Here is a 113,941-nt window from a genome sequence, read left to right as displayed (position 1 = left end):
CCGCTGCATTGCCCTTCCTCTCAGGGATCAGCTCAATCAGATTTTTTACCTTGAGGCGGTAGAACACCTCTTTCATCTGGTTCTCAGAACGAATGCCGGTTATCTCACGTGCCTGCCGGTTTCTGATCTCTGGATGGGTCTCGAGAAACTCAAGAACAAGTTCTTCAGGTGTGGCAAGCGGCGTGTGCGGGATCGTCACGACTACGTAGTTGCCATCCTCCCGGAGAGTGGGGCTTTTCAGCTTCCACTCCTTCATCTTCTCGAAAGCGGTGTTGAGGCCTTCGCCAAGGTCCTTATTCGGTGCGTCTTTGTACTTAGCTAGGGTGCGTACGATCTTCGAGTTGCGGCTGTACCGAACATCAAGGAAGTTGTGAACTGTCACGAACCCCGGCAGGCGCCCAGGGCTTCTAACCTCAATGCGGTCCTGGAAGATGATGATCTGAATATCGTCGGAAACAGAGTAGTCACGGTGGATGAGGGGCATCTTGGTTGACGGGTCACAAATGAGGAGACGGCAGCTTCGTGCCGCAATAACCTGCAACGCTAACAGCACTTGGAGAAATTCGTGCCGCCCCGGCCGACAAGTTTGGCTGCCTAAATCTTGATATGTTGGTGGAGTAGCTATCCCCTCACTTGCGATTTCTGCACTTAGCTGGAGCTAAGATGCTGAAAATCGCATTGTAGCCTTCGCGCGGCGTCCCGCTCAGGCCTCCGTGCGCCGAAAATCGACTTCATCGATTTCTGGCCTTCGGCCACCCCTTCGGAACCCAGAAGGGGGTAGATGGAGGCTGCGTTTCCTCACCGCCCCGGACGCCCCGTCTTGCCCTTGGTCCGCCCCTTGCGCTTCTGTTCGCCGGAATCTTCGTAGGAGCCGACGCCGACCTTGCCGCGGATGACGGGGCGGGGGTCGTCAGCTTTCCCCTCCCCAACCCTCCCCACAAGGGGGAGGGAGTCCCGTTGGTGCTCGCCGCGCTCCGGCTGGCCTTCAAGCAGCGGCGAGAAGCGCCGGCCCGACCCCCTCACCAAGTTCGCCTCGCCAGTCGGCTGCGCCTCTTGGGCTCCATCGCCTTCGCCCGGCGTCGCGCTCAGGCCTGCGTGCGCTGAAATCGATTTCATCGATTTCTGGCCTTCCGCCACCGCTTCGGAGCCCACAAGGGGAGAGGATGGGCGCTGCGCGCCCGGCTTTGCCGGCAGCTTGCCGGGGAGGGGTTTTTCGGTGCGGCCGACGGTCATTTCGTCCAGCGTGTTCTTGCGGAAGAGCGGCCCGCGGGTCGGTGAAGAGGGTTCGGCGATGTCGCGGCCCATGTCGTCCAGGGTGGGCTTGGCGAAGTAGGAGGATTCCCCCCTCACCAAGTTCGCCGAACCGCTCGGCTGCGCCTCGCGGGGCGAACTATCCTCTCCCACAAGGGGAGAGGAGGAGCCGCGCTTGCCGCTCCGTTCCTGCGCCCGTGCCTCGTTCTTTCCAGTCCCCCTCGCGCCTTCGGCGCTCGACGCCTCTTGGCGCGCAATCGGATCGTCCATCGCCGACAGCTCCACCGCCTTGAGGCGCTTGATCTCGTCGCGCAGGCGGGCGGCCTTTTCGAAGTCGAGATCGGCGGCGGCGTTGCGCATGTCCTTTTCCAGCGCGTTGAGATGCGCCTGGAGGTTGTTGCCGACGAGGTGGCCGCCATCGGCGAAGCCCTTGCCGGAGACGCCGGAGATATCGGCGCGGACGTGGTCGCGCTCGTAGACCGAGTCGAGGATGTCGGAAATGTTGCGCTTCACCGATTCCGGCGTGATGCCGTGTTCCTCGTTGTAGGCCATCTGCTTTTCGCGGCGGCGCGCGGTCTCGTCCATCGCCCGCTGCATGGAGCCGGTGACGGTGTCGGCATAGAGGATGACCTTGCCGTCGACGTTTCGCGCCGCGCGGCCGATGGTCTGGATCAGCGAGGTTTCCGAGCGGAGGAAACCTTCCTTGTCGGCATCGAGGATGGCGACGAAGCCGCATTCGGGAATGTCGAGGCCCTCGCGCAGCAGGTTGATGCCGACCAGCACATCGAAGGCGCCGAGGCGGAGATCGCGGATGATCTCGATGCGCTCCAGCGTGTCGATGTCGGAATGCATGTAGCGGACGCGCACGCCCTGTTCATGCAGGTATTCGGTGAGGTCTTCGGCCATGCGCTTGGTGAGCACGGTGCAGAGGGTGCGGTAACCCTTCGCCGCGGTCTCGCGGATCTCGCCGAGCACGTCGTCCACCTGGGAGCGGGCGGGGCGCACTTCCACCGGCGGATCGATGAGGCCGGTCGGGCGGATGACCTGTTCGGCAAAGACGCCGCCGGCTTGTTCCATCTCCCAGTTGCCAGGCGTGGCGGAGACGGCGACGGTCTGCGGCCGCATCGCGTCCCATTCCTCGAAGCGCAGCGGCCGGTTGTCCATGCACGACGGCAGGCGGAAGCCGTATTCCGCGAGCGTCGCCTTGCGGCGGAAGTCGCCGCGATACATGCCGCCGATCTGCGGGATGGTGACATGGCTTTCGTCGATGAAGATCAGCGCGTTGTCGGGGATGTATTCGAAGAGGGTGGGCGGCGGTTCGCCGGGGCGGCGGCCGGTGAGATAGCGCGAATAGTTCTCGATGCCGGCGCAGGAGCCGGTCGCCTCCATCATCTCGATGTCGTAGCGGGTGCGCTGTTCCAGCCGCTGGGCTTCCAAGAGGCGTCCGGCGGCCTCGAGCTCGGCCAGCCGGTGCTTCAGCTCCTCCTTGATCGACTTGATCGCGGCATTCAGCGTCGGGCGCGGGGTGACATAGTGGGAGTTGGCGTAGATTTTCACCGACTTCAGGTCGCCGGTCTTCTGCCCGGTCAGCGGATCGAACTCGGTGATCGCGTCGATCTCGTCGCCGAACATGGAGATGCGCCAGGCTGCATCCTCCAGGTGGGCGGGGAAGATCTCGATCGTGTCGCCGCGGACGCGGAACGAGCCGCGGGAGAAATCGATCTCCTTGCGCTTGTATTGCTGGGCGACGAGGTCGGCGAGCAGCTGGCGCTGGTCGAGACGGTCGCCGACCGACATCTGGAAGGTCATGGCGGTATAGGTTTCCACCGAGCCGATACCGTAGATGCAGGACACGGAGGCGACGATGATGCAGTCGTCGCGCTCCAGGATGGCGCGGGTGGCGGCGTGGCGCATCCGGTCGATCTGCTCGTTGATCGAGGATTCCTTCTCGATATAGGTGTCGGAGCGTGGGACATAGGCTTCCGGCTGGTAGTAGTCGTAATAGGAGACGAAATACTCCACCGCATTGTCCGGGAAGAAGCTCTTGAATTCCGAATAGAGCTGGGCGGCGAGCGTCTTGTTGGGGGCGAGGATGACGGCCGGGCGCTGGGTCGCCTCGATCACCTTGGCCATGGTGAAGGTTTTTCCGGAGCCGGTGACGCCGAGCAGGACCTGGGAGCGCTCGCCGGTATTGATGCCCTCGACGAGGTCGGCGATCGCCGTCGGCTGGTCGCCGGCGGGCTGGTATTCCGACGCCATGCGGATGGAAATGCCGCCCTCCGACTTTTCCGGCCGGGCCGGGCGGTGCGGCGTCCACAGCTTGCCGTCCTTGAACAGCGGGTTGCCGGACTCGATGAGCTTGGCGAGCGCGTCGACCGTGGCGGTGACGGCGCCGGGGGCGAGTGACTTCGCTTCCTCGAGGCTCACGTCCAGCCCGGCGACCGGATTGAGGCCGGCGGCGGCGCGGGTGGCCGGGTCCGACGAGGCGCCGATGGAGACGCCGCGGGCGGTTTTGGAGGCGGTGGTGTTCTTCGCGGTGGTCGGCTTCGAGGCCGCCTTCTTGCCGCCCTTGCGGATCAGGAGGTCCGGGACGACGTCGTTTTCGGCGGCCTTCTCCGCCTCTCGGCGGCGCTCGCGGGCGATCTTCGCCCGGTGGCTGCCGGCCTTGGAGGCGATCTCGCGCTGGGTCTCGATGCCCGACGCTTCCGCCTCCGCCTCCATCTGCTTCACCCAGTCGGACACGCTGCCGGACAGCGGCGCGCCTTCGAAACCGGATTGCGGGGCTTCCTCGAAACCATTCGAGGCGGGGGACTTGCGGGGGGATCTGGCCATGGGCGGAATATGGCGAGAGTCCGGGGGAAAGTGAAGGGGGCGGCGGCGGAAAATGAGTACAAAAGGGAAACGCGAGAACGCTGTCGCCGGACGGTGACGTCAGTCCTCCGTGCGGCCGGTGTTCTCGCGGTCGCGGACGTAATGGTGCTTCAGGGGGAAGGGCGGCAGCCAGGCTTCGCGGCGGATACACCAGAGCTCGTAGGTGGGGGTGAACCGGTCGGGCGCATCCAGCGCGCCCAGCGCCACCTCGGCCTCGTCGCCGCTGACGGCGAAGACCGAGGAACCGCAGCGGGGACAGAAATGACGGCCGCGATACTCCGACGTCTCACCTGAGATCGTCACCGCTTCGGCGGGGAAGATCGCCGTGGCGTTGAACAGGGCGCCGTGATGCTTGCGGCAGTCGAGGCAGTGGCAGAGGCCGACCCGGTAAGGCTTGCCGCGGGCGGAAAGGCGGACCTGGCCGCAGAGGCAGCCGCCGGTGACGTCGTCCATGATGCGCTCCTTCCTGTCGTGACGGGAGGCTAGGGCGAAGGACCGGCGGCGGCAAGGTTTCTCAGGCCACGGCGCCGGCCGGTTCTGCATCCTTGCCCGGCAGCGGCGGGAAGGCGAGCGCGATGGCGACCGCCCCGAGGCCGACGAGGGCGGAGCCAATGAACAGCCACTGGTAGCTGGCGAAAGCGTCGAAGGCCCAGCCGCCGGCGAGCGGGCCGAAGGCCATGCCGACCGAGGAGAGCATGGTGGCGGCGCCGAAGACGGTGCCCACCACATGCGGCCCGAAATACTCCCGCGCCAGCACCGCATAGAGCGGCATGACGCCGCCATAGGTGCCGCCGAAGATCACCGCCAGCGTGTAGAAGCTCGTGAGATCGTCGGCGGCAAGATAGGCCGAGATCACCGCGGCCTGGATAAGGAGACCCGTGACCAGCACCGGCTTGACGCCGATCCGGTCGGCGAGCACGCCGAAGAGCACGCGGCCGCCGAGCCCCGCCAGGCCCTCGACGCTGTAGATGCTGACGGCCGCCATGGGCGCGATGCCGCACAGCATGGCATAGCTCACCATGTGGAAGATCGGCCCGGAATGGGCGGCACAGCAGGCGAAGAAGGTGAAGCCGAGCACGAGGAATTGCGGCGTCAGCAGCAGACGCGACAGCGGCTGGCGGCGGGCCTCGACGGCCTCCGCCTCGTCCCCCGCCGACAGCGCCGGCGGGCGGCGGATCAGGAGTGCCGTCGGCAAGAGGATCGCCCAGGCGCCGACCCCGATCATCAGCATGGCGGTTCGCCAGTCAGTGGCGGAGATGAGGGTGCGGGCGAGCGGCGAGACGGTCATCGGCGCCATGCCCATGCCGGTCGAAACGAGCGAGACGGCAAGCCCGCGCTGCTCGTCGAACCAGGTCATCACCGCCGCGATCATCGGCGCGAAGAAGGCGCTGGCGGCAAGCCCCACCAGTGTGCCATAGGCGAGCTGGAAGGCGAGAAGGCTTTCGGCGCGGCTGGCCAGCACCAGCGCCAGGCCGAGCAAGACCGAACCGATCAGGACCACGATCCGGGCGCCAAAACGGTCGGTGAGGGAGCCCCAGAGGAAGCCGCCGAGGCCCATGACCAGGAAGTTCAGCGTCATGGCGGTGGAAATGCCGGCGCGCGACCAGCCGGTCTCGCTCGCCACCGGCTCCAGGAAGATCGCCAGCGAAAACATGGTGCCCGCCGCCACGCAGCCCATCAGCCCGCCGGCGGCGACAATCACCCAACGATATGCACTTGCCATGACCCTCTCCCGAACAAGGCCGGCGGTGGCGCCGGCGAGGTTATATGCGGCAAGGACGGATGGGGAGAGGGGATTCCGACAGGGGTACCTATGATTCGATCTAGGAGGCGTCCGCGGGAAAATTCGCGACCTTGCCAAGAGAAATATAAATGGTAGCGTTGATCGGGGGAAATAATGGCTATCAGAAATCTCTCGCTTGGCTCGCTCGTAGTAAATCGCGCCAACGACCGTCACGGTGAACTTGAGAACGAAACGGCTGCCATTGCTTGGCTCTTCAAGGAGCGCGAACAGCATATGCGCAATCTCGCGAAGGACATTGTAGATCGAAAGGAAATCTACGAGCTTCCTTTGGTCTCCCCCGAAAATGGGAAATTTGTAGTCTTCGACGGAAACCGGCGCGTGACGTGCCTGAAACTCCTTGAGGATCCTCGTCGGGCGCCGACGGTTGAGCTTCAAGAGTTCTTCCGAGAGGAACGTTCTCGATGGACGGCTGGCTTTCCCAAGAGCATTCAGTGCCAGGTCGAAGCTGATCGAGATCGAATCGACGAAATCCTCTTTCGTCGGCATACAGGCTCTCAGAGCGGGGTCGGCCAAAGCACGTGGGACGACAGAATGAAGGCCACTTTTGTGGCACGTACTGGGAAGGGCAACGGACCCAGCATCGCAGACGAAATCGAACAACGATTGGCAGGCGCCAATCTATTGCCGTCTCGGAGGAAGGTGCCGCGATCGACGCTGAATCGCCTTCTGTCAGCTGAGCCCTTTAGAAACCGCGTTGGGATCAGCATGAAGGGAGGGCGGTTCGAATTCACTCATGATGAAACAGCGACCCTTGGGGCTCTGGCGCGTATCGCGAGTGACCTTGCCACCCGCGAAGTAGTCCTGGGTCATCTTTGGGACGTGGACGGCAAGGAAGCATATCTTAACCGGCTAGAAAGCGAAGGTGTCCTTCCCGGCCCCCACCATGCCATCGTCGCCGCCGTGAGGGATACGCCAAAGCAGGTCAAAGCCAAACCCACCGCTAGGGCCGTCCCCACCATACGGTCGACCCTCATCCCTCCTAAGGATTTCGGTCTGACTTGGCCAGGTCGCCTCCAACGACACCATCAGATTTGGGAGGAATTGCAGTTTCACCTCGACCTCAGGAAGCACCCAAACGCGGTTTCGGTTCTGCTCCGTGTGCTTATAGAGCTTGCCTTAGAGAATTATATCACGTCGGCCAAGGTGCCGGTCCAGGACAAGGATAAGCTCGCAGTTAGACTCGAAAAGGTAGGTCAACATCTGCTGGCGGAGGGCCAGATCAACAGCAAACAGATGGATGTGCTTAGGAAATTCAAACAGGGCGACAAGCTCGTTTCGGCAGACACTCTAAATCGATACGTGCATTCACCTAATTTCGCACCATCACCTGAGCATCTCTCATCGATGTGGGACAGTCTCGCAGACGTAATCGTGCTCTGTCTGAAGACCTAGCGCCGCGGCTTCTGGTTCATGGATTCCTGCTTTAGAAATTTCGGCAAGGAAAGCTTCTGGCTTGCTTGTTCCATAAGGAACTCGGCCATTCCTTCGCCATTTAACCAGTAGATGAAATCTACAGAATTTCTGTCCGGGTCGTCGTCGGTGAACGCCTTGAAACCCTCCAACAGCAAATCTAAGGCATCGTCGTCGCCGGTAAAATCGAACCATTCTCCCGCGTACCAGTAGCTTGCGAAACCAGTATGCAGGCACCGTTCGTGGTGCGACATTCCCCAAAACGGTTTTTGACCGACTAAAGTCATGTCGGGCAGCCAGGTCTTTGCCGCCCTGAGCCGATTCTTATGCCGCTTGGACTTCCCGATCTTGTATTTGCCGTGGTTCTCTACAATGTAGATGTATCCCGGATCCACCCGGCGGATCTGCCAAACTGGCATGATTGTGCCTACATCTTTGAAGATCATTAAGCCTCTCCATCGCAGGCGAACTGTTCAGCTCGGAATTTAGGCGACAATCGACGCTCGAATTCCGGGTGAAGGCGGTCGTAAAGCCAATTGAGCTGCCTCGCCGACGAGTTCAACTGCTACTGCTTGAAGACGTTCTCCCGATGCCAACTGAGGTAACGAGGATGCGGTCGATATCGCGGTTCGGTGGGTACACGAGCGACTAGATCCTTTGTTAATAGATGCGACACGTCCTCGTTGAGCTGGCGTGAGCAGAGGATTTTGTAGTCATCCCCCATTGAAAGCAGGCCTCGATCGAACATCCAGTGAACTGTCCCGGACAAAGCGATACCATTCTGCACCGAGTCATTTCCGCCGCGTTCCACCGGGATGATATGTGCGGCTTCCACCTCAGGGCGACCGCCGCCGTTGATGAGACGCAAACCGGTAAACGCACAGGTACGATCGTAGACTGTACGGATATGTTGTCGGAACTTGGCGTCGCGGAAGGGCCGGCTGATTGTCTGCAGCAGTATGGGTCGCTCGAAATCACCTACATCATAGTAGGACTGCGGCGCCTCTTCCAAGTGGAGGATTGTCTTGCTATCCAAACGAGCGGGCCATTCGTCTTCCTGTCCAAGGCCTGCCGCGACGATCGAAGCGAACTCCTCCTCTTCGATGACACGAACGGCTTGTACACTGCGCCCGGGATTAATGGATAGATCTGGTCCGACGAGCTTCCTTTCGAATCCACCGCCGGCCACGTAATCTACAGGCGCATCGAAGTCCAAATACTCTTCAAGATGAGCGTAAAAGTGGTCCGCGGTACGTGGATCCGGCTTAACTGATGAGACCCGCGCTAGGCCTGAATAGTATCTGCTGCGCATCCGAGGGAGTGGACCATAGTAGATTATCCAGTCCCCAACCGTCTGCCGAACACGAGACAAATAAGTTTTAGGGAAGTGGTAGCGGATGCCCGTGACGTCGTCATAAGTGCTGTCGACTTTGTGGTAGAAGATTCCCTTCGCCATTCCCTCACCCTACTACTTGTCCCGATCTTAGGAGTATCCCTCGATTTGTATCTGGAAAAGAGGCTAAGGCGAATCGGGCGACATGTGATGGGCACCCGCAAACACTTGCGGGAGGATTGAAGATATTCCACCTCAGCTGTTTCATGCGTGCCGCATTGAAAGCTGGAGGAGTTCAGGCCTCCGGCCTATATCCGGACCGAGGAAAAGCATCAGCCAAGGAGCCAACCACCCATGAGCGTTGCCTTCGTCAAGGAAGAGAGTGCGGAAACGGCGGCGGAGACGTTGTTGCCGGACCGTCCGGTCTCGCCGCATCCGAACCTGGTGACGCAGGCGGGGTTGGAGGCCTTGAAGCGGCAGCTGGAGGAGGCGCGCGAGGCTTATGGGGCGGCAAGCGCCATCGAGGACGTGAACGAGCGGCGGCGGCAGGCGGCGGGGCCTTTGCGGGACCTTCGCTATTTCACCGAGCGGGTGCGCACGGCGCAGGTGATGCCCGAGCCGGTGGCGTCGGAGGTCGTGGCCTTCGGCAGCACGGTGACCTTTTCGCGCGAGGACGGGCGGGTCCAGCGCTACCGGATCGTCGGCGAGGACGAGGCCGATCCCAAGGCGGGCACGATTTCCTATGTGTCTCCCGTCGCCCGGCAACTGATGGGCAAGCGGGTGGGGGACGTCGTTTCGGTCGCGGGGCAGGAACTGGAGCTCGTTGCGATTTCCTGCGACGGGTGAGCCGCGCGATGAGCCCGGCGGTGCGAGGCCCGGGATCTCCCGATCCTGAACGGATCGTGCCGCAGGGTCCGAAGCGGCAGACGCGCCAAGCTGCCGATCCGCCATCCTTGACTGCATTCGAGGGCGCCGGCCCTTGATAGTCCGTCTTGCGCCTGTCACGAAGGGCTCTGGAGATTGGCGGGGCCATGGCTGCGATGCGAAAGACCAGATTGACGAACCTGCCGGCGCCCTATCTGAAGCGCCTTTCGGTACGCGAGGATGCAAGCCTCGGCGGTGACTATCCGTTCAACCTTCCCTGGCTCGACGGGGATTTTTCCCTCGATTTCTTAACGCCCGTGACGATCATCGTGGGGGAGAACGGGACGGGGAAATCGACGCTGATCGAGGCGGTGGCGGCACTTTGCGGCTATGACGAGGCAGGGGGCGGCAAGGGCTACAGGCCGCTGGACCATTCCCGCGCGGTGGACCGGAGCGGCGCGCTGCTCGCTTCTGCGCTACGGGCAAGCTGGCTGCCCAAGGTGACGGCCGGCTGGTTCTTTCGCGCCGAATCCTTCTTTTCGGTCGCCCGCTTCCTCGACGAAGCCGCGCGCGATGCCAATGCGGCACCGCCGGACTTTCTGTCCTGGAGCCATGGCGAGGGCTTCGTGCGCTTCTTCGAGGAGCGCATGAGCCGGCAGGGCATCTATTTTCTCGACGAGCCGGAAAGCGCGCTTTCGCCGAAACGACAGCTGGAACTGCTGCGGCTCCTGCACGAGATCCAGACGGCGGCGAGCGCCCAGATCATCATGGCGACCCATTCGCCGATCCTGATGGCGGTGCCGGGGGCGCGGCTTCTGGAGATCACGCGCGGGGGCCTGGCGGAGACGGAGCTGCGCCAGACACGGCACTTCCGGCTCTACCAGGATTTCACCAGCGACCCGGAGGATTTCATCACCCGTGCCTTGCGGGACGAGGTCTGAGGGACGGACGAGGGTTCGCCGTCAGATCCCCGAACCGTCCAGCTCCGCCTCGTCCTCCCATGCGCTCGGCCGGCACGGCATCGAAGGCGCGCCAGGCGTTTCCGTCGTACCGGCGCCCCTGGCCCAGGAGGCGAGGTTCCGGCCTCCGGGCCCTGTCCGGAGGGGCGGATGGTGACGGGGATGCGGCTGCCGTCCTTCGGGTGCCGTTCGCATCCGGCGCCAGCGGGCCGGTTGTTCCATGTCTGCCTCCCGTCGGGATGACGGTGGAGCATCGCCCTGGCGGCCTTTTGGCCGACGCTTCTGCAGGGCGAGAGCCGGCATGGGCTCGCATCGATGAGCTACCGGGGGGTGCCTATATTTCGGGCGCAGGTCCGGGAGCCACGCCCAAGAGCGGACTCACGGAACCGGCACACAACTCTTCCCACCGCCATTAGACGAAGGTTGATCTCACGCCCTTCTGCCAAGGGTGGTAGAACTATATCCGTCGGCATGTGCCGATTTTTGGAGGATCACCAGGCGCACCCCGCCGCTACGCTCGCGGCACCTGTGAGGCGAAACATGCGCCTCCCTTGCGTTGGATCTCAATTCTTACACTCGCAGACGAGCTTTGGGTTTTCAGTTGAACGCTGAAGGCATCGATGCGTGCAGCCGGCATTCATGGAGGAGGAATAATGGCAGTTGCAGACATGAACATCAGGGACCGCTCGCGTCCCATGACAGGGGAGGAGCGGAAGGTCATCATGGCCTCGTCCGCCGGCACCATCTTCGAATGGTACGACTTCTACCTCTACGGCTCACTGGCGGCGATCATCGGCGCGCAGTTCTTCACCGCCTTCCCGGAGGCGACGCGCAACGTGTTTGCGCTTCTCGCGTTCGCGGCGGGCTTCATCGTGCGCCCCTTCGGCGCGCTCGTCTTCGGTGCGCTCGGCGACATCGTCGGCCGCAAATACACCTTCCTCATGACCATCCTGATCATGGGTCTGTCGACCTTCCTGGTCGGCATGCTGCCGTCCTACAGCAGCTGGGGGGCTGCGGCGCCGGTCATCCTGATCATCCTGCGCATGCTGCAGGGCCTGGCGCTCGGCGGCGAATACGGGGGGGCGGCCGTCTACGTGGCCGAACATGCCCCTGCCAACAGGCGCGGCTACTTCACTTCCTTCATCCAGACCACGGCAACGCTCGGCCTGCTCCTGTCGCTGATCGTGATCCTGGCCGTGCAGGGCTATGTGAACGCCAACTGGGCGCCGACGGCGGTTCTCGATGCGGCCGGTGCGGCGGTGCTCAACCCGGACGGCAGCCCGAAGATGATCAAGGCCTTCGACCTGTGGGGCTGGCGCATCCCGTTCCTGGCGTCGATCCTGCTCCTGGCCATCTCGCTCTACATCCGCCTGCAAATGAACGAATCCCCGGCCTTCAAGAAGATGAAGGAAGAGGGCGCGGCTTCCAAGGCACCGCTGCGGGAAGCCTTCGGCACCTGGAAGAACGGCAAGATCGCGCTGATCGCGCTGTTCGGCCTCGTCGCGGGCCAGGCCGTCGTCTGGTATTCGGGCCAGTTCTACGCGCTGTTCTTCATCCAGAACGTCGTCAAGGTCGACAGCTTCACGGCCAACGTGCTTGTGGCCTGGTCGCTGATCCTCGGCACCGGCGGCTTCGTGTTCTTCGGCTCGCTGTCCGACAGGATCGGCCGCAAGCCGATCATCCTGGCGGGCTGCGCGATCGCGGCGCTGACCTACAGCTTCGTCTTCCCGCTGCTGACCCGGACGGCGAACCCGGCGCTTCACGCAGCACAGCAGACGCCGGTTACCGTCACCGCCTCGCCGGAGGACTGCTCGTTCCAGTTCAACCCGACGGGAACGGCGAAGTTCACCTCGTCCTGCGACATCGCGAAGGCAACGCTTGCCCGCAACTCGGTGAACTACCAGAGCGTCGAGGACGCGGCGGCAACGGTTGCGCAGATCAAGATCGGCGACACCGTCATCCCGGCCTATGATGGCGCGGCACTGACGGGCGACGACCTGAAGAACGCCACGGCGGCCTTCAACAAGGGCGTCAACGACGCGCTGACGGCGGCGGGCTATCCGCTCTCGGCCGATGCGAACACGTCGGTGGTGAAGGCCGCCCACTTCTTCGACATCTTCACGGGCCAGAAGATCACGGTCGTGCTGATCCTGACCTATCTGATCGTGCTGGTGACGATGGTCTACGGCCCGATCGCGGCTATGCTGGTGGAACTGTTCCCCACCCGCATCCGCTATTCCGGCCTGTCGCTGCCGTACCATATCGGCAACGGCTGGTTCGGCGGCCTCATGCCGGCGACGGCCTTCGCCATCTCCGCGCAGACGGGCAATGTCTATGGCGGGCTCTGGTACCCGATCGTGATCGCCGCCGCGACGGTGGTAATCGGCGCCCTGTTCGTGCCGGGCGGTACCCACAAGAAGGACATCTTCGCCGACGACGCGAGATAGTCCGAAACGCGCAGGCCGGTTCCGGAACCGGCCTGCCGATGCTGCCCGGCACCAGCCGATAGTGCAGGTCGTGCATGGAGAATGGAAACTGTGGAATTGCTGGCGTCTCAACTGATCGATCCGTTCCGCATCGGGATGATCTTCTTTCTTCTCGTGACGGCGCTGAGGACCCGTGCTGCAACGGGAATGGTCGTTCCCCTGGGGCTTGGGGTGGTCTTCATCGCCATCCTGCTGCCGCTGACGACGGCACGGGACGCATCCGGAACGGGTGATATGGCGATGGCCGTGGCCGCCGGCATTGCCGCAAATGCGCTCATCCTGTCCGTCTGCCTGGCAGCCTGGACGGCCTGGAAAAAGACGCGCTGAGCCAATAGGGCAGCCGTGCTCCACACGCCTTACCCGAAGCGCCACGCGGATAGTCCGCAGCCAATTCCGCCTTGCGGCCGGCGCAGATCATGGGTCGGCCATCCAATGTTCACCGGAAGCGAAGGACTTGCCGAAAGCTACGGGATGACGAACCGCATCATCCCTGATCGGCGGGCATGGACGGCGCCAGGTGATCTGGCGCCTGGGCGCGAGGCCCCGGCGTTCGGAATTGCGCCGCGGATCTTCCGCGTCCTCGAACGGGTCCCGTTACGGCGATCGAAGGAGCTTAGTCTGGCCGGATCAGTATTTGTACAGCCGAGGTCGTAGCGCCTAGGCCGATCTACCGTCATCGGCGCCGTTTGGGCAAAGAAGCTCGAAGCCTGTGCTGCTCGTCGTGGATGCGCGACCCAGGCAGGATGGCCCGACGCAGCAGGCCGGCCGCAGGGGCGAGGCATGGGCAGGGTCGCTCCGGACGTCGGGTCGAGGTTTGCCGCCCGCCCTGAGATGCCGACGGCCAAGGGCTAGGAGGGGCTAGCAAAAGCTAGCAAGGGATAGAGGGGGCTCGGAAGTCCCCGGCGCCGGCGGGATGGGAGGCGATACCTCTGCAGGCGCCCGCAATCCAAATCCTAAATTCCCGACCCGTCCAGTTCCTCTTCGTCCTCGCCCTCCCAGGCGGTGGGCAGGGCCAGTTGCTCGTCATTGGCGGCGGGCAGGGGCATCCAGCATTTCAGTTCCGGCTCCGCATATTCGATGATGGCGCCAGGTGCGGAATCGGAGGAGCGCCAGGCTTCTCCGCCGTACTGGTCGCCCTTCGACCAGTAGACGAGATCGACGGCGCCCGCGCCCTGTTCGGAGGGTCGGATGGTGACGAGGATGCGGCTGCCATCCCTCGGTGCGGTTCGCATCTGACGCCAGCGGCCGGGTTCTTCCATGCATGCCTCCCTTTTTAGACGATGGTGGAGTGTCGCCTTGCGCGGCTTCGCGGTCAACGCGTCTCTTCGGCAAGAGTTCGGGCGGGAAGTCGGGAGCGGCTTCAGGTGACGAAGGGCATGATGTCGATGCCGTCGCCGGGAAAGACGGTGATGTGGGGGTGGTCCAGGAAGAGGTCCGCGGCGGCCTCGGCGGTTTCCGCCTCGACCATCAGATAGCCGCAGAAGGGGTTGCGGGCTTCGGCGACGCCGTTCTTCGTCACCCGCGTCGTCCTGCCGACCATGCCGCCGCGGTCGAGGATCGCCCCGCATTGCGGTCCTCCCAGGCCGCCCATTGCTTCACGCCGGCCGCATCAACGGCATCCTGCTCGGGTTTGGGCAGGCTGCGGAAAGCCGCAAGGTCCTCGGGCTTCATCGTGTAGACTGCAAGAAATCGGGGCATGGGCTTCTCCTCCAGAGATGCCGCTTGTTGTCATGCCGGGAAGGCGAAAGGTCAAGCCGGGCGGAGGAAAGCGCAGGGCCGCTGTACAGCCCCGGCCGGTATCGGGCAGCGCGTCAGGCGCCCTCGAATTTCACCGTCACGCCGCGCTGGCGAAAATAGGCCTGCATCAGCTTGCGGCCGGAGCGGTTGTTCTGGGCAAGTCTTGCCGGGTCGAAGATGGCTTCCTTCCTGCCTTCGCGCGCAAGGGCGGCCTTGAGGGTGGCGATATGGGTGTCGAGGTCGGCATTGTCTGCCGCAAGCGATTGGTAGATGCGGTCGGTTGCCTCGGCCACGGTCAGTTCTGTCACCGTCAAACTCCTGTCGTTGTGGTCTGGCTGGCGCTTAGCATGTTTTTCAGCCTGGCCATACGGGTATCGGGCGGCGGGCGATCAGCGAAGGAGGCCGTCGAGGCCGAACTCGTCCCAGCCGGCAAGGGGCGGGGTGTCGTCCTCCCCGTCGGCGGAGGCGTCCCGGGTCCCCTTGCCCTTCTTCAGCGAGCGGGTGAGCTTGGCCTTGAAGGCGGCGCGCCGCCGGTTCTCCGCTGCCGCTGCCTTGTCGTGCTCACGCCATTCGTCCACGGTGCCCTGGTCGAGCAGGTCCTTGAGGAGTTGCGGGTCGAAGACGTGGAAGGTGATCTGGCGCGCCCGGCCGCGAAGCTTGACGGTGCGCGTGCCGGCGCTCTGCAGCCGCCCGTCTTCCAGCCACCGATGGCGTTCGGTGGTGGAAATCGACAGGACGTCCTCGATCTCGCGCGGGATCACCGGCAGGTCCTCGATGGCTTGGAGCGCCTGCGAGACGATGGCGCAGGCGCAGCGGAACTCAGCCTCGTCGCCTTCGGACATGGACAGCGTCAGGTTCGCGACGGTGTAGTCGAGCGCCTTGCGGGCTGCCATCGGCAAGCGGGCGCGGATCTCGAGCAGAATGCCCTTGGCGCGAACGGTGGATCCGAAGGTTGCTGCCGCCGGCAGGCTCCAGGTCTTAACCAGCGCCGGGGGTTCGGTGTCTTTCTTGCTCTTCGACATGCGGGCAGCATGTGGCGATCGGGAGGTCCGGCGTCAATGGATACACCCCGCCGCCCCATCCCGGGCCGCCTTCGCCCGGGATAGGGATTCGTCTCTTGGGGTCAGATCCCCAGGCCACCGGCCACGGTGAGTTGCTGTCCGTTGATGTAGCCCGCATGGGGGCCGGCCAGGAAGGCGATGGTTTCGGAGACTTCCTCCAGCGTCGCGATGCGGCGGATCGGGTGCATGTCGAGGATGGCGTCGCGGTTAGGAAGTTCGCCGGCGACATCGGCGGCCATGTCCGTCGGCATGATGCCGGGCTGGATCACATTCGCGGTGATGTTCCGCGGCCCGAGATCGCGGGCGATGCCCTTGGCATAGCCGGCGAGCGCCCATTTGGTGGCGGCGTAATCTGCGACGCCGGGGAAGACGACGTGGGAGCCGAGGCCGGAGCCGACGAAGATGATGCGTCCGCCATCGGACAGCCGGGGGGCTGCGGCGCGGGTGTTGGCGATGGTACCGAGCACGTTCACCTGCCACTGGCGGTTATAGCTGTCCCAATCGAGCGACGGGTCGTCCACCGTCTGGCCCTGAACCGCGATGCCGGCATTGTTGACGAGGATGTCGAGCCGGCCGAATTCGGCCAGGACGGCATCGATCAGGGGGCGTGCGGAGGAAAGGTCTGCCTGGTCGCTCTTTACGGCAAGGGCCCGGACGCCCTTGGCCTTCAGCCTTTCCACGACGGCATTGGCCTTTTCGGCAGAGGCGGCGTAGCTGATGGCGACGTCTGCGCCGTGGGCGGCAAGCGTTTCGGCGGTCGCGGCGCCGAGGCCGCGCGAGCCGCCGGTGACGAGGGCGACCTTGCCTTGAAGCGTCTTTTGTGTGTCGGACATGGGGAATGCCTTTCTGCAAAGGTTGAGCGCCGGTCGGGAGAGGTAGCGCGTTTACGTAACGACTATTACGATAACGATCGGTATGCAATTTGACCAGCGGCGTCAAGAGGTTTAATAATGGTCGTTATGAAACAGGATGGATCGAGCTGATGGGACGCCATCGCGAATTCGACATCGACAAGGCGCTGGACGCCGTACTCTGCGTCTTCTGGCGCAAGGGCTATGAGGGCGCGTCCTATGCGGACCTGACGGCAGCGGCGGGCGTGGAGCGGCCGGCGCTCTATTCCGCCTTCGGCAACAAGGAAGAGCTCTTCCGCAAGGCGCTGCAGCGCTATTACGATCGGTTCCTGCAGTATATTCCCGAGGCGCTGGCATTGCCGACGGCGCGCGAGGTGGCGGCGCATATTCTCTACGGTGCGATCGACCTCAACACCCGCTTCGACGACCACAGAGGCTGCCTCTTCATCAACGGCGTGCTGGCGGGCTCAGACGATGCCGAGCCGGTGCGGCAGGTGCTGATCGAGGGGCGAGCGATCGCCGAAGGCGAGATTCGCGAACGCTTCGAGCGGGCGAAGGCCGAGGGCGATCTGCCGGAGACGGCCAAGCCCGAGGCACTCGCTGCCTTCCTGATGGCGGTGACGCACGGCATGGCGGTGCAGGCCAAGGCAGGTTTCAGCCGCCAAGTGCTGGAGGGCGTGGCGGAGCAGGCGCTGGCGAGCTGGCCGGCGGGGCGGTCAAAGACGGCGGCCTGAACTAGCGGGCGAAGCGCTTTGCGCCGGCCACGCAGAGGATCACGGCAAGCGTCACCGCGACCATGGCCGGGCTGACCGCTTCACCCAGTAGCGTGGCGGCGAGCGCCAGGCCAAAAAAGGGCTGCAGAAGCTGCAACTGGCCGACGCCGGCGATTCCGCCCAGCGCCAGGCCGCGATACCAGAAGACGAAGCCGATCAGCATGCTGAACAGGGAGACATAGGCGAGGCCGAGCCAGGCCGGGCGGCCGACGGCTTGAAGCGTGGGCGGCAGGGTGGTCACCGCGAGCGCCACCATCACCGGCAGCGACAGGACCAGTGCCCAGGAGATTACCTGCCAGCCGCCGAGGCGGCGGGAAAGGCGCGCGCCTTCGGCATAGCCGAGGCCGCACAAGAGGATCGCCGCCAGCATGAGCATGTCGCCGGGCGGTGACGCGGTGCCGCCGCCCGAAAGGGCGAACCCTGCAACCAGCGCGCTGCCGAGGCCGGAAAACAGCCAGAAGGCCGGCTTAGGGCGCTCGCTGCCGCGCAGCACGCCGAAGAGCGCGGTGGCGAGCGGCAGGAGGCCGACGAAGACGATGGAGCGGGCGGCGGTGACGTGCTCCAGCGCCAGCGCGGTCAGCAGCGGGAAGCCGACGACGACGCCGAGCGCCACGACGGCAAGCGGCAGCAGGTCCGTGCGCGCTGGTCGCTTCTCGCGGAAGGCGGCAAGCAACAGGATCGCCAGCCAGCCCGCAATCGCGGCGCGCGCACCCGTCAGGAACAGGGGGTGAAAATCCGCGACCGCCGCTCGGGTCGCCGGCAGCGAGCCGCTGAAGATCAGCACGCCGAGGAATCCGTTGATCCAGCCGCTTGTGGTCCTGTCCATGGCTGCTCGGTCTCCTCGGCGGGTTCTCGGGGTGTCGGATGCGTGCCGGCATCGCCTTGGGGCGGTCGGGACGTCAGGATCCGACCCTAGAGCCTGCGGGATGGATTCCCCAGCAACAGTCCATTACACTTCCGGCAAACTGTTATGGTAACGGGAGCAGTACGGATGGACGTCTCGACGAGTCGGGCCGGCACGCAGGTGGAGCGGGTGGCGGCGGCGATCCGCCAGAGGATCGCCGGGCGGTCGCTTCTTCCCGGCGCCAAGCTGCCGTCCATTCGAAGCTTCGCCGGCACCATGGGGGTCTCCGCTTCGACGGTGGTGGAGGCCTATGACCGGCTGGTCGCGGAGGGCGTTATCGAGGCGCGGCGGGGATCGGGCTTCTACGTGCTGCGCCGCCAGCAGCCGCTATCGCTGGCACAGATCGGGCCGCAACTGGACCGGGCGGTCGACCCGTTCTGGGTATCGCGGCAGTCGCTGGAGGCGGGCCACGATGTGCCAAAGCCGGGCTGCGGATGGCTTCCCTCCTCCTGGATGCCGGAGGAGGAGTTGCGGCGCGCGCTGCGCAGGCTTTCCCGCACAGGCGCCGAGGCATTGACGGATTACGGCACGCCGCTTGGACACCGGCCGCTGCGCCAGCTGCTTTCCCAGCGGCTCGGCGAGCACGGCGTAGCGGCGCCGCCCGAGCAGATCCTGCTGACGGAGAGCGGCACCCAGGCAATCGACATGCTCTGCCGGCTGCTCGTCGAGCCGGGCGAGACGGTGCTGGTCGACGATCCCTGCTACTTCAACTTCCTGGCGCTTCTGCGTGCCCACCGGGTGACGGTCGTCGGGGTGCCGTGGACGCCGACGGGGCCGGACCTGGCGGCGTTTGCGGCGGCAATCTCCCACCACCGGCCGCGGCTCTATATCACCAATTCCGGCCTGCAGAACCCGACGGGGGCATCGCTCACGCCGGCGATCGCCCACAGGCTGCTGGCGCTGTCGGAGGAAGCGGGACTGACGATCATCGAGGATGACATCTTCGGCGACTTCTGCCAGGAGCCGGTGCCAAGGCTGGCGGCGCTCGACGGGCTGGAGCGGGTGATCCAGATCGGCAGCTTTTCGAAGACGCTGACGGCGGCGGCGCGTTGCGGCTATGTCGCCGCGCGGCGCGACTGGATGGAGCGGCTGGCGGACCTCAAGATCGCCACCACCTTCGGCGGCAATCCGGTCTCTGCGGAACTGGTCTACGCGATCCTGCGCGACGGCAGCTACCGGCGCCACCTCAACGGATTGCGCGAGCGGCTGGCGCGGGCACGCGGCGACGTTGCCGTGCGGCTCAGCGGGCTCGGCATCCGGCCGTGGATCGAACCGCGCGGCGGCATCTTCCTGTGGTGCGAACTGCCCGAAGGGCTGGACGCGGCGGAGGTGGCGAAGCGGGCGCTGGCGGAGGACGTGGTGCTGGCACCGGGCAACGTGTTCAGCGTCTCGCAGTCGGCGAAGCGCTTCATGCGCTTCAACGTGGCGCAGTGCCGCGATCCGCGGATCTATGGAGTGCTGGAGCGGGCGATGGACGGTGCAGCCGGGTGATCTCGGCCGGCCGCGGCCGCATCGGGCAGGACTTGCCCGTGATCTCGATCTCCGGTCGGGAGGAGCGCTCTTGGCGCCTATTCTTCAGGCGGCACAGGGACCGGCCGGCCTTCCTCGTCGAGGGCGACCATGATGAAGGTTCCGGCGGTGACCTTCTCCAGCACGCGGTGGCGCGCACGGTGAGCCCAAGCCTCCACCTGAAGCGTGATGGACGTGCGGCCGACGCGGGTGAGTTCCGTATAGACGTTCAGGGTATCACCGATCTTCACCGGCAGTTCGAACGCCATCTCCTTGACGGCGGCCGTGACGACGCGGCCGCGGGCGCGTTCGGCCGCGCGGATGCCGCTTGCCAAGTCCATCTGCGACATCACCCAGCCGCCGAAGATATCGCCGGCGGCGTTGGCATCGGCCGGCATGGCCAGCGTGCGGAGCGTGAGTTCGCCCGTAGGGCGGGGACTGTCGGTCATGGAGGAATTCCTTTCGCCGACAAGAAATCCGATTCTGCGTCGGCGGGCCAGTTACGTTCTTCGAAAGGGTGGGCCGGCGAGCTCCATTAGTCTTTAGTCGTAGCTAATTCGCGCATGAGGCGAGAAAGAAGCCCTTCACCACCCAGTAACTTTCATGGGCTAGATATTGTTACAGAATGTCACAAAAGGGGAGGGGATCCCATGCAACGCCTGACCATTTCCGCGAGAATGTACTTTCTCATCGCGCTGTCCCTCATCATCCTCGGGGGCGCGCTGACGTTGAGCCTGTTCCAGAGCTATGCCTCCTCCGAGAAGGAGCGGAAGGCGGGGCTCGCCTACATGGACGACATTGCCATGAGCGTCCTGAAGCAGTATCACGCCCTGGAGGTCTCGGGTGCGCTCACCCGCGAACAGGCGCAGGCGGAGGCGATGAAGGCAATCGGCGCCATGCGCTATGCCGACGGGAGCGGCTATTTCTGGATCAACGACATGCGGCCCTACATGGTCATGCATCCGATCAACGCAAAGCTGAACGGGACGGACCTGTCGCAGAACAAGGATCCCAACGGCAAGCACCTGTTCGTGGAGTTCGTCGACACGGTCAAGGCGAGCGGCCAGGGCTTCGTCGACTACTATTGGCCGAAGCCGGGCCTTGAGGAGCCGGTCGAGAAGTACTCGCACGTCATCGGCTTCGAACCCTGGGGCTGGATCGTCGGTACTGGCGTCTATGTCGACGACCTGCATGCGATGTTCCGCGACAACCTCGTCACCTATGCCTCGATCTTCGGCTTGTGCGCCGTGGTCCTGATCGGAGGCGCCTTCTTCGTCATCCGCAGCGTCACGGCACCCCTTGGCCAGGTCAAGGGCGTGCTCCAGCACATCGCGGACGGTGAGGCGAACGTCACCGTTCCCCACACGCAGCAGAAGAACGAGATCGGCGACATGGCACGCGCGCTGGTCGTGCTGCGGGATGCGGTCGAGGAGCGTATCGCCCTGCAGGAGCGCGAAAGCGAGCAGCAACGTGCGCTTGCAGAGGAGCGCTCGTCGAACGAACGGGTGCTGTCGGCAGCCTCCGACCGCCAGGCCCGCGCAATGGCCGAGCTCGGCCGGGCGCTTTCCGAACTGGCGCAGGGCAATCTGTCCGTCAGTGCGGCAGACCTGGGTTCCGACTACGCCAAGATCCGCGAAGACTTCAACCATGCGGTAAGCTCGCTGCGCCAGACGGTGCAGGCGATCACCGAGACCAGCCACGTCGTCCGCGACAGCGCAGCGGATATCAGCGGCGCGACCAGCAACCTGTCGCGCCGGACGGAGCAGCAGGCCGCATCTCTGGAGGAGACCGCTGCCGCTCTCGACGAGATCACCGCGACCGTAAGGACCGCCTCGGAGCGGGCCAACGAAGCGCGCCTGATGGTTGCCGAGACAAAGCAGAGCGCTGGACGCTCCGGCGAGATCGTCCGCAACGCGGTCGACGCGATGGGCCGGATCGAGGACTCGTCGAGCCGCATCAACCAGATCATCTCGGTCATCGACGAGATCGCCTTCCAGACCAACCTGCTGGCGCTCAATGCCGGCGTCGAGGCCGCCCGTGCGGGCGAGGCCGGCCGTGGCTTCGCCGTCGTCGCACAGGAAGTGCGCGAACTGGCACAGCGTTCGGCCAACGCGGCCAAGGAGATCAAGACGCTGATCAGCAATTCGGCCCGCGAGGTGGAGAGCGGCGTTTCGCTCGTCCGCTCGACCGGCGATGCCCTGATCGAGATCGCCCAACTGGTCGAACGCGTTAACTCGCATGTGGAGACGATCGCGACCGCCTCACGCGAGCAGGCGACCGCGCTGCAGGAGATCAATTCCTCCGTCAACAACATGGACCAGATGACGCAGCAGAACGCGGCGATGGTGGAAGAGACCACCGCCGCCAGCCAGACGCTGGCGGAGCAGAGCCTGCATCTCCAGAGCCTGCTGTCGGCCTTCCGGCTGGAGAGCGGCCACGGCGCCTACGGCTTGGGCCACGCGACGCGCGCCGCCTGACGATCCGGGCAGGACATCCAGGACCCGCCGGGGGAAGCTCCGGCGGGTCTTCCATGCCGGGCAGCCTGAAGCGGCCGGTCGTCCCCTGGGGGCGAAGGATAGGGACGGAAGGCCGATACTGCGGGGCGATGGACGAATCCACCGGCCGTTCGCCTCGAAGATACCCTTATGCTGCCTTGTTTTCTCAAGCCTTCGTTTACCGCATCGACGTAGATTCTCGGGATGTGCCATTTCGGCACCGTGAGCGGCAACTGGTATGGCGTATGCTTCCCTTTCCCGGCGGGTTCTCGCCTCGCTGATGATCACGACGATGCTGGCGAGCTGTTCCGCCGAAGGCCTCGTGCCGCCGGCGAGCGTCGACGGCGAGACCCGCGTCAGCTCGATCGGGCCGATGTCCGAGCCTTCCGCGTCGCAGCAGCCCTACCAGGCGCCGGTGGCCCCCGTGTCGCAGGCCGGTGGCGGCTATGTCGATCCCTATGCCGCAGATCTGCCCGTCCAATCGGCTCCCCTGGAGAATGCTCCCGCAGCTGCGTCCACCGCACGGGCGGGCGAACTGCCGATGATCGACAGCGACGAGGCGATGCCGCTCTCTTCAGCCGGAAGCGCGGGGCAGGTCATCCCCGAGGAGGGCGTCAACATGGATGCCCAGTTCGGCTTCGTCGACGGCGGCGGGGCTCAGGTGACGGGGCTAGCGCAGGAGCAGGACCAGATGATCGCCGAGGGCGCGACGGCGCAGCCCGTGGTCGACGGCATCGGAACCGACAATCCGGTGGCGCTCGGCTCTAATGCCGGAATGCCTTCTCCACAGAACGACCAGATGATCAGCATTCCGCCGAAGCGGCAGGGCGCCGGGATGCAGGACGGGCAGGGCGGCGGCAACCTCGTATGGGGCGACCACTCGCCGGTCGTGGCGCGGACGCGGCTGCCGCCGCAGGAGCCGCAGCAGGTTTCGATGCTGGCGCCCGACAATCCGATGAGCGAGCGGCAGCCGATCCGGCCACGGACGGTCATGCCGCAGTCGGAGGTAAGCTGCCGGGCCGAGCTTCGCCGGCTCGGGGTTCAGTTCCGCGACATTCCGCCCATCCACGACGGTCCGAGTTGCGGCATCGAGCATCCCGTACTGCTCAGCGGGTTTTCCGGCAACATCGCCCTGAAGCCGGCGACTAAGCTCAACTGCCAGACGACGCTTGCGCTGGCGAAGTGGGTGAAGTTCGAACTCGCCCCATCCTCTCGCTACCGCTACCTTTCCGGCGTGAAGACCATCGAGTCCATGGGCGGCTATTCCTGCCGGCGGATGAACAACAGCCGGCAGAAGCGCAACCCCATGTCGGAGCATGCGCGCGGCAACGCCATCGACCTTGGCAAGTTCGTGCTGAAGAACGGCAAGCGGATCGACGTGCGCAAGAAGAACATCTTCGCCTTCCGGGAGCGCGGCCTGCTGAACACCGTCCGCGACGACAGCTGCAAGTATTTCCATACGGTCCTGGGTCCCGGCAGCAACAAGGAGCACTGGAACCACTTCCACTTCGATCTGCGCGCCCGCAGGTCCGGATCGAAATACTGCGACTAGCGGATGCCGCGGCGGTCGGTGTTGCGCAATAGGTGATCAGGCGTACCGCCTGCCGCCGAACCCGCTTGTCACCGGGGGCGCAAGGTGCCAAGGACAGTGCCGCAGTGAAACCCAGGCCGCGTCGCGGCAGCATTTCCGGTCACACCGATGCCTCCTTTTTCCGAACTTCTTCCCTTCGTCGTGGCTCTTGCCGCAGCGGGAGCGCTTGCAGGCCTTCTGGCCGGCATGTTCGGGATCGGAGGCGGCGCCGTCCTGGTGCCGATCTTCTTTCACGTCTTCGGTATTCTCGGCGTGCCGGAGGAGGTGCGCATGCAACTGTCGCTCGGCACCTCGCTCGCGATCATCGTGCCGACGTCGATCCGCTCCTTCATGGCGCATCGGAAGCGCGGGGCGGTCGATACGGCGCTGCTGAAGGGGTGGATCATCGCCGTGCCGCTTGGTACGCTCGCCGCAGCCTATGTCGCGGCGAGGGCGTCGAGCGCCGAACTGCGGGCGATCTTTGCGATCATCGCCCTGGCGCTGGCCTTCCGGATGATCTTCAACCGGGCAAGCTGGCGGCTGGGAACCGACCTTCCCGGCAGGCCGGCGCGGTTTGCCGTGGGAACGGGCATCGGAATCCTGTCCGGGCTGATGGGGATCGGCGGCGGCGTGCTCAACAATACATTCATGACCCTCTACGGACGCCCGATCCACCAGGCCGTGGCGACCTCGTCGGGGGTCGGCGTGCTGATCTCGCTGCCGGGGCTCGCCGGTTATGTCTGGGGCGGCTTGGGCGTTTACGGCCTGCCGCCGTTTTCGACCGGTTACATCAACTGGCTCGCAGTCGCCCTGCTGATCCCGATCACGCTGTCGCTGGCACCGCTCGGCGCGCAGCTCGCCCATGCCATGTCGAAGCGGCAGCTGGAGATCGGCTTCGGGATCTTCCTGATCCTCGTTTCGCTGCAGTTCTTCGCGACGATCATCGTGTAAGGCACGCCGGCGTTTCGTCGAGATTGGTCCGCCATCGTGAACGCAATGTTCTTCTATCGGGGATGGTTTCAGGGCGAGTGATGCCTATATTGGCGCCACTTCCCGCAAACACATTTCGCAAAAGAACTCCGCATGGCTCCCATCGTATCCATCCGTAACCTGGCCAAAACCTATGGCAACGGGTTTCAGGCGCTGAAGGGCGTGAACCTGGACATCGGGAAGGGCGAGATCCTTGCGCTTCTCGGGCCGAACGGTGCGGGCAAGACGACGCTGATCTCGATCGTCTGCGGTCTCGTCAATCCAAGCGACGGCCAGGTGCTGGTCGGCGGCCACGATGTGGTGCGCGACTTCCGCCGGACACGGGCGATGATCGGCCTGGTGCCGCAGGAACTCACGACGGACCAGTTCGAGACGGTCTGGAACACGGTGACCTTCTCTCGCGGGCTGCATGGCAAGAAGGCCGATCCGGCGAGGATCGAAGCCATCCTCAGGGATCTTTCGCTATGGGAGAAGCGCGAGAACATGCTGCGCGAACTCTCCGGCGGGATGAAGCGCCGCGTGCTGATCGCCAAGGCGCTGGCGCACGAGCCGGAAATCCTCTTCCTCGACGAGCCGACGGCCGGTGTCGATGTCAACCTGCGGCGGGAGATGTGGCAGGTGGTGGAGCGGCTGCGCAAGGACGGCGTCACCATCATCCTCACCACGCATTACATCGAAGAGGCCGAGGAGATCGCCGACCGGGTGGGGGTCATCAACGGCGGCGAGCTGCTGCTGGTGGAGGACAAGACGGCGCTGATGAGGAAGCTCGGGCGCAAGGAATTGCGGCTGGAGCTTGCCGAGCCACTTGGAGCACTGCCGCCGGGGCTCGATTCCTACAATGTAGCACTCGCCGAGGACGGCGGCGCGCTGATCTACGAGTACCAGGGCGAAGCGGAGCAGGGGCGCATTGCGACCCTTCTGGGATCGCTCGCGGCGCAGGGTATCGAATTCCGCGATCTGTCCACCCGGCAGAGCTCGCTGGAGGACATCTTCGTGGAACTGGTGGGGCAGAGAGCATGAATTACGAAGCGATCAAATCCATCTACCTGTTCGAGATGGCGCGGATGCGCCGCACGCTGCTGCAAAGCGTCGTCTCGCCGGTCATCACCACCTCGCTCTACTTCATCGTCTTCGGCACGGCCATCGGCTCGCGCATCCAGGAGGTGGACGGCGTTTCCTACGGCTCCTTCATCACCCCTGGCCTGATCATGCTGACATTGCTGACGCAGTGCATCGGCAACGGCTCGATCGGCATCTACTTCCCGAAGTTCACGGGGACCATCTACGAAATCCTGTCGGCGCCCATCGCGATGACCGAGATCCTGATCGGCTATGTGGGAGCCGCGGCCAGCAAGGGGCTGATCATCGGGCTGATCATCCTCGCCACGGCCTCGTTCTTCGTCGACATCTCGATCGCCCATCCGGTGATGATGGTGGTCTTCCTGGTGCTGACGGCCATCACCTTCAGCCTCGCCGGCTTCATCATCGGCATCTGGGCGAAGAACTTCGAACAGCTCAACATCGTGCCCATGCTGGTGGTGCCGCCGCTGACCTTCCTCGGCGGGAGCTTCTACTCGATCGACATGCTGCCGCCGTTCTGGCAGGCGGTGAGCCACTTCAATCCGGTGCTCTACCTCGTTAGCGGTTTCCGTTGGAGCTTCTACGAAATCGCCGACGTCAATCCGCTGATCAGCCTCGCCATGATCGGGCTGTTCCTGACGCTCTGCCTGACGCTGGTCGCGTGGATATTCAGGACGGGCTACCGCCTGCGGAACTGAGGGTTGTCCTTCGTGATCATGAGAGCGTGATCACGGAGGCGCGAGAATGCCCGTTTGCCGCAGCAGAGACGTCTTGCTCCGGAGCGCTGCGACGACCAACCGGGGCGCCTTCGTCGTGTCGGTGGTGATGCTCGGGTGGCTGGAGAAGATCATGGCCAGGACCTAGGCCGCGCCGGCAAACAGCCGAGCAAGATCTGACCTCCGCGACCCTCAGAGCATGCTGACGCGGACCAGGAACACGAAGACGACGAGCATCGACACCAGCGCCAGCATGGTGATCGCCTGGGCGACGCCTATGGTGACGGCTCCGAACACGACAAGAGCGGCGGCAACGAGGGTGAGGAGGAGAAGAAGGATCTTTGTAGACATGGCCGGCTTATAGCCCATCCGGCAAAGTTGACAAAACGACGTTCTGACGCAGGCGCCAGGACTGTATCACTCCTTCAGAGGAGAGGCGTCAGTCGCGCAGACGCAGTTCGTCGGTCTGCATCTGGACCGAATCCAGCGTGGAAAGGAAGGTCATGCCGAGAAGGCTCTGGTCCAGCCGGCCTTCCTCGGCAACCATGGCACGCAGGTCGCGACGCACGATCGGGCCGATCACAATCTCGGCCAGCCGCACCGGGGCAGCGGTGGCCCGGCCATTGGCTGTCGAAACGGTCACGGAATAGGCAAGGCTTCGCGGGTCGAGGCCGATCCGTTCGGCATCGTCGTAGGACAGGACCACGGCGCTGGCGCCGGTATCCACGAGCATCGGGACCGGATGGCCGTTCACGCTCACCGTCGTCTGGAAATGTCCGCGGGTGCCGCGATGGATGACGACTTCGGTGATGCCGTCCCGGCTGCTGACCTCCACCGCGCTTCCCGGAACAAGGCCGGCGGAAAGGCGGGCGCCGATCTGCTGCAGGTCGTAGCGATAGAGGTAGCCGGCGACGAGGCCGAGGATGATGACGAGCCAGACGGCGATGTAGCGCAGGATCTGGCCAAGGTTGCCCCGGCGTCCGGCGAGCAGGCCGGCCGAGAGCAAGCCGGCGATCGGCACGAGGTAGATCATCCGGCCGAAATCCTCGTTCGCCATGCCGAAGGTCTGGCCGCTGTCGTGGTTGACGAGGAGAAGGGCAAGGCCCGCACCCAGAACGAGAAGGACGAAGGTGAGACCGTTCACGGGAGCGCCCGCTCCCGCGCCAGCCGCTGGCGCTTCGTTTCGCGGCGGGGCTTCCGCTCGACCGTATCGATCCGTGCAGGCAGAATTTCCATCAGCGCCAGCCGCTCCCCCTCGCTGAACTTCATCCAGCCCGCGATTTCGTCGCGGGTGCGTCCACAGCCGAAGCAGTAGCCGGTCTTGTCGTCGATGGAGCAGACGAGGATGCAGGGCGAGATCATGGCTGACATATCGGCGGTTCAGGCGATGAGTGCAAGGGAGGCGAGAAACACGATCTCGCTGGCCTGCTGCGTGGCGCCGATCGTATCGCCGGTGTGGCCGCCGATCTTCCTTGTCGCAAGCCGGGTGACACCGAGAGCGGCAAGCGCTGCAAGGGCGCCGGCAAGGAGGACAGGGACGGGAGAGACCGCCGGCAGCAGGAGGAGCAGCGCGAGGAGGGCCGCGCTGGTGAGGGCGAAGGTGCGGGAAGCCGCGGCCGGCCTGCCGGCGGCGACTGCCACCCCGTTAGGGCGCGCCGACGGCAACGCCGCCCAATGCCAGACCATCAGGCCTCGGCTGATTGCCGCCGCAGCCATCAATCCCAGGGCCGGAAGTGCAGCCTTTCCTTCGGCGAGGGCGGCGAGGGCCGCCGTCCGCAGGGCGAGGGACAGGATGAGGGCGATGACGCCATAGCTTCCGGCACGGCTGTCCTTCATGATCGACAGCGCATGCTCCCGATCCCTGCCACCGCCGAAACCGTCGGCCGCATCGGCAAGGCCGTCCTCATGCAATGCGCCGGTGAGGATCGTCAGCACCGTGAGCGCGACGACCACCGGCAAGAGAGGATCCGCGTCCATTTGCAGCAACAGCGCGAGCACGAGCGCCGGCCCGGCGGCGATCAGAACGCCTGCGGCCGGAAAGGCCCGCACGGCACGGCTGACGGAGCCGTCATGCCCCTCGAAAAAACGGGCAGGCACCGGCAGACGGCTGAGAAAGCCGAGCGAGCGGGCAAGGTCGGTGAGGAATTCCTTCGCGTTTGGCAGTTGTCCCTCCGTGCCTGCCCGATTATGAGAGCACCAAAGCCTGATTTGCCGGCAAAGACAAGCAGCCGGCCGAGGACGAAAGAGAGCATCCCCATGAGCGTGAGCGGCCTGCCATTCGACGACTTCCGGACCCTGCTGCAGAACCTGCCGGGTCCGGACTCCCGCACACTGGTCGCTGCCCGCGAGCGGGACGCGCAGCTGACGAAGCCGCCGGGCTCGCTCGGACGGCTGGAGGAGATCGCCATGTGGCTGGCGGCGTGGACGGGGCGTCCCCCGGCGGTGACACGCCCGCTGGTGGCGATCTTTGCCGGCAATCACGGCGTGACGAAGCACGGCATCACGCCCTTCCCGCCGTCGGTCACGCAGCAGATGGTGGAGAATTTCGCCGCCGGCGGCGCGGCGATCAACCAGATCTGTGTCACCTACGACCTGGGGCTCAAGATCTTCGATCTCGCGCTCGACTATCCGACCGGCGACATCACCTGCGAGGCGGCGCTTTCGGAGCGCGATTGCGCCGCGACCATGGCCTTCGGCATGGAGGCGATCGCCGGCGGCACCGATCTTCTCTGCGTCGGCGAAATGGGTATCGGCAATACGACGATCGCGGCGGCCATCAACCTTGCCCTGTACGGCGGGGAGGCCGAGGACTGGGTGGGACCGGGGACCGGCTCGCACGGCGTCCAGATGGAGCGGAAGGTGCAGGCGGTGAAGACGGCGGTGGAGTTCCACAAGGACCACCTCAAGGACCCGCTCGAAGTGCTGCGGCGATTGGGCGGCCGCGAGATCGCGGCTATCGCCGGCGCGATCCTCGCCGCGCGGATGGAGAAGATTCCGGTGCTGCTCGACGGCTATGTGGTGACGGCCGCGGCATCGATCCTGAAGGCGGCCAATCCATCGGCGCTCGACCATTGCCTGATCGGCCATGTCTCGGCCGAGCCGGGTCACCTGAAGGCGGTCGAGAAGCTTGGCAAGACGCCACTCCTGGCGCTCGGCATGCGGCTCGGCGAAGGCACCGGCGCGGCGCTCGCAGCCGGCATCGTGAAGGCCGCCGCCGCCTGCCATTCCGGCATGGCCACCTTCGCCCAGGCGGGCGTGAACGCGGGGCACTGATCTTGGAGAAGGCACCACAGAAGAGCGGGATCAGGAAGGCGAGCGGGCCGCGGCGCGTGCTCGCCGCAACCCGCTATTCCCTGCAGGGCCTGGCACGGGTCTGGCAGGAAGAGGCATTCCGAACAGAGGTGGTCGCCTTCGTCCTCGGACTGCTGCTCTTCCTGTTGATCGGCGTGCAGCCCGTCCACTACCTGATCTTCATCATCCTGATGCTGCTTCTCTTCTGCGTCGAGGCTCTGAACACGGCGATCGAGGAACTGGTGGACCGCATCTCGCCGGAAATTTCGACTGTCGGCCGGCATGCCAAGGACCTGGGTTCCTTCGCAGTCTTCTGCCTGTTGTGTGCAAACGGCTTGTTCGTGCTGTGGTGCCTGTACGACCGACTTCTTGGCTAAGTCACCGACGCACGGAATGGGGCATCTTGACCCTTCGTTATCTTTGGTTGTATTCATTTGTCAATACAACCGGGAGGGGTCGATATGTTGGGTATGCTCAGGGGACGATGGCTGGCGGATCGGGAGACGCGGCAGAGGGATCAGCATGCGGTTCTGCTGGCGCTGATCGGCATGATCGGGGCTGTCGTCACCGGAGTGTGCCTCGTCTTGTCCCAGTTCAGGGGCGTGGCCGGCGCCGTGGGTCTTGGCGGACTTATTCTTTTTGCGGCGTCGGCCGCAGGCGCGTCGCTGGGGTTCCTGTTTTCGGTACCGAGAGTGCTCTCCACCGGCACGGCAGCAGCTAACGCCGGCGCAGGAGAGGGCGCGAAAGCGGCGGCGAACAGCCGGCTTCTGGGCTCGAACACCAATCTCGAGCGGATCTCCGAATGGCTGACAACCATGATCGTCGGCGTCGGCCTGAGCCAGGTTACCTCCATCGGCGCACATCTGCGATCCTTCACCGGCTTTCTTGAAGCGGAGAGTTCCAAGAGCCTGGCGGCGGCAGGACCGTTCATTCTGATTGTCGGGCTCGTGTCGGGCTTCGTCTTTCTCTACCTCTACACCAGACTGTATCTCTCCCCGCTCTTCCTGCACGTCGAGAAACTGATGAGCCGGGTCGGTGACGAGGAGCTTCCGGTCGATACCGCCGAGATCCGCTCCATCGCCAAGGAGCTCGCGGGGAAGAATGGAGGCTCCGTGATGAGCTATATCGCCAATGTCGACAGGATATCCCTCGACCAGACCATGCATGTGCTGAATGCTTTGTTGTACGAGGAGGATGGCTACCGCCGCGTGCTGGAGATTGGCGAGAACCTGGAGGACACGGTTGCCTCCCAGATGGCGCGTTACTGGTATCTGATGGCGGCGGCCAACGGCCAGCGGCACCATCAGCTGCTGTTGAACGAGGCACCGAAGGCACAGCTCGCAGAGGTGCGCCGGGCCGTTCTGAACGCAGCGCGCAGGGCCGTGGATCTCGATCCCGGATACCGGCGTCATCTGGCGGCGCTGACGAGGGAGAACGAGCGGGACGACGACCTGCAGGACTTCGCACAGGACAGGGATTTCCTGCGGATCGTCCGGTAGGACATTCAGGCAAACGACCTGCGGCGCCGCTCCACCGGGGCGGCGTCCTCGACGGCCGGAAGGCTTTGCAGGACGCGGGTGGCGGGGAGGATGGCGATCGCCTCCGTTCCCTCGCGCAGTTTAGAGCGCAGCACGAACTGGCCGTCGTGCTTGGCCAGGATCGCCTGGACGATTGGCAGGCCGAGCCCGGTGCCCTGTTCGGCGCTCTTGATGGCGATCGAGCCCTGGCCGAAGGCGGAGAGCACGATCGGGATCTCTTCCTCCGGTATACCGGGACCGTTGTCCTTCACCGCGACATATTGGCCGCCGCCGGCGGTCCAGCCAACCTTCACGGTGATCTCCCCGCCCTGGGTGGTGAACTTCACGGCGTTGGACAGCAGGTTGAGGATGACCTGGCGGATGGCCTTCTCGTCGGCCCATATCTGCGGCAGGGTGGGCTCGAACTGCTCGTGGATCGCGATGTTCTTGGCACTCGCCCGCAACTGGACCATGCCGATACAGTCCTCGGCGATGTCGAGAAGGGAGAGAGCCTCCTCATTGAGTTCATAGCGCCCGGCCTCGATGCGGGACAGGTCGAGGATCTCGTTGATCAGGTTCAGAAGGTGCTCGCCGGAGCGGTGGATGTCGGCTGCATACTCCCGGTAGGTCGGGTTGGGGAGAGGGCCCAGCAGTTCCGAATTCATGACCTCGGAGAAGCCCAGGATGGCGTTCAGAGGCGTGCGCAACTCATGCGACATGGAAGCCAGGAAACGCGATTTTGCGAGATTGGCGTCCTCGGCGCGGCGGCGGGCCTCGTCGGACATGGACTTCGCCACCTCCAGTTCGGCGATCAGGTCGTCCTTTTCCCACTGATAGGACATCAGCGTGAGGTTGGAACGGTATTGACGCTCGGAGATGTAGTGAAAGAACACGACTGCGACGGCGCACATGGCCGTCATGCCGATATCGAGCGGATGGCGGGAGACGAAGGCGGCCACGAGCAGGGTGCCCACCAGCGGCAGGAAGCCGAACAGCACGCCCTGGCGGAGCATCACGCCGTTCATGGCGCTGATGGAGATGGCCACGAGAAGCGCCATGCCCTGATAGAAATAATAGCCATCCCCGGTGCAGGCGGGGCAATCCTGAATGGCGAACACCGCCCAGGCGCCGCCGACCAGGAACTGGCCGATCAGAAGCCGGCGCCGCCACTTGCCAGTGTCGGCCGCCGTGATCTCCACCCGACTGGCGCGGCGTGCGATCAGCACGTTGATGGCATGAACGCTGAGGGCGAGCAGGGCCCAGCCGAAAAGGTTTGCGACGGGGTTGACGTAGAGGCCGACGGCCGTGACCACGGCCACGAACAGGGGCGTGACCAGGGCGCTCTGGAGAACCGCCTTGATGTGGATCGCCAGCACGTCGCGATCGAAGACCGGCGCGCTGCCGCCGCTGGCCTGCAGGCGTTCCCGGGTCGCGCGGACGGTCTTCGACACCGCCTTGTTGCGGTGACTGCGAGACAGGTCGACGATGTTCTTGTCCGCCGAGGCGCTGGCGCCGTTACTCATGACCACTGGATAGATTTCCCCGATGGTTGTGAGCCTAGGGCGCAAACCTTAAGAAGATCCTGCCGGGCAAGGTTTTGTTTGCCATTTCTCTGAAGGCTCTGTTGTTGATTAAGGCGGGATCGTGACGCGAATAATTCGGAAGGTGAGGGATGCCGGGCTTTTCCTCGCACTGATTTTTCTCGGCGCCCTCATCGCCGCCCGGCTCGAAGACAGCGCCGCCGTGTCTATCTCCGGGCCGTTCGTGGCAGTCGACGGGGACACGCTGGCGGCGGGTGCGGAGCGATTGCGGCTCGAAGGGCTTGATGCTCCGGAGGCGCGGCAGACCTGCGAAGACGGTAGCGGCCGGAACTGGCGGTGCGGGGAAGAGGCACGGGCGACGCTGGAGCGCCTTACTTCCGCCGCTTCCGTCGTGTGCTCCGGATCGGAACGGGACCGCTACGGACGGCTGCTCGTGCGGTGTCGTAACGGCGGGCTAGATATAAACGCGGAATTGGTGAAGGCCGGCATGGCGGTCGCCTCGGGCGACTATTCGTCGGAAGAGGCCGAAGCGCGCAGTGGCGGCGAGGGTCTTTGGACAGGTGAATTCGAGCGTCCGCGCGACTGGCGCGTGCGGCATGGAATGATGGACGATCCGAGCGCGGCGGAGGGTTTCCTGGCATGGCTGAAAGGATGGTTCGGGCGAAACTGATCGAAGGGCACGGCGACGGCCTGGAGGAACTGCGGGCGGCGATCGCCTCCTGCCGTCTCTGTCTCGACGCTCCTGCCCGCGGTCCGGTCGACCGGCTGCCGCACGAACCGCGGCCGGTGGCGGTGTTGTCGCGCAAGGCGCGCATCCTGATCGCGGGGCAGGCTCCCGGTCTCCGCGTCCACGAAAGCGGGCTGCCGTTCAACGACGCCTCCGGAGATCGCCTTCGTGCGTGGCTCGGGGTCGGCCGGGAGGAGTTCTACGACCCCGACCGTTTTGCAATCGTGCCGATGGGCTTCTGCTTTCCCGGCTATGACGAGAAAGGCAGCGACCTGCCGCCGCGCCGGGAATGCGCGCCGCTCTGGCGGCGGGCCGTCATCGACGCAATGCCGCAGATCGAACTGGTGCTGGCGATCGGCCAGTATGCGCAGGCCTGGCATCTGGGGACGAGGCGAAGCAAGGGAATGACGGAGACCGTCCGCAACTGGCGGGACTATTTTCTTGTGAACCAGGGGCCGCGAATCCTGCCGCTGCCGCACCCGAGCTGGCGCAATACCGGCTGGCTGAAGCGCAATCCCTGGTTCGAGGCGGATGTGCTGCCGGTCCTGAAACGGCATGTGGAAATCCTAACGCGTTAAAACAAAATTCGCCGGTATGTGCTGAAATGAGCTATAGCGGAGAATATCATTCCGAAAGGCTCTCTGATGGACCGTCTTGACCGTAAAATCCTGCGTATCCTCCAGGAAGATTCCACCCTGGCCGTCGCCGACCTCGCAAAGAAGGTGGGCCTGTCCACCACGCCCTGCTGGCGCCGCATCCAGAGGATGGAAGAGGAAGGCGTCATCCGCCGGCGCGTGGCGCTGCTCGACCCGGTCAAGGTGAACACAAAGGTCACCGTCTTCGTCTCCATCCGCACGGCGAGCCATTCCATCGAGTGGCTGAAGCGCTTCTCCGAAGTGGTGGTCGACTTCCCGGAGGTCGTGGAGTTCTACCGGATGAGCGGCGACGTGGACTACCTGCTGCGGGTCGTGGTGCCGGATATCGCCGCCTATGACGCCTTCTACAAGCGGCTGATCGCGCGCATCGAGATCCGCGACGTCTCCTCCGCCTTCGCGATGGAGCAGATCAAGTACACGACGGAACTGCCGCTGGACTACATGGTGCTCGACCAGAAGTCCGGCGAGGACTGAGCCTATTTCAGGCGGGCGAGACTTCTCGCTCATCAGTTCGCGCACGGCGTCCTTGCCGATCCAGCGTGCGGTCCTGTCATCACTCGCCGCGAGCTTCTTGGCCAGGACGAGCGCCGGAGCATGGCAGGCGCGGTTGCGCTTGCCGATATTGCGCAAGGCCCAGTTCACGGCCTTCCTGACGAAGTTGCGCGGGTCCGTCGCGTGCGCCTCGATCAACGGCAGATAGGCGAGCAGTCTTTCATCCGGCTCCTGCTTTTTACGTACGGTCGCGCCGGCGATCATCGCGAAGGCGGTGCGGCGTACATATTCGCGTTCGTCCGCGGCGAACTGCGCGATCAATTCCGGCCAGAAGGACGTCTGCGTGAAAAGGTCGGCGGCGGTGTCTACGATTTCCCAGGAATTGAAGCCTGCCGCCCAGGCACTGGCCTCCTCCCTCGTCAGCCGGTGCGGATCGGCAGTGAGGATCGCAGCCATGCGGGCATCGCGCAGCCCAGTCTGCCAGAGCTGGAGCGCGCGTTCATGGTTGCGCTTCACCTGACGGGCAACCGAGCGCATCTGCGGGGTCGTGATCCCGAGCGCGGTGGAGGTGTCGATGCCGAAGCGGGCCATGCCGGCGATGCTTGCCTCGTTGCGGAGCGACTTCAGATGCCGGACGATGTCATCCGCGCCGGAGCCGGGCCCGAGCGTCATTTTTCCAGCCGGGCGAGCAGCGAGGACGTGTCCCAGCGATTGCCGCCCATGGACTGCACGTCGCCGTAGAACTGGTCGACCAGGGCAGTGACGGGGAGCTTGGCGCCGTTGCGGCGCGCCTCGGCCAGCACGATGCCGAGATCCTTGCGCATCCAGTCGACGGCGAAACCGAAGTCGTACCTGCCCTGATCCATGGTCTTGTGACGGTTCTCCATCTGCCAGGAGCCGGCGGCCCCCTTGGAGATGACTTCGACAACCTTTTCAATGTCGAGACCGGCCTTCTTGCCAAAATGGATCCCTTCCGCAAGGCCCTGGACGAGGCCGGCGATGCAGATCTGGTTGATCATCTTGGTGAGTTGGCCGGCGCCGACCGGCCCCATCAGTCCCACCATGCGGGCATAGGCCTCGATGATGGGTTTGGCGCGGTCGAACACGTCCTGGTCGCCGCCGCACATGACCGTCAGGACGCCGTTTTCCGCGCCGGCCTGGCCGCCGGAGACGGGTGCGTCGATGAAGTCGATGCCCCTGTCCTTCGCGGCATCGTAGGGTTCGCGGGCAACCTCCGCGCTGGCGGTGGTATTGTCGATCAGCACGGCGCCTGCCTTCATGCCGGCAATCGCGCCGGTTTCCCCGAGCGTGACGGAGCGGAGGTCGTCATCATTGCCGACGCAGGTGAAGACGAAGTCGGCATCGCGGGCGGCGTCGGCCGGCGTGGTGGCGGATCGCCCGCCATGTTTATTCACCCATTCCTCGGCCTTGGCGGAGGTGCGGTTGTAGACTGCGACGTCGTGGCCGCCTTTCTCCTTCAGGTGGCCCGCCATCGGGAACCCCATCACACCCAATCCGATGAATGCCACCTTCGCCATGTCTTCCTCCTGCTTGTTCCTCACACAGACCTAACGGAATCGCGCTGCCGTCTCAATGCCGTCAGAAGGGTTTCACCACCGCCAGCAGAACGATCGCGACCACGGAGACGAGCACGACCGGCATGCCGACCCTGACGAAGGCGGGGGGATCGAGATGCGGATCCGCCTCCATGCGGCGCAGCCAGGCTGCCTGCATTCCGTGCAGCGCCGACAGCATGACGACGAGCAGGAACTTGAAGCCGAACCAGCCCGTCGCGTACCAGCCGTACCAGACGGCAAGGATGATGCCGAACAGCCAGGCTCCGCCTTCCGCAATGCTGGTCACCCTCCGGTCGAAGGGCCTGAGCGCGGAGATCACGCCGGTGCGGATCGTCGGCGGTACCATGGCGATGACAAAGGCGTTTACCAGCATGCCGCCGACCCAGACGATGTCGGAGACGATGTGCAGGGATTTGATGACGAAATAGAGCATGGTCAGTCCCAGATGAGTTCTTCGGTGAAGCCGAGTTCCAGAAAGTCCGCTCGTCGCAGGGCCCTTTCGGCCGGGTCGGCGGGAAAGAACTCGTCCAGTTGCGGCGGAGCGACGGACGTTCCCGAAAGCATGGCGTGAATTTGTCCGCGGTGATGGATCTGATGCTGGAAGAGATGCAGCAGGATGCGGTCCGTTCGTTCGACCTGGACATGGCTCTTACGCGGGATATGGACCTCCGCCAGCAACATCTCGCGGTCGAGGAGCCGACAGTGATCGATCAGGCGCCGATCCGCTGCACGCTGTTCGCGCTCCAGATCGACGATACGGGAGAAGGGGATTTCCGGCTCGAACGCGGCGCTGCCGATGCAATCGCCTTCCAGCGCGCTGATATAGAGCCAGTCGACCGTGAGGATATGGTTGAGGGTGTGAATGATGGAAGGAAAGAAGCTCACGCGGGGAGCCGCCAGTTCTTCCGGCGACAGCATCCGGCAGGCGTTCAGCAATCGATGATTGGCCCAGGCGTTGTTGTAGGCCTGAGCCAGAAGGTAGCGCTGCGGTGTCATCGGGTTCCTCCTGAAGGAGACCCTAGCCTTTGAGCTTCGCCATGACCAGATGGCCCGGGCTCGGCTGGCCGTCCTGCATGCGGACGTTGATCTCGGAGATCTCGACGATGTCGAAGCCGGTATCGGACAGGCGGGCACGGATATAGGCCTCGGAATGCAGGAAGCGCTGGTGTGGTCCGACGATATAGTTGCGTCCGTCGGACGCCGGCAGCGTTTCGGAGGAGAAGACGAGGATGCCGCCCGGCAGCATGTTCTCGGCGGCACCGAAGAACAGCGGCTCCAGCGCGCCGAGATAGGGCAGGACGTCGGTGGCGGTGACGAGATCGAAGGGATCGTCGTCGTTGTCCTCGAGGAAATCCTCGACCTCTGCCACGTAAAGCGTCTCGTAGAGATCCTTTTCGTGGGCGATCTCGACCATGTTTTCCGAAATGTCGATGCCTGTGATGTCGTCGACCATGTCGCGCAATGCGCCGCCGGTGAGGCCGGTCCCGCAGCCAAGGTCGAGCATGCGCTTGAACGGGCCGAGGTTCAGCGCCTGCAGGCGCTGGCGGACCATGACGGGAACCGCATAGCCGAGCTGGTCGACCAGTATGTCCTCGAAGCTCTCGGCATGCTGGTCGAACAGGGTCTCCACATAGGCGTCGGGCGCCCTGGGCGGTGCTTCGCCGCGGCCGAGGGCGGCGATGCGGACGGCCGCGCCGCCGTGATCTTCCGGATCGATATCCAGAACCTCCTGGTAGGCCTTCACGGCGGCATCGACGTCGCCTTCCTTCTCCAGGGCCAGCGCCCGGTTATAGGCCTCCGCCAGCGCTTCCTCGTCGATCTTCTTCATGGGCGTTCTCCGTCGTTGCCGCCGCTTTAGGCGCGTTCGCGGGGTTTGGCAATGAGCGGGGGGAACGCAGGCGGCTGCCGGATCGTTCATCCCGGTCCGCCCGGAAGGGCGCCAGCCGGAGAAAGGACGATGGCAGCCAATCAAGGCCAGACGGCGCTGGAGGAGAAGATCGAGCGGCGGGCACCCTCGCTGCCGATCACGTCCGCCGAAAAAGCCAACATGATCATCCACTACTATCGCGGCGAGATGGGGCGGATGACGAGCTGGCGCGACCGCATCGACCGCACTACGAACTGGGCCATCACGGTTGTGGCGGCGCTACTGTCCGTATCGCTTTCGACTCCGACGGCGCATCACAGCGTGGTCTTGTTCGCCATGCTGCTCGTTTCGCTGCTGCTGCTGATCGAAGCGCGGCGCTACCGCTTCTTCGATGTCTACCGGGCGCGGGTGAGGAAGCTGGAGCGGCATTACTTCGCCCAGGCGCTCTTCCCGCAGGCGGACCTGAAGCCCGACTGGGCGGAGGCGATCGCCAAGAGCCTGCGAACACCGTGCTTCCTGATCAGCTACCGGGATGCGTTGTTCCGACGCATCCGGCGGAACTATTCCTGGATGTACCTGATCCTGCTTCTGGCCTGGGGCCTGAAGATCTCGACGCCGAAGCTCCTGCCGGACGAGACGGAGGCCGAGCTGGTGTTTTCCTGGCGCGAGGCCGTGCACAATGCGGCTCTCGGCCCGCTGCCGGGATGGAGCGTACTCGTCGTCGTGGCCGCGTTCTACGGCTTCATCTTCTACGCCTCGCTTCACCAGGCTTCCGACGACGGCGAACTGGCGCACGGCGAGGTGCATGTGTGAGCCGCAGCCTTCAATGAAGGATGAATTCGTCCTGAAGCGCCCCTCAGCGTTTCAGGTGGCGTGTAAGCCGCGCTTCCAGCCAGGCCCAGATGTGCCGGAGCGTTTCGACAATGGCGAGATAGAAGATCGCCGCCCACAGATAGGTCTGGTAATCGAAGGTACGGGAGAAGGCATAGCGCGTCTCGCCCATCAGGTCGTAGACCGTGACGATGGCGACGACGGCCGAGCCCTTGATCAGCAGGATGATCTCGTTGCCATAGGGCCGAAGCGCGACGATCAGCGCCTGCGGCAGGATGATCTTGCGGAATGCCACGCTCTTCGGCAGGCCAAGTGCCGCCGCGCCTTCATGCTGCCCCCGCGGCACGCTCTCGATCGCGCCGCGCAGGATTTCGGCCTGATAGGCTGCGGTGTTGAGGGTGAGCGACAGGAGCCCGCAATACCAGGCCTCGCGGAAGAACCACCAGAGGCCGACGGCTTCCAGCTGCGGCCGAAAGCTGCCAAGGCCGTAATAGATGAGGAAGAGCTGGGCCAGCAGCGGCGTACCGCGAAAGACATAGACGTAGGAATAGGCGATGCCGCCGATGACGCGATTGGTCGACATCCGGGCAAAGGCGAGCGGCAGCGACAGGATTGCGCCAAGAATAACCGCCTGGCCGACCAGCGATACCGTCGTCCAGAGACCGGAAAGATAACGTGGGCCGTAGCGGAGAAACTTGGCTTCGTCCCAGCCCGTTACCACCATTGCCAACATGGCGAGGGCCAGGGCGACCCAAAGACCAAGGATCACGAGAGCGAGAACGCGCGCTGGCGTAAGGGGCTTGCGGGGTGCAGGCGGCGCCGGCCGGGCGGCGATGAGTTCCCGGACGTAGCTCATCGGCGCGCCTCGCCGCGCCTGGACCAGCGCTCGATGAAGCTGAGCCCGAAGGAGGAGAGGATCGCCAGCACGAGATAGAGCAGGCAGGCCAGGAAATAGAAGAAGAATGCCTCCTTGCTGACCCGGGCCGCAACACTTGTCTGGCGCACGATATCCGACAAGCCGATGATCGATACGTAAGCCGTATCCTTGAGCAGGATCATCCAGAGATTGCCGAGGCCGGGCAGGGCGATGCGGATGAGTTGCGGCAGGATGAGGAGGATCATGGTTCGCGACCGATGCAGGCCGAGCGCGTCACCCGCTTCGTACTGACCTCTCGGGATGGCCCGGAATGCCGAGAGCAGCACTTCGGACGCATAGGAGGAAAATACCACGGCCAGCGCGATCATGCCGGCGAGGAAGGCGTTGATCTCGATCCGCTGCTCGACGCCCATCCAGCCGAGGATGGACTGGAGCAGCAACTGCAGGCCGTAATAGACGATGAAGAGTGTCAGCAGTTCAGGAAGCCCGCGGAAGATCGTCGTGTATACGCCGACCGCAGCGCGCAGCAACTTGTCTTCGGATTGCGCAGCGAGCGCGATCAGGAAGCCGAGCAGGAGGCCGAAGGGAAGGGTGGCGACGGCGAGAGTGATCGTAACCTTGACGCCGAAGGCGATCTCGTCGCCCCACCCGCCGGCGCCGCAACTGACGAGGCCGTCACCGCCGAGGAGCGTGAAGATACCGACCTGCCCGCAGAGCGGATCGAGCGCCGTGGCGAGGGCGGAGAACCATCCGCTCATCAAAATGCTTTCCCCTTGCGGCTTCGCCGCTTGTTATCGTGCCTCTGTTAAAAAAGAAAATCGGCGGAAGGGCAAGCCGTCCACCGATCTTCTCGGGGTTATCTGCAGCTTATTCGCCGTAGACGTCGAAATCAAAGTACTTGTCGCTGATTTCCTTGTACTTGCCGCTCTCGCGGATGGCCGCGATCGCCGCGGTGAACTTGTCGGCCAGCGGATCGCCCTTGCGCACGGCAATCCCGGCGCCCTCGCCGTTGATCTCCACGTCGGGAGTGAGAGGGGTCAGGATCTTGCAGCAGGCGCCCTCGTCGGACTTCACCCATTCGGACAGGACGACGACGTCGTCGATCACGGCGTCGACCCGGCCGTTCTGGACGTCGAGCTTGTACTCGTCTGCCGTCGGATAGAGCTTGAGCTCGGAATCCGGCATGTGCTTTTCGGCATAGTTCGCATGGGTGGTTGAAGTCTGAGCGCCGAGGGTCTTGCCCTTGAGGCCTTCCAGGTCGGTGATCTCGGAATCCTTCGGCACGGCGATCGCCGGCCCGGTGTTGTAGTACTTCTTGGAGAAGTCGACCTGCTGGAGGCGTTCAGGCGTGATGGACATTGACGCGATGATGGCGTCGAACTTCTTGGCCTGCAGCGCCGGGATCATGCCGTCCCAGTCGTTGGCGACGATTTCGCAGTTCGCCTTCATCTGCTCGCAGAGCGCGTTGGCGATGTCGACATCGAAGCCCTTCAGGGAGCCGTCGGTATCGGTGTAGTTGAAGGGGGGATAGGCGCCTTCGGTGGCGATGACGACCTTTTCCTGCGCCGATGCGGAACCGGCGAAAAGGGCCAGAGCCGCAATCGAGGCGGCGGCGAGAAATTGGGGAGCGATACGCATTTTGATCCTCTCTGTTGGCGGCCGGCACGGCTGTTGATCTTGTCCTGTCCATGCCGGATGGGCCGGAGCCGGGGGCTCGGCCATGCTTTTTTAGATACCGGCTGACGGCGAAATGCAACGGCATTTTACGTGCAGGTCGCGGGGCCGGCGCCAGGGTCTTTGACCGGTCCTTCCGCCACGGAGCCGTTCACCGGAGGTTCAGGCCTGCAGTCCCACCCTCAGGGGGAACCAATCGGGCGGAGCGCCGTTGAGCGCCCGCGCTGTTGCGCTCGACGTCCGGCATAAGGACGCGTGAAGAAGGGACGACATCCCTAGTCGAGGAGAAATCGATGTCCATCAAATCCAGACTGTTCGCCAGTGTCGCGGCGCCGATCGTGTCGCTGCCGCTGATGATGCAGCCGGCCGCCGCCGTGCCGCTGACGGTGCCGCTCAAGACCGGAGTGCAGGGCGACGTCATCCAGGTCCAGGAGCAGCTGATCCTGCCGCCGGGAGCCGCCCCGCAGGAAGAGCAGGAGCAGCAGGAGGAAGCTCCGGCCGAGGAGGCTCCCGCGGAAGAGCCGCCGGCCGAAGAACCGCAGGCCGAAGAACCGGCGCCGGAGCCGGCCCCCGAAGCACAGCAGGAGGCACCTGCGGAGGTAGCGCCCGAGCCGGAACCTGAACCGGAGCCTGAGCCTGAGGCCGCACCCGAGCCGGAACCGGAAGCTGCGCCGGAGCCCGAAGTAGCGCCCGAGCCCGAACCCGAGGCGCCGGCCGAGACACAGGCGGAGGAAGCGCCTGAAGCCGAAGCCGCACCCGAAGCCGAAGAGCCCGCCGCGGAAACGGCACCGGCGCAGGAAGAGCAGCCGGCCGAAGAGGCCCCGGCCGAAGAGCCGGAGACGGAGCAGGCTCCTGCCGCAGAAGAGGCCCCCGCGACGGACGAGGCTCCTGCTACGGACGAGGCGCCGGCCGCCGAAGAGCAGACACCGTCTGCGGAAGAGCAGGCTCCGGCCGAAGGCGAACAACAGCCTGACGCCACCGAAGCGCCCGCCGCTCCGGAGGCTCCGGCTGCCGATGCGCCCGCGGCCCAGTCCGAAGAAGCGCCGGAGCAATCCGTGCCCGCCGAGGGCGAAGCCGCACCCGCGGACGGCGGCGCTGCGGATCAGCAGTCCGGTGCCGCTGGCCAGCCGACCGAGCCGGCGGTAGCGACGACGCCCGAGCAGGTGGAACGCGCCCAGCAGCTTGCCGAGGATCCGTCTTCCGCCGAGGAGGGCGAGACCGTGGTGCTGCCGGTCGAGAACGGCGCTGCCGTGCTGGACAGCCAGAAGGAATCCGCAACAACGACCACAACAACGACTACGACCACCACCACCACGACCGAAGCTCCGGCCGCCGGAGCTCCGGCGGAAGCGCCGGCTGCCGCAGCCGCTGCGCCGGCGCCCCCCACGTCCGACGCCGAGGCTCAGGCACCCCTGCAGGAACGGGGCACGTTGGAGCTTCGCGCCGCCACCTCCTTCGAGGGCGAGCGGATCGACGGCCGGCCGGAATTCCGCCGCATCGAAGGTTGGGAGTATCGGGACGGCGACCGCCGGCGTGACCGTGATCGTCGTGGCCGCGATGACGACGACACGCGGGTGATCATCTCCATCGACGACCGGACGATCGTGCGCCATGACGATTCCCGCCGCTTCTACCGCGACGGCGGCGAGGTCTATTACGAGCGCCTGCCGGGCGAGCGCTACCGCGAGGTGGTCGAACGGCCGGGCGGCGTGCAGGTGGTGACGATCCGCAACAGCTATGGTGTCGTCGTGCAGCGGTCGCGCATCATCGATGGCGAGGAATACGTGCTCTACTACGCTCCCGAACTCTACGAGGACGAGGAGTATGTCTGGCGCGATCCGGGCCGCGAGCTGCCGCCGATGCGCCTGACGGTGCCGCTCGACGAGTATATCATCGATACCTCCAGCGACCCTGACCGCGATTACTACGAGTTTCTCGATCAGCCGCCGGTGGAACGCGTCGAGCGGGTCTACTCGATCGATGAGGTGAAGTATTCGGCCCGTATCCGCGACAAGGCGCGGAGGATCGACCTCGATACGATCAAGTTCGCCACGGGCAGTGCCGAGATCCCGATGAACCAGGCGACCTCGTTGCGCAAGGTGGCGGAAGCCATGAACAAGATCCTCGAGGACAACCCGGCTGAGACCTTCCTGATCGAGGGCCATACCGACGCGGTGGGCTCGGATGAGAGCAACCTCATCCTCTCCGACGAGCGCGCCGAATCGGTGGCCGTGGTCCTGACGGAGGCCTTCGGCATCCCGCCGGAGAACCTGACAACCCAGGGCTATGGCGAGCGCTACCTGAAGATCAGGACGGAAGGTGCCGAGCAGGAAAACCGCCGCGTCACGATCCGCCGGATCACGCCGCTGGTGAAACCGGTCGCGTCCAACCAGTAAAACACTGCCGATCCTCGATGCCAAAGCCGCCGGAGCGATCCGGCGGCTTTGGCATCTTCGGTTGATGCTTAGGATCAACGGAATGCGTTTGACCTTAGGAACCGCATTCCTAGGCTGACGGCAGCGGAGGATAGTCATGGGGCAGGAAAACAGGGGCCGTTGTCTGTGCGGCACGGTGTCGTTCGTCACGCGCGGGCCGTTACGCGAAATCATCGCCTGCCACTGTTCGCACTGCCGGCGCCAGACCGGGCTCTACGATGCGGCGACCAATGTGAAAGTTGCCGACCTGGAGGTCGAGGGGCAGGACGATCTACGGTGGTACCGCGCGAGCGACCGTGCCCGCCGCGGCTTCTGTGCGACCTGCGGCTCCGCGTTGTTCTGGCAGGAGGATGGCGCCGACTATGTCTCCATCCTTGCCGGCGCGTTCGACCAGCCGAGCGGGCTTGCCGTGGGCTACCACATCTTCTGCGACGACAAGGCCGACTTCTACGAACTGCCGGAGGACGGGCGGCCGCGCTATCCCGGCAGCCGCGGGCCCTGAGACAGGGCGGCCACCGGTTCCTCGCCGGACGTCTCCGCCTCCCGCAAGGCCGGGAAGAAGCGGTCGCGGGCGAACTGATCTCCGAAGATCATGTCGTGCTGCAGAAGCCGGTACTCGCCGAGCAGCGCAGGCGTGGCCTCGCTGCCGTCGGCCCAGCCGGGCCTCGACGCGCCGTCGGCCCCGACCAGCATGTAGCGGTCGATGACCGTAAAGCGATCCGCTATCCTGCCCAGGAAGTCCGTGTAGAAGGGATCGTTGAAGCCCGCCGATGCCACGATGTGGTGGGAAAGAAGGGCGGGGCTGATGGTGCCGAGGTCCTTTCGCGGTCCGGTCCGGGAAGACCAGAGGATCAGCGGTGTCTCGTGCTCCTTAAGCATGGTTTCGAGCGGTGCACGGCGTGTCGCCACGGCATCCTGCATGTAGCCGCTTTCGACAAAGGCTTGGCCGAGCGGCGGCAGATGATCGCCGAAGAGCACGATAATGGTTTCGCGCGGGCGCTCCTTCGCCCAGTCCATCAGCCGCGCGAGGCTCGAATCGGCTTCACGGACGCCTTCGGCATAGGTTTCCACCTGCTGCGTCGCGCCTGCGGATAGGGTGCTTTCGGCCTTCACCTGCGGCCTGGGATATCGGCTCGCCTCATAGGGTCCATGTCCCTGCAGGGTGACCGCGAACAGGAAGAGCGGGCTTTCGCTATCTTCGCCCACCCGGATGATCTGGTCCACCAGCGCTGTGTCGGAGGCAAACATTCCCCGCTTCTCGAGTTCAGGCAACTGGTCCTGGGAGAGGAACGTGTCGAAGCCGAGATGCTGATAGACATTGTTGCGGTTCCAGAACCAGCCCTCGAACGGATGAAGAGCGACCGAGGTGTAGCCTTTCTCGCGGAAGAAGCGGGCAAGCGACGGGACCGGCCGGCGGAGATATTGCTGGTAGGGAATGCTTCCATAGGGAAGGAAGGCGTTGGAGAAGCCCGTCAACGCCTCGAACTCGACATTGGCGGTCATTCCGCCGAACTCGGGCGAGAAGACATTGCCCGCCTGGTTCTTGCGGATGGTCGGCATGGGATCGGACGCGAAATCGACGCCGGGCAGCCTGGTCGGATCCCATAGTGACTCACTCATGATGACGATGACATCGGGCGGCGGCTTGCGCGATACGGCAAATGCGGAGGGATCGATCGGCAGACCGGCGATGGCTTCGGCACCATAGCCGGCCGGCGGCGTGACGTGCGACATCGGCGCATTGAACGCAAAGGCGATGAGGAAGCCGTTGTGGCTGTAGTTCGCCGCCTGGTCCCACATCATGGGCGTGATCGACAGCCGATCCCGCAGCCAGGAATAGTCGGTGTACTTCATCATCGGCGTGAAGCCGAGGAGGAAGGGCAGGGAGAAGACGAGGCGGAAGAGGCGGGCGCGCGAGGAGAGCAGCGGAAAGCGGTTCCAGGCGAAGAAGGCACAATAGCAGAGCAGCACGAGGGCCAGCAACGTCACCAGGCATAGGCCCGCCGCGAGCACCGGTTGCGCACTGACCATGACCGGCAGCAACTCCTTGATCTGACGGGCGAAGAGAAGGTCCGAGGGATAGAGAGGATCGGAGAGATACTTCTGCTTTTCGCCGGATATGAAGGCGAGCAAAAGGGTCAAAGGCGCGATCAGAAGCAGGGAGCGGAACGCCCGTCCCATAGCCACGTCCAGGGCAAGGGCGACGACGAAAACGGCGACCGTCGTCGTCAAGCCGGGCAGCGACAGCAGGAATGCCGGAACCGCTTCCAAATCCCGGCCCGCCAAGGCTTCGACGGCAGCGACGAGAGCGACGGACAGGATGAAGAGCAGGCCGACAACCGCACCATGATGAAACGCCCACGAATTCCGTGCCGGAGCGCCGGTCGGAGTCTTTGCGAATGATACCGGTCTCTTGGCGGCTTCGGCCACGGTCGTACTCCACGCATTTCCCTTGTCATGAAACCGTCACATAACCGTCATGAACCGGAGGTGAACCCCTTCCGGCCAACAAAGTTGCATCATCCCCATGCACGATCTGCCCGACTGCGCCGTTGCCGAGTTTTCCGGCCTGCGCTAAGTCGTGGATATGACCCAGGAAGAGCCCGAAAGCCGCGCGTTGCGCATCGCCGTCGCCCAGATCAACCCGACCGTCGGCGACGTTGTCCAGAACCTCGCCAAGGCGCGGGAGGCGAGGGCCGAGGCCGCCCGCGAAGGGGCGGATCTGGTGCTCTTCACCGAACTGTTCATGTCGGGCTACCCGCCCGAAGACCTGGTCCTGAAACCTGCATTCCTCAAGGCGTGCCTGAGGGCTGTGGAGGCATTGGCGGCCGATACCGCGGACGGCGGTCCGGGCGTGATCATGGGCTTTCCGCGGCAGGCGGAGCGCGGCCGCCACAACTCCGTCGCCGTGCTCGACGGGGGCAAAATTGTCGCTGTTCGCGACAAGGTCGACCTGCCGAACTACGGCGAGTTCGACGAGAAGCGGGTCTTCGTCGCGGGCGAGATCCCGGGGCCGGTGAACTTCCGGGGCGTGCGTCTCGGCATCCCGATCTGCGAGGATATCTGGGGCGATCTCGGTGTCTGCGAGACGCTTGCGGAGAGCGGCGCGGAAATCCTGCTGTCGCCGAACGGTTCGCCATACTACCGGGGCAAGGTCGATGTCCGCCACCAGGTGGTGCTCAGGCAGGTGATCGAGACCGGCCTGCCGATGATCTATGCAAACCAGCTCGGCGGCCAGGACGAACTGGTCTTCGACGGGGCGAGCTTTGGCTTCAATGCCGACAGGGCGCTGGCCTTCCAGATGAGCCAGTTCGAGAAGGCGATCGCGGTGACCGACTGGCGAAAGGGCCAGGACGGCTGGCGCTGCACCAACGGGCCGATGGCGCGCCTTCCCGAAAAGGAGGAGGCCGACTACTGCGCCTGCGTGCTGGGGTTCCGGGACTACGTCAACAAGAACGGCTTCAAATCCGTGGTGCTGGGGCTTTCCGGCGGCATCGATTCGGCGGTCTGCGCGGCGATTGCCGTGGATGCGCTGGGCGAGGAACGGGTGCGCACGGTGATGCTGCCCTATCGCTACACCTCCGAGGAATCCCTCAAGGACGCTGCCGACTGCGCCAGGGCGCTCGGGACGCGCTACGACATCGTGCCGATCGCGGAACCGGTGGAGGGATTCCTATCCTCGCTCTCCGAACTCTTCGAAGGCACGGAGGAAGGCATCACCGAAGAAAACCTGCAGAGCCGCGCGCGCGGGACGATCCTGATGGCAATCTCGAACAAGTTCGGTGCCATGGTGGTGACGACCGGCAACAAGTCGGAGATGTCGGTCGGCTATGCAACGCTCTATGGCGACATGAACGGCGGTTTCAATCCGATCAAGGACCTCTACAAGATGCAGGTCTACGCGATCGCCGACTGGCGCAACAGGAACCTGCCGCCCAACGCCTTGGGGCCGAGCGGGGAGGTGATCCCGAAGAATATCATCGCCAAGGCGCCCTCGGCCGAATTGCGGCCGAACCAGTCGGACCAGGATTCGCTGCCTCCCTATCCGGTGCTCGACGACATCCTGGAATGCCTGGTGGAACAGGAGATGTCGGTGGAGGATATCGTCGCGCGGGGTCATGACGTTGCGACTGTGCACCGCGTCGAGCATCTTCTCTACCTCGCCGAATACAAGCGGAGGCAATCGGCGCCGGGCGTGAAGATCACCAGAAAGAATTTCGGACGCGACCGCCGCTACCCGATCACCAACCGCTTCCGGGACCGGTAGGCGATGCGCAGTTCCGTCGAGCTCTACGACCTCGCGACACGCCGGAGCAGGGTTGTATGGCAGACGGAGGCGCTGTTCGAGGCTCCTAACTGGTCGCCCTGCGGACGTCATCTGATGCTCAACAGCGACGGGCGCCTCTACCGGCTGCCGCTCGCCGGCGATGCGCGGCCGGAGCCGGTGGAGACGAGCTTTGCGCGCCAGTGCAACAACGACCACGGTATTTCGCCGGACGGCTCGCTGATCGCGATCTCGGACAAGGTGGAATTCGGCCAGTCTGCCATCTATGTGCTGCCGGCCGGCGGCGGCGAGCCCCGACTGGTGACGAAGAACCTGCCTTCCTACTGGCACGGCTGGTCTCCAGACGGACGGCGCTTCGCCTATTGCGGGATACGGAACGACCTTTTCGACATCTACACGATCGCCGTCGAGGGTGGCGACGAAAGGCGGCTGACGTTCGGCGAGGGTCGCAACGACGGACCCGACTATTCTGCCGACGGACGCTGGATCTATTTCAACTCCAGCCGGACCGGGCTGATGCAGATCTGGCGGGTCCCGGTTGCCGGGGGAACGGCCGAGCGGATGACCGAGAGCGCCTACGGCGACTGGTTTCCCCACCCGTCACCGCGAGGTGACAGGGTGGTGTTCCTGTCTTACGGTGCGGACGTCTTCGACCATCCGCGCGACCTGCCGGTGCGGATCCGGATGATGGACGCCGACGGAGGCAATGCGGAGACCCTGTTCGAGCTCTTCGGCGGGCAGGGCACGATGAATTCGCCGAACTGGGCGCCGGACGGCAGCGCATTTGCCTATGTCCGGTATTTTCCCGTCGTCTGACCTCTTGCCCTGCGGCGGCGACCTCGGTCATACAGTCTTCGTCAGGTGCCGGCCGCAAGGCCGGAGAATCGGGAATCCGGGGAAGAGCCGGAACGTGCCCAACGCTGTGAGGTGGACGCCCGCCGCAAATGCACGGCCACTGGATCGCATCCGGGAAGGCCGCGGCGGGCGAGGGAAGCCAAGTCAGAAGACCGGCCTGACAGGACAGACCTGGCTGCGCGGACGGTAGCTGCGGTTTCCGACGCGCCCGCGGGACGCCTGCGGGTGCGGCAGCATTGTTGGGGAGTTGACGATGCAGGATGCCTATTCCCATGCGCTGGTTGCGGCCGGCGGCTTTTCCGACGACGAACGCGCCGCCGTCTACCGTGCCATCGAGACCCGCCGCGACGTCCGCGACCAGTTTCTGCCCGATCCCGTGCCCGAGCAGGTGCTGCAGCGCCTGCTAGCGGCGGCGCATGCCGCGCCGTCGGTCGGGTTCATGCAGCCCTGGAACTTCATCATTGTTCGGGACGATGGCGTGCGGGAGGCGGCATGGCAGGCGTTCTCCCGCGCCAATGAGGAGGCGGCGGCGATGTTTCCGGAAGAGAAGCAGGAAGCTTACCGCAACCTGAAGCTCGAGGGCATCCGCAAGGCGCCCGTCTCGATCTGCGTCACCTGCGATCCTGACCGGGCAGGACCAGTGGTGCTCGGGCGCACCCACAATCTGCGCACGGACGCCTATTCCACCGTCTGCGCCATCCAAAACCTCTGGCTTGCGGCGCGGGCGGAGGGCGTCGGCCTCGGCTGGGTGAGCATCTTCCGCGAGGAGGACATCCGCCTGCTGCTCGGCATTCCGGAGCGGGTCGAGATCGTCGCCTGGCTGTGCCTGGGCTATGTAGAGCAGCTCTATCGCGAGCCGGAACTGGCGGTCAAGGGCTGGCGGCAACGGCTGCCGCTGGAGGAACTGGTATATCGCGACCGCTGGGGCGACCGCTGACATCACTGCCGGGGCTGCGGGCCTGCTCCGGCGGGGTTGGCGAGGTCGATCGAGCTCTCGTCGGGGAGAAAGACGGGTCCGACGGTGCGCACCTTCCTCGACGGGTCGTAGGGCCGTTCCTCGGGCGGCGGAGGAGGCGCTGCGGCGGGCGCGGTGCCTGCCTTTGGCGAGAGCACCGTGATGCCGGAATAGGGCCGCTCCTGCGGCTCTTCCCGAGGAGGAGGAGAAGGCTCGAGTGCCGCGGGAAGCGGTTCGGCGGCGGTATCCGTGCGGCAGCCGTTCGCATCCAAGGCCGCCAGGATGGCATTGCGCTCGCCGTTCGGACGCAGGATCTGCCGCGCGGCCGACTGCTGTGCCGCAATGCTGTCGCGCACCTGTTCCAGTTCGCGCAGCGCCTGCGCCATCTCACCACAGATGTCGTCGCGCTGCCCGAAGGTGACGATGCTGCCTGCGCCACAGCGGGCCCGACGCATCTGCGTGCGCAGGTGGCGGATCTCGCCGTCATGGTAGCGGAGCGCTTCGGCATGCCGGCGCACTTCGGCGGTGCTGCCGATCACCTGCGGCAGCATCGCCAGCCGCCGCTCAAGGCTCCGGCAGATGTCCGAGGTCTGTGCGCTAGCCGCGAAGGGAACAACCAGGACGGCAGCTACCACGGTAAGGCGAAGGAACATGACCTCTCCTGTCGGTGCAATCTCTGCCGGCGATCATCGGCGCCGCCGGTTGAGATTATCATAACAGGAGAAGGATCAGCCCTGCGACGCTTCGACCACCGCCAGCGCCGCCATGTTGACGACGCCGCGCGAGGTGACCGAGGTGGAGAGGATATGGGCGGGCATGGCTGCGCCGAGCAGGATGGGGCCGACATGCAGCGCGTCCATCATGGACCGCACGATGCCGAGCGAGATGTTGGCGGCATCCAGGTTCGGGAAGACCAGGAGATTGGCTTCGCCGGTGAGGGTGCTGTCGGGCATGGCGCGCTTGCGCAAGGGTTCCGAGAGGGCGGAGCCGCCCTGCATTTCGCCGTCCACCTCGAGATCCGGTGCCTGCTCGCGAAGGAGCGCCAGGGCCTCGCGCATCTTCGCCGCACTCTCGGAATTGCGCGAACCGAAGTTGGAATGGCTGATCAGCGCCGCCTTCGGCGTGATGCCGAAGCGGCGGATTTCCTGGGCAGCGAGGATCGTCATCTCGGCGATTTCCGCAGCCGACGGATTGTAGGTGACGAAAGTATCGGTGAAGAAGATCGCACCGCGCTGGGAGATCAGCAGGCTCATGCCGGAGAAGGCGTGGACGCCGGCACGCTTGCCGATGATCTGGTTGACGTCGCGCAGATGCTTGTCGTAGCGGCCTTCAACGCCGCAGATGAGCGCATCCGCCTCGCCGCGGCGCACGGCAAGGGCGCCGATCACCGTTGTGTTGGTGCGGACGACGGTGCGGGCCGCTTCCGGGTTGACGCCGGCGCGCCCGACCAGCGCGAAATAGTCGTCGACATACTCCCGGTATCGCGGGTCGTCCTCGGGGTTCACGACCTCGAAGTCGACGTTCGGACGGATGCGGATGCCGAAGCGCTTCAGGCGCGTTTCGATGACGCCGGGACGGCCGATCAGGATCGGCCGCGCCGTCTTGTCCTCCAAGAGGACCTGGGCGGCGCGCAGCACGCGCTCATCCTCACCCTCGGCGAAGATGACGCGGTTCTTCTCCGCGCTTTTCGCGGCGCTGAAGATCGGCTTCATGATGAATCCGGAGCGCCACACGAAGCGGTTCAACTGGTCGAGATAGGCGTCGAAATCCTGGATGGGCCGGGCTGCCACGCCGGTTTCCGCGGCAGCCTTCGCCACCGCCGGCGCGATGCGCAGGATGAGACGTGGGTCGAAGGGCGAGGGGATGAGGTAGTCGGGGCCGAAGACGGGCGTTTCGCCGGTATAGGCGCGGGCCGCGACGTCGGAGACTTCCTCACGCGCCAGGGCGGCGATGGCCCGCACCGCCGCCATCTTCATCTCTTCGTTGATGGTGCGTGCGCCGCAGTCGAGGGCACCCCTGAAAATATAGGGGAAGCAGATGACGTTGTTGACCTGGTTCGGGAAATCGGACCGGCCGGTGCAGATCATCGCGTCGGGCCGTGCCTCGCGCGCGAGCTGCGGCATGATCTCCGGCGTCGGATTGGCGAGCGCCATGATGAGCGGCTTGTCGGCCATCTTCGCCAACAATTCGGGCTTCAGCACGCCGGCGGCGGAGAGACCGAGGAACACGTCGGCGCCTTCGATGCTCTCGTGCAGGCTGCGCTTCTCGCTGTCCTGGCAGTAGATCGCCTTCCACTGGTCCATCAGCGCTTCACGGCCGAGATAGACGAGACCCTCGATATCGTGGACCCAGATGTTCTCCTTGCGGGCGCCGAGCGAGACGAGAAGGTTGAGGCAGGCCAGAGCCGCGGCACCTGCACCGGAGGCGACGATCTTGACGTCGGCGAGGTTCTTTCCGGCCAGTTCCAGGCCGTTCAGGATGGCGGCGGCGACGATGATCGCGGTGCCGTGCTGGTCGTCGTGGAAAACCGGAATGTTCATCTTCTCGCGGAGCTGCCGCTCCACCTCGAAGCATTCCGGCGCCTTGATGTCCTCGAGGTTGATGCCGCCGAAGGTCGGCTCCAGCGCGGAAATGGTCGACACCATGGAGTCGATCTCGTTGGCGTCGATCTCGATGTCGAAGACGTCGATGCCGGCGAACTTCTTGAAGAGGACAGCCTTGCCTTCCATGACCGGCTTGGAGGCCAGCGGGCCGATATTGCCCAGGCCGAGAACGGCCGTGCCGTTGGAGATCACGGCGACGAGGTTGGAACGCGCAGTGTAGTCCGCAGCTGAATTCGGGTCGTCGCGGATGGCGAGGCAGGGCGCGGCGACACCGGGAGAATAGGCGAGGGCGAGGTCGCGCTGGTTGCCGAGCGGCTTGGTCGGGTGGATCTCCAGCTTGCCGGGGCGCGGATAGCGGTGGAAGAAAAGGGCCTGCTCGTCCAGATCGCCGGATTTTACCGTACCGTTGGGGTTCGCGTTGTCCTGCATGCCTCTGGCGCCTCCGGAATTCGTCTTTCGTTCAATGCTTGGTCCGGCCTTCCTTACAACAATAGCCGACGGGGAACAGCAGTAATTTCGGGAGCCCGTGGAGGAGGCTTCAATGGCCGCGCCGGCGTGTCATGCTCCTGAAACACGAGTCTGGTCTGGAGGCGGGAGCCAAGGATCGCAATGACAAGGACAGTAACCGCGATGGCGAACGCAAGGCATTTCCGCACGATCTTCCTTTCCGACGTCCACCTCGGCTCCAAGGCCGCCCGCACCGACCTCCTGCTCGACTTCCTCCGTTGCCATGAGGCGGACACGATCGTCCTGGTCGCATCGTCGACGGGTGGCGGCTGAAGCGGAGCTGGCACTGGCCGCAGGGCTGCAACGACGTCGTGCAGAAACTGCTGCGCAAGGCGCGCAAAGGCACCCGCATCGTCTATATTCCGGGGAACCATGACGAGTTCCTGCGCGCATTTCCCGGCACCCATTTCGGCGGCATCGAAGTAGCGGAGCGGATGATCCACGAGGCGGGCGACGGGAAGCGCTACCTCGTGCTGCATGGCGACGAGTTCGACGTGGTCGTCCGCAATGCCCGGCTTCTCGCCTATCTCGGCGACTGGGCCTATGACGCGGCCATCGCCATCAACATCGGCCTTTCGGCAGTCCGCCGCCGGCTGGGAATGCCCTACTGGTCCTTTTCCGCCTGGGCGAAGCTGCAAGTCAAGCAGGCGGTGAACTTCATCGGCGAGTTCCAGGGCGTGGTGGCCGACGAGGCGCGGCGCAACGATGTCGACGGCGTGATCTGCGGCCACATCCATCACGCTGTGATGGAGGAGATCGACGGCATCCGCTACATCAACACCGGAGACTGGGTCGAAAGCTGCACCGCGGTCGCCGAGCATCATGACGGCACGATGGAGATGATCCACTGGCATGGCCTCGTGTCCGTGCCGGCCTCGCCCCCTGTTCCGGCCGTGATCGTCAGCGACATGAGGGCTGCCTGAGCGGCATATTCCCCGGCGGCATTGCCTTTCTGCCACAGGAGGGGCGCCCGACCCATGCTAGGGTCGTCTTCCCGAACCTGATTCCCTGTTGCTCCCGTGATCACTGGCACGTCGCCCGAGCCGCCGCCTCGGCACTTCCACCTGCGTTGCGCACTCGCGTTTGCGGCTCCGATCGGCGTGAACGGGATCATTCTTCCCTATTTTCCCGTGTGGCTGAACTCGCTTGCCTTCAGCGAGTTCGAGATCGGCATCATTCTGGCAGTTCCCATGATCGTGCGGATCGTGTCGGCGCCGGTCGTCGGTGCCATCGCCGACCGGCTCCATGAACGGTCGAGGGTGCTGGTCTGGTCCGGCATCCTTTCATTCCTCACCGCGATCGCCCTGTTCGCCGTGACGGGCTTCTGGCCCGTCCTGATCGTCTACAGCCTGCAGGCGGCATTCTTCGCAGCCTATGTTCCGGTGGTCGATTCGATTGCCGTCAGCGGGGTGCGGCGCTGGGGCTTCCAGTACGGCTTGCTGCGGGTCTGGGGCTCGATCGGCTTCGTGGCGATGAGCCTGCTGATGGGCCGGTTGATCGGGCTCTGGGGCGGCGGCGTGCTGCCGGCGGTTGCCAGCGTCGCCTTCGCTCTCACGGTCGCTGCAGCCTTCGCGGCGCCACGCATCGGCCGCCTGCGAAAGCCCTCGCCGAGCCTCGGCCGCTGGAAACCGGGTGTGCTGGGGCGGCTCGACCTGCACATGCTGATGATCGGCGCATCGGTTGCCCAGGCGAGCCATGCGATGTTCTATGCCTTCGGTGCGATCCACTGGCAGGACATGGGATTCGGCGGGACGGAGATCGGCATCCTCTGGAGCACCGCCGTCGTCGTGGAGATCGTCGTCTTCTTCGCGTCCGCGCTCATCGCCCGCCACTTTTCCCCTTGGACGCTGATGCGGCTCGGCTGCGCCGTAGCGGTGGTTCGATGGACGCTGTTTCCGATGCCCCTCGGGTTCGCAGGCTACCTGCTCCTGCAGTCGATGCACGCCTTCACCTTCACCTTCCTGCATATCGGCGTGCAGCACAAGCTTGTGGAGGCCGTGCAGGAGGAGCAGGAAACGTCGATGCAGGGCACCTACTTCTTCTACAACGGCGCGTTCCTGGCGCTGGCGACATTCCTTTCCGGCGCCCTCTACCGCGCCTACGGCGCGGCGAGCTATCCGGCAATGGCGTTGACCGCCCTTGTCGGGCTGCTACTGCTCGTGCTGGCGGCGCGACTTCAGCCCCAGAGCTCGGAAGGCGGCGGAAAGAGCGTCGAACCTTCGTAACGCAAGGCCGGCTCCCGGTCGCGGGCGAGCAGCAGCGGCCCGTCGAGATCGGCATATTCGACATCCTGCGCCAGGAGCGCGGCCGGCGCCATTGCCAGCGAAGTGCCGACCATGCAGCCGACCATGACCTGGAAGCCGAGGCGCTTCGCCTCCGCCTTCATGCGCAGTGCTTCCGTCAGTCCACCGGTCTTGTCGAGCTTGATGTTGACGGCGTCGTAGCGGTTGCGGAGTGCGCCGAGATCGTCCGTGGCGTGAACGCTCTCGTCGGCGCAGACCGGCACGAGCCGATCGATGCGGGTCAGCATCCCGTCACGCCCCGCCGGCAGCGGCTGTTCGATAAGCGCAATGCCGACCTCGCGGGCGATCCGCAGATGGTCCTCGATGTTCTCCTCGGTCCAACCCTCGTTGGCATCGACGATGATGCGCGATCGCGGGGCGGCCGAAGTGACCGCCCTCATGCGTGACTCGTCGTCCGCCGTGCCGAGCTTCACCTTGAGGAGCGGCCGATGGGCGTTCTTCTCGGCTTCGGCGGCCATCGCGCCGGGCTCGCCGAGGGACAGGGTGAATGCCGTCGTGATCGGTTCCGGGGTGATGCCGAGCGTCCGGAAGACGGGGGTCGCCTCAAGCTTTGCTTCGAGGTCCCAAAGGGCGCAGTCGACGGCGTTGCGGGCGGCGCCGGGCTTCATCAGCGTCTGAAGCTCCTCCCTCCCAGCACCTCGTCGCGCGATCTCCCCTGCGGCCGAGCGTATGTCCGCCACAACCCCCGCGACCGTTTCGCCATATCGTTTGTAAGGGACGCATTCGCCCCGACCGAAGACGCCGTTTTCCTCGATCACGCAGGTCACGACTTCCGCTTCCGTCTTCGATCCGCGCGAAATGGTGAAGAGGCCGGCGATCGGGAAGGTTTCTATTGTTGCTTCGAGGTTACGGCGCATGCTTTTGAACGTCCCGCACATAGTATTTCCGGTGGAGGAGGTTATATTGCCGGTTGTCCTGCGCGATCAACACGCCGCCCGCAGTTCCCGCGCCGAAACCACGAAAGATGCCAGTGCCGTTACAATCGACTGAAACCCGGGTTGCCGAATTGGCTGCCGAAGCGATGCCCGGGGGCAACGGCGAGCGATTTGTTGCGCGTGGCGATTGGCGCAACCACAGCATCGCTCATGTGCTGCCGGCGCTCGACAAGCTTGAAAGGGCGCCGGGCAGGGGGCGCGTGGATGTCGACGTCTCCGAGGTGGAGGCGATCGATACCGCCGGAGCCTGGCTGATTCGCCGGCTGATCAGCTCGAAGCAGGCGCAGGGACGGGAGGTGTCGCTGTCGGGCGCCCATGGTGCGATCGACGAACTGATCGCAGTCCTGCCAGAGAAGGCGCCCGCTCCGTCGGCTCCCTCCGGTCCGGCAGAATCGCTCTTCCAGCGCATGTTTACGCCCGTCGGCAAGGTCGTCAGCGAGCTCGCCGGAGACATGGTGGCCGCCATGCACATCCTCGGATCGGCGGTCCGCGGCGCGCAGATGAAGCTCGGCCGGGGCGGAGGCATCTCGCCGGCATCTGTGGTGAACCAGATCGACCACATGGGCGTGCGCGCGGTTCCCATCATCGCGCTGATGTCCTTCCTGATCGGCGCCATCATCGCCCAGCAAGGGGCGTTCCAGCTGCGCTATTTCGGCGCCGAGATCTTCGTCGTTGACCTCGTCGGCATCCTCCAGTTGCGCGAGGTCGGTGTGCTCCTGACGGCGATCATGATCGCCGGCCGGTCGGGCAGCGCCATTACCGCCGAGATCGGCTCGATGAAGATGCGCGAGGAGATCGACGCGCTGACCGTCATCGGCCTCAACCCGGTCGGGGTGCTGGTCTTTCCGCGCCTCGTGGCACTGACCATCGTGCTGCCGCTGCTGACGATCATCGCGAACTTCGCGGCGCTCTACGGAGCGGCGGTCGTGGCGCTCACCTATTCCGGCATTACCTTCGACACCTTCCTGTCGCGCCTCCACGAGGCGATCGACCATACGTCCGTCGCCTCGGGGATGATCAAGGCGCCGTTCATGGCGCTGGCGATCGGGATCGTCGCCGCCGTCGAAGGGATGAAGGTCGGCGGGAGCGCCGAATCGCTCGGCCGGCACGTCACGGCATCGGTAGTGAAGTCCATCTTCGCCGTGATCGTCATGGATGCCTTTTTCGCGATCTTCTACTCTGCGATCGATTTCTAGGAGGCGGAGTGACGGACGCGAACGAAAGATCCATGGCGGCGAAGAAGAGGCAGGTGGTGCTGTCCGTGCGCGACGTGACGGTCGGCTTCGGCTCCAACATCGTGCTCGACCAGCTGAACCTCGACGTCTACCGCGGCGAGATCCTCGGCTTCGTCGGAGCTTCGGGGACGGGCAAGTCGGTGCTGATGCGTACAGTGCTGCGGCTTCTACCCCGCCGGTCGGGCAGTATCGAGATCCTGGGGACGGATTACGATACGGCCGACGAGGAACAGCGCATGGCGCTGGATACCCGTCTGGGCGTGCTTTTCCAGCATGGGGCGCTGTTCTCCTCGCTGACGGTCAAGGAGAACATCCAGCTGCCGATGCGCGAATACCTCGACCTGCCGCAATCGCTGATGGACGAACTTGCCTATCTGAAGATCGAGATGGTCGGGCTGGCGCCGGATGCGGCGGACAAGTATCCATCGGAACTCTCGGGCGGGATGATCAAGCGTGCCGCGCTGGCACGGGCGCTGGCGCTCGACCCGGACCTGGTCTTCCTGGACGAGCCGACGTCCGGCCTCGATCCGATCGGCGCGGCCGAATTCGACCTGCTGATCGCCCGGCTGCGGGATACGCTCGGGCTGACCGTCTATATGGTAACCCACGATCTCGACAGTCTTTTTTCGGTGTGCGACCGTATTGCCGTCCTGGGCGGGAAGCGGGTATTGGTGGAAGGGACGCTGGAAGACATGTTCGCATTCGACGATCCGTGGGTTCAGTCCTACTTCCGCGGCAAGCGCGCCCGTTCGGTCGTGAGGCCGGATCAGCCCGCCGCCCAGCCTGAAGAAGAAGTGAACTGACGCCATGGAAACCAAGGCCAATTACGCGATCGTCGGTTTTTTCACCCTGCTGGTGATCGCAGCCGCATTCGGCTTCGTCTACTGGATGGCGCAATCCGGCCGCGGCGGGCCCACGGCCGAACTGGCCATCCGTATTCCCGGCTCCGCGAACGGCCTGTCGGTGGGCTCGCCGGTGCGCTTCAACGGCATTCCCGTAGGCTCGGTCCGCAATCTCTCGATTGATCCGGATGACCCGCAATATTCGATCGCCTTCACCGAGGTCCGCGCGGACGCGCCGGTCTATCCGTCGACCCGCGCGGTTCTGGAAGTGCAGGGCCTGACGGGGGCCGCCTACATCGAACTTTCCGGCGGCAACAAGGGCGAGGAGAACATCCTGCAGAAGGCGATGGAAACCGAACGCCCAGCCGTGCTCATCGCCGACCAGTCGAGCGTCACAAACCTGCTGGCCACCGCGGACAAGATCCTCGACCGCGCCAACCAGGCGATCGGCGACATCCAGGGCTTCGTTGCCGACGCGCGCGGACCGCTCACCCAGACGATCCGCAATGCGGAGACGTTCACCGCCTCGCTCAGCAACAATTCCGGCGCGATCGACGAGTTCCTGAGCAGCATGTCGACCCTTTCCGGCACCTTCAACCGCGTGTCGGAGCGGCTGGATTCGACGCTGGAAGCGGCGGAAGAACTGGTCCGCGCGGTGGATGCCGAGAAGGTCAACCAGGTGGTTTCCAATGCGGAACGGACGACCCGCAACATCGCCGATGCCTCGGACAATCTCGACGAGATCGCGCAAAGCGTGCGCGATGCTGCGGCCGGTTTCGAGCGCGCGACGGTGGACGCCCAGTCGGTGCTGAGGCGCGCGGACGACCTGATGGCGGCAATCGACACGCAGAACATCGGCACGGCCGTCAACAACATCACCGCCGCCAGCGAGGATGCCCGCAGTGCGATCGCCTCGGCGCGCGGCGTCGTCGACGACGTCGCGGCACGGCGCGACGACATCGACCGGGCGATCGGCGATTTCACGGACCTCGCCCAGAAGCTCAACAACGCGTCGAACCGCGTCGACGGCATTCTCGCCAAGGTGGACAACCTGCTGACCAGCGACGATTCGGAATCCTTGTTCGCCGAGGCGCGCAGGACGCTGGAATCCTTCCGGACGGTGGCGGATAACATCAACGCCCGCGTCGGGCCGATTGCGGACAACCTGCAGCGCTTCTCGGCCACGGGCCTGAGGGACATCCAGACGCTCGTGGACGACACGCGGCGCACCGTGCGCAGCCTGAACGAGACGATCAGCAATTTCGACGAGAACCCGCAGCGGCTCATCTTCGGCGGGGAAACGGTGAAGCAGTACGACGGCAGGACGCGTCGATAGGAGCGGAGTTCGCATGACAGGTTTGAGCTCTTTCAGACGATCGCCATGGGCGGTGCTGTCCCTCGTGGTGATCCTCGCCAGCGGATGCGGCTCGAAGGCCAAGAACGACACCTTCGACCTGTCCATCACGCCGGCGGGCACGGGACCGGCGGTGCGGGGACGCCAGATCCTGGTGCCTGAGCCGACGGCGTTGAAACCGCTGGACAGCGACCAGGTGGTGGTCCGGGTGTCCGAGGCCGAGATCCAGTACCTTGCCAATTCGCAATGGGGCGACCGGCTGCCGCGCATGGTGCAGTCGAAACTGGTGGAGGCTTTCGAGAACAGCGGCAGGCTGGGCGGCGTCGGCAAGCCCGGCCAGGGGCTTGCCATCGACTACCAGGTCGTGACGGAGATCCGCACCTTCGAGGTGGATACCAGCGGTGCCGACGTGGCGAATGTCGAAATTTCGGTGAAGATTCTCAACGACCGGAACGGCACGGTGCGCGCCCAGCAGGTGTTCAGGGCGAGCGCTCCGGTCTCGGGTTCCGAGAACCGCGACTTCATCGCAGCCCTGGATCGCGCCTTCGCGCAGGTCGGTGCGGAAATCGTGGAATGGTCGCTGCGGGCCATGTGACAGGCTGCAGCATCACGAACGAAAATGGCCGCCTCGAGGGCGGCCATTTTCGTTCGGCTCCTGCCGGCTCAGCTGAAGCGTCCGGCCGCGTGGGCGAGCATGGTGTAGACCTTACCGGTGTCGGAGGTCAGGTAGCTCTGCGTCACGGTCTTGTCCGGGTCCGTGCGAGCCACATCCGCCAGCAGCTTCTCGAAATCGGCGATATAGCGGTCGACCGCGGTGCGGAACTCAGGCTCCCGGTCGTACTTGCGCTTGATCTCGTCGAAGGTCTGCTGACCCTTCAGCGTGTAGAGGCGGCGCGTGAAGACATCGCGCTCGCCCCGCTGGTAGCGGCGCCATAGCTCGACGGAGGCGTCGTGGTCGATGGCGCGGGCAATGTCGACCGACAGCGAGTTCAGCGATTCCACCATGTGGCGCGGGTTGCGGTTGTCGCCATTGCCGCGGGGCGCCGGCTGCTCCGCCGGCCGTGCGGCGGGCCGGGCAGGGGCTTCCTCACGCGAGGCGCCGCGGAGCAGATCGCTGATCCAGCCGCCTTCGTCCCGCCGCGGGGCGGGCTCGGAAGGCCGGGCAGTCGCCGCCCGATCCATGTTCAGGCTACCGCGCAATCCCGTGGACAGGGTGTCGCCACGGAACGGGACGCTGGCCTGCGACGGAAGCTGCGGTGCGGGCGCCTGGGGGCGCTGTGCGGACACGGGCGCCGGCGGTGCCGCCTGCTGTGCCGCCTGGGGTGCCGGACGAACGGGAGCCGGCTGCGAGACCTCAAGCGTCTGGGCGGAGCGCCCGACGAGTTGCGAGAGGTCCTGGAGCGCCTTAATCTGCTCGGAGACCGCCCGGCGCATGGCCGCGGCGCTTTCCTTGGCCTCTTCAGGCAGGTCGAAGGCGCCGCGTTTCAGTTCGGAACGGGTGCTGTCGAGTTCTTCACGGATCTGCTCGGCCGACCGGCGGATTTCGTCCGTCGCCCCGGCGAAGCGGCCGACGGCCTCCTCCACCGACTTGCGCAAGGTGTCGCGCAGGTGGGAGGCGGCACTGTCGGAGCGGTTGGCGGCGTCACCGAGCATGCGTTCGACGTCCGCAAGCGATGCCTCCACGCCGCCGCGAATGCGTTCGGACAGGCCACGGGCCCGCTCCTCGGCGCCGGCCATGGTCGTGTCGATTGCACGGTTCGCTTCTTCGCTGGCTCCAAGAAGCGCCGAGCGCATCGCCTCGGCCGTGAGATCCGCACGCTGCTGGGTTTCGCCAAGCGTGCGGCCGATCTCGGCGAACGCGCCCTGCAGGCTTTCCCGCAGATGCGCGGCGACCTGAGAGGAGCGACCCTCGGCGCGTTCGAACGCGCCTTCCACCAGGGTTGCGAGATTGCGCATCGTGGCTTCGATTTCTTCGGAGCGCTTGACGAGGCCGACCGAGAGGCCGCGCAGAGCCGTCTGACGCTCGTCGAGCGTGTTGGCCAGATTCGATTGGGCCGCCCCGAGAAGCTCGGATGCCTGAGCCAGCACCTTGGAGTGCTCGTCGAAGCGCCCGACGATACCACCGACCTGGTTGAGCGTTTCCCCAGAGATGTTGGCGAGACGATCGATGTTGTTCTCGAGCAGGCGGCTGGAGCCGGACACCATGTCGGCCGCATGGCCCGCCGATTCGGCAAACCGGGTGGCGGTGGCTTCCAGCTTCTCGTCGACGCTCGCCAGGCGGCCCGCGGCCGCATCGGCTGCGGAGGTGATGTCGACGGCGGCTTTCTGGATCAGGTCCGAAATGCCGCTGTTGCTCTCGGCGAGCCGGTCGATCAGGGCGTTGACGCTGCCCGACAGGCTGCGTTCGACAGCCAAGATGGCGCCCGCCGTGTTCTCCGCCCGCTGGCCGAGAGCCGAGAGGGCTTCGTTGGTCCGTGCGGCAATGGCATCCACGAGGGCATTGTTCTCGTTCCGGAGCCTGCTGCTGCTTTCGCCGGCGACGGCGACGAGGCGATCCGTGCTTTCCTGCGCTGCCAGGGCGATCTGTTCGGCGGCCGACCGGCTCGCTTCGGAATATTGGTCGACGACCGGCTTTGCCTGTTCCTCGATGAGACGAGAGAGCTCCGTGGTCCGGCTGGCCAGCATGGAGTTGAGGTCGCGCGTGCGGCTGTCGAGTGCCGAGCGGATGGCGTCGCCGCGGGCGGCCAGCGCCTTGTCGACCGCTTCCATGGCGGACTGTAGTTCCGTCGCCGTTTCCGACAGGGTGCCGCGGAGCGATCCGCCGCGCTGCTGAAGCGCCTGTTCCGCTTCGTTGAGAGCCTCGGAGATCGCCGCCACCTGTTTCTTGACGAGCGTGTCTGCTTCCGAAACCTTGTGGACGATCGCACTGCCGGCCTCGGAAAAGGCCTGGGCGACAGTCGCGGCCTGGCCGGCCAAGCGGGTCTGCGTTTCGGAGATGCGGTTGACGATCTCGCTCGAACGTTCTTCGATCGAGCGGGTGAACTCGGCGTTGCGGTTGGCCAGTTCCTCCGTGAATTCGGAGCCGGTGCGGGTCAGCAGTTCGGCGGAGCGCATCGCTTCGCTGTCCATGCCGGCGGCAGCCGCGCTTACCGCTTCGCGCAGCGTCGCGGCAAGGCCGGCAGCCTTGCCCTCGATGGTGCGGGTGACGTTGTCGAGGCCGACCGTCAGCGCCCTGTCCATGGTCGACAGGCGCTCATCGAGGCGGGTGGTGCCGCTTTCCATCGTGCCGGCGATGCGCTCGTGCGCCTCGGTACTGACACGTTCGAATTCCGTCGCGCGCTGCGCAAGCGTTTCGCCGATATCGCGGCCGGCGCCGTCGACGAGATCAGCGACGCTGCTGACGGTCTTCTCGATGCGTCCGGAAAGATCGTCGGCCGAGCGGCTGATCTCCCGGGCGGCATCGTGCAGCCTGCCGGCGATTTCGCCGGTCGTCGTCGTCAGCCTCTGCTCGAGATCGGAGCCGGCGGTGACGATCGCAGTCCGCAGGGCGTCCTGCTGGGTCTCCAGCGACATTTCCAGCATGCCGGCGCTTGTGGCGATCGTGGTCCCGATCGTCGTGACCTGGTCCGATATGAGATCGGCGATCTGCTCGTGTGCCTGGTCGAGGGCCGAAGAGATGGAGTTGCCGCGCTCCTCCAGCACCGCACGCAGGCGTTCGTAGCTCGAGCCAAGCGTCTCCTCGAACTGCTCGTTGGCAGACGCCACGGTATCCGTGAACTGCTGATGGCCGAGCCCGAGAGTGGCTGCAATCCGCTCCTGTCCGGAGGCAAGGGCGGTTTCGAGGCGCTCCGCTCCACCCGACAGGTTCTCCTCGAAACGGCGCGAACCTTCGCCGAAAATGCCGCCGACCCGTTCCGAGGCTTCGCTGATGGACTGCTCGATGCGGTTGCCAGCCTCGGATGCAGACCTGGCCAGTTCAGTCGCCTTCTCGTCCAGGATGCTTGACAGCCGGTCTCCGCCAACAGCGAAGGCGGTGCTGATTTCCATGGTCTTGTCGTCGAAGATTTCTCCAATACGGTCGCCGTTCGCGGCGATCGCCTGGGTGAAATCGGCGACCCGGCGATCAAGGCCTTCCCCGAGCCGCAGTTCGCCTTCCTCGATATGGCGGGCGATCAAGGCTGCGCGTTCATCCAGAATGCCGGATAGGCGCTCGGGCGTGTCGGCCAGATTGCTGAGGATGCCCGCGATCCGGTCTTCGCCCAGAGCAAAGGCCGTGCTGATCTCCATCGTCTTGTCGTCGAGGAGTTCCCCGATCCGGTCGCCATTGGCGGACAGTGCCTGCGCGAGGTCCGAGACGCGCCGATCCATGTCGTCGCCGAGGCGCTGGCCGCCTTCCTCGATATGTCGGGCGATGAGGGCCGCGCGTTCGTCCAGTACCGTCGACAGGCGTTCCGGCGTATCTGCGAGATTGCCCAGGATGTCGGAAATACGATCCTCGCCCAGCGCGAAGGCGGTGCTGATCTCCATCGTCTTGTCGTCGAGGAGCTCTCCGATCCGGTCACCGGTGGCGGCGAGCGTCTGGGCAAGACCGTCGACGCGCTGGTCCAGGCCCTCACCAAGGCGTTGTTCGCCCTCTTGCAGATGCCGGGCGATGGCGGCCGTGCGTTCGTCGAGGAGATTGGCGAGACGTTCCGGTGCGTCCGACACGGTGGCCGCGATACCGGCCGTGCCGGCCTCCAGCGTTTCGGACAGGCGCTGCTGGCCGCTTTCGAGCGCGTTGATGACTGCGTCCGAATGCTGCCCGAAGGTTTGCTCGAAACGATTCTGCGTCTCGCTCAGCGCGTCGATCAGGGCGGCGCTTCGCTCGTTCAGGGTACCGTCGATCGCTTCGCGTGTCGCGCCGAACGCGCTGTTGATTTCGCTGGTGCGGGCGGCAAGCGACTGGTTGAACTCGCGCGCCCGGCTATCGAGCATGGAGTCCAGCATTTCCTGGCCGGCGCCGAGCGCGGTTTCCAGGGCAAGCGACTGGTCGGTCAACGTGCTGCCAATGCGCGCTATGCTGCTGCTGAGGATGCCTTCGATGGATTCGGAGCCGCCGGCGACCGTCTCGTTGATCCGGGCGAGGCTGTCCATGAGCTTGCTGTCGAGACTGCCGGCCCGCTGGTCGAATGCCGTGGTGAACTGGCTGAGTCCCTGGTCGAAGGAGGTGCTGAGCTGGCCCACGGTCGCCTGCATGCGTTCCTCGAAGAGGCCGGTGCGCAGGTCGATGTCCATGACTGCGTCGTCGGCGGCGGACTGTAGGCTCTGCCGGAAGGATGCTCCCTTGTCATCAAGCGCGCGGTTGAGGGACGCGATGACGCTGTCGAGCGAGCCGGTGATCGAGCGCTCGCCCTCGGCCAGACCCTCGGTGATCTCGCGCGTGCGGGCGATCAGCGTCTCGTTGAGCTGCCTGGTGCGGTCGGCAAGGGCGGCGTTCAGCTTCTCGGTATTGGCGTCGAGGGTCGATGCACGGGTTTCGAAGTCGCCCAGCAATGCTTGGCCGCGTTCGGCCAGCGTCATCGAGAGGTGGTCGAGGCGGGCGTCGAACTCGCTGGCGAGCGCTATGCCGGAAGAGCTCAGGGTCTGGACCAGATCTTCTGCCTTGGCGGCGAGCAACGAGCCCAATGCTTCGCCGGCCGCGTTGGTCTTCTCGGTCAGGGCTGCTGCACGCGTGTCGATCAGCGAAGCGAAGGCCTCACCGGACGTCGCCAGACGGACGGAGATTTCCTCCGTCGCGAGCGACAGCTCCTCCTTCAGCTGTTCATGGGCGCCGACGATCGAGGAGCGGATCCTCTCGGCATGATTGACGATGGCGTCGCGTTCCGCACCCAGTTCGTGGACGAGACCGCGAACCCGCAGCTCATTGTCGGCGTAACTGCGCTCCAGCGCGTTGACCTCGGAATGTACGAGAGTTTCAAGTTCGGTGGCACGGGCGATCGTCCGCTCGATGCCTTCGTTCATGGCCGAAACTTCGCGGCGAACGGCCTGACCGACCGACATGATGCGTTCGGAGGCGATGGTTTCCGGTTCCGAGAGGCGTAGCGCGACCTCCGCCATCGAGCGGGCGGCGTTGCGCATGTCCTGCGCGCGCGCCATCATCGTTGCGAAGGCGAAGAAGAGCAGGATCGGAACGATCACGCCTATGAGGATCGCGACAAGGCCGGGGATCGCCGCAAGACCGGCGAGGGAGCCGGCCTGCCAGATCTGCGCGCCATACAAGAGCTGCGCCAGCCCAAGGCCGCCGACCGCCCAAAGCACGGAGACGATGGTCGCGTTGCGCAGGGAACTGCGCATCGTGCCGCCCTCGAGCGATTTCAGGAGGTTGATCGAGCTGCGCCGGCTGCCGTCGTTCGCCGGCTCGAATGCCGGCGCGCGCGCCGCGGGTTCGGCAGCCGCAGTACGGGGTGGTTCCGCCGGGTTTTGGGGACGGTTGGTAGCGGCACGTTGCTTGGTCTCAGACACTCTCGCCTCCGGAGCGGGGGAGGGCGCCGGCCGGCGTGCCTCCTGCTCGTCAATGAAGTCGATCTTCAAAGCGTCTTCCAGGGCCTGGAACGCCGTTTCATCGATCGACTCGCTGGTCGTCTTCTTCGCCATGCGGTTACGCCTCGCTACATACTCGCCCGGCCACCCCGTCTCCGCTCTGCCCGCCCGCAGAAGGAAAGATGAGATACTGCCTGCCGGAAACCCGCACCGTCATGATGTCGGTATTTCCCGTTTCATTTCACTTCCGGATAGCCTTCTTCCAAACGGATGATAAGGAAAACTTACCGCCGGGCCATCCCTGGAGGCGGGAGGGGACTCTCGCCATTCCAACTGTATTGTAGTGACACATCTACGGTAGCTAAACAATTCGGGCACCCGGAGCGGTTAAAAGGGGGCGTCGGGTTGTTAACAGGATTTAAACCATAAAATCCGCCGAAAGCCCCATAAATCAAGGATCTTAGCGGAAATTAACCATAGCGTCAGAATCCGGCGCATCGCGGGGGCGAATTTAACCGGATGAAGCGCCTTGGCGGGCAAGGTCGAAGCAGTTCAGGTTAAGAGGTATCCGCATCATGGCTGTGCCAGCTATTGCATTCGAGGTTCCGGTCAGCGATCGCGCGGCCTGTCCCTCACACTCCCGGCCTATCGATCTCGTCCATCTTGCCGGGCAGACCATGGGCGACAGGTGCCTCGAGGACGAGATCCTGCAGATATTCGCCCGGCAGGCAAGGCGGGCGCTGCAGGAGATGGGCGGGGCCGATCAGGCCACCGTCCGCGCCGCCGCCCACAGGCTGAGAGGGGCGGCAAACTCCGTCGGCGCCTTTACCGTGGCGGACGCAGCGATGCGCATCGAGGAGAAGGGGGCGGACGCGCTGCTGTTTTCCAAGTTAAGCGCTGCCGTGGTCGAGGCCGAAAACTTCATCCTGAAGCTTTCCCGGTAAGCTTTTCCGGCCACCATTGCCGGTGCCGGGAGAGGTTCCTATGTTGACTGTCCGGCGGATTTGGCCGAAGACCGGCCCCGCCTAGAGACTGTTCTTACCGGATTTCCTGATCATGACGAAACTGACGATCGTCGCCTTCGACGGAACGCGCTTCGATATCGATGCGAGCAACGGATCGACGGTGATGGAGAATGCCGTGCGCAATTCCGTGCCAGGAATCGAGGCCGAGTGCGGCGGCGCCTGCGCCTGTGCCACCTGTCACGTCTATGTGGACGATGCCTGGGCGGATACTGTCGGCCCGCCGTCTCCGATGGAGGAGGACATGCTGGATTTCGCCTATGAGGTGAGACCCACGTCGAGACTTTCCTGCCAGATCAAGATGACCGATGCGCTTGAGGGCCTGGTCGTCAATGTGCCGGAACGGCAAGCCTGACATCTGCGGAAGACGACCGCCTGGTGGCGTCGGCTAGCCGCCGTTCTGCCCCAGCCGGTATTTGAGAAGCCGCATCATCCGGTTGTCGAAGTTCTTCGATTCCACCACGTCGAACCGCAGTTGATCGCGGTCATGGGCCTCCAGCACGCGCCGGGTGACGGAACCGACCTCCTGCTCCAGCTTCTCGCAGCTCGCCGCCGGCCGAAGTTTCAGGAGGTCGCGCTCCAGCGTCCGCGCATAGCTCCGCGCGATTTCCGCATGGCGCTCCTCATGACGTTTGATGTCGGCCGAGAGGGTGTCCCAGATGAAGCGCAGATCCTTTCCCGCGCCGCGCCTGTTGTTCCAGCGCGGAAGGATGAGGTGCGTGCGGAGCGTCACTTTCGCGCCCCCCACGGTGCAGCGTCCGCCGCGCTCGATATAGGTGACTTCACCACCGAACTTGATCTCGGTGGCACCCGGATGACGATGGCCCGTGGCGCGTGTCATCGGCCCGCGTCTCTCCAGTTCGCGGTCCAGATCCTCGGCCGTCCTGCCGCCGATGCTGAAATAGCCGTAGGTCTTGCTGATCAGCGGGTCGGCGCCGGCGGTGGTGGAGAGCATCAGGCACGCAAGAACGCCGCCGACGGCACGGCGGAAACGGGGAATCAGGGACATTCTGCGGCCTGCGGACATTGAACTTCATTGAAGCTTGGGGCATAGGCGTCGACAGCGCAACACAGAGGCAGATAAATTTGCGTTACTCCCGCAGAAATGATGCCGAACCGGCGCCGCGGTTCTCCAGGGACTGGAAAGTCGGCCGGGGCCGTGTGCTTGAACTGGGCAACCGCGGCCATATCATGGCGATCATCAACGTCACCCCGGATTCCTTTTCCGACGGCGGACTGCATCTCGCGGTTCAGGATGCGGTCGCTCATGGGCTCGCCTGCGCCGGCGAGGGCGCGGCCATCCTGGACGTGGGCGGGGAATCGACGCGCCCGGGGGCGGCTCCGGTAAGCGCGGTCGAAGAACAGGACCGGGTGCTGCCGGTGATAGAGCAGCTTGCGCGGCAGACGGATGCACTGATTTCCGTCGACACCTACAGGGCGGAGACGGCGCGGCTGGCGGTGGCGGCCGGAGCGCATGTCATCAACGACGTCCATGGCCTGCAGCGCGAACCCGATGTGGCCGCCGTGGCTGCGGAGCTGGCAGCCGGTCTTTGCATCATGCATACCGGACGGGGCAGGGAAGGCGAAATCGCCACGGACGTCATCGAGGACCAGAGGCGCTTCTTCGGCGTGTCGCTCGGCATAGCGGACGCCGCGGGCGTCGACCGGGACGCGGTCGTGCTCGATCCCGGTTTCGGCTTCGCCAAGAATGCGGAAGAAAACCTGGAACTGATGGCCCGGTTCCGTGAGCTGCAGACGCTGGGCCTGCCCTGGCTCGTCGGCACGTCTCGCAAACGCTTCATCGGATCGGCGACGGGGCGGGAGAAGGCATCGGACCGGGATGTCGGCACGGCCGCGACCACGGCGATCCTGCGTCTGGCCGGGGCCGCCATCTTCCGGGTCCACGACGTTGCGGCCAACCGCGATGCACTCGCCATTGCCGACGCGGTGCTGCAAGCCCAGGAAACGGAACGGACACCATGAGCACCTATGTGATCACCCTGAAGAACTGCGCCTTCTTCGCGCGGCATGGCGTGCTTCCCGAGGAAAACCGGCTGGGACAGCGGTTCTTCGTGGATGCCGAGATGGAGGTCGAGGCCGGCGACGTGCTCAGCACCGACCTCGTGGAGCATACGGTGGACTACGGCGTGGCGTTTTCGCTGATCGAGAAGGTCGTTACGGGCAGACAGCGCAAGCTGATCGAGGCGCTGGCGATGGACATAGCCAGGGCACTCTGTGACACATTTCCACAGATCGTCAGGACGGCGATCACCCTGCGCAAGCCGAGCGCCCCGGTCCAGGGGGTCCTGGACTACGCCGAAGTGCGTGTCGAGCATCGGCCTTGAACGGCATGACGGCGAAGGCCGCCCTGGGGCTCGGCGGCAATATCGGGGATCCTCCGGCGGCGATGGCGCAGGCGCTGAGGTGCCTGGACGAGCGCGCCGATTGCAGGATCGAAGCGGTCTCGCGCCTCTACCAGACGCCGCCTTGGGGCAAGACGGACCAGGCCGACTTCTTCAACTGCTGCGCCGTTATCGCGACCTCGCTGGAGCCGGAGGAATTGCTGGACGTCTGCCTTTCGATCGAGCGCGGCATGAAGAGGGAACGCCTGGAGCGGTGGGGGCCGCGGACGATCGATATCGACATCCTCGCCTACGAGGGACGACAGGCCGAGAGCGACCGGCTCACCCTGCCGCATCCACGTATGACCGAACGGAGCTTTGTGCTGATGCCGCTCGCCGACATCGCTCCGAAGATGCGCATTGGAGTCAAGACCGTATCGGAATGGCTGGAGACGGCCGACACCAGTGGAATCCAGGTGGTCGGCGAGACCGGCGACTGGTGGCGGCAGCGATAGCGGGCGCCGGCGATCAGCGGATGGAGCCGACCGCGATCGTATCGAGGTCGCGGTCGAGCGTCAGTCCGATGACCGGGATCATCTGGTCCTCGACCTTGACCGAAATGGTGATGTTCATCGTGTTTTCGTCGCGGAGGCTGGCGACCATCGCGCCGTTCAGCTGCGCGCGATTGATGCCGACGACGACCTTGTCGCCGTTGACCGCGCCCGAAATGATGTCGAGGCCCTTGCCCTCGGCGCCATCGAGGAACTTGCCCTTGTAGCCCTTGCCGTTCTGGGTGATGACGGCAGACATGGGCTGCTTGAAGACGCCGACGCGGCAGGTCCCGTCAAGCTTGATGCCGGCGGCGGCATCGGCCACCGCTTCGCCTGTCAGGTTGCAGTTGAACTTGGTGCCCTTGTACTTGCCCGCCACGATCTCGCCGGGCCCTTTCCACGTGCCGGCGACCGTCTGGAAGAAGGCCTTGTCGCGTGGGGCTGCCGATGCGGCAGGCGCGAGCGCCGACGTGGCGACAAGTGCGGCGGCAAGCCCGCCAATCAGCGAAAAGGTGCGCAGATACATGTGTCTTTCCCGGCGAGTGCCAACCCGTTTGCGAGCATGCAATCTACGGCCGGAATGGTTAACGACTGGTATCCACGCGCCTGCCGCCGGGACTAAAAAGGGTCACTGACGCTCGTCGCGGCTGCCGCCGAGAGGAGCGAGATCGGCGAGGAAGTCGCCGATCCCCGGTCGCTTCAAGGCGCGGAAGGGAAGGGGCCGGCAGAGGTCCATCGCCGCGATGCCGATCCGCGCGGTGAGGAGGCCGTTGATGACACCTTCACCCAGACGCTTGGACAGTTTCGCGGCCACGCCGTGCCCCAGAACCTGCTGCGCCAGACCATCTCCCACCGCAATCGAGCCGGTGACCGCGAGATGCGCGACGACATCGCGCATGAGCCGAAACAATCCGAGCCTGCCGGGCCGGCCTCCGTAGAGCTCCGCCATTGCGCGCACCAGGCGCGATACCTCGAAGACCACGTAGGCGAGATCGACAATCGCCCTGGGGCTGACGGCGGTGACGACGGAGACACGCTTAGAGGCGTTGAGGATCAGCGCGCGGGCTTGGCGGTCCAGAGGACCAAGCAATTCCCGTTCGGCAAGATCGATCAGTTGGGGGCCGTCGATGACCTCGTCCCGGGTCGCGTCCAGCACCGCTCGTCCCCTGGCCGTCTCGGCACGATGCGACAGGATGCCGGAGAGGCTTGCGACCACGGCGCGGGCCGGGCCGGGAAGCGGGGCGGTCGCCGCCGCTTCCGCCTCCGCCTTGAGGGACTGGACCGCCGAAAGCCGCATCAGGCCGGTGACCTCGCGGCCGACGACGACGGCGATCGCCAGCAGACCGATTGCAAGCACGGTCAGCGCGGCATAGCCGAGCCAGTCGGAGCGGGTAAAGAGGTCGCGAACCACACCATCCGCCCACAGGCCGAAGGCAAGCGAAAGAAAGGTGCCGAAGGCGGCAAGGGCAACGTTGGCGAAGGAGAACCGCCGGCGGCTCCGCGGTTCCGCAACCGGTACTTCCTGGCCCGCGAGTTCGGGCGGCGTGACGAAGGGATCCCGTTCGTCCGGAGTGACGATGACGTTTCCCTCGAAGCTTCTCGGGGCACGGCGAACCGCGGAGGCGGACGGGCTGCCTGCCTCCTCGTCGATGCGAAAGGCGCCGGGGCGGCGCCCGTTGTTGTCCAAAGCCGTCATGCGAGGCGATCTCCCAGGAGAAACTGCATAGCCCGGTCCAGACGGATGTGGGGAACCGACAGCTTCAGCCCGCCGCTGGTCTCCTCGAGTGCCGGTGGGCGGAACCGGACGAAGTTGATGTCGGGCATTTCCGAATCCGGTGATTCCAGGCTCCTGAACAGGACTTCCGGATCGCGCGGCAGGTCTCCGGGAAAGACGGCGGTCTTGCGTTTTCCGTCGAAGACTTCGCCACCGATCTTTTCGCCGGCCATGGGCGTGCCGACAATGACCGGCAGTTGGTGGCCGCCTTCGCTGACCGTCGCCTCGCGGGTGGCCCGCACCGAGGCGATCGCCATGACCTCGATCCCCGCACCGGCCATGCCGATCCGCTGAATGGCGCGATCGACGAGGCGGGCGGTAATCCGCTCCAGCCTGTCGTGGCTTTCGTGATGGAGATGGTCGGCCTTCGTCGCGGCAACCAGGACCCTGTCGATCCGGCGGCCGAGGAGAGACGACAGGAGGCTGTTGCTGCCCGGACGGAAGCACGCCAGCACGTCACCGAGAGCTCGTTCCAGATCCTGCACGGCCTCGCGGCCTCGGTTGATGGCCTGGAGGGCGTCGATCAGGACGATCTGGCGGTCGAGCCGCGCAAAATGCTCGCGGAAGAACGGCTTGACGACGATGGTCTTGTAGGCCTCGTACCTCCGCTCCATCATCGCCCGCAGCGAGCCCTTCGGCGCCGGCTGGTCCGGCAGGTGGGGGAGGGGTGCGAAGGTCAGCGCCGGGGAACCTTGGAGGTCGCCGGGCATCAGGAAGCGACCGGGCGGAAGGGTCGAGAGCGAGCGTTCATCCGACTTACAGGCCAAAAGGTAGGCGGCGAAGGCCTCGCCAAGACGGCGTGCGGTCAGCTCGTCCGCCGGCCCATCGACATCCAGACTACCCGCGAGCGCCAGCCATTCCTTCGCAAGTTCGGCGCGGATGCCGGTGCGGGCCAGAGCCACAGTATTGGCGCTGAACGTGCGGTAATCCTGGGCGAGCAGCGGAAGGTCGAGCAGCCATTCGCCGGGATAGTCGACAATGTCGATGGACAGGCGTCCCGGCGAGAACAGGCGGCTCCATCCGCTGGCGCTCTGGTAGTCGAGCGTTATGCGCAGTTCGGAGATGGCCCTGGTGGAATCCGGCCAGGTCCGTTCGCGAATGAGGGACTGGATGTGATCCTCGTACTGGAAGCGGGGAATGGCGTCGTCAGGCTGCGGCTCGAGCCGGATGCGTGACACGCGGCCGGACCGGACCGGCTCGAAAAGCGGCAGGCGTCCTCCGTTGAGCAGGTTGTGCACCAAGGACGAGATGAACACGGTCTTGCCCGCGCGCGACAAGCCCGTGACGCCCAGGCGCACCGTCGGATGAACGAGGGAGGAGGCTCTGTCGGCTAGATTGTCGATCGCGATTCGGGCGTCGTCGGTCAGGCTGGTCAACGAGGGCGGCAAGGCGAGTTCCTTTGTTTCCGCCTATATAGGGCCGACATTCCGGCGATGAAAGACGGCCGCAGGCCGGCTTCACGCGGTCAGGAAATCCACGATATCCCAGTATCGCCCATCGGAGCCTTGCGGGCGATCCAGTACGGCCAGACCCGCGGTCGGATAGCCCGTCGGGATCGCCGCGGCCGTCCGGTCGCTCCCCGCAAGCCTCTCCAGCACCTCCTCGATCGTGGGATTGTGGCCGATGAACATCAGCGATTCGGCATCGTTCGTGCTGGCGATCATCTCCAGATAGACATCGTAGGAGGCGTTGTAGAGCTCGTCTGCGAAAAGCAGTTCCAGGTCGTGGTCCAGGGCGCGGCGCATGGCTTCGGCCGTCTGGCGGCACCGCAACGCGGTCGAACTGACGATGCGGACCGGGCGGTAGCCGAGATCGACGGCCCTGTCGGCGAGGATCTCGGCTTCGGCGAAACCCTCCTCGTCCAGCGGCCGATCGAAATCCCGCTCGCCGGGCTGTGCCCAGGCCGATCTGGCGTGACGCAGCAAATAGATGCGCGAGGGGGATCTTCTGTTCATCTTTCCGCTGCCCGTACTGATCCTGGCGGATGGGTACCTGTGGCGGAAAGGCGCGTCAACCAAGACGATGGTCAGGAGGAGTATCGGAGCAAGAATGGCGTGACCGCAAAGGAGAGGTGCCCGCCGCACAGAATAAACCGGTTAAATATTAGGCGCTTAGCACAATAATTTGACAGTTTTAAAAATAGCGGGAAGGGGATCAACAGGGTTGAAGGGCGACGGCGGATTGGGATATAGAGCCCGCCTTGAGATGTTCTTCGGGAGAATCGCGTGAGTGAGAAGATCGATCTTAGCAACTATGTGCTCTCGGAAGACGATGAGTTCATGAATGCAAGCCAGAAGGCCTATTTCCGGGCGAAGCTGATTGCCTGGAAGAACGACATCCTTCGGGAAGCGCGCGAGACGCTGGACCATCTCGCGGAGGAGAGCGCCAACCATCCGGACCTCGCCGACCGGGCGTCCTCGGAGACGGACCGGGCGATCGAACTGCGGGCCCGGGACCGCCAGCGCAAGCTGATCGCCAAGATCGATGCAGCGCTGCAGCGTATCGAGGACGGCACCTACGGTTACTGCGAGGAGACCGGCGAGCCCATCGGACTCAAGCGTCTCGATGCCCGCCCGATCGCCACCTTGTCGATCGAGGCCCAGGAACGGCACGAACGTCGCGAGAAAGTCTACCGCGACGAGTGACAGGGCCGAGTTACCACGTTGTCGGGGGCGCGGGAAACTGCGCCCTTTTTTCATGGGCGAACGGCCCCGGCCGACGTGATCGACGAAACGGGCTACGGACGGGCGGCGCCTATCCGCCGGTGACGCTCATGTGCCGCGCGACGGCCGGACGATTGTGATTGCGGTCGATGATGAAGTCGTGGCCCTTGGGCTTGCGCAGGATCGCCTCATCGATCGCCTGCGACAGGAGGGCGTCGTCCTCGGAGGCGCGCAGCGCCGTGCGGAGGTCGGCGGCGTCGTTCTGGCCGAGACACATGTAGAGCGTGCCCGTGCAGGTCAGGCGAACCCGGTTGCAGCTTTCGCAGAAATTATGGGTCATCGGCGTGATGAAGCCCAGGCGCCCGCCGGTTTCGGCAACCTCCACGTATCGGGCGGGGCCGCCGGTCCTGTAGGGGATGTCGATGAGCGTGAACTGCCGCTCCAGGTCCGCCCGCAGTTCCGAGAGAGGCAGGTAGCGGTCGGTCCGGTCCTCCTCGATCTCTCCCATGGGCATGGTCTCGATGACGGTCATGTCCATGCCGAGGCCATGGGCGAAACGCAGCATGTCGGGGATCTCGTGCTGGTTGAAATCCTTCAGCGCCACGGCATTGAGCTTGATCTTCAGGCCCGCCTTCCGGGCGGCATCGATGCCTTCCATGACCTTGGAGAAGTCGCCCCAGCGGGTGATGGTCCTGAACTTGTCTGGGTCGAGGGTGTCAAGGGACACGTTGATGCGACGGACACCGCAGGCATAGAGCTCCTCCGCATGGCGCGCGAGCTGCGATCCGTTGGTCGTCAGGGTCAGTTCCTCAAGTGCGCCGGTGTCGATATGGCGTCCGAGCTCACGGATCAGGTGCATGATGTTCTTGCGCACCAGCGGCTCGCCGCCCGTCAGGCGCAGCTTGCGCACGCCCTTGGCGATGAAGGCGGAACAGAGCCGGTTCAGTTCCTCCAGCGTCAGCAGGTCCTTCTTCGGCAGGAATGTCATGTTTTCCGCCATGCAATAGGTGCAGCGGAAGTCGCAGCGATCCGTGACGGAAACCCGCAGATAGGTGACGGCGCGACCGAACGGATCGATCATCGGCGCCCCTTCGGCGCTAAGCGGACGGGCATTGCCCAGCGGTCCTGGCAGAGTGTTCAAGTCTTTCCTCCTGAACGGGCAAAGTGGGCGGCATTGCCGCTCGCGTCAAGAGCAAGCCGGTTGCGAGACGGCGCGCAAGCCTCTAGTGCTCTCCTATTGCTCGGAAGGAAGCGGAAGAGAGATGTCGGATCTATGGCCAACTGAATTGCGCGTCGCCAAGGACCGGCGGGTGCTCCATGTCACTTTCAACGACGGACGGTCCTATCCGCTGGCGGCGGAAATGCTCCGGGTGCTGTCGCCGTCGGCCGAGGTGCAGGGACACGGTCCGGGCCAGAAGGTGACCGTGCCGGGCAAGCGGAATGTCGGCATCGCCAACCTGACGCCGGCAGGCAACTATGCCGTGCGCATCGGTTTCGACGACGGTCACGGCAGCGGCATCTATACCTGGACCTATCTGCGGGAACTCGGAGAGGAAGGCGAACGGTTGTTTGCCGATTACGAGCGGGAACTCATCGGGAAGGGACTGACCCGTGATCCGCCTGCGCGAGGCCTCTGAACGGCGGGGTCACTCGCCATTCTCGGCAATTTCGGACTGAAGCGCTTCGACCACCCGCTCCATGTTGCCCGCGATGGCAAGGCATTCGTCTATGGGCGTGGCCGAGAGGATGCGCTCGATCAGCGTTGTCTGGATTGCCATCGCCTTCTCGCTTACCCGCCGGCCTTCGTCGGTAAGAAACAGGCGCAGAACCCGTTTGTCCCTTGCGTCGCCGCGCCGTTCGATCAGCCCGCGCCGCTCCATCTGCGGCAGCGTCATGCTGATGTTGGAGCGGCCGACGAGCAGCTTGCGGGCAAGCTCCTGCTGGGAGATTCCCTCGAACCGATAGAGGTTCACCAGGATGTCCAGGTGAGGGGGCTTGATGTCCAGCGGCGCCAGTTCGCGCGTCAGCACCGTCTGCATCAGTTGGCAGGCGCGCGCAACCGCGATCCAGCTCTTGAAGCGCGGGTGGTCCCACGGCAGGGATTGATTTTTGTTCATTCCTGTACTTTATTGTTCATCATTGAACATTCTAGAGGTCTTCCTCATGCCGCCGATCGCAATCAAGGCCATTCGTCCTCTTTTCTCCATCGGCGGACGGCTCGCACCGCGCGCGACCGCCCGGCTCGCCTTCCAGCTTTTCTGCCTTACTCCTGCGCGCAAACCCGCCGGCGCCAAGGCCCACAAGGTTCACTCCGAGGGAAGCAGACGTCTGGCTGCCGCGCAAACCATGCCGTTTCGGGTCGGAAAAGCAAGAGTGATGGCCTACCTCCTCCAGGGCGCCGGTGCCGCACCCCGAAAGCGTATGCTGGTCGTGCATGGATGGGGATCGGCCGCGGCTTATATTTCCGGCCTCGCGGAGGGGCTTGCGGCGGGTGGTGCGGATGTCGTGGTATTGGACCTTCCCGGCCATGGACGCTCAACTGGCCGGCATCTCAACATGCGCATGGCCGTGGAGGCGATTGTCGAGGCGGAGCGGCATTTCGGGCCTTTCGACGGTGCCGTCGGGCACTCGTTCGGCGGCGCGAGCCTACTGCTGGCCGCTGGCGGAATCATGCCCGCCGCCGGCCGGATCTCGCCGCAGCGCATGGCCGTGATCGGCTCGCCGACCCGGATCGAATGGCTTTTCGATGGATTTTCGCAGATGTTGGGCCTCAACCAGTCGGTTCGGACGAGCCTCATCGAACATGCCGAATCGGTCGCGGGCGCGCCCCTGTCGCAATTCGATGCCATCCCGATCGCAGAACGGATAAGGACACCGCTCCTCGTGGTTCACGCGGAGGAGGACAAGGAGGTCGATGCCGCTCACGCACGGCGTTACGCGTCCGTCCCGTCGGCGCGCATCCACTGGGCGAACGGCCATGGGCACCGGCGGATCATCGCCGCGCCCGAGGTCATCGATACGGTGGTCGGATTTCTTGTCATGGACGACAAGGGAGACCGCCGAAGTACCGCCGCCTGAGGTTGAACCTGTCCGGCCGTCACCATAGTGTCGCATCATTCACCCATGGAAGGGGCGAGGGGCAGCATGGCGATCATCCGCACCATTGAAGACCTGAAGCAGATCTATGGCGACGTCTCCGACGCTTCCCGGGTGAAGGTGACACGGACGTTGACGGACGAGTATCGCCGGATGATCGAGGCGTCGCCCTTCGTAGCGCTTGCTACGGCGGGTCCGGAAGGACTGGATTGTTCGCCCCGCGGCGATGTCGGAACATGCGTTCGGATCGGGGACGGGCAGACGCTGCTGCTGCCGGACTGGCGCGGCAACAACCGGATCGATTCGCTGATGAACATCGTCCGCGACCCCCGCGTGGCGCTGATGTTCCTCATTCCCGGTTCGAATACGGCAATACGCGTCAACGGATCGGCCGTCATATCCGTCGAACCTTCGCTGCTGGCAAGCTTTGAAATGGAGAACCGTCACCCGCGCAGCGTGATCGTCATCACCATCGCCGAGGTCTATTTCCAGTGCGCGCGCGCCATCATGCGGGCCGAGCTTTGGAACCCGGAGCGATTTGTCGACCCTGCGACGCTGCCGACACCGGGCGCGCTGCTCAAGGCTGCGAAGGCCGATTTCGACCAGGGGACCTACGATCGGGAATGGGCGGCACGGGCTGCCGCTACCATGTGGTAGCAGCGGCCCTGCAAAGCGCTCAGTTACGGTAGATAAGCCAGTTCTTGCCGGCATAGTCCCGGCTCATCGCCTCTTCGAAAAGGACGGTCCGGTTCCGGCCGCTATGCTTGGCGTGATAGAGCGCCGCATCGGCATTGGCATAGAGATGGCCGGCGTCTTCGGCCTGGCTACCCATGGAATAGCCCAGCGAGATGGTGATGGGGCCGTACTGGACGCCCGAGCGGGAGTTGCGGAAGCTGCGTGTCTCCAGCGCACAGCGGATGCGCTCGCAGATCAGCATCACCTCTTCGGCCGTATTGCCTTCCACGATGATGGCGAACTCCTCGCCCCCCGTGCGGGCGACGAACAGGTCCTTGCGGACATTGGCGCGGATAACGGACGCGACGGTTGCCAGGATCTTGTCCCCAACCGGATGCCCGTAGGTATCGTTGATCTTCTTGAAGTTGTCGATATCGGCAAGGACGAGTGCGGTGACCGGCAGGTTGCCGGCGCTGTCGAAGAGCGATGTGAGCTTGTCGTCAAAGGCGCGGCGATTGCTGAGGCGGGTGAGCGAATCGGTGTTGGCGATGCGCTTGTACTCATCGAGCTCCTTCCGGACTTCATCCATCTCCAAGGAGTGTTCCGCGACCGTGTCGACGGTCCGCTCTCCGTGCGCGATCGTGTCGGTGGTCGCCGTGGTCAGCAGCGCGATCGCGTTGCCGATGATGTCGTTGGAGAAATTAGCCTTGGAGTTGATGCGGGTCGCGGTCTCTCCGAGGAGCTTGGTGTAGCTTTCCATGGACCGCTGCTCCTGGCGGAGCAGCCGAAGCAGGCCCTCGAGCTCCACCAGCAGCTTGCCGTGCGCCCTTTCGATCACCTCGGCGTGGCCGGTGCCGATGTATTGTGCCGAGAGAGCGTCCAGTTCCTCCTGGGTGGCTCGGCTGCCGAGAGCAGCCAGATCTTGGGTCAGGGCCGTGTTGGAGCCGATGTAGGCTTCATAGAAAAGCTGATAGTTGCGAGGGATCGGCGCGACGCCCATCGTCCGCAGCGCATATATGATCTGGCCAACAACATCGTTCGCTTGCGCCTTCTGCGCAGTCGTCGTCATCAAGTCCCCCGGCGCGTTCCCCAACACTTCGAGTCTGAATGTTTATAACAAATATATTCTAAAACAATTAAGGAAGACGAGAGAATCGAGCGGCTGTTTTATTAGCTTATTCTGAACCAGTCGGTCGTGCCGTTCCCTTCGGACAGCGCGCGACGCGCTGTCCGAAGGAGCCCGCCATCAGCGGGGGCCGATCATGTTCTCCGGACGGACGTATTGGTCGAACTCCTCATTGGTGAGATATCCGCCGCCCACCGCTTCCTCGCGGAGCGTCGTGCCGTTCTTGTGTGCCGTCTTGGCGATCTTCGCGCAGGTGTCGTAGCCGAGCCGGGTGTTGAGGGCGGTGACCAGCATCAGGGAGTTCTCCACCCCGCGCTTGATGTTGTCCTCGCGGGCGTCGATGCCCACCACGCAGTTGTCGGTGAAGGACACGGCGGCGTCGCCGAGGAGTTGCACCGACTGCAGGAAGTTGTAGGCCATCATCGGGTTGTAGACGTTCAGCTCGAAATGGCCCTGGCTGCCGGCGAAGGTAAGCGCCGCATGGTTGCCGAAGATGTGGGCGCAGACCTGGGTGAGCGCCTCAGACTGGGTCGGGTTGACCTTGCCCGGCATGATGGAGGAGCCGGGCTCGTTCTCCGGCAGCGACAGTTCGCCGAGACCTGCGCGGGGGCCTGAACCGAGGAAGCGGATGTCGTTGGCGATCTTGAACAGCGCAGCCGCCGCGGCATTGATGGCGCCGTGCGAGAAAACCATCGAATCGTGCGAGGCGAGGGCCTCGAACTTGTTCGGTGCGGTGACGAAGGGCAGGCCGGTGATCCCGGAGATTTCCTCGGCGACCTTCTCCGCGAAGCCGACCGGCGCATTCAGGCCGGTTCCCACAGCGGTGCCGCCCTGTGCGAGGCGCGAAAGGGCCGGCAGCGTCAGCTCGATATTGGCAATTGCGGAGGCCACCTGCGCCGCATAGCCGGAGAACTCCTGGCCGAGCGTCAGCGGCGTTGCGTCCTGGGTATGGGTGCGGCCGATCTTGATGATGTGCGAGAAGGCCTTCACCTTGACCTCAAGCGCCTGGTGCAGGTGCTTGAGCGCAGGCAGGAGGTGATGGTGTATCTGCTCGACGCAGGCGATGTGCATTGCGGTCGGATAGGTGTCGTTCGACGACTGGCTCATGTTGACGTGGTCGTTCGGGTGCACGGGCTTCTTGGAGCCCATGACGCCGCCCAGCATCTCGATCGCGCGGTTCGAGATGACCTCGTTGGCATTCATGTTGGACTGGGTGCCGGAACCGGTCTGCCAGACGACGAGCGGGAAATGGTCGTTCAGCTTGCCGTCGATGACCTCCTGGGCCGCCGCAACGATCGCGTTTCCGACTTCCTTGTCCAGACCGCCGAGTTCCATGTTGGCGCGGGCGGCGGCCTGCTTGACGATCCCGAGGGCGCGCACGACGGAGGCAGGCTGCTTCTCCCAGCCGATCTTGAAATTGCCGAGCGAGCGTTGCGCCTGCGCGCCCCAGTATCGGTCGGCGGCAACCTCGATCGGTCCAAAGGTGTCGGTTTCTGTACGAGTGGATGCCATTTTTGATGCCTCTGGTGCTCGGAATGATAGCAGCGGAGTTATTCAACAAAGCGCGGGTGTGCAAGGGCGTCGACCCGATTTGTGAACGAAGGTCGCAGCATTCGGAGAAGCGTCTGTCCCCGCCGCCGCGCCGCCATGCCCGACCCCGTGCCTTTTATGACACTGGCGCCGATTTAGTGAACGCCGCGGACGCGTCAGGTCAGCCTCGAATTCTTTCCCATCAGTAAAAATTTAACGAATATTTTCTTAACATTGCGCAGGCGGCCCGACCGAGGCGGAGTGCGTCCGCGCTCACCCGGGGATGCGCCGCGTTCTTTCCATGACTCCCGCGTTCCGCTACAGCGTCCGGGAGACCGTTCAACGGCTGATTCAGGCGACGGGGTATAAATTGCAGACGACATCCAAGCGAAGCTCGATTGCACTGGCGTTCATATCGACGGTCTCCGTCATTGCAGCCGGGGTCGCACCCGCCCAAGCATTGACATTGATGGACATCATCCGGGGCGGACCGGGCAAGCGCGCGCCGAGCTACGATTCCGGCCTGCCCGGCGTGGATGCCGGGCGCCAGGCTCCGCGCAATATCGATCCCCAGCCGCTGCCGAAGGTCTCCGGCCCCAAGTATCACGTCTACAAGGCGGACCCGGCGCGCCTGGTGAAGACCGCCGGTTTCGCCGCAAACGCCTCCACCGGTCCCGAGCGCCTGCTGGCGGAGGCGAAGGTGTCGGCTCCCTCCGATATCGCCGCTGCCCTGGAGGCGTTCTACGGCAAGAGCACCAAACCGCTCTGGATCTCGGCCGGCGACATCAATGAGAAAGGTCGGGACGTTCTGGCGCTGTTCGACCGCGCGCAGGAGTTCGGCCTTGATCCGGCCGACTACCGCCTCGCTCCGCCCGAATTGGTGACCGCCAGCACCCAAACGGTCTCAGCGACCGTTTCCGACGCCTCGAAGACGCCGGTAGGCAGCGATCACGATCGCGCCCTCATGCAGTTCGAGCTGGCGCTCTCAGCGAAAGCGCTGATGTTCGCGCAGGACATGATCCGTGGTCGCCTCGATCCGAACCGGATCTCCGGCTACCACGATTTCAAGCGGAAGGATGTGAAGCTTTCGCTCGTGCTTCCCTTCATCAGGTCCGGCGAGGATGCGGCCGGTTACCTCGAAGGTCTCATACCGCAGAGCGACCATTTCCTGGCGTTGAAAGACGAACTCGCAAGGTTGCGGGCAGAGGAGGCGGACGAGGGACAGCGTATCGCGCTGCCGGAGAACCTCCTGCTGAAGCCCGGCGCCACCAGCCCGGAACTCGCCAATGTCGTCGCGGCCATCCGCAAGCATGGTTCGGATGCGCTGAAGGAAAAGCACTCGGCGTTCCTGGCAAGCTATCAGCAGGATGACCAGTACACGCCGGCGGTCGTCGACCTGGTGAAGGGGTTCCAGGACGAGGCCGGGCTGAAGCCGGACGGCGTCATCGGTCCCGCCACGGTCCGGGCGATGGTCGGCCACTCGGTTGCGGCTAAGATCGACAAGCTGACCGTTGCCATGGAGCAGGCGCGCTGGCTGCCCGCCGATCTCGGCGGGCGCCATGTCTTCATCAACCAGCCCGCCTATACCGCCTCCTACCATGACGGGGGCACGGAGCAGTTCTCCATGCGCGTCGTCATCGGCTCCAAGGCGAACCAGACCTATTTCTTCCAGGACCAGATCGAGACGGTGGAGTTCAACCCCTACTGGGGCGTGCCGCAGTCGATCATCATCAACGAAATGCTGCCGCATTTGCGGGCCGACCCGTCCTATCTCGACCGCATGGGCTATCAGGTGGAGGTGAACGGCCGTCCCGTCTCGTCCACCAGCGTGAACTGGTACGGCTCCACGCAATCGATCGCCGTGCGCCAGCCGCCGTCCAGCGACAATGCGCTCGGAGAATTGAAGATCCTCTTCCCGAACGAGCATGCGATCTACATGCACGACACGCCTTCCAAGAGCTTCTTCAAGCGTGACATGCGGGCTCTGAGCCATGGCTGCATTCGCCTCGCCGAGCCCCGCAAGATGGCGGCTGCAGTCCTCGGCGTCAGTGAGCAGGAGATCGGTGCGAAGATCGCCAAGGGCAAGAATATCGGGGAAACGGTTTCCGACCGGATCCCGGTCTACGTGGCCTATTTCACCGCCTGGCCGAACAAGGACGGCGTGGTGGAATATTTCGATGACGTCTACGATCGGGACGCGGCGACGCTGAAGGCGCTGAAGGCTACCAGCACGGCGCGCGTGTCCTGATTTGGTTCTAACCCGATGATGAAAAAGGCGGCTGCGGGCCGCCTTTTTCATGCCTGGGCGGCCGTTGCCGCCTGTCCGGCTCCGATCAACCGGTCGACCAGGGACGTCGTGAGTTCGGAGAAGTGGTCGATGACGTGGTCCGGTTGCAGCTCGGCTACCGGCACGTCCGAATAGCCAAAGGTCACGGCGATCGACGGGATGCCGGCATTGCGCGCCGCGAGAATGTCATTGATGCTGTCGCCGATCATGACCGCCTGGTCGGCGCGTCTGCCGGCCCGTTCGATCGTGCCGAGGATGTGGCGGGCATCCGGCTTGCGGACGGGGAAGGTGTCGCCACCGGTCACGGTGATGAAGCGGTCCAGCAGCCCGAGTTTTTCCATCAGCGGTACGGCAAGCTCCTCAAGCTTGTTCGTGCAGACGGCCAGGTTCGCCCCGGCCTCCGAAAGCCGGTCCAACGCCTCCGTCAACCCCGGATAGGGACGGCTCGAGCCCGGCATCTCCCGCTTGTAGTGCTCCAGGAAACGGTCGAGGAGCGGTTCGATCGCGTCATCGCCGATATGCCTGCCGCGCAGCTCGAACGCCCGCCGGATCATCACCCGCGTGCCCTGGCCGACGAGATGGGTAAGATCGGCATAGGTGACCGGGGCGAGGCCGGCGGCGGCGATCGTGTGGTTCAGGCTGGCGATGAGATCGGGCGCCGTGTCCACAAGGGTGCCGTCGAGGTCGAAAATCACCAATGGAGCAGTCATGCATGCCTCCGTGCCCGATTGTCCTGCCGATCCCGCATAGGTGACTGCACCGGCGAAAGCAAACACCAAGCGGCGTGAAGGGACTTTTCCTTGCGGGGGCGGGCGTGTAAACAGCAACGGCGAAACAACGGGGAGCTTCTGGCGCATGGACGCCCGGCAAATGAAGATCAAGGCTGCGGAAGCGGCGTTGGCGCACATCGAAGACGGCATGCGGCTTGGCATCGGCACCGGATCGACGGCCGAAGAATTCGTCAGGCTGCTGGCCGAGAAGGTTGCGGACGGACTGCAGGTCCAGGGTGTCCCGACCTCCGAGCGAACGGCGAGGCTCTGCCTCGAACTCGGAGTTCCGCTGAAGTCGCTGGACGAGCTGCCGGAACTGGACCTTACGATCGACGGAGCGGACGAGGTCGATGGCGAACTGCGCCTGATCAAGGGCGGCGGCGGCGCCCTCCTGCGCGAGAAGATCGTGGCGGCCGCTTCCTCACGCATGATCGTCATTGCCGACGAGTCCAAGGTAGTGGAGATGCTGGGCGCCTTCGCCTTGCCGATCGAAGTCAATTCCTTCGGCCTCGTGGCCACCCGCATCGCCATCGAGAAGCTTGCCGGGCGCCTCGGCCTTACCGGTGATATCCAGCTCCGCAAATCCGGAGAGGACAGCTTCACGACCGACGGCGGTCACCATATTCTCGACGCATCTTTTGGCCGTATTCCTGATGCAGAGGCTCTCGCCATCCAACTCAATTCCATCCCCGGCGTCGTTGAGCACGGGCTGTTCATCAATCTCGCGTCCTTTGCGATCATTGCTGGCGAAACCGGCGCGCGGACGCTCAAGGCACAATGAAAGACAGGAGCACTATTTTGATGACTAAACACGCTGTTTTCTGGCGCGCCACAGCTCTTGCCCTGATGGTTGCGGGCAGCATCGCAGTGCCGGTCCGTGCGCAGGATATTTCCGAGGAACATCTGGCCGCCGCCCGCGAGGCAATCGCCTCGATCAATGCCACCAATCGCTACGACAACATTCTTCCGGGCCTCGCAGAGCGGCTGAAGGCGCAGTTCATCCAGGCCTCTCCGAACTTCCAGGAGCAGATATCCGCGGTCGTCGACGAGCAGGCGCTGGCTCTTGCACCGCGTCGTGCAGACCTCGAGCGTGAAGCCGCCACGATCTATGCAAAGGCCTTCACGATGGAAGAGCTGAAGGCGATTTCCGCCTTCTACGCGACGGAAGCGGGCAAGAAGCTCCTGTCGAACGGCCCGCTGGTAGCACGCGAGCTGGGCAGGGCCGCCGAGATCTGGGCCAATGGGATTTCCCGAGACCTCACCAACCAGAGCAGCGAAAAGCTGCGCGGCACCATCGACGCCGCACCCGTGGAGGCTCCGGCACCGGAAGTCGAGCAGCCGGCGGAAGCGCAGCCGCAACAGTAAGGCCCAAGCCAGCGAGAGAATGAGGCCCGGAGCGATCCGGGCTTTCTCTTTTTCGGGCGGGCCGCCTATATGGAACCCACTGCCATTGCCGATGAAGGAGCTCAGCATGACCGCGTTCGACTACGACCTCTTCGTGATCGGTGGAGGCTCCGGAGGGGTGAGGGCAGGGAGACTGGCAGCTTCGCTGGGCAAGCGGGTCGCCATTGCAGAGGAATATCGTTTCGGCGGCACCTGCGTGATCCGCGGCTGCGTGCCGAAGAAGCTGTTCGTCTACGCTTCCCAATTTCCGGAGCACTTCGAGGATTCGGCCGGTTTCGGATGGAGCGTGGGCGAGACGAGCTTCGACTGGAAGAAGCTCGTCTCCGCCAAGGATGCCGAGATAGCCCGCCTCGAGGGACTTTACCGCCGCGGCCTGGAAAATGCCGGCGCAGAAATACTCGAGACACGGGCGGAACTCATCGACGCCCATACGATCCGGCTGGTCAAGACGGGCAGAACGGTCACGGCCGAACGGATCGTCATCGCGACGGGAGGAACGGCGAACCCGCACGCGGCCTTGCCCGGCCATGAACTCTGCATCACCTCCAACGAGGCCTTCGACCTTCCGGAACTGCCGCGCTCCATCCTCATCGCCGGCGGCGGCTACATCGCCGTGGAGTTCGCCAACATCTTCCATGGGCTCGGGGTCGAAACCACCCTCATCTATCGGGGCAAGGAGATCCTCTCGCGCTTCGACGAGGACATGCGCCGGGGCCTCCACAAGGCGATGGAGCAGAAGGGCATCAGGATCATCTGCACCGACATCATCGAGGAGGTCCAAAAATCGCCGTCAGGCGGGCTTGTCGCACGCACGCTGGAGGGTAGGACCCTTGCCGTGGAGGCGGTGATGCTGGCCCTGGGACGCGATCCGAACACCGCCGGCCTGGGGGTGGAGGCCGCCGGCGTCGCGACAGACGAGCGCGGGGCGATCGTCGTCGACGACTATTCGCGCACCAACGTTCCGCACATCTTCGCGCTTGGCGACGTCACCGACCGGGTACAACTGACGCCGGTGGCGATCCATGAGGCCATGTGCTTCATCGAGACCGAGTTCAGGAACAATCCCACGAAGCCGGACCACGACCTGATCGCGACCGCGGTATTTTCGCAGCCGGAGATCGGCACCGCCGGGCTCTCGGAAGAGGCAGCGTGCAGGCGCTATCCGGAAGTCGAGGTCTACCGGGCCGAATTCCGCCCCATGAAGGCCACCCTTTCGGGCCGTGCGGAGAAGATGATCATGAAGCTGATCGTCGACGCCGCAAGCCGCAAGGTGGTCGGCGCCCACGTGCTGGGGCACGATGCGGGCGAGATGGCGCAGCTTCTCGGGATTTCGCTCAAGGCGGGTTGCACGAAGGAGGACTTCGACCGGACGATGGCGGTTCACCCGACCGCCGCGGAAGAACTCGTCACGATGTACGCGCCGAGCTACCGGGTCCGCAACGGGGAACGCGTCTGACGTTCCGCCTCAGCTGGTGATGCGGGGCGTGCTGACGATCTTGTGGAAGAGCGCCTTCATAGCGTCCTCGATCCCTTGTTCGAGGGACACCTCGAAATAGTAGCCGGGGCTGGCGCATTCCTGCATCTTCGAGCCGATCTTGTCGCCGAACGGCTTCACCCACCTCCTCCAGAAATCGTTCTCCTCCAGCGGAAGATAGGTGGTGTAGAGGATCGCGATCTTGATGTTTCGCTTCTTGAGGTCGTCGCAGTGCTTGGTGTCGATCGGCTCGATGCAGCGCCCGGGGGTGTTGTCAACGATACCCTTAGGGCTTGTGCATCCAGTGGGCTTATAGTGATCGCCAACCCCATCCGAAACCATGAATACGATCTTCTGGCGGTCGGCGGCGCTGTTTCCGGTTCCGGCCAGACCTGTGATCTTGTCCCCGATCCTCTCCAGAGCGTCGTCAAAGCTGGTCTGCTGATCCTTGTTGTAGTTCTGGTAGGGGATGCTCATCAGCTTGATCTTCTCCGTGGCCTCGGCCACCGTATCGAAGTTGGGGGTGATCTGCGCCACCTCGAAGAGCTGCGCGTCCTTGGCCGTTTCTCCGAAGGTGTAGGCGGCCATCTGGAACTGCTTGTCCACGGTTTGAGTGCGTTTGGCGGTCTCCATCAGCGCCTTCGTCGCTTCCGCGACCACATCGATCCGGATCGGAATCTTCTCCGCGAGGGCGACATTGTAGTAGCTGTAGGGATCTGCCACTCCGCTTTCGGAGACGATGTGGCAGGCGAAGGCGCACTTCTTGTCGGCCCCGGTATTCTTCGGCCCGCGGTAGCCGTTCGCCGTAACGTCTATCATACGGGCGATGTCGTCCTTGGTCGCAGCGACGCCCATGGAAGGCGTGTTGTCGAGCAGCATGTAGAAGTCCATGAAAGCCGGCGTCTGGTAGCGCGCCGTTGCCGTGCCGCCGATGGTCACGCTTTCCCTGCCCAGCACCTTCATGAAGGTCGTCGGCATGACCGCGCTGAAGTCGACACGGGACTCGATGACCGCGCCTGTCTTGGTGACCACGATCTCCAGATTGAGCGGGAGTTCGCTCGCTTCGCCATGCATCTGGCTGACGAAGATGTTCCGGGCATCGCTCGATCCCACCGTGATCGTGCCGTCGCCCTGCATGGCCATGGCCTCGGCCACCGCCGGGGATTGCTCCGATATCGCGCCGACGGCGGCGGCGTCGGCGGCAGCATAGAGTTGCGTGCGCAGTGACAGTGCGTGGCTTATATCGATCGCCAGGCCGGCGGCGCCGGTGAGCGGAACCGCCAGAAGCGCGGTCATGACACCAAAATTGCCGGTACGGTCCGCCAACAGACGCTTCGTCAAAGCGAGCACGCGCTGCCTCCTTCAAACATGATGCAAAATCACCGATCAGCATCATGCGGCGGTGGGCGCGGCCATGCGTCATGCGGCCGGAATGCCGAGAAGATAGCCGGGACTATCTCAGCAAAAGGGAAACGAAGATGATTAACGGATCCTCGCCGCCGTTCCCTATGTCAGGCGGAGCGGCACGACAGGCCGCGCTAAAATGCTAGGCAAGTCGGATCGGACGGTTTATAAGCCGCCCCAAATTCGAGACACGGCCGGGCGAGGCGTCCGGACAGCGACAGGTGAGCGACATGGCACAGAACTGGACCCCGAGCACGTGGCGGCAGAAACCGATCCAGCAGGTTCCGGAATATCCGGATGCGGCGGCGCTCGCGGCCACGGAAGCCCAGCTCGCCACCTTCCCGCCGCTCGTCTTCGCGGGCGAGGCACGCCGACTGAAGAAGCATCTCGCCAATGTCGCAGAGGGCAACGGCTTCCTGCTGCAGGGCGGCGATTGCGCGGAAAGCTTCATGGAGCATGGCGCCGACACGATCCGCGACTTCTTCCGCGCCTTCCTGCAGATGGCCGTCGTGCTGACCTTCGGAGCGCAGCAGCCGGTGGTCAAGGTCGGCCGGATCGCGGGCCAGTTCGCCAAGCCGCGTTCCTCCAATATCGAGAAGCAGGGCGACATCGAACTGCCGAGCTACCGCGGCGACATCATCAACGGCATAGAGTTCACGGAAGAGGCCCGCATTCCCAATCCGGAGCGGCAGATGATGGCATACCGCCAGTCTGCGGCAACGCTGAACCTCCTGCGCGCCTTCGCCATGGGCGGCTATGCCAATCTGGAGAACGTCCACCAGTGGATGCTCGGCTTCGTCAAGGATAGCCCCCAGGGCGAACGCTACAAGAAGCTCGCTGACCGCATCAGCGAAACCATGGACTTCATGAAGGCGATCGGGATCAGCGCCGACAACAATCCGAGCCTCCGGGAGACCGACTTCTTCACGAGCCACGAGGCTCTGCTCCTCGGATACGAGGAGGCTCTGACGCGCGTCGATTCCACCTCCGGCGACTGGTACGCGACCTCCGGTCACATGATCTGGATCGGGGACCGTACGCGCCAGGCAGACCACGCGCATGTGGAATACTGCCGCGGCATCAAGAACCCGATCGGCCTGAAATGCGGCCCGTCGCTGCAGCCCGACAACCTGCTGGAACTGATCGACGCGCTCAATCCAGCAAACGAGGCAGGGCGCCTGACGCTGATCTGCCGCTTCGGCCACGACAAGGTCGCCGACCACCTGCCGAAGCTGATCCGCGCCGTCGAGCGCGAAGGCCGGAAGGTCGTCTGGTCCTGCGACCCGATGCATGGCAACACAATCACGCTCAACAACTACAAGACCCGCCCGTTCGACCGGGTTCTTTCCGAGGTGGAGAGCTTCTTCCAGATCCACCGGGCGGAAGGCACGCATCCGGGCGGTATCCATATCGAGATGACCGGCAAGGACGTCACCGAATGCACCGGTGGCGCCCGTGCGGTGACGGCAAGCGATCTTCAGGACCGCTACCACACCCATTGCGACCCACGGCTCAACGCCGACCAGGCGCTGGAACTCGCCTTCCTGCTGGCGGAGCGCATGAAGACGGGCCGCGACGAGAAGCGGATGGTCGTCAACGGCTGAGCCTTGACTTCATGATCGGGAGGGGCCGGCATCACGCCGGCCCTTCGTATTTTCATAGACCTGCGGACCGCGTTATGGCCTGGGCGGCAGTCCTGCGGCGGCGGCGATGAAATCGGCTATCGCCTCCGTGTCGTCGAGATCGAAGACGGGCAGGGAACCATCCGCCACCGGGTGATCCGCCGCTATTGCCACGATATGCGGATCGGAGGGCGCCAGGGGCTCGCGCTTGGCGGCCTCTCGCCGCCGGGCCTCGATCTTCGGGACCGGCTCGCGCTTGTAGCCTTCGACCAGGACGAGGTCACAGGGCGACAGGCGCGCCAGGATGTCCTCGAAGGACGGCTCCGGAGCGCCCCGCAACTCGTGCATGACGGCAAAACGGGTGCCCGATACCAGCGCCACTTCATGCGCTCCCGCCTGGCGATGGCGGTAGCTGTCGGCACCCACCCGATCGATGTCGAAATCGTGGTGAGCGTGCTTGATCGTTGAGATGCGGTAGCCGCGGCGGGTGAATTCCTCCACCAGGCGGACGGCCAGTCCGGTCTTGCCGGAATTCTTCCAGCCGGCGATGCCGAAGACGCGCGGGCGTGTCATCTCGCTACCTCCAGAAAACGAAGCGCTTCCTGCAGGTCCGCCGGCGCGTTCACGTTCATGAAGGGATCGAGCGGGCCGATCGGGGTCTGGAGCATGTCCCACGTGACCGTCTCCACGCGGTGACGCGCGAGGAAATCCGAGACGCGCCGATGGGACGGATTGCCGAGCCAGGCTTCCAGATCGTCCGCCACCGCCAGGGGCCATAGCGCGAAGACCGGGTGCATCCGCCCCGCCGAAGCGGCGACCGCGACGGTCTTGCCGTCGACGAGCGCGGCTTGCAACCGCCCGCAAAGATCATCCGGGAAGAAAGGCGCATCGGAGGGGACTGTCAGGAGATGTGTTTGCTCGCCTGCTTTCCCGGCGAGATCGCGCAGGCCCGCAAGGACGCCTGCAAGCGGACCCGGCTGGCCCGGCAGGGTGTCCGGTATGGCCTCTATGCCGGTCGGCAGCGGGAGGCCCGGCGGAGCATTCACCGCGATCCCCGACACCTGAGGCGCAAGCCGGCGCATGATATGACCGAGAAAACTGTCCTCACCGAAGGGGAGCAAAAGCTTGTCCCTGCCCATCCGGCTCGACCTGCCGCCGGCGAGGATCAGGGCGGGGGGCGCGGCGGGTGTCATCTTCCGTCGTCGCCCGTCAATGCGCCTTCCCTGCGGTCGATCCAGCGGACATATTCCGTGGCGGCGAGCGCGACGACGGCGGTCAGCCCCATGACGGCCAGCAGCGGAACGGTTCCGGTTTCCGGCGTGAGCACCGAGCCGGCGACGACGGAAAGGGCCGCGCCGCCGCCGAGCGTGATCGCCCCCCCCAGTCCGGATGCGGAGCCCGCCAGATGGGGGCGCACGCTGACCATGCCGGCATTGGCGCTCGGAAGCGTCAGCCCGTTGCCGATGCCGATCAGGGAGAGGGGGCCGAAGAAGGCGAACGGATGACCGGCGCCCAACGCCACCAGCACGAAGGCCATGCCGATGCCGATCACGTTGACAATGTTTCCCGAGAGCATCATCGGACCTATTCCGAAGCGGCGGGCATAACGGCCGGAGAAATAGTTCCCGAGCATGTAGCCCGCCGCCATCGTGAAAAAGTAGAGCCCGAGTGCGGAGGGCGACAGGCGGAAGATGACACTGCCGACGAAGGGCGCGCCGCCGAGGAAGCTGAAGAAGACGCCCGAGGAGAACGTGGCGGTCAGCGTATAGCCCCAGAATCGGCGGGAGCGCAGCAGCTGCGGCCAGCTGCGGAACTGTTCCGCGACGTTTGCCGATTGCGCCGTGTTGGTCTCGCCAAGGTCGCGCCAGACGAGAAGCAGGACGGCAAGGCCCGCGATGAACATCGCCATGAAGCTCGCCTGCCAGCCGTAGAGGTCATCGAGCACGCCGCCCAGGGTCGGTGCGACCATCGGCACCAGGGACATCCCCATGGTGACGTAGCCGATCATGGAAGCCGCTTCGTCCAGCGGCACCATGTCGCGGACGATCGCACGCGACAGGACGATTCCGGCGACCACGCCCGTCTGCATCAGCCGACCCAACATGAATACCGTCACGTTTGGGGCGAAGGTGCAGATCAGCGTGCCGAGCAGCAGAAGGACGATGCCGCCGATCAGCACGGGCCGACGGCCGAAGAGATCAGACAAGGGGCCGATGGCGATCTGTATGGCGGCGGTTCCTGCCAGATAGCCGGAGACGGCGAACTGCATCACCGCATAGCTCGTGCCGAAATGCTCCGCCATCGAGGCGAGCGATGGCAGGAAGATGTTCATGGACATCGCGGCCAGGCCGGCGGCCAGCACCAGCGTCGCGATATGCGGCGGGGTCGTTCTGTCCAGAAAGCGCGTCTTGCTCAAGTTAGCTCCCGTCATCCGCTGGTTCCGATCGGCTATTCCGCCTGAGGCGAGGCCGGGCTTTCCCCGCCCATGGCCTCCCGCCGGCGCTTGCCTTCCCGGTAGAAGCTGTAAAGTCCGGAAGCGATGATGATGGCGGCACCGGAATATACGAAAACATCCGGCCGTTCGCCGAAGAACAGCACGCCAAGCACAAGGCCCCAGATCAGCCCGGTGTAGCGGAAGGGGGCCACGAAGGAAATCTCGCCGGTCCGCATCGACATGATCACGGCCTGATAGCCTGAAAAGACGAGCAGCGCCGCAATCACGAGGGGCAGGAAGGTTTCCAGGTCCATCGGCTGCCAGCCGCCCATCGGCGCGATCAGCAGCGCGCCCACCACCGTATTCGCCGCGGCGGTGAACAGGGTAACCGTCAGCGAGGGAACATCCGCGACGATGCGGCGGGTAACGAGATCGCGTCCCGAGGTGAAAAACACCGCCGCCAGCAGAAGGATCGACGCCGATGTGAACCCGTCACCGGTCGGCCTCAGGATGATCAGCACCCCGACGAACCCGACCAGGATCGCGGCCCAGCGGCGCCAGCCGACGGGCTCGCCCAAGAAAAGTGCTGCTCCGAGCGTCACTGCGAGAGGCAGGGACTGCATGATCGCGGAGATGTTGGCGAAGTCGATCCGCCCGAGTGCGCTGATGAAGGTCAAGGTGGCGCCGATCTCGAAGAAGGTCCGAAGCAGAATCATCGGCTGCAGCATCACGGAAAGGGGCCGGATCGCTCCCAGCCGTCGGGCAACGAAGTAAACTAAGACCGTCGTCATGATGCCGCGAACCATTATGATCTGGGCGACGCTGAGCGACGAGGTGACGGATTTCACCAAGGCATCATTGCAGGTAAAGGAAGCCATGGCGAGCGACATGTAAAGCGCGCCTCGCGAGTTCTCTGTCGATGTCATTGACGATTCCTTCCCGTGCAGCGGGATGATTTAGTGCATCGTTCCCCGTGCGGCCAGACCAGTTCGGCCTGGAGATGGCTTCAATGGCAGTTTATATCCGCGGTGGCTGACCAAATTCTGGGCAGCAGAAGGTGATGCTTTCCGATTAACCGTTGATCAACAGGTTATGGTGAAGTGTGGGGCGATCCAGCATGATGCGGGAGCTTCGGCAGGCCGCCTTGTAGATGTTTAGGCAGGGTGGGCAATATTTCCATCGGGGTCCGCATGTCCTTCATCGACCGTATTCTTCAGAGCCGCCGCATCGTCACCAAGGTTCTGCTTTTCGTCGTGCCGCTTGTGCTGCTGATCGCCGGTGTCGGCTTGGCGGGCTACTACACCGCTAACATGCTGAACGGGCACATGACCGTAACCCGGGCGACGATCGAGAACATCGGCGATTTCGAGCACCTGCAGGCCAGCCTGCAGAACTTCAGCGAGAAGCCGGACGACATCAGCCTGGCGGCGCTGCAACAGGCGATCGATCGGCAGGAAAAGGGTGTCAACGTGCTGGAGGGGCTGCTGGTCAGCCAAGCGGACCGGCAACGTATCGACGTGGTGACCAAGCTGGCGCCGGCAATGCGCGAGCGGACTGAGGCCCTATGGGATCTGAAGCAGCAGCGTGACGCCAATCGCGAACAGATTTCGGGCCATCTTGCGGCGGTGAAGGAAATCTCGCAGGGCGTGGATCAGCGGCTCGGCAATCTTCGCAAGAAGTTCGAGGGGCAGGAGCGCTTCGCGAAAAGCGCCCTCTTCGAATCCTTCGCCTATAAATCCATCGCCGAGCGCATCGACAATCTGAGGAGCGCCGTTCGCAATGCGGGCTCCGACGAGGGTACGGCCAAGGCAGCCGAGGTGCAGGCCCAGACGCTGCTTGCGGAGTTCGACCCGATCAAGTCCCTGGTGAGCGAGAAGGTCATGGCGGGCCTCGCCCCGATCCACGCCGCGGCGGAAGATCTTCTCAAGGTCGCGACATCCGCTGCGCCGGCGCCCGAGAAGGCGCAGAGCCTTCGGGTTGCCGCGAGCGGCTTCATGCGCTTCCAGAGCGAGTTGCAGCAGAATGTCCTGAAGAAGTCGGGCGACGCCGCCGAGCGGTTCGCGACGCTCGAAGGCGATGTCACGACCCTCAAGAACCTGCTGGCCCAGGTGGAGACGGCCCTGACTGTGGGGGATGCTCTGCAGCTGCACATGGAGCGCCTGGGCGCACAGCGGACGGACGAGGCGAGACAGGTCGTTCTGGACGATATCGCTACACTTCGCACCTCCAGCGCCACGGTCTCCGAGCTCGGGAACGCGAACTCTGCCATGAGCGCCTTCGCAACCGACATCGAGGCGCCGCTCGCGGCGATCGAAGACGCCTCGGCGTCCATGCTGGCGATCGAGACGCAATGGAACGAAGCCCGCGCCCAGGCCTCCGCCACGCTGTCGGAGGGGATGGCGGGCCTGCAGGCTTTCATCGCGCAGGCCCAGGAGGTCGGCAAGGAGGACAGCGAGCGCTCGGCAAACCTCTCGGTCGTCGCGATGGTCGTAGGTACCCTGCTGGCGATCGCCGGCGGATTGATGCTTGTGGAGACGCTGCGAGGACCGTTGCGCCGCGTCACCGACGTGATGAAGCGACTGGCCGAAGGCGATCTCGAAGTCAGCATCGAAGGCCGCGAGCGAGGTGACGAGATCGGCGACATGGTCCGTTCCGTCACCGTGTTCCGTGATGCGGCGCTCGAGAACATCCGTCTGGAGCAGGAGGCCGCCGCCGCCCGGGAGCAATCGAGCGCTGAATCGGCGCGTCGCGCGGAGGAGCGGGCCCGGATCGCCGCCGAACAGCACGCGGCGCTCAAGGCACTGTCGGATGCCCTGACCCAGCTTGCTGAGGGCGATCTGCAACGCGGCATGGACGAAGGCCTTGCGGACGATTTCGTCCCCATGGCCAGGACCTACAATACGGCGGTGGAGGCGCTGCGGGCTACGCTCGACGATGTCCGGGCGACCACCGAGGAAATCGACGTTGGAACCGGCAACCTGGCAGCCTCGGCCGACGACCTGGCGCGGCGTACCGAGCAGCAGGCTTCGGCGCTCGAACAGAGTTCCCGCGCGCTGCGGCATCTGGGCGACCTGGTGCGGTCGACGGCCGACAGCGCCCGGCAGACGGCGGCTTCCGTGAACGAGACCGAGGAGTTTGCGGTTCGTTCGGGTGAAGTCGTGTCCCGCGCGGTCGGTGCGATGGGCGAGATCAGCCGCTCTTCGGAGAAGATCGCAACGATCATCGGTGTCATCGACGAGATCGCATTCCAGACCAATCTCCTGGCGCTGAATGCCGGCGTGGAAGCAGCCCGTGCCGGCGAGGCCGGACGCGGCTTCGCCGTCGTCGCCCAGGAAGTCCGCGAACTCGCCCAGCGTTGCGCCGGAGCGGCCCGCGAAATCAAGGGGCTCATCTCCGCCAGTTCGACCCAGGTCAGCAACGGCGTACAACTCGTCGAGGAGACGGGAGAGGCTCTCAGCCGGATCATCACGCACGTCACGGACGTCCGAAAGCTCGTTGCTGCCATCTCTGCCGCAACAGGCGAGCAGGCGACCGGGATCAACGAGGTGACGCAGGCTGTACAGGAGGTGGAACTGATCACCCAGCAGAACGCCGCGATGGTGGAGGAGAACAATGCCGAGATCCACGGGCTGCGCCAGCGCGTGGGCGTCCTGACGGAGAAGATCGACCGGTTCAAGACGGAAAACGGGGCCGCATCCTCGTCTGAACTCCTTCCGGGCGACGATACCTACAGCCCGATCCGGGCCGCCTGATTACAGGAGCAAACGGGAAGGCCGGGCAGGAAGCGGCCGGCCTTCCGTTTCAGATACGGCCCACCATCATTTCTCCCGTGTGACAGACATCTCGCCGAAGATCCGCGCGACTTCGGCCTGCAGCGAGGGTTCGGGCGTGGCGCCGGTCAGCGGCGGCTTGTCCGCCGGTCGCGGCGCAAGCGCCTCGCGCTCGCGGGCCGCAAGATTGCTCGCCATCTCCTCTTCCAGGATCCGCTCGAAATCGCTGCCGAGAGCAACCGGTGCCTCGGCCTGGGGTGCCGCGGGCTCCGGGGACTGTCTCGGCACCGGGACGGCAGGCCCCTGAAGGACCCTGTGGCGCGCTGCATCGAGGATGTCGGCGGCCTCTTCCAGGACCGGCTCACGCCGGATCGGCTGGGCAGACGAGGCGTAGGGAGCCGAGGTGGTGTCGGGGGCTGACGTCGGGGGTGGGGAGGGAGACCGTCCGCGCGGCGCCTCGGGGGCAAGGACGGGGGCGACAACGGGCGCCTCGACCGCTACGACGGATGCAGCGGGCGCCGCATGCCCGGTGGGGGGCGTTTCCACCACCGGCCGCAGCGGCTCGCGACGTATCTCCGGTGCCGGACGGGGAGCGGCCCGTGGGGCGACCGCAGGCGCCTCCGCCGGCAGGGCCGGGGGCTCCGTCGCGGGTAGGGGAGAGCGGCGCTCGGCGGAAATACCGCTCTCGATGACGATATCCGTCGGACCGCCGATCATGATGAGATGTTCGGTATCGTCCCGCCGGACCAGCACGAGCCTCCGCCTGGTATCGACGGCGGCGGCATCGAGAACCTGAAGCCGCGGCTGTCTATTCTTGCCGCCGCGCACGAAGGGCGAGGGGCCGGAACGGCCGCGGACCAGCCAGAGCACGCCAGCCAGGCAGGCGAGGCCGATCGCCACGCCCACGACGGCGACCAGCAGCCGGCCTCCATAGGCGCCCATGAATTCCTCGATCATCGCACTACTCCTTGCCTGTCTCGGCGAATTAGAGGCGGACTTTCTACCGGAGCGCAAGCATGCTGTTGCCACATCCACGGACGGGGCTGCTCTATCCCGGCTTTTCTGCCTGCTCGCGCTTTTGGCTTCATCCACAACTTGCTAAGAGAGAATCGCGGCAATCTGCCGGAAGTTCCATGGCGTGCGCCGACCGGCGGCCAAGAGTGTGAGGGGTTGATGACGAAGTTGCAGCAAGGCGGCAACTACGAGGTGCCACTGGTCGAGCGGAGCGGCCGCACCGGTACCATCATCCGGATCCTTCTGCTCGCCCTGGTGCTGATCGGCGCTTCCGCAGCCTTCGTCCTGTTCCAGGGCGCGCTCGACAACGAGATCGTTCTGGGCATCCTGGGCATTCTTGCGATGGTCGGGATATTCTTCCTCGTGTCGTCCGTGATCGGTTTCATCGAGGTAATGCCGCAGTCGCGCTCCGACACCCTTGCGCGCGGCTTCATCGCCAACCACCCCGACGGCATCCTGGTGACGGACGCCAAGGGGCGGACTGTCTATGCTAATGCCGCCTATGGCAGGCTCACCGGCGCCGCCAATACGAGCGCCGTGCAGCCGCTCGAGCCGCTCCTGGCGCGCCATCGCGAATCCAGCGAGGCTCTGTACCGGCTGGTCAACGGCTTGCGCGAGGGGCGCGAAGGGCACGAGGAGTTCCGGCTCCCCCAGCCGCTCGGCCGTGCCACCGGCAACGGATCCGGCGCGCACTGGTATCGCCTCAAGGCGCGCTACCTGCGCGAAAGCGAAGGCAAGGGAAGCCAGTACGACATCTGGCAGATCACCGACATCACCTCGGAGCGCGACGACCAGGAACGCTTCTTCCGCGAGTTGCAGAATGCCATCGACTACCTGGATCATGCGCCGGCCGGGTTCTTTTCGGCCGGCCGCAAGGGGGAGATATTCTACATCAACGCCACGCTGGCCGAGTGGCTGGGCATCGACCTGACCAAGTTCGTGCCGCGTTCGCTCTCCATTGCCGACCTTGTGGCCGGCGAAGGCATGGCTCTCATCCAGTCGGTGCAGGCGGCGCCGGGGCTGCAGCGCACCGAGACCCTGGATCTCGACCTGCGGCGCACCAACGGCCAGAGCGTGCCTGTCCGGCTGCTGCACTGCGTCACCTCGATGCGGGACGGCGCGCCGGGCGAAAGCCGGACGATCGTGCTGGCGCGCCAACCTGGTGCGGAAGGCGACCAGTCGGCCTCGGCGATGCGTTTCACCCGCTTCTTCAACAACACGCCCATGGCGATTGCGTCCGTCGACGGAAACGGCAAGATCCTGCGCATCAATGCCCCCTTCCTGCGGCTGTTCGCCGGGGTCGTATCACGCGATGACGTCGATGCCGGTGCCCATCTCGAGGCGATCATTCATGAAGGGGCTCGCCAGCCGCTGATGGATGCGCTCGCTGCCGCCAAGGACAAGCAGGGGGATATCGCGCCGATCGACTGCCGTTACCCCGGCGACGAGAGCCGCTATATCCGCTTCTACGTCAATGCGGTGATCGACGAGAGCGACGAGGCCCCGGAAGAGGTCGCGATCGTCTATGCCGTCGAGACGACGGAGCAGAAGGCGCTTGAGACCCAGATGGCGCAGACCCAGAAGATGAACGCGGTGGGAACGCTGGCAGGCGGCATCGCGCACGACTTCAACAACGTGCTGACGGCCATCCTGCTCTCGTCGGACCATCTGCTGCTCCAGGCCCGGCCCTCCGATGCGAGCTTTGCCGACCTGATGGAGATCAAGCGCAATGCCAACCGTGCCGCGGTGCTGGTGCGGCAGCTCCTCGCCTTCTCGCGCAAGCAGACGATGCGTCCGGCGGTCCTCAACCTGACCGACGTCGTGGGCGATCTTCGGATGCTGGTCGACCGGCTGATCTCCGGCACCAATGTGAAGCTTGAGGTGGATTACGGTCGGGATCTGTGGCCGGTGCGAACCGACCTGTCGCAGTTCGAGCAGGTACTGATCAACCTTTGCGTCAATGCCCGCGACGCGATGCCCGAGGGCGGCCGGATTCTCCTCAAGACGCGCAATGTGACGGCGGAGGAAACGACGCAGTATCCGCAGGCGGACCTTCCCGTCGAGGATTTCGTCATGATCGAGGTCTCCGATACGGGAACGGGTATCCCGCCGGAGATCATGGACAAGATCTTCGAGCCGTTCTTCACCACCAAGGAAGTGGGCAAGGGCACCGGTCTCGGACTTTCCATGGTCTACGGCATCGTCAAGCAGTCGGGCGGATACATCTATCCGGAATCCGAGATCGGGCAGGGGACCAGCTTCCGCATCTTCCTGCCGCGGCATGTCGCCGAGGTGCAGGCGCCGGCGGCCGAGGCTCCGTCGGCGAATGGCGAGGCGTCCGCGCCTGAGACGCCCGCCGTACCGGCGCGGGAGCCGGTGGACCTTACGGGAAACTCCGCGGTCGTTCTGCTCGTCGAGGACGAGGAGGCCGTACGCCGGGGCGGCAAACGGATGCTGGAGACGCGCGGCTACACCGTTCACGAAGCCGGATCGGGGGTAGAGGCACTCGAGATCATGGACGAACTCGAAGGGAAGGTCGACATCGTCGTATCCGACGTGGTGATGCCGGAAATGGACGGGCCCACGCTTCTGGGGGAACTGCGCAAGAAATACCCCGACCTGAAGTTCATCTTCGTTTCAGGCTATGCGGAGGACGCCTTCGCCCGCAACCTGCCGGAAGACGCGAAGTTCGGCTTCCTGCCCAAGCCGTTCTCGCTCAAGCAGTTGGCGGTCGCTGTCCGCGAGATGCTCGACGGCTAACGGAGAGCGGGTTGCAGAGCGGGGCCGGGTCCGACCTCAGCCCCGTCGGGCGACGAGAATTCCCGCGAGTACCACTGCTCCGCCCAACGCCTGCAACGGATTGACCGCTTCTGCCAGGATCCACCAGGCCAGGATGGCGGCCACGACTGGTTGCAGGAGAAGGGTGAGCGACGAGAAGGCGGCCGGCAGATAGGCAAGCGCATAGGTGATCGCGACCTGGCCGCCGGCATGGCTGATGAAGGCGAGCCCCGCAACGATACCCCACCCATACAGGCTGTGCGGCAGGATGTTCCCCTCGAAGTAGAGGGCGAACGGCAGGATCGCGAGCGCTGCCGAGGCCGAACTCCAGATCATGATGCGGTTCGTTCCGAACCGGCTGCGCAGGCGGCCGATGGCGAGGATATAGCAGGCATAGAAGACGGCGGCGAAGGTTGCGATGGCGTCGCCGAGCAGCTCACCGTCTCCCAAGGCCGCAGGGCCGCCCTTGAGGGTCACGACGCCCGCGATTGCCAGCGCCAGGCCGAGGAGGAATATCCGCGAGACTGCGGTCCTGAAGACAAGCCAGCCGATCAGCGTGACGAAGACGGGTGCGAGGTTCGCGAGCAATGTCGCGTTCGCCACCGACGTCATGTGCAGGGAGAGATGCCAGGCCACGAGATCGATCGCCAATGCCAGGCCGGGGAGGATCAAAAGAACATAGTCCCGCAAGCCGGCGGGAGCGGCTTCGTCATGGTTCCTTGCTATTCCGCTCCAGAGCGACAGGGGAATGAGGGCAAGGGCGAGCCGCCAGAAGCCGGTTGCGACCGGTCCCACCTCCGACAGCCTGACGAAGATCGGGGAGGCTCCGATGGCGATGCCTCCCAGGACCAGGCAGGCCAGTGCCATGCGTTGCTCCCGCATCGGAGCGGCGGCGGAAAGGATCGGCACGGACATCTGCTCCCGGAGGTTGAAGGTCGGAATCACCGCGCCGCGAGCGCGACGGCGATCCGGGCCGCAAGGGCTGCATTGTTCTCCACCAGGGCAATGTTGGTCCTGAGGCTGCGCCCGGAGGTCTGGTGGAAGATGTGATCAAGCAGGAAGGGGGTGACCGCCTTGGCGGCAATACCGTTGTCGGCGGCTGCCTGCAACGCGATGCCGATATACTCCTCCATCTCCTCCCGCGGGATTTCGGCGGCTGCCGGTACCGGATTGGCGACCAGCATGCCGCCTTCCACGCCGAGTGCCTGCCGGGCCTGCTGAAAGGCAGCGATCTGCTCCGGCCGATCCAGCCGAAGCGGGCTCGGCAGGCCGGAGGAGCGCGACCAGAAGGCCGGGAACTCGTCTGCGCCGCAGGTGACGACGGGCACGCCGCGGGTCTCCAGAACCTCAAGGGTCTTGGGGATGTCGAGAATGGCCTTGGCCCCGGCACAGACGACGATGACGCCGGTCTTGCCGAGCTCCTCGATATCTGCGGAGATGTCGAAGCTCTCCTCCGCGCCGCGATGGACACCGCCGATACCGCCGGTCGCGAAGACGCGGATCGCCGCAAGGGAGGCGGCCATCATCGTTGCCGCCACGGTGGTCGCCCCGGTGCGGCCGAGAGCAATGGCAAATGCGAGATCGGCCCGCGAAAGCTTCATGACGTCGCGAGCCTGAGCCAGATCCTCCAGTTCCTGCGGCTCCAGTCCGACATGCAGCACGCCGCCGATCACGGCTATCGTCGCGGGCACGGCGCCTCCACGCCGGATGATTTCTTCGACGCTGCGGGCCATTTCCAGATTGCCTGGATAGGGCATGCCATGCGTGATGATGGTGGATTCGAGCGCGACCAGCGGCAGGCCGTCTTTCCGGGCGGCAGCAACCTCCTTGGAATAAACGATCGGAACATGGGGGGTCGACGTTGTCATGATGATCTCCGGGTGTGTTCAGGTTACCGCTGCTGGGGAAACGACGCGTGCCGCCGCGCTTCGCAGAAGGTCCCGATCGAGTTCGGGAGCGACAGCATAGGGCGATGCGAGCGTGATGCGGGAGGCAGCGACGCCAGACACCAGGGCATCCGGCAGCGGGCAGCCGTGCAGCAGGGCGTCGAGCGTGCCTGCCGCGAGCGCGTCGCCGGCGCCGGTGACATCGGATATGTCACTAACGGGGGGCGGTTGCAAAGCGAAAGTCTCGTCGCCGGCGAATGCGACGATCTGGCCGGCACCGCTGGTCACGACGCCGCTTTCGAGGCCGAGGGGACGCAACAGGTCGGGCCAGCTTAGATCTGCCTCAGGCGAGGGGCCGGCAAGCACAAGGGCCTCGGCAGTATTCATGAACAGGCAATCCACGCAGGGAAGGGCGTCGCGGAAGCGGATCACCTTCGCCGGGGAGATCGCAATCCCGGCAACAGGTACGCCGTGCCGCCGCGCCTCGGCGGCAAGCGCGGCGAGCGTGGCGGCGGGAAGATTGCCGTCGCAGACGATGAGGTCGGCGCGGCCAATGGCTTCCCGCAGCGAACGCACCCGCAGCCGCCGCGGCGTGAACAGGTCGTATAGAGCCATATCCGCAAGCGCGATGACGAGATTGCCGTCCCCTTCGAGGATGGCGGTGTAGCTGGGAGTGGCCCGGTCCAGGAAGACAAAGGGTCGATCTTCGATACCGGCTTCGAGCGCCGCGGTGGCGACTTTCTCACCGGCCGCATCGCCGCCGCGCGGCGACACGAGTTCCACGACGTGTCCGAGGCGGGCGAGGTTGCGCGCAACGTTGAAGGCTCCGCCGCCGACATCCTCGCGCCACGATCCCGGATTGCTCGCCCCGGCGGTCGTCTCGCCCGCAATTCTTCCCCGGCGATCCAGATGGGCGCCCCCGAGCACAAGAATCCGCTTCTTCATGACAGGTGAATCCCAGCGGCGATTCGCCCGCAGCGGCCCCGTCGGAGGGCTCCGGCGGATGCGGGGCCGCAGGCTGCACCCGTAGCCGGAACAATCCGGAAACATGCGCTGAAAGAAGCAGTTCTTACAGGCAGATGGCGGGGGATTGCCATTATGGAACAAAACGTGTACATGAGCGATATCGGCTGCTTCGTTGCCTGCGCGGCGTCAATAACCTAAAGGTGGATCAGATGGCACAAAATTCTTTGCGGCTCGTAGAGGACAAAACAGTGGACAAGAGCAAGGCGCTGGACGCAGCACTGTCGCAGATCGAACGATCCTTCGGCAAGGGGTCGATCATGAAGCTCGGCTCCAACGAAAACGTTGTGGAGATCGAAACGGTTTCCACCGGATCGCTGGGTCTGGATATAGCACTCGGCGTTGGTGGACTCCCGAAGGGCAGGATCATCGAGATCTACGGGCCGGAAAGCTCGGGGAAGACGACGCTCGCGCTGCAGACGATCGCAGAATCGCAGAAGAAAGGCGGGATCTGCGCGTTCGTGGATGCCGAACATGCACTCGATCCGGTCTATGCGCGGAAGCTGGGCGTCGATCTCGAAAACCTGCTGATCTCCCAGCCGGACACGGGCGAGCAGGCGCTCGAGATCACTGATACGCTGGTGCGCTCGGGGGCGATCGACGTCCTGGTGGTCGACTCGGTTGCGGCATTGACGCCGCGGGCGGAAATCGAAGGCGAGATGGGCGACAGCCTTCCCGGCCTGCAGGCCCGCCTGATGAGCCAGGCGCTGCGCAAGCTGACCGCCTCGATCTCGCGTTCGAACTGCATGGTCATCTTCATCAACCAGATCCGCATGAAGATCGGCGTGATGTTCGGCTCGCCGGAAACGACGACGGGCGGCAATGCGCTGAAGTTCTACGCCTCGGTCCGGCTCGACATCCGGCGCATCGGTTCCGTCAAGGAGCGCGAGGAGGTCGTCGGCAACCAGACGCGTGTGAAGGTCGTCAAGAACAAGATGGCGCCGCCCTTCAAGCAGGTCGAGTTCGACATCATGTACGGCGAAGGCGTCTCGAAGACCGGCGAACTGATCGACCTCGGTGTCAAGGCAGGCATTGTCGAGAAGTCCGGCGCCTGGTTCTCCTACAACAGCCAGAGGCTGGGACAGGGCCGCGAGAACGCCAAGACCTTCCTGCGCGACAATCCGGAACTGGCGCGCGAGATCGAGATCGCGCTGCGCCAGAACGCCGGCCTGATCGCCGAACGTTTCCTTGAAAACGGAGGCCCGGATGCGGGTAACGACGGAGACGGTGGCGGCGACTTTTGATCCGCCCATTCCGTTCCGATGAATTTCCGCCGGCCGCCATCTCCAAAGATGTGCGGCCGGTTCCGCGTTTGGCTGGACAGTGTCCGGTGCGGGCGATAAAAGCCACTGGTTTCAAGTGACGGACCGCATCCGGCGGAAAAAAGGGCGTAGCATGAGCGGCGTAAGTGACATCCGGTCGACCTTCCTCGACTATTTCCGAAAGAACGGACACGAGGTGGTGTCGTCGAGCCCGCTGGTGCCGCGCAACGACCCGACGCTGATGTTCACCAATGCCGGAATGGTGCAGTTCAAGAACGTCTTCACCGGACTGGAAAGCCGACCCTATTCGACGGCCACCACGTCGCAGAAATGCGTTCGTGCCGGAGGCAAGCACAACGACCTCGACAATGTCGGCTATACCGCCCGGCACCTGACCTTTTTCGAAATGCTCGGCAATTTCTCGTTCGGCGACTATTTCAAGGAGCGGGCGATCGAGTTGGCCTGGAAGCTGGTCACGGAAGGTTTCGACCTGCCGAAGCACCGCTTGCTGGTCACCGTCTATGCCGAGGATGACGAGGCCGCGGCGCTCTGGAAGAAGATTGCCGGCTTCTCCGACGACAAGATCATCCGAATCCCCACTTCCGACAACTTCTGGCAGATGGGGGACACCGGTCCCTGCGGTCCGTGTTCGGAGATCTTCATCGATCAGGGCGAGCATGTCTGGGGTGGACCTCCCGGCTCGGCGGAAGAGGATGGCGACCGGTTCCTCGAATTCTGGAACCTCGTCTTCATGCAGTTCGACCAGACGGCGCCCGGCGAGCGCACGGTCCTGCCGCGGCCGTCGATCGACACGGGCATGGGCCTGGAGCGCATGGCCTGCATTCTGCAGGGCGTCCAGAGCGTCTTCGAAACGGACCTGTTCCGCTCGCTGATTGCAGCGACCGAAGAGGTGATCGGCGCCAAGGCCGAGGGGGATCAGGCCGCTAGCTTCCGCGTCATCGCCGACCATCTGCGCTCCTCCGCCTTCCTGATCGCCGACGGCGTGTTGCCATCGAACGAGGGCCGCGGATACGTCCTGCGCCGCATCATGCGCCGGGCCATGCGCCACATGCAGCTTCTGGGCGCCCGCGAGCCGCTGATGTACAAGCTCCTGCCGACGCTGGTGCAGGAGATGGGCCGCGCCTATCCGGAACTTATCCGGGCCGAGGCGCTAACCTCCGAAACGCTGAAACTCGAGGAGACCCGCTTCCGCAAGACGCTCGACCGCGGGCTGACCCTGCTTTCGGAAGCGACGGCGGATCTCGGCAAGGGCGACAGCATGGACGGGGAAACCGCGTTCAAGCTCTACGACACCTACGGTTTCCCGCTCGACCTGACGCAGGACGCGCTGCGCGCCCGCGGCATCGGCGTCGACATCACCGGCTTCAACGACGCCATGCAGCGGCAGAAGGCCGAGGCGCGCGCCAATTGGGCAGGCTCCGGCGACAAGGCGACCGAAACGATCTGGTTCGAACTGAAGGAAAAGTACGGCGCGACCGAATTCCTGGGCTATGACGCGGAGACGGCCGAAGGCGTCGTCCAGGCGATCGTTCGCGACGGCAGCGCGGTCGAGGCGGCCTCGGCCGGCGACACCGTGCAGGTCGTCGTGAACCAGACGCCGTTCTATGGCGAGTCCGGCGGCCAGATGGGCGACACTGGGGTCATCTCCAGCGACAATGCGCGGCTTGAGGTTACGGATACGCAGAAGAAGGGCGAGGGGCTTTTCGTCCATAGCGCCAGGGTTACGTCCGGCACGCTGAGGACGGGCGAGGCGGTGACGCTCGCCGTCGACCATGCCCGCCGTTCGCAGCTGCGCTCCAACCATTCGGCCACGCACCTGCTGCACGAGGCCTTGCGCGAGGTTCTCGGCACGCATGTCGCCCAGAAGGGATCGCTGGTGGCGCCGGAGCGGCTGCGCTTCGACATCTCCCATCCGAAGCCGATGAACGCGGAGGAAGTTCGCCGCGTCGAGGAGATTGCGAATGCCATTATCCTCCAGAACGCGCCGGTGACCACGCGGCTGATGAGCGTGGACGACGCCATCGCGGAAGGTGCGATGGCGCTGTTCGGCGAGAAATACGGCGACGAGGTCCGGGTCGTATCGATGGGAACCGCGATCGACGGCGAAAAGGCAGGCAAGCCCTATTCCATCGAACTCTGCGGCGGCACCCACGTGAATGCAACGGGGGATATCGGCCTGGTGCGGGTGGTCTCGGAAAGTGCGGTCGGCGCGGGCGTTCGGCGGATAGAGGCCGTGACAGGTGCGCAGGCACGCGCCTATCTCGCGGAGCAGGACGAGCGGATCAAGGCGCTGGCGGCGACCCTCAAGGTCCAGCCGACCGATGTGGTGTCTCGCGTCGAGGCGCTGATCGAGGAGCGGCGCAAGCTGGAGCGCGAACTGGCGGAGACGAAGCGGCGGCTTGCCATGGGTGGAAACCACGGCACCGGCGCGGAGGAAGTCCGCGAGGTGGCGGGAACGAAGTATCTCGGCAAGGTTCTGCAAGGGATCGACGCAAAGGATCTGAAGGGTCTCGCCGATGAGGGCAAGGCAAGCCTCGGTTCCGGTGTCGTCACCCTGATCGGGGTCTCGGCAGACGGCAAGGCCAGCGCAGTGGTGGCCGTCACGCCGGACCTCACGGCTCGCTTCAGTGCTGTCGATCTCGTCCGCATCGCGTCTGCCGCGCTTGGCGGCAAGGGTGGTGGCGGACGCCCCGACATGGCCCAGGCGGGCGGGCCGGACGGTTCAAAGGCCGGCGAGGCGGTGGAAGCGGTGGCAGCGGCGCTCGGCGGCTGATCGGCGCTTCCTGTAAGGTGGATACGAGATGGGATCGGCTGTTCCAATCGAGGACGATCCGGACGCGGAAGGCGACGGGCAGCTTCCCTCGCTCTTTTCCCATGCACCGCGCTCCGTGAGCTTCAACAAGCTGAGGAAACGCCTGCTGCGGCAGGTGCGCCAGGCGCTCGAAGACTTCGAGATGCTGAAGGGCCAGCGTCGCTGGCTGGTGGGGCTGTCCGGAGGCAAGGATTCCTACTCGCTCCTCGCAATCCTGATGGACCTGCAGTGGCGGGGGCTCCTGCCGGTGGAACTCGTCGCCTGCAATCTCGACCAGGGACAGCCCAATTTTCCGAAGCATATTCTCCCGGACTACCTGTCGTCGATCGGGGTGAGGCACCGGATCGAATATCGCGACACCTATTCGATCGTGACGGAGAAGGTGCCGCAGGGCGCAACCTATTGCTCGCTCTGTTCGCGGTTGCGCCGCGGCAACCTGTACCGCATCGCCCGCGAGGAAGGATGCGACGCGCTGGTGCTCGGGCATCACCGGGAAGACATTCTTGAAACCTTCTTCATGAACCTCTTCCACGGAGGCCGGCTCGCCGGAATGCCCCCGAAACTGCTCAACGACGAGGGGGACCTCATGGTGCTGCGGCCGCTTGCCTATTGCGCCGAGGACGACATCGCGAAATTCGCGTCCGCCATGGCCTTTCCCATCATTCCCTGCGACCTCTGCGGCTCCCAGGACGGGCTGCAGCGGAACGCGATGAAGGCGATGCTGGCCGATATCGAGGCACGCATGCCCGGCCGCAAGGATACGATGCTGCGGGCGCTGTCGCACGCAAACCCTTCCCATCTCCTCGACCCGAAACTCTTCGATTTCTCCGGCCTCGCCGCCACGCCCCGATCCTGAGCAGGAATCCCATGACCACTCCTATCGATATCTCCAGGCTCGCCGACTGCCTGCGCCTTGCAGCAAAGACGGAAATCCTTCCACGCTTCCGTAACCTCGGAACCGATGACGTCCGCGCGAAAAGCGAGCCGACCGACCTGGTGACGGAAGCGGATGAGGCGGCGGAGCGGATGATTCGGCGGGAGGTTGCCGCAATCGCGCCGGACGCCCTGTTCATCGGCGAAGAATCGGTGGCGGCGGACCCCGGGCTTGTGGGCAGGCTGGCGTCTGCCGACCTGGCCGTGGTGGTGGATCCGATCGACGGAACCTTCAATTTCGCGTCAGGAATACCGGCCTACGGCGTGATGGCCTCCGTCGTCTGGAAGGGAGAGACCGTCGCCGGGATCATCTACGATCCCATGGGAGACGACTGGGTGGTCGCCGAGAAGGGCAGCGGGGCGTATCTGCGCAAGGCGAGCGGCGACCAGCGCCTGACAGTGGCCGTCCCAACCAGCATCTCCGAAATGGTCGGCATGGCATCGGCCGGCTACTTCTTCGGCGAGATGCGCGAGCGGGTTCTCGGCAATCTCGCCAAGGTGCGCTTCGTCGCAAGCTACCGCTGTGCCGCGCACGAATACCGGACCTTCGGCGGCGGGCATGTGCATTTCATCATGTACAACAAGCTCATGCCCTGGGATCACCTTGCCGGCACGCTGATCGCCCAGGAAGCCGGAGGGTATGTCGCCCGCTTCGACGGCTCCGCCTATCTTCCCCATCACCTGGAAGGCGGATTGCTGGCGGCAACAGACAAGGACAGCTGGGAGATGCTGCGCCGAGAAATCCTGGAAATCTGACAAGGGGCCGGGCGGCCCCCGTCGCGGGTATCGTGGTCGTCAAACCGGCGCGTTCTGTGCGTGGAACAGACGGCCCTTTTCGCCGATCAACACGAATACCAGCCCGATCACCGAGACGGTGAAGAAGCCGGCGACCATCGGCAGGGCCGTGCCGTCGAACGCCTGTCCGATCATCGCACCGATCACGCCGCCGCCGATCGTTCCCATGAAGCCCAGAACCGAAGAGGCGGTTCCCGCCACGTGGCCCAGCGGTTCCATCGCCAGCGAATTGAAGTTCGAGCCGATCCAGCCGAACTGGAACATCGCCAGCGCGAAAAACGCCAGAAACAGCGGGAAGGGCATGGGTTGCGGTCCGAAGACCTGGACCAGCAGCCACAGGAACGTGATGCCCATGAAACCGAGGAGCGAGGCGTGCGACAGCCGGCGCATGCCAAAGCGCCCCACGAGACGGGCGTTGACGAAGGACGAGAACGCCATGAATACGGCTACTGCAGCAAAAGCGGCGGCAAACCAGGCGCCCAGGCCATAGATGCCGACATAGACCTGCTGCGCCGAATTGATGAAGCCGAACAGCGCGCCGAAGATGAACATGCTGGCAATCGTGTAGCAGAGCGCCACCCGATTGGTGAGCACGATGCGGAAACCGCCAAGGACCGAGTTCACCGTGAAGGGACGCACGTCTTCCGGATGCAGGGTTTCCGGCAGCCGGACATACATCCAGATCCCGACGGCGGCTGCGATCACCGCCATGAATGCGAAAATCAGGTGCCATTCGCCGAAGAACAGGATGATCTGTCCGGCCCCCGGCGCGACAACCGGAATGACCATGAAGACCATCATGATCAGCGACATGACCTCCGCCATCGCCCGGCCACCATAGATATCGCGGACGATGGAGATGGTGATGACGCGCATCGCCGCCGAACCGATGCCCTGGATGAAGCGCAGGACCAGCAGGCCGGCGAAGGACGGAACGGCAACCACTGCCAAGGAAGAAATTACATAGATGGCAAGCCCGACCAGCATCGGCCGCCTGCGCCCGAATCGGTCGGAGATCGGCCCGTAAGCGAGTTGGGCAAAGCCGAAGCCGAAGAGATAAGCGGAGACGACATACTGGCGGTGGTTTTCGTTCTCCACGCCCAGCGCCGCACCGATCTCCTGAAGTCCGGGCAGCATGATATCGATTGCCAAGGCGTTAAGCGCCATCAGCATGGCCATAAGGGCGATGAACTCGACCTTGCTCATGCCGGCCAGGCGATCGGCCGATGTCTGTGGTGCAACTGACACGAAAAAAATCCCATAGAATACGAAGGCGCCGCGGAGACGGCGCCTGACAATGCGACTGCTGATCTAAAACACAGCTATTGAAGCCTATGCGGCTCCGCGGACGCTGATGCCGTTTTCCTGCAGATGGTTCTGCAATTCGCCCGACTGGAACATCTCGCGCACGATGTCGCAGCCTCCGACGAACTCGCCCTTGACGTAGAGCTGGGGGATCGTCGGCCAGTTGGAATACTGCTTGATGCCTTCGCGAATTTCCTGGTCGGACAGCACGTTCACGCCCTTGTAGTCCAGACCGAGGTAATCCAGGATCTGGACGACCTGGCCCGAGAAGCCACACTGCGGAAACTGCGGCGTGCCCTTCATGAAGAGAACGACGTCGTTCGCCTTCACCTCGTTGTCGATGAATTCGTGAATGCCACTCATGTCGATAATCCTTTGTTGTCCGGGGTCAAGGCCCGGATTTCCACTGCTTAGATAGCACGAGACCGGGCGATTACCAGCGCGGAAGGCCAATCATTCGATCAAAATGCCTTATGGATGCAGGGCCTCGTGACCCGGACCTCCCGCCTCAATCCGGAGCAGAGGTTTGCAATGCGAGAGCATGCAGCGTGCCGCCCATATGGCCCTTCAGAGCATCATAGACCATCTGGTGCTGCTGGACGCGCGTCTTGCCGCGGAAGGCTTCCGCCACGACCTCGGCGGCATAATGGTCGCCGTCGCCCGCAAGGTCCCGGATGATGACCCTGGCGCCGGGAATCCCCGCCTTGATCATGTCTTCGATGTCTCCCGGGTTCATCGGCATACTGTATTCCTTCTTGATGCTGGTTCCGCAGATTCGCGGGCTTTCTCTTCACCCGGGAAGAGTGCCTGAAAGGCGTGCTTCGGTCAAAGGTGGGGCAATGCCCGATGCAAGCCACCCGATCAGGCCATGAAGCCGGGGAACCAGCTCTCGTTGGCGTTGACGAGGTCCGTCACGCCGACATCGACCAGATCGTCCACGACGAGGCGGTCTCCGCCGACCGTGCCGAGCTTCCGGAACGGGATCGCCGCGCTTTCCGCGCTGGCCTCGATGAAGTTGGCGAGATCGGATGCGACCGCCAGCACGTACCGGGCCTGGTCCTCTCCAAACAGCAGCGCATGCGACGGGCCGCGCTGTCCCTCCAGGCTGGCGGCGATTCCGTTTCCGGATGCCATTGCCATCTCGGCAAGCGCCAACAGCAGTCCGCCATCGGAGATATCGTGGCACGCCGTAACCTGTCCGTTGCGGATGAGGCCACGCACGAAATCGCCGTTGCGTCGCTCCGCGGCGAGATCCACGACTGGAGGCGGGCCGTCCGATGAGTTCAGCACGTCACGCAGGTAGATCGAGGAGCCGAGATGGCTGCCATCGGTGCCGATCATCAGCAGGACGTCTCCGTCACGCATCCCGCCGATCCGCGCCATCTTCGACCAGTCGGGAAGCAGGCCGACGCCCGCAATGGTAGGGGTGGGCAGGATGGCGACGCCGTTCGTCTCGTTGTAGAGCGAGACATTGCCGGACACGATGGGAAATTCGAGAGCCCGGCAGGCTTCGCCGATGCCTTGGATGGCCCCTACGAGCTGGCCCATGATTTCCGGCTTTTCCGGATTGCCGAAGTTCAGGTTGTCGGTCGCCGCAAGGGGGTCGGCACCGGTGGCGGTGAGGTTGCGCCAGCATTCTGCGACGGCCTGCTTGCCGCCCTCGACGGGATCGGCCTCGACATAGCGGGGTGTCACGTCCGAGGAGAAGGCCAGCGCCTTGGTGGGATGGCCGTCGACACGCACCACACCGGCATCGCCGCCGGGACGCTGCAGCGAATTGCCCTGGATGAAGGTATCGTACTGTTCCCAGACCCAACGGCGGCTGGACTGGTTCGGCGAGCCGACGAGCGTCATCAGCGCGGCGTTGTAATCTTCCGGTTCGGCAACCTCGGTGGCGGGCAGGGGCGGGCGGCCGTTGCTTGCCTGCCAGGGGCGGTCGTATTCCGGGGCCTCGTCGCCCAATTCCTTGATTGGCAGGTTCGCGACTTCCTCGCCCTGATGCAGGATGCGGAACCGGAGGTCGTCGGTCGTCTTGCCGACGATCGCAAAATCGAGCCCCCACTTGACGAAGATGGCCTTGGCTTCCTCCTCCTTTTCGGGCTTGAGCACCATGAGCATGCGCTCCTGGCTTTCGGAGAGCATCATCTCATAGGCGCTCATGCGCTCCTCGCGCACCGGCACCTTGTCGAGATCGAGTTCGATGCCGAGGTCGCCCTTGGCGCCCATCTCGACGGCGGAACAAGTCAGGCCCGCCGCGCCCATATCCTGGATGGCGATCACGGCACCTGTCGCCATCAGTTCGAGGCAGGCTTCGAGCAGGCATTTTTCGGTAAAGGGGTCGCCGACCTGGACGGTGGGGCGCTTCTCCTCGATCGACTCGTTGAATTCGGCGGAAGCCATCGTCGCACCGCCGACGCCGTCGCGCCCGGTCTTGGCACCCAGATAGACGACGGGCAGGCCAACACCTTCTGCCTTCGAGTAGAAGATGGCGTCGGATTTCGCCAGGCCGGCGGCAAATGCATTGACGAGGATGTTGCCGTTGTAGCGCTCGTCGAATTCGACCTCGCCACCGACGGTGGGGACGCCGAACGAGTTGCCGTAGCCGCCGACCCCGGCAACCACGCCTGACACGAGGTGCCTTGTCTTGGGATGATCCGGAGCCCCGAAACGCAGAGCGTTCATCGCCGCGATCGGTCGGGCGCCCATGGTGAAGACGTCGCGGAGAATGCCGCCGACACCGGTTGCGGCACCCTGGTACGGCTCGATATAGGAGGGGTGATTGTGGCTCTCCATCTTGAAGACCACGCAGTCCCCGTCGTCGATGTCCACGACGCCGGCATTTTCGCCGGGACCCTGGATGACGCGCGGCCCCTTGGTGGGCAGGGTGCGAAGCCACTTCTTCGAAGACTTGTACGAGCAATGCTCGTTCCACATCGCCGAGAAGATGCCGAGCTCGGTGAAGGTGGGTTCACGTCCGATCAGTTCAAGGATCCGCTGGTATTCCTCCGGCTTCAGCCCATGCGAGGCGATGAGTTCCGGCGTGATCGCGATGCTGTTGGGAATGTTCATGATCTTCTCTGGCTGAGGACGGCATTGGCCGTCTCTTTAGCCCAAGCACGAAAAAGGCGCGACAGGAAAATTCCTTCCGCGCCTTGCTTCTACAGAGCTTTCAGGCCTGCAGGTTCTAGAACTTGTAACCTACGAGGATGCCGGCTCGCGACAAGCCGTTGTTGGGTCCGTCGCAAAGCTCGGCATGGGACGAATGTTCGATCTGGGCGATGATGCTCCAGCTCTCGGTGACATTGTACCCGGCCGCGGCATATTCGTGGAAAAGCGCGCGGCAACCCAGCTTCGGGCTGTCACCGCCGTCCGAAGGGTCGAGGTCACCGTCGTGAAGGGTTCCGCCGAATCCGAGTTCGAGGAAGAAGCGATCGGTGACGTTGGCCGTCCAGGAGAAGCCGGCATAGACCTGATTGGCTTCGTCGGCAGTCGATATCGTGGCGCCGACGTGTAGCCGGGGGCGGAGTAGCTTGTCCCATCCTTGCGCCTGCTCATGGCCCCATGGGTCGAAGAGGACGAGACCGGTGACGAAGGCTCCATCCTCGTCTTCGATGGAGACGAGGGAG

The 113,941-nt window shown here is 64.5% G+C and carries 102 protein-coding genes, 3 pseudogenes and 1 riboswitch (2 of these 106 running past the window's edge); of the genes and pseudogenes, 50 read left to right on the top strand and 55 right to left on the bottom strand.

Features of this window, described 5'->3' with window-relative positions:
* The 4 genes from RTCK_RS14615 to RTCK_RS14600 all read right to left on the bottom strand — a co-directional run.
* Positions 1-484, bottom strand: partial view of an ATP-binding protein gene (locus RTCK_RS14615; protein WP_235988702.1) — the 5' portion only. 47 nt of this gene lie to the left of the window's left edge; 484 of the gene's 531 nt are visible here — the first part of the coding sequence; it begins with the start codon at positions 482-484; its stop codon lies off the left edge, out of view.
* A 314-nt stretch (positions 485-798) separates the two neighbouring features.
* Positions 799-4,083, bottom strand: coding sequence for an excinuclease ABC subunit UvrB (gene uvrB, locus RTCK_RS14610; RefSeq protein ID WP_142593335.1), 3,285 nt, complete (start codon positions 4,081-4,083; stop codon positions 799-801).
* 99 nt (positions 4,084-4,182) lie between these two features.
* Positions 4,183-4,575 (bottom strand): GFA family protein, encoded by a 393-nt coding sequence (locus tag RTCK_RS14605; protein WP_142593334.1) that lies wholly within the window; start codon positions 4,573-4,575, stop codon positions 4,183-4,185.
* Positions 4,576-4,636: 61 nt separating this feature from the next.
* Positions 4,637-5,845: an MFS transporter gene (locus tag RTCK_RS14600; RefSeq protein WP_142593333.1), complete on the bottom strand. Its 1,209-nt coding sequence runs from the start codon at positions 5,843-5,845 to the stop codon at positions 4,637-4,639.
* A gap of 174 nt (positions 5,846-6,019) precedes the next feature.
* On the opposite strand from RTCK_RS14600, the gene RTCK_RS14595 reads away from it, so the two are divergent.
* A complete protein-coding gene (locus tag RTCK_RS14595; protein WP_142593332.1) occupies positions 6,020-7,318 on the top strand; it encodes a hypothetical protein in 1,299 nt (432 codons plus the stop codon).
* On the opposite strand, the gene RTCK_RS14590 is transcribed toward RTCK_RS14595, so the two are convergent.
* Together RTCK_RS14590 and RTCK_RS14585 are read right to left on the bottom strand one after the other, a co-directional pair.
* On the bottom strand, positions 7,315-7,782 hold the full coding sequence (locus tag RTCK_RS14590) for a GIY-YIG nuclease family protein (RefSeq protein WP_142593331.1): 468 nt from the start codon (positions 7,780-7,782) through the stop codon (positions 7,315-7,317). The two genes, RTCK_RS14595 and RTCK_RS14590, sit on opposite strands and share 4 nt — an antisense overlap.
* Positions 7,783-7,901: 119 nt before the next feature.
* Positions 7,902-8,792 carry an HNH endonuclease gene (locus RTCK_RS14585; RefSeq protein ID WP_142593330.1) on the bottom strand — a complete coding sequence of 297 codons (891 nt, stop codon included), beginning with the start codon at positions 8,790-8,792 and terminating at the stop codon, positions 7,902-7,904.
* A gap of 231 nt (positions 8,793-9,023) precedes the next feature.
* On the opposite strand from RTCK_RS14585, the gene greA reads away from it, so the two are divergent.
* From greA to RTCK_RS14565, 4 genes are all read left to right on the top strand, one after another.
* Entirely contained in the window at positions 9,024-9,515 is a 492-nt protein-coding gene (greA, locus tag RTCK_RS14580) for a transcription elongation factor GreA (protein ID WP_142593329.1), read from the top strand.
* A gap of 185 nt (positions 9,516-9,700) precedes the next feature.
* Entirely contained in the window at positions 9,701-10,474 is a 774-nt protein-coding gene (locus RTCK_RS14575) for an AAA family ATPase (RefSeq protein ID WP_142593328.1), read from the top strand.
* Positions 10,475-11,187: 713 nt separating this feature from the next.
* On the top strand, positions 11,188-12,939 hold the full coding sequence (locus RTCK_RS14570) for an MFS transporter (RefSeq protein WP_142522850.1): 1,752 nt from the start codon (positions 11,188-11,190) through the stop codon (positions 12,937-12,939).
* A gap of 81 nt (positions 12,940-13,020) precedes the next feature.
* Positions 13,021-13,305, top strand: coding sequence for a hypothetical protein (locus RTCK_RS14565; RefSeq protein WP_142593327.1), 285 nt, complete (start codon positions 13,021-13,023; stop codon positions 13,303-13,305).
* A gap of 626 nt (positions 13,306-13,931) precedes the next feature.
* On the opposite strand, the gene RTCK_RS14560 is transcribed toward RTCK_RS14565, so the two are convergent.
* The 5 genes and pseudogenes from RTCK_RS14560 to RTCK_RS14540 all read right to left on the bottom strand — a co-directional run bounded on the left by RTCK_RS14560 (position 13,932) and on the right by RTCK_RS14540 (position 16,609).
* Positions 13,932-14,237 carry a hypothetical protein gene (locus RTCK_RS14560; RefSeq protein WP_142520519.1) on the bottom strand — a complete coding sequence of 102 codons (306 nt, stop codon included), beginning with the start codon at positions 14,235-14,237 and terminating at the stop codon, positions 13,932-13,934.
* A gap of 101 nt (positions 14,238-14,338) precedes the next feature.
* A pseudogene (locus RTCK_RS14555) lies at positions 14,339-14,676 on the bottom strand (hypothetical protein).
* A 113-nt stretch (positions 14,677-14,789) separates the two neighbouring features.
* A complete protein-coding gene (locus tag RTCK_RS14550) occupies positions 14,790-15,023 on the bottom strand; it encodes a hypothetical protein (RefSeq protein WP_142520521.1) in 234 nt (77 codons plus the stop codon).
* 81 nt (positions 15,024-15,104) lie between these two features.
* Entirely contained in the window at positions 15,105-15,737 is a 633-nt protein-coding gene (locus RTCK_RS14545; RefSeq protein ID WP_142593326.1) for a hypothetical protein, read from the bottom strand.
* A gap of 101 nt (positions 15,738-15,838) precedes the next feature.
* The gene (locus RTCK_RS14540; RefSeq protein WP_142593325.1) at positions 15,839-16,609 is read right to left on the bottom strand and encodes an SDR family NAD(P)-dependent oxidoreductase; all 771 of its coding nucleotides are present in this window, start codon (positions 16,607-16,609) and stop codon (positions 15,839-15,841) included.
* A gap of 149 nt (positions 16,610-16,758) precedes the next feature.
* On the opposite strand from RTCK_RS14540, the gene RTCK_RS14535 reads away from it, so the two are divergent.
* Entirely contained in the window at positions 16,759-17,361 is a 603-nt protein-coding gene (locus RTCK_RS14535; protein ID WP_142593324.1) for a TetR/AcrR family transcriptional regulator, read from the top strand.
* Between the two features lies 1 nt (position 17,362).
* Here RTCK_RS14535 and RTCK_RS14530 read toward each other — a convergent pair whose 3' ends face one another.
* Positions 17,363-18,226, bottom strand: coding sequence for a DMT family transporter (locus RTCK_RS14530; RefSeq protein WP_142593323.1), 864 nt, complete (start codon positions 18,224-18,226; stop codon positions 17,363-17,365).
* 165 nt (positions 18,227-18,391) lie between these two features.
* Here RTCK_RS14530 and RTCK_RS14525 point away from each other — a divergent pair, with 165 nt between their 5' ends.
* On the top strand, positions 18,392-19,795 hold the full coding sequence (locus tag RTCK_RS14525) for an aminotransferase-like domain-containing protein (RefSeq protein ID WP_142593322.1): 1,404 nt from the start codon (positions 18,392-18,394) through the stop codon (positions 19,793-19,795).
* A gap of 77 nt (positions 19,796-19,872) precedes the next feature.
* Here RTCK_RS14525 and RTCK_RS14520 read toward each other — a convergent pair whose 3' ends face one another.
* A complete protein-coding gene (locus RTCK_RS14520; RefSeq protein WP_142520527.1) occupies positions 19,873-20,262 on the bottom strand; it encodes an acyl-CoA thioesterase in 390 nt (129 codons plus the stop codon).
* A 201-nt stretch (positions 20,263-20,463) separates the two neighbouring features.
* Between RTCK_RS14520 and RTCK_RS14515 the strand changes: the two genes are divergently transcribed.
* The 5 genes from RTCK_RS14515 to RTCK_RS14495 all read left to right on the top strand — a co-directional run bounded on the left by RTCK_RS14515 (position 20,464) and on the right by RTCK_RS14495 (position 26,646).
* Positions 20,464-22,290: a methyl-accepting chemotaxis protein gene (locus tag RTCK_RS14515; protein ID WP_142593321.1), complete on the top strand. Its 1,827-nt coding sequence runs from the start codon at positions 20,464-20,466 to the stop codon at positions 22,288-22,290.
* Positions 22,291-22,546: 256 nt separating this feature from the next.
* On the top strand, positions 22,547-23,860 hold the full coding sequence (locus RTCK_RS14510) for an extensin-like domain-containing protein (protein WP_142593320.1): 1,314 nt from the start codon (positions 22,547-22,549) through the stop codon (positions 23,858-23,860).
* Between the two features lie 147 nt (positions 23,861-24,007).
* The gene (locus RTCK_RS14505; RefSeq protein ID WP_142520531.1) at positions 24,008-24,829 is read left to right on the top strand and encodes a sulfite exporter TauE/SafE family protein; all 822 of its coding nucleotides are present in this window, start codon (positions 24,008-24,010) and stop codon (positions 24,827-24,829) included.
* Between the two features lie 132 nt (positions 24,830-24,961).
* A complete protein-coding gene (locus tag RTCK_RS14500) occupies positions 24,962-25,888 on the top strand; it encodes an ABC transporter ATP-binding protein (RefSeq protein WP_142593319.1) in 927 nt (308 codons plus the stop codon).
* Positions 25,885-26,646: an ABC transporter permease gene (locus RTCK_RS14495; protein ID WP_142520533.1), complete on the top strand. Its 762-nt coding sequence runs from the start codon at positions 25,885-25,887 to the stop codon at positions 26,644-26,646. The genes RTCK_RS14500 and RTCK_RS14495 overlap by 4 nt, the downstream gene beginning before the upstream one ends.
* Positions 26,647-26,856: 210 nt before the next feature.
* Here the strand turns inward: RTCK_RS14495 and RTCK_RS14490 are convergent, their stop codons facing one another.
* From RTCK_RS14490 to cobS, 4 genes are all read right to left on the bottom strand, one after another.
* Positions 26,857-27,015 carry a hypothetical protein gene (locus tag RTCK_RS14490; protein ID WP_185928019.1) on the bottom strand — a complete coding sequence of 53 codons (159 nt, stop codon included), beginning with the start codon at positions 27,013-27,015 and terminating at the stop codon, positions 26,857-26,859.
* Between the two features lie 88 nt (positions 27,016-27,103).
* Positions 27,104-27,808, bottom strand: coding sequence for a retropepsin-like aspartic protease family protein (locus RTCK_RS14485; RefSeq protein WP_142593318.1), 705 nt, complete (start codon positions 27,806-27,808; stop codon positions 27,104-27,106).
* Positions 27,805-28,026, bottom strand: a complete 222-nt coding sequence (locus tag RTCK_RS14480; protein ID WP_142522851.1) for a DUF1289 domain-containing protein — start codon at positions 28,024-28,026, stop codon at positions 27,805-27,807. Before RTCK_RS14480 ends, RTCK_RS14485 begins: the two co-directional genes overlap by 4 nt.
* Before the next feature lie 18 nt (positions 28,027-28,044).
* Complete coding sequence (cobS, locus tag RTCK_RS14475) at positions 28,045-28,827, bottom strand: adenosylcobinamide-GDP ribazoletransferase (RefSeq protein WP_142593433.1); 783 nt, start codon at positions 28,825-28,827, stop codon at positions 28,045-28,047.
* A 93-nt stretch (positions 28,828-28,920) separates the two neighbouring features.
* Between cobS and cobT the strand changes: the two genes are divergently transcribed.
* From cobT to RTCK_RS14460, 3 genes are all read left to right on the top strand, one after another.
* On the top strand, positions 28,921-29,937 hold the full coding sequence (cobT, locus tag RTCK_RS14470; RefSeq protein WP_142593317.1) for a nicotinate-nucleotide--dimethylbenzimidazole phosphoribosyltransferase: 1,017 nt from the start codon (positions 28,921-28,923) through the stop codon (positions 29,935-29,937).
* 2 nt (positions 29,938-29,939) lie between these two features.
* Positions 29,940-30,332 carry a diacylglycerol kinase gene (locus RTCK_RS14465; RefSeq protein ID WP_142593316.1) on the top strand — a complete coding sequence of 131 codons (393 nt, stop codon included), beginning with the start codon at positions 29,940-29,942 and terminating at the stop codon, positions 30,330-30,332.
* Positions 30,333-30,416: 84 nt separating this feature from the next.
* Positions 30,417-31,454: a hypothetical protein gene (locus RTCK_RS14460; RefSeq protein ID WP_142593315.1), complete on the top strand. Its 1,038-nt coding sequence runs from the start codon at positions 30,417-30,419 to the stop codon at positions 31,452-31,454.
* Positions 31,455-31,459: 5 nt separating this feature from the next.
* Here RTCK_RS14460 and RTCK_RS14455 read toward each other — a convergent pair whose 3' ends face one another.
* Entirely contained in the window at positions 31,460-32,995 is a 1,536-nt protein-coding gene (locus RTCK_RS14455) for a sensor histidine kinase (RefSeq protein WP_142593432.1), read from the bottom strand.
* Between the two features lie 121 nt (positions 32,996-33,116).
* Here RTCK_RS14455 and RTCK_RS14450 point away from each other — a divergent pair, with 121 nt between their 5' ends.
* The 3 genes from RTCK_RS14450 to RTCK_RS14440 all read left to right on the top strand — a co-directional run bounded on the left by RTCK_RS14450 (position 33,117) and on the right by RTCK_RS14440 (position 34,870).
* The gene (locus RTCK_RS14450) at positions 33,117-33,683 is read left to right on the top strand and encodes a thermonuclease family protein (RefSeq protein WP_142593314.1); all 567 of its coding nucleotides are present in this window, start codon (positions 33,117-33,119) and stop codon (positions 33,681-33,683) included.
* Positions 33,653-34,318, top strand: coding sequence for a uracil-DNA glycosylase family protein (locus RTCK_RS14445; RefSeq protein ID WP_235988701.1), 666 nt, complete (start codon positions 33,653-33,655; stop codon positions 34,316-34,318). Before RTCK_RS14450 ends, RTCK_RS14445 begins: the two co-directional genes overlap by 31 nt.
* Before the next feature lie 66 nt (positions 34,319-34,384).
* Positions 34,385-34,870, top strand: coding sequence for an Lrp/AsnC family transcriptional regulator (locus RTCK_RS14440; protein WP_142593313.1), 486 nt, complete (start codon positions 34,385-34,387; stop codon positions 34,868-34,870).
* Between the two features lie 2 nt (positions 34,871-34,872).
* Here the strand turns inward: RTCK_RS14440 and RTCK_RS14435 are convergent.
* From RTCK_RS14435 to RTCK_RS14415, 5 genes and pseudogenes are all read right to left on the bottom strand, one after another.
* A pseudogene (locus tag RTCK_RS14435) lies at positions 34,873-35,560 on the bottom strand (DNA alkylation repair protein).
* Positions 35,557-36,426: an NAD(P)-dependent oxidoreductase gene (locus tag RTCK_RS14430; RefSeq protein WP_142593312.1), complete on the bottom strand. Its 870-nt coding sequence runs from the start codon at positions 36,424-36,426 to the stop codon at positions 35,557-35,559. Before RTCK_RS14430 ends, RTCK_RS14435 begins: the two are co-directional and overlap by 4 nt.
* Positions 36,427-36,487: 61 nt before the next feature.
* On the bottom strand, positions 36,488-36,898 hold the full coding sequence (locus tag RTCK_RS14425; protein WP_142520542.1) for a CopD family protein: 411 nt from the start codon (positions 36,896-36,898) through the stop codon (positions 36,488-36,490).
* Positions 36,899-36,900: 2 nt separating this feature from the next.
* Positions 36,901-37,461: a DinB family protein gene (locus RTCK_RS14420; protein WP_142593311.1), complete on the bottom strand. Its 561-nt coding sequence runs from the start codon at positions 37,459-37,461 to the stop codon at positions 36,901-36,903.
* Between the two features lie 22 nt (positions 37,462-37,483).
* Positions 37,484-38,293: a methyltransferase domain-containing protein gene (locus RTCK_RS14415; RefSeq protein ID WP_142593310.1), complete on the bottom strand. Its 810-nt coding sequence runs from the start codon at positions 38,291-38,293 to the stop codon at positions 37,484-37,486.
* Positions 38,294-38,422: 129 nt separating this feature from the next.
* Here RTCK_RS14415 and RTCK_RS14410 point away from each other — a divergent pair, with 129 nt between their 5' ends.
* Positions 38,423-39,145, top strand: coding sequence for a DUF2270 domain-containing protein (locus RTCK_RS14410; protein ID WP_142593309.1), 723 nt, complete (start codon positions 38,423-38,425; stop codon positions 39,143-39,145).
* 43 nt (positions 39,146-39,188) lie between these two features.
* Here the strand turns inward: RTCK_RS14410 and RTCK_RS14405 are convergent, their stop codons facing one another.
* The 3 genes from RTCK_RS14405 to RTCK_RS14395 all read right to left on the bottom strand — a co-directional run bounded on the left by RTCK_RS14405 (position 39,189) and on the right by RTCK_RS14395 (position 41,678).
* Entirely contained in the window at positions 39,189-40,019 is an 831-nt protein-coding gene (locus tag RTCK_RS14405; RefSeq protein ID WP_142520546.1) for an ABC transporter permease, read from the bottom strand.
* Positions 40,016-40,798 (bottom strand): ABC transporter permease, encoded by a 783-nt coding sequence (locus RTCK_RS14400; RefSeq protein WP_142520547.1) that lies wholly within the window; start codon positions 40,796-40,798, stop codon positions 40,016-40,018. Before RTCK_RS14400 ends, RTCK_RS14405 begins: the two co-directional genes overlap by 4 nt.
* A 109-nt stretch (positions 40,799-40,907) precedes the next feature.
* The gene (locus tag RTCK_RS14395) at positions 40,908-41,678 is read right to left on the bottom strand and encodes a transporter substrate-binding domain-containing protein (protein ID WP_142593308.1); all 771 of its coding nucleotides are present in this window, start codon (positions 41,676-41,678) and stop codon (positions 40,908-40,910) included.
* A 329-nt stretch (positions 41,679-42,007) separates the two neighbouring features.
* Here RTCK_RS14395 and RTCK_RS14390 point away from each other — a divergent pair, with 329 nt between their 5' ends.
* A complete protein-coding gene (locus tag RTCK_RS14390) occupies positions 42,008-44,110 on the top strand; it encodes an OmpA family protein (protein WP_142593307.1) in 2,103 nt (700 codons plus the stop codon).
* A 136-nt stretch (positions 44,111-44,246) separates the two neighbouring features.
* On the top strand, positions 44,247-44,651 hold the full coding sequence (locus tag RTCK_RS14385; RefSeq protein ID WP_142593306.1) for a GFA family protein: 405 nt from the start codon (positions 44,247-44,249) through the stop codon (positions 44,649-44,651).
* Here RTCK_RS14385 and RTCK_RS14380 read toward each other — a convergent pair.
* Positions 44,627-46,579 carry an LTA synthase family protein gene (locus tag RTCK_RS14380; protein WP_142593305.1) on the bottom strand — a complete coding sequence of 651 codons (1,953 nt, stop codon included), beginning with the start codon at positions 46,577-46,579 and terminating at the stop codon, positions 44,627-44,629. The two genes, RTCK_RS14385 and RTCK_RS14380, sit on opposite strands and share 25 nt — an antisense overlap.
* Positions 46,580-46,736: 157 nt before the next feature.
* On the opposite strand from RTCK_RS14380, the gene RTCK_RS14375 reads away from it, so the two are divergent.
* The 3 genes from RTCK_RS14375 to bluB all read left to right on the top strand — a co-directional run bounded on the left by RTCK_RS14375 (position 46,737) and on the right by bluB (position 50,226).
* A complete protein-coding gene (locus RTCK_RS14375) occupies positions 46,737-48,416 on the top strand; it encodes an NAD+ synthase (protein ID WP_142593304.1) in 1,680 nt (559 codons plus the stop codon).
* A 3-nt stretch (positions 48,417-48,419) separates the two neighbouring features.
* Positions 48,420-49,250, top strand: coding sequence for a TolB family protein (locus RTCK_RS14370; protein ID WP_142593303.1), 831 nt, complete (start codon positions 48,420-48,422; stop codon positions 49,248-49,250).
* A gap of 26 nt (positions 49,251-49,276) precedes the next feature.
* A riboswitch (cobalamin riboswitch) is annotated at positions 49,277-49,463 on the top strand.
* 79 nt (positions 49,464-49,542) lie between these two features.
* Positions 49,543-50,226, top strand: a complete 684-nt coding sequence (bluB, locus tag RTCK_RS14365; protein WP_142593302.1) for a 5,6-dimethylbenzimidazole synthase — start codon at positions 49,543-49,545, stop codon at positions 50,224-50,226.
* A 2-nt stretch (positions 50,227-50,228) separates the two neighbouring features.
* On the opposite strand, the gene RTCK_RS14360 is transcribed toward bluB, so the two are convergent.
* Both RTCK_RS14360 and RTCK_RS14355 read right to left on the bottom strand, forming a co-directional pair.
* Positions 50,229-50,897 carry a hypothetical protein gene (locus tag RTCK_RS14360; RefSeq protein ID WP_142593301.1) on the bottom strand — a complete coding sequence of 223 codons (669 nt, stop codon included), beginning with the start codon at positions 50,895-50,897 and terminating at the stop codon, positions 50,229-50,231.
* Positions 50,898-50,972: 75 nt separating this feature from the next.
* Positions 50,973-53,276 carry an NADP-dependent malic enzyme gene (locus RTCK_RS14355; protein WP_142520556.1) on the bottom strand — a complete coding sequence of 768 codons (2,304 nt, stop codon included), beginning with the start codon at positions 53,274-53,276 and terminating at the stop codon, positions 50,973-50,975.
* 201 nt (positions 53,277-53,477) lie between these two features.
* Here RTCK_RS14355 and RTCK_RS14350 point away from each other — a divergent pair.
* Positions 53,478-54,277: pseudogene (locus RTCK_RS14350) on the top strand (UDP-2,3-diacylglucosamine diphosphatase).
* 96 nt (positions 54,278-54,373) lie between these two features.
* On the top strand, positions 54,374-55,579 hold the full coding sequence (locus tag RTCK_RS14345; RefSeq protein ID WP_142593300.1) for an MFS transporter: 1,206 nt from the start codon (positions 54,374-54,376) through the stop codon (positions 55,577-55,579).
* Here RTCK_RS14345 and dgcA read toward each other — a convergent pair.
* Positions 55,531-56,514, bottom strand: a complete 984-nt coding sequence (dgcA, locus tag RTCK_RS14340; protein WP_142593299.1) for an N-acetyl-D-Glu racemase DgcA — start codon at positions 56,512-56,514, stop codon at positions 55,531-55,533. The two genes, RTCK_RS14345 and dgcA, sit on opposite strands and share 49 nt — an antisense overlap.
* 107 nt (positions 56,515-56,621) lie before the next feature.
* On the opposite strand from dgcA, the gene RTCK_RS14335 reads away from it, so the two are divergent.
* Genes RTCK_RS14335 through RTCK_RS14320 form a run of 4 tightly spaced genes read left to right on the top strand, consistent with a single transcriptional unit; the run spans position 56,622 to position 60,618 of the window.
* Positions 56,622-57,788, top strand: a complete 1,167-nt coding sequence (locus RTCK_RS14335) for an ABC transporter permease (RefSeq protein WP_408004550.1) — start codon at positions 56,622-56,624, stop codon at positions 57,786-57,788.
* A gap of 32 nt (positions 57,789-57,820) precedes the next feature.
* Positions 57,821-58,630, top strand: a complete 810-nt coding sequence (locus RTCK_RS14330; protein WP_142593429.1) for an ABC transporter ATP-binding protein — start codon at positions 57,821-57,823, stop codon at positions 58,628-58,630.
* A 4-nt stretch (positions 58,631-58,634) separates the two neighbouring features.
* Positions 58,635-60,005, top strand: coding sequence for an MlaD family protein (locus RTCK_RS14325; RefSeq protein ID WP_142593298.1), 1,371 nt, complete (start codon positions 58,635-58,637; stop codon positions 60,003-60,005).
* A 13-nt stretch (positions 60,006-60,018) separates the two neighbouring features.
* Positions 60,019-60,618, top strand: a complete 600-nt coding sequence (locus tag RTCK_RS14320) for an ABC-type transport auxiliary lipoprotein family protein (RefSeq protein ID WP_142593297.1) — start codon at positions 60,019-60,021, stop codon at positions 60,616-60,618.
* A 68-nt stretch (positions 60,619-60,686) separates the two neighbouring features.
* Here RTCK_RS14320 and RTCK_RS14315 read toward each other — a convergent pair whose 3' ends face one another.
* Complete coding sequence (locus RTCK_RS14315) at positions 60,687-66,656, bottom strand: apolipoprotein A-IV repeat region-like domain-containing protein (protein WP_142593296.1); 5,970 nt, start codon at positions 66,654-66,656, stop codon at positions 60,687-60,689.
* A 461-nt stretch (positions 66,657-67,117) separates the two neighbouring features.
* Between RTCK_RS14315 and RTCK_RS14310 the strand changes: the two genes are divergently transcribed.
* Positions 67,118-67,486, top strand: coding sequence for an Hpt domain-containing protein (locus tag RTCK_RS14310; RefSeq protein ID WP_142593295.1), 369 nt, complete (start codon positions 67,118-67,120; stop codon positions 67,484-67,486).
* Positions 67,487-67,598: 112 nt separating this feature from the next.
* On the top strand, positions 67,599-67,919 hold the full coding sequence (locus RTCK_RS14305; RefSeq protein ID WP_142593294.1) for a 2Fe-2S iron-sulfur cluster-binding protein: 321 nt from the start codon (positions 67,599-67,601) through the stop codon (positions 67,917-67,919).
* Positions 67,920-67,952: 33 nt separating this feature from the next.
* Here the strand turns inward: RTCK_RS14305 and RTCK_RS14300 are convergent, their stop codons facing one another.
* Positions 67,953-68,573: a DUF922 domain-containing Zn-dependent protease gene (locus RTCK_RS14300; RefSeq protein ID WP_142593293.1), complete on the bottom strand. Its 621-nt coding sequence runs from the start codon at positions 68,571-68,573 to the stop codon at positions 67,953-67,955.
* 77 nt (positions 68,574-68,650) lie between these two features.
* Between RTCK_RS14300 and folP the strand changes: the two genes are divergently transcribed.
* The 3 genes from folP to folK are packed head-to-tail and all read left to right on the top strand — an operon-like array spanning position 68,651 to position 70,421.
* A complete protein-coding gene (folP, locus tag RTCK_RS14295; RefSeq protein ID WP_235988700.1) occupies positions 68,651-69,547 on the top strand; it encodes a dihydropteroate synthase in 897 nt (298 codons plus the stop codon).
* Positions 69,544-69,909, top strand: a complete 366-nt coding sequence (folB, locus tag RTCK_RS14290) for a dihydroneopterin aldolase (RefSeq protein ID WP_142593292.1) — start codon at positions 69,544-69,546, stop codon at positions 69,907-69,909. Before folP ends, folB begins: the two co-directional genes overlap by 4 nt.
* A 5-nt stretch (positions 69,910-69,914) precedes the next feature.
* Complete coding sequence (gene folK, locus RTCK_RS14285; RefSeq protein ID WP_142593427.1) at positions 69,915-70,421, top strand: 2-amino-4-hydroxy-6-hydroxymethyldihydropteridine diphosphokinase; 507 nt, start codon at positions 69,915-69,917, stop codon at positions 70,419-70,421.
* Positions 70,422-70,434: 13 nt separating this feature from the next.
* Here the strand turns inward: folK and RTCK_RS14280 are convergent, their stop codons facing one another.
* From RTCK_RS14280 to RTCK_RS14265, 4 genes are all read right to left on the bottom strand, one after another.
* A complete protein-coding gene (locus tag RTCK_RS14280; protein ID WP_142593291.1) occupies positions 70,435-70,983 on the bottom strand; it encodes a hypothetical protein in 549 nt (182 codons plus the stop codon).
* A gap of 102 nt (positions 70,984-71,085) precedes the next feature.
* Complete coding sequence (locus tag RTCK_RS14275; RefSeq protein ID WP_142593290.1) at positions 71,086-72,153, bottom strand: YcjF family protein; 1,068 nt, start codon at positions 72,151-72,153, stop codon at positions 71,086-71,088.
* Positions 72,150-73,619 carry a YcjX family GTP-binding protein gene (locus tag RTCK_RS14270; RefSeq protein ID WP_142593289.1) on the bottom strand — a complete coding sequence of 490 codons (1,470 nt, stop codon included), beginning with the start codon at positions 73,617-73,619 and terminating at the stop codon, positions 72,150-72,152. The genes RTCK_RS14275 and RTCK_RS14270 overlap by 4 nt, the downstream gene beginning before the upstream one ends.
* A gap of 69 nt (positions 73,620-73,688) precedes the next feature.
* Positions 73,689-74,186 carry a SixA phosphatase family protein gene (locus RTCK_RS14265; RefSeq protein WP_142593288.1) on the bottom strand — a complete coding sequence of 166 codons (498 nt, stop codon included), beginning with the start codon at positions 74,184-74,186 and terminating at the stop codon, positions 73,689-73,691.
* Positions 74,187-74,456: 270 nt separating this feature from the next.
* Between RTCK_RS14265 and dksA the strand changes: the two genes are divergently transcribed.
* Entirely contained in the window at positions 74,457-74,876 is a 420-nt protein-coding gene (dksA, locus tag RTCK_RS14260) for an RNA polymerase-binding protein DksA (protein ID WP_142520571.1), read from the top strand.
* Between the two features lie 109 nt (positions 74,877-74,985).
* Here dksA and moaA read toward each other — a convergent pair whose 3' ends face one another.
* Positions 74,986-76,035, bottom strand: coding sequence for a GTP 3',8-cyclase MoaA (gene moaA, locus RTCK_RS14255; protein ID WP_142593287.1), 1,050 nt, complete (start codon positions 76,033-76,035; stop codon positions 74,986-74,988).
* A gap of 121 nt (positions 76,036-76,156) precedes the next feature.
* Between moaA and RTCK_RS14250 the strand changes: the two genes are divergently transcribed.
* Positions 76,157-76,531, top strand: a complete 375-nt coding sequence (locus RTCK_RS14250; protein WP_142593286.1) for a gamma-butyrobetaine hydroxylase-like domain-containing protein — start codon at positions 76,157-76,159, stop codon at positions 76,529-76,531.
* 9 nt (positions 76,532-76,540) lie between these two features.
* On the opposite strand, the gene RTCK_RS14245 is transcribed toward RTCK_RS14250, so the two are convergent.
* Entirely contained in the window at positions 76,541-77,011 is a 471-nt protein-coding gene (locus tag RTCK_RS14245; protein WP_142593285.1) for a MarR family winged helix-turn-helix transcriptional regulator, read from the bottom strand.
* Between the two features lie 46 nt (positions 77,012-77,057).
* Here RTCK_RS14245 and RTCK_RS14240 point away from each other — a divergent pair, with 46 nt between their 5' ends.
* Both RTCK_RS14240 and RTCK_RS14235 read left to right on the top strand, forming a co-directional pair.
* Positions 77,058-77,972: an alpha/beta hydrolase gene (locus RTCK_RS14240; RefSeq protein WP_142520575.1), complete on the top strand. Its 915-nt coding sequence runs from the start codon at positions 77,058-77,060 to the stop codon at positions 77,970-77,972.
* Between the two features lie 66 nt (positions 77,973-78,038).
* Entirely contained in the window at positions 78,039-78,647 is a 609-nt protein-coding gene (locus RTCK_RS14235) for a pyridoxamine 5'-phosphate oxidase family protein (RefSeq protein ID WP_142520576.1), read from the top strand.
* A 19-nt stretch (positions 78,648-78,666) separates the two neighbouring features.
* Here the strand turns inward: RTCK_RS14235 and RTCK_RS14230 are convergent, their stop codons facing one another.
* Together RTCK_RS14230 and fumC are read right to left on the bottom strand one after the other, a co-directional pair.
* Positions 78,667-79,737 carry a GGDEF domain-containing protein gene (locus RTCK_RS14230; protein WP_408004549.1) on the bottom strand — a complete coding sequence of 357 codons (1,071 nt, stop codon included), beginning with the start codon at positions 79,735-79,737 and terminating at the stop codon, positions 78,667-78,669.
* Between the two features lie 174 nt (positions 79,738-79,911).
* Complete coding sequence (gene fumC / locus RTCK_RS14225) at positions 79,912-81,303, bottom strand: class II fumarate hydratase (protein ID WP_142593284.1); 1,392 nt, start codon at positions 81,301-81,303, stop codon at positions 79,912-79,914.
* A gap of 388 nt (positions 81,304-81,691) precedes the next feature.
* Between fumC and RTCK_RS14220 the strand changes: the two genes are divergently transcribed.
* A complete protein-coding gene (locus RTCK_RS14220; RefSeq protein WP_408004548.1) occupies positions 81,692-83,569 on the top strand; it encodes a L,D-transpeptidase family protein in 1,878 nt (625 codons plus the stop codon).
* 47 nt (positions 83,570-83,616) lie between these two features.
* On the opposite strand, the gene gph is transcribed toward RTCK_RS14220, so the two are convergent.
* Positions 83,617-84,318 carry a phosphoglycolate phosphatase gene (gene gph, locus RTCK_RS14215; protein WP_142593282.1) on the bottom strand — a complete coding sequence of 234 codons (702 nt, stop codon included), beginning with the start codon at positions 84,316-84,318 and terminating at the stop codon, positions 83,617-83,619.
* Positions 84,319-84,463: 145 nt separating this feature from the next.
* On the opposite strand from gph, the gene rpiA reads away from it, so the two are divergent.
* The 3 genes from rpiA to gor all read left to right on the top strand — a co-directional run bounded on the left by rpiA (position 84,464) and on the right by gor (position 87,238).
* Complete coding sequence (gene rpiA / locus RTCK_RS14210; protein ID WP_142520581.1) at positions 84,464-85,159, top strand: ribose-5-phosphate isomerase RpiA; 696 nt, start codon at positions 84,464-84,466, stop codon at positions 85,157-85,159.
* Positions 85,160-85,179: 20 nt separating this feature from the next.
* Entirely contained in the window at positions 85,180-85,743 is a 564-nt protein-coding gene (locus RTCK_RS14205) for a DUF2059 domain-containing protein (RefSeq protein WP_142520582.1), read from the top strand.
* Between the two features lie 106 nt (positions 85,744-85,849).
* Positions 85,850-87,238, top strand: a complete 1,389-nt coding sequence (gor, locus tag RTCK_RS14200) for a glutathione-disulfide reductase (RefSeq protein WP_142593281.1) — start codon at positions 85,850-85,852, stop codon at positions 87,236-87,238.
* 9 nt (positions 87,239-87,247) lie between these two features.
* Here gor and RTCK_RS14195 read toward each other — a convergent pair whose 3' ends face one another.
* Positions 87,248-88,606: a vWA domain-containing protein gene (locus RTCK_RS14195; protein ID WP_408004547.1), complete on the bottom strand. Its 1,359-nt coding sequence runs from the start codon at positions 88,604-88,606 to the stop codon at positions 87,248-87,250.
* A gap of 284 nt (positions 88,607-88,890) precedes the next feature.
* On the opposite strand from RTCK_RS14195, the gene RTCK_RS14190 reads away from it, so the two are divergent.
* Positions 88,891-90,264 (top strand): class II 3-deoxy-7-phosphoheptulonate synthase, encoded by a 1,374-nt coding sequence (locus RTCK_RS14190; protein ID WP_142593280.1) that lies wholly within the window; start codon positions 88,891-88,893, stop codon positions 90,262-90,264.
* 72 nt (positions 90,265-90,336) lie between these two features.
* Here the strand turns inward: RTCK_RS14190 and mobB are convergent, their stop codons facing one another.
* Genes mobB through RTCK_RS14170 form a run of 4 tightly spaced genes read right to left on the bottom strand, consistent with a single transcriptional unit; the run spans position 90,337 to position 93,642 of the window.
* Positions 90,337-90,855: a molybdopterin-guanine dinucleotide biosynthesis protein B gene (mobB, locus tag RTCK_RS14185; protein ID WP_142593279.1), complete on the bottom strand. Its 519-nt coding sequence runs from the start codon at positions 90,853-90,855 to the stop codon at positions 90,337-90,339.
* On the bottom strand, positions 90,852-91,475 hold the full coding sequence (gene mobA, locus RTCK_RS14180; protein ID WP_142593278.1) for a molybdenum cofactor guanylyltransferase MobA: 624 nt from the start codon (positions 91,473-91,475) through the stop codon (positions 90,852-90,854). Before mobA ends, mobB begins: the two co-directional genes overlap by 4 nt.
* Positions 91,472-92,698 (bottom strand): multidrug effflux MFS transporter, encoded by a 1,227-nt coding sequence (locus tag RTCK_RS14175; RefSeq protein ID WP_142593277.1) that lies wholly within the window; start codon positions 92,696-92,698, stop codon positions 91,472-91,474. The genes mobA and RTCK_RS14175 overlap by 4 nt, the downstream gene beginning before the upstream one ends.
* A 32-nt stretch (positions 92,699-92,730) precedes the next feature.
* On the bottom strand, positions 92,731-93,642 hold the full coding sequence (locus tag RTCK_RS14170; protein WP_142593276.1) for a DMT family transporter: 912 nt from the start codon (positions 93,640-93,642) through the stop codon (positions 92,731-92,733).
* A 264-nt stretch (positions 93,643-93,906) separates the two neighbouring features.
* Here RTCK_RS14170 and RTCK_RS14165 point away from each other — a divergent pair, with 264 nt between their 5' ends.
* Positions 93,907-96,468: a methyl-accepting chemotaxis protein gene (locus tag RTCK_RS14165; protein WP_142593275.1), complete on the top strand. Its 2,562-nt coding sequence runs from the start codon at positions 93,907-93,909 to the stop codon at positions 96,466-96,468.
* Positions 96,469-96,534: 66 nt separating this feature from the next.
* On the opposite strand, the gene RTCK_RS14160 is transcribed toward RTCK_RS14165, so the two are convergent.
* Complete coding sequence (locus RTCK_RS14160) at positions 96,535-97,443, bottom strand: flagellar biosynthetic protein FliO (protein WP_142593274.1); 909 nt, start codon at positions 97,441-97,443, stop codon at positions 96,535-96,537.
* Positions 97,444-97,659: 216 nt separating this feature from the next.
* Here RTCK_RS14160 and cckA point away from each other — a divergent pair, with 216 nt between their 5' ends.
* The gene (gene cckA / locus RTCK_RS14155; RefSeq protein WP_142593273.1) at positions 97,660-100,260 is read left to right on the top strand and encodes a cell cycle histidine kinase CckA; all 2,601 of its coding nucleotides are present in this window, start codon (positions 97,660-97,662) and stop codon (positions 100,258-100,260) included.
* Positions 100,261-100,296: 36 nt separating this feature from the next.
* On the opposite strand, the gene RTCK_RS14150 is transcribed toward cckA, so the two are convergent.
* Genes RTCK_RS14150 through RTCK_RS14140 form a run of 3 tightly spaced genes read right to left on the bottom strand, consistent with a single transcriptional unit; the run spans position 100,297 to position 103,109 of the window.
* Positions 100,297-101,193, bottom strand: coding sequence for a DMT family transporter (locus RTCK_RS14150; protein WP_142593272.1), 897 nt, complete (start codon positions 101,191-101,193; stop codon positions 100,297-100,299).
* A gap of 26 nt (positions 101,194-101,219) precedes the next feature.
* Entirely contained in the window at positions 101,220-102,146 is a 927-nt protein-coding gene (locus RTCK_RS14145; RefSeq protein ID WP_142593271.1) for a pseudouridine-5'-phosphate glycosidase, read from the bottom strand.
* 18 nt (positions 102,147-102,164) lie between these two features.
* Complete coding sequence (locus RTCK_RS14140; protein WP_142520593.1) at positions 102,165-103,109, bottom strand: carbohydrate kinase family protein; 945 nt, start codon at positions 103,107-103,109, stop codon at positions 102,165-102,167.
* Positions 103,110-103,339: 230 nt separating this feature from the next.
* On the opposite strand from RTCK_RS14140, the gene recA reads away from it, so the two are divergent.
* From recA to RTCK_RS14120, 4 genes are all read left to right on the top strand, one after another.
* Positions 103,340-104,431, top strand: coding sequence for a recombinase RecA (gene recA / locus RTCK_RS14135; protein WP_142593270.1), 1,092 nt, complete (start codon positions 103,340-103,342; stop codon positions 104,429-104,431).
* A gap of 151 nt (positions 104,432-104,582) precedes the next feature.
* Positions 104,583-107,243 carry an alanine--tRNA ligase gene (gene alaS, locus RTCK_RS14130; RefSeq protein ID WP_142593269.1) on the top strand — a complete coding sequence of 887 codons (2,661 nt, stop codon included), beginning with the start codon at positions 104,583-104,585 and terminating at the stop codon, positions 107,241-107,243.
* Between the two features lie 28 nt (positions 107,244-107,271).
* The gene (ttcA, locus tag RTCK_RS14125) at positions 107,272-108,138 is read left to right on the top strand and encodes a tRNA 2-thiocytidine(32) synthetase TtcA (RefSeq protein WP_142593268.1); all 867 of its coding nucleotides are present in this window, start codon (positions 107,272-107,274) and stop codon (positions 108,136-108,138) included.
* Between the two features lie 11 nt (positions 108,139-108,149).
* The gene (locus RTCK_RS14120) at positions 108,150-108,971 is read left to right on the top strand and encodes an inositol monophosphatase family protein (RefSeq protein ID WP_142593267.1); all 822 of its coding nucleotides are present in this window, start codon (positions 108,150-108,152) and stop codon (positions 108,969-108,971) included.
* 39 nt (positions 108,972-109,010) lie between these two features.
* Here RTCK_RS14120 and RTCK_RS14115 read toward each other — a convergent pair whose 3' ends face one another.
* From RTCK_RS14115 to RTCK_RS14095, 5 genes are all read right to left on the bottom strand, one after another.
* The gene (locus RTCK_RS14115; protein WP_142522861.1) at positions 109,011-110,216 is read right to left on the bottom strand and encodes a multidrug effflux MFS transporter; all 1,206 of its coding nucleotides are present in this window, start codon (positions 110,214-110,216) and stop codon (positions 109,011-109,013) included.
* A 126-nt stretch (positions 110,217-110,342) separates the two neighbouring features.
* Positions 110,343-110,678, bottom strand: coding sequence for a Grx4 family monothiol glutaredoxin (gene grxD, locus RTCK_RS14110; protein WP_142593266.1), 336 nt, complete (start codon positions 110,676-110,678; stop codon positions 110,343-110,345).
* Positions 110,679-110,823: 145 nt separating this feature from the next.
* A complete protein-coding gene (locus RTCK_RS14105; RefSeq protein ID WP_142593265.1) occupies positions 110,824-111,057 on the bottom strand; it encodes a BolA family protein in 234 nt (77 codons plus the stop codon).
* A 119-nt stretch (positions 111,058-111,176) separates the two neighbouring features.
* Positions 111,177-113,384 (bottom strand): phosphoribosylformylglycinamidine synthase subunit PurL, encoded by a 2,208-nt coding sequence (gene purL / locus RTCK_RS14100; protein ID WP_142593264.1) that lies wholly within the window; start codon positions 113,382-113,384, stop codon positions 111,177-111,179.
* A gap of 115 nt (positions 113,385-113,499) precedes the next feature.
* Positions 113,500-113,941 carry the 3' portion of an acyloxyacyl hydrolase gene (locus RTCK_RS14095; protein ID WP_185928018.1) on the bottom strand. The gene runs 146 nt beyond the window's last position, so 442 of the gene's 588 nt are visible here — the last part of the coding sequence; its start codon lies off the right edge, out of view; its stop codon occupies positions 113,500-113,502.

This window comes from Pseudorhizobium endolithicum, assembly GCF_902153245.2.
GTDB classification, from domain to species: domain Bacteria; phylum Pseudomonadota; class Alphaproteobacteria; order Rhizobiales; family Rhizobiaceae; genus Neorhizobium; species Neorhizobium endolithicum.
The sequence above is the reverse complement of the archived record's forward strand: the minus strand, read 5'-3'. Positions and strand labels throughout refer to the sequence as shown.

Bases quoted from the DNA above. Each gene is read 5' to 3' on its own strand.
- uvrB (WP_142593335.1), bottom strand. From the start codon at position 4,083: ATGGCCAGATCCCCCCGCAAGTCCCCCGCCTCGAATGGTTTCGAGGAA.
- RTCK_RS14605 (WP_142593334.1), bottom strand. From the start codon at position 4,575: ATGGACGACGTCACCGGCGGCTGCCTCTGCGGCCAGGTCCGCCTTTCC.
- RTCK_RS14600 (WP_142593333.1), bottom strand. From the start codon at position 5,845: ATGGCAAGTGCATATCGTTGGGTGATTGTCGCCGCCGGCGGGCTGATG.
- RTCK_RS14595 (WP_142593332.1), top strand. From the start codon at position 6,020: ATGGCTATCAGAAATCTCTCGCTTGGCTCGCTCGTAGTAAATCGCGCC.
- RTCK_RS14590 (WP_142593331.1), bottom strand. From the start codon at position 7,782: ATGATCTTCAAAGATGTAGGCACAATCATGCCAGTTTGGCAGATCCGC.
- RTCK_RS14585 (WP_142593330.1), bottom strand. From the start codon at position 8,792: ATGGCGAAGGGAATCTTCTACCACAAAGTCGACAGCACTTATGACGAC.
- greA (WP_142593329.1), top strand. From the start codon at position 9,024: ATGAGCGTTGCCTTCGTCAAGGAAGAGAGTGCGGAAACGGCGGCGGAG.
- RTCK_RS14575 (WP_142593328.1), top strand. From the start codon at position 9,701: ATGGCTGCGATGCGAAAGACCAGATTGACGAACCTGCCGGCGCCCTAT.
- RTCK_RS14570 (WP_142522850.1), top strand. From the start codon at position 11,188: ATGACAGGGGAGGAGCGGAAGGTCATCATGGCCTCGTCCGCCGGCACC.
- RTCK_RS14565 (WP_142593327.1), top strand. From the start codon at position 13,021: ATGGAAACTGTGGAATTGCTGGCGTCTCAACTGATCGATCCGTTCCGC.
- RTCK_RS14560 (WP_142520519.1), bottom strand. From the start codon at position 14,237: ATGGAAGAACCCGGCCGCTGGCGTCAGATGCGAACCGCACCGAGGGAT.
- RTCK_RS14545 (WP_142593326.1), bottom strand. From the start codon at position 15,737: ATGTCGAAGAGCAAGAAAGACACCGAACCCCCGGCGCTGGTTAAGACC.
- RTCK_RS14540 (WP_142593325.1), bottom strand. From the start codon at position 16,609: ATGTCCGACACACAAAAGACGCTTCAAGGCAAGGTCGCCCTCGTCACC.
- RTCK_RS14535 (WP_142593324.1), top strand. From the start codon at position 16,759: ATGGGACGCCATCGCGAATTCGACATCGACAAGGCGCTGGACGCCGTA.
- RTCK_RS14530 (WP_142593323.1), bottom strand. From the start codon at position 18,226: ATGGACAGGACCACAAGCGGCTGGATCAACGGATTCCTCGGCGTGCTG.
- RTCK_RS14525 (WP_142593322.1), top strand. From the start codon at position 18,392: ATGGACGTCTCGACGAGTCGGGCCGGCACGCAGGTGGAGCGGGTGGCG.
- RTCK_RS14520 (WP_142520527.1), bottom strand. From the start codon at position 20,262: ATGACCGACAGTCCCCGCCCTACGGGCGAACTCACGCTCCGCACGCTG.
- RTCK_RS14515 (WP_142593321.1), top strand. From the start codon at position 20,464: ATGCAACGCCTGACCATTTCCGCGAGAATGTACTTTCTCATCGCGCTG.
- RTCK_RS14510 (WP_142593320.1), top strand. From the start codon at position 22,547: ATGGCGTATGCTTCCCTTTCCCGGCGGGTTCTCGCCTCGCTGATGATC.
- RTCK_RS14505 (WP_142520531.1), top strand. From the start codon at position 24,008: ATGCCTCCTTTTTCCGAACTTCTTCCCTTCGTCGTGGCTCTTGCCGCA.
- RTCK_RS14500 (WP_142593319.1), top strand. From the start codon at position 24,962: ATGGCTCCCATCGTATCCATCCGTAACCTGGCCAAAACCTATGGCAAC.
- RTCK_RS14495 (WP_142520533.1), top strand. From the start codon at position 25,885: ATGAATTACGAAGCGATCAAATCCATCTACCTGTTCGAGATGGCGCGG.
- RTCK_RS14490 (WP_185928019.1), bottom strand. From the start codon at position 27,015: ATGTCTACAAAGATCCTTCTTCTCCTCCTCACCCTCGTTGCCGCCGCT.
- RTCK_RS14480 (WP_142522851.1), bottom strand. From the start codon at position 28,026: ATGATCTCGCCCTGCATCCTCGTCTGCTCCATCGACGACAAGACCGGC.
- cobT (WP_142593317.1), top strand. From the start codon at position 28,921: ATGAGCGTGAGCGGCCTGCCATTCGACGACTTCCGGACCCTGCTGCAG.
- RTCK_RS14460 (WP_142593315.1), top strand. From the start codon at position 30,417: ATGTTGGGTATGCTCAGGGGACGATGGCTGGCGGATCGGGAGACGCGG.
- RTCK_RS14455 (WP_142593432.1), bottom strand. From the start codon at position 32,995: ATGAGTAACGGCGCCAGCGCCTCGGCGGACAAGAACATCGTCGACCTG.
- RTCK_RS14445 (WP_235988701.1), top strand. From the start codon at position 33,653: ATGGCTGAAAGGATGGTTCGGGCGAAACTGATCGAAGGGCACGGCGAC.
- RTCK_RS14440 (WP_142593313.1), top strand. From the start codon at position 34,385: ATGGACCGTCTTGACCGTAAAATCCTGCGTATCCTCCAGGAAGATTCC.
- RTCK_RS14430 (WP_142593312.1), bottom strand. From the start codon at position 36,426: ATGGCGAAGGTGGCATTCATCGGATTGGGTGTGATGGGGTTCCCGATG.
- RTCK_RS14425 (WP_142520542.1), bottom strand. From the start codon at position 36,898: ATGCTCTATTTCGTCATCAAATCCCTGCACATCGTCTCCGACATCGTC.
- RTCK_RS14420 (WP_142593311.1), bottom strand. From the start codon at position 37,461: ATGACACCGCAGCGCTACCTTCTGGCTCAGGCCTACAACAACGCCTGG.
- RTCK_RS14415 (WP_142593310.1), bottom strand. From the start codon at position 38,293: ATGAAGAAGATCGACGAGGAAGCGCTGGCGGAGGCCTATAACCGGGCG.
- RTCK_RS14410 (WP_142593309.1), top strand. From the start codon at position 38,423: ATGGCAGCCAATCAAGGCCAGACGGCGCTGGAGGAGAAGATCGAGCGG.
- RTCK_RS14405 (WP_142520546.1), bottom strand. From the start codon at position 40,019: ATGAGCTACGTCCGGGAACTCATCGCCGCCCGGCCGGCGCCGCCTGCA.
- RTCK_RS14400 (WP_142520547.1), bottom strand. From the start codon at position 40,798: ATGAGCGGATGGTTCTCCGCCCTCGCCACGGCGCTCGATCCGCTCTGC.
- RTCK_RS14395 (WP_142593308.1), bottom strand. From the start codon at position 41,678: ATGCGTATCGCTCCCCAATTTCTCGCCGCCGCCTCGATTGCGGCTCTG.
- RTCK_RS14390 (WP_142593307.1), top strand. From the start codon at position 42,008: ATGTCCATCAAATCCAGACTGTTCGCCAGTGTCGCGGCGCCGATCGTG.
- RTCK_RS14385 (WP_142593306.1), top strand. From the start codon at position 44,247: ATGGGGCAGGAAAACAGGGGCCGTTGTCTGTGCGGCACGGTGTCGTTC.
- RTCK_RS14375 (WP_142593304.1), top strand. From the start codon at position 46,737: ATGACCCAGGAAGAGCCCGAAAGCCGCGCGTTGCGCATCGCCGTCGCC.
- RTCK_RS14370 (WP_142593303.1), top strand. From the start codon at position 48,420: ATGCGCAGTTCCGTCGAGCTCTACGACCTCGCGACACGCCGGAGCAGG.
- bluB (WP_142593302.1), top strand. From the start codon at position 49,543: ATGCAGGATGCCTATTCCCATGCGCTGGTTGCGGCCGGCGGCTTTTCC.
- RTCK_RS14360 (WP_142593301.1), bottom strand. From the start codon at position 50,897: ATGTTCCTTCGCCTTACCGTGGTAGCTGCCGTCCTGGTTGTTCCCTTC.
- RTCK_RS14355 (WP_142520556.1), bottom strand. From the start codon at position 53,276: ATGCAGGACAACGCGAACCCCAACGGTACGGTAAAATCCGGCGATCTG.
- dgcA (WP_142593299.1), bottom strand. From the start codon at position 56,514: ATGCGCCGTAACCTCGAAGCAACAATAGAAACCTTCCCGATCGCCGGC.
- RTCK_RS14335 (WP_408004550.1), top strand. From the start codon at position 56,622: ATGCCAGTGCCGTTACAATCGACTGAAACCCGGGTTGCCGAATTGGCT.
- RTCK_RS14330 (WP_142593429.1), top strand. From the start codon at position 57,821: ATGGCGGCGAAGAAGAGGCAGGTGGTGCTGTCCGTGCGCGACGTGACG.
- RTCK_RS14325 (WP_142593298.1), top strand. From the start codon at position 58,635: ATGGAAACCAAGGCCAATTACGCGATCGTCGGTTTTTTCACCCTGCTG.
- RTCK_RS14320 (WP_142593297.1), top strand. From the start codon at position 60,019: ATGACAGGTTTGAGCTCTTTCAGACGATCGCCATGGGCGGTGCTGTCC.
- RTCK_RS14315 (WP_142593296.1), bottom strand. From the start codon at position 66,656: ATGGCGAAGAAGACGACCAGCGAGTCGATCGATGAAACGGCGTTCCAG.
- RTCK_RS14310 (WP_142593295.1), top strand. From the start codon at position 67,118: ATGGCTGTGCCAGCTATTGCATTCGAGGTTCCGGTCAGCGATCGCGCG.
- RTCK_RS14305 (WP_142593294.1), top strand. From the start codon at position 67,599: ATGACGAAACTGACGATCGTCGCCTTCGACGGAACGCGCTTCGATATC.
- RTCK_RS14300 (WP_142593293.1), bottom strand. From the start codon at position 68,573: ATGTCCCTGATTCCCCGTTTCCGCCGTGCCGTCGGCGGCGTTCTTGCG.
- folB (WP_142593292.1), top strand. From the start codon at position 69,544: ATGAGCACCTATGTGATCACCCTGAAGAACTGCGCCTTCTTCGCGCGG.
- folK (WP_142593427.1), top strand. From the start codon at position 69,915: ATGACGGCGAAGGCCGCCCTGGGGCTCGGCGGCAATATCGGGGATCCT.
- RTCK_RS14280 (WP_142593291.1), bottom strand. From the start codon at position 70,983: ATGTATCTGCGCACCTTTTCGCTGATTGGCGGGCTTGCCGCCGCACTT.
- RTCK_RS14275 (WP_142593290.1), bottom strand. From the start codon at position 72,153: ATGACGGCTTTGGACAACAACGGGCGCCGCCCCGGCGCCTTTCGCATC.
- RTCK_RS14265 (WP_142593288.1), bottom strand. From the start codon at position 74,186: ATGAACAGAAGATCCCCCTCGCGCATCTATTTGCTGCGTCACGCCAGA.
- RTCK_RS14250 (WP_142593286.1), top strand. From the start codon at position 76,157: ATGTCGGATCTATGGCCAACTGAATTGCGCGTCGCCAAGGACCGGCGG.
- RTCK_RS14245 (WP_142593285.1), bottom strand. From the start codon at position 77,011: ATGAACAAAAATCAATCCCTGCCGTGGGACCACCCGCGCTTCAAGAGC.
- RTCK_RS14240 (WP_142520575.1), top strand. From the start codon at position 77,058: ATGCCGCCGATCGCAATCAAGGCCATTCGTCCTCTTTTCTCCATCGGC.
- RTCK_RS14235 (WP_142520576.1), top strand. From the start codon at position 78,039: ATGGCGATCATCCGCACCATTGAAGACCTGAAGCAGATCTATGGCGAC.
- fumC (WP_142593284.1), bottom strand. From the start codon at position 81,303: ATGGCATCCACTCGTACAGAAACCGACACCTTTGGACCGATCGAGGTT.
- gph (WP_142593282.1), bottom strand. From the start codon at position 84,318: ATGACTGCTCCATTGGTGATTTTCGACCTCGACGGCACCCTTGTGGAC.
- rpiA (WP_142520581.1), top strand. From the start codon at position 84,464: ATGGACGCCCGGCAAATGAAGATCAAGGCTGCGGAAGCGGCGTTGGCG.
- RTCK_RS14205 (WP_142520582.1), top strand. From the start codon at position 85,180: ATGACTAAACACGCTGTTTTCTGGCGCGCCACAGCTCTTGCCCTGATG.
- gor (WP_142593281.1), top strand. From the start codon at position 85,850: ATGACCGCGTTCGACTACGACCTCTTCGTGATCGGTGGAGGCTCCGGA.
- RTCK_RS14190 (WP_142593280.1), top strand. From the start codon at position 88,891: ATGGCACAGAACTGGACCCCGAGCACGTGGCGGCAGAAACCGATCCAG.
- mobB (WP_142593279.1), bottom strand. From the start codon at position 90,855: ATGACACGCCCGCGCGTCTTCGGCATCGCCGGCTGGAAGAATTCCGGC.
- mobA (WP_142593278.1), bottom strand. From the start codon at position 91,475: ATGACACCCGCCGCGCCCCCCGCCCTGATCCTCGCCGGCGGCAGGTCG.
- RTCK_RS14170 (WP_142593276.1), bottom strand. From the start codon at position 93,642: ATGACATCGACAGAGAACTCGCGAGGCGCGCTTTACATGTCGCTCGCC.
- RTCK_RS14165 (WP_142593275.1), top strand. From the start codon at position 93,907: ATGTCCTTCATCGACCGTATTCTTCAGAGCCGCCGCATCGTCACCAAG.
- RTCK_RS14160 (WP_142593274.1), bottom strand. From the start codon at position 97,443: ATGATCGAGGAATTCATGGGCGCCTATGGAGGCCGGCTGCTGGTCGCC.
- cckA (WP_142593273.1), top strand. From the start codon at position 97,660: ATGACGAAGTTGCAGCAAGGCGGCAACTACGAGGTGCCACTGGTCGAG.
- RTCK_RS14150 (WP_142593272.1), bottom strand. From the start codon at position 101,193: ATGTCCGTGCCGATCCTTTCCGCCGCCGCTCCGATGCGGGAGCAACGC.
- RTCK_RS14145 (WP_142593271.1), bottom strand. From the start codon at position 102,146: ATGACAACGTCGACCCCCCATGTTCCGATCGTTTATTCCAAGGAGGTT.
- RTCK_RS14140 (WP_142520593.1), bottom strand. From the start codon at position 103,109: ATGAAGAAGCGGATTCTTGTGCTCGGGGGCGCCCATCTGGATCGCCGG.
- recA (WP_142593270.1), top strand. From the start codon at position 103,340: ATGGCACAAAATTCTTTGCGGCTCGTAGAGGACAAAACAGTGGACAAG.
- alaS (WP_142593269.1), top strand. From the start codon at position 104,583: ATGAGCGGCGTAAGTGACATCCGGTCGACCTTCCTCGACTATTTCCGA.
- ttcA (WP_142593268.1), top strand. From the start codon at position 107,272: ATGGGATCGGCTGTTCCAATCGAGGACGATCCGGACGCGGAAGGCGAC.
- RTCK_RS14120 (WP_142593267.1), top strand. From the start codon at position 108,150: ATGACCACTCCTATCGATATCTCCAGGCTCGCCGACTGCCTGCGCCTT.
- RTCK_RS14115 (WP_142522861.1), bottom strand. From the start codon at position 110,216: ATGAGCAAGGTCGAGTTCATCGCCCTTATGGCCATGCTGATGGCGCTT.
- grxD (WP_142593266.1), bottom strand. From the start codon at position 110,678: ATGAGTGGCATTCACGAATTCATCGACAACGAGGTGAAGGCGAACGAC.
- RTCK_RS14105 (WP_142593265.1), bottom strand. From the start codon at position 111,057: ATGCCGATGAACCCGGGAGACATCGAAGACATGATCAAGGCGGGGATT.
- purL (WP_142593264.1), bottom strand. From the start codon at position 113,384: ATGAACATTCCCAACAGCATCGCGATCACGCCGGAACTCATCGCCTCG.